Annotated in this window: 107 protein-coding genes, 2 tRNA genes and 1 riboswitch (2 of these 110 only partly in view); of the genes, 45 read left to right on the top strand and 64 right to left on the bottom strand. The window is 72.2% G+C overall.

The window, feature by feature from the left end; genetic code table 11:
* A protein-coding gene (locus JOD65_RS07640) for a GAF domain-containing sensor histidine kinase (RefSeq protein ID WP_191192996.1) crosses the window boundary here: on the top strand, positions 1-262 show its final stretch. The gene continues 1,325 nt to the left of window position 1, outside the view; the window shows 262 of its 1,587 coding nt (coding positions 1,326-1,587); its start codon lies off the left edge, out of view; the stop codon is at positions 260-262.
* A 114-nt stretch (positions 263-376) separates the two neighbouring features.
* Here JOD65_RS07640 and JOD65_RS07635 read toward each other — a convergent pair whose 3' ends face one another.
* From JOD65_RS07635 to JOD65_RS07625, 3 genes are all read right to left on the bottom strand, one after another.
* Positions 377-988, bottom strand: a complete 612-nt coding sequence (locus tag JOD65_RS07635) for a hypothetical protein (protein ID WP_191192997.1) — start codon at positions 986-988, stop codon at positions 377-379.
* 122 nt (positions 989-1,110) lie between these two features.
* Complete coding sequence (locus JOD65_RS07630) at positions 1,111-1,761, bottom strand: response regulator (RefSeq protein ID WP_191192998.1); 651 nt, start codon at positions 1,759-1,761, stop codon at positions 1,111-1,113.
* Positions 1,762-1,802: 41 nt separating this feature from the next.
* The gene (locus JOD65_RS07625) at positions 1,803-2,285 is read right to left on the bottom strand and encodes a GNAT family N-acetyltransferase (RefSeq protein WP_191192999.1); all 483 of its coding nucleotides are present in this window, start codon (positions 2,283-2,285) and stop codon (positions 1,803-1,805) included.
* Positions 2,286-2,381: 96 nt separating this feature from the next.
* Here JOD65_RS07625 and JOD65_RS07620 point away from each other — a divergent pair, with 96 nt between their 5' ends.
* On the top strand, positions 2,382-2,765 hold the full coding sequence (locus JOD65_RS07620; RefSeq protein ID WP_191193000.1) for a VOC family protein: 384 nt from the start codon (positions 2,382-2,384) through the stop codon (positions 2,763-2,765).
* A gap of 39 nt (positions 2,766-2,804) precedes the next feature.
* Here JOD65_RS07620 and JOD65_RS07615 read toward each other — a convergent pair whose 3' ends face one another.
* Complete coding sequence (locus JOD65_RS07615) at positions 2,805-3,341, bottom strand: DinB family protein (RefSeq protein ID WP_191193001.1); 537 nt, start codon at positions 3,339-3,341, stop codon at positions 2,805-2,807.
* Positions 3,342-3,374: 33 nt separating this feature from the next.
* Positions 3,375-3,917 carry an ATP-binding transcription factor AbmR gene (gene abmR, locus JOD65_RS07610; protein WP_191193002.1) on the bottom strand — a complete coding sequence of 181 codons (543 nt, stop codon included), beginning with the start codon at positions 3,915-3,917 and terminating at the stop codon, positions 3,375-3,377.
* A gap of 50 nt (positions 3,918-3,967) precedes the next feature.
* On the opposite strand from abmR, the gene JOD65_RS07605 reads away from it, so the two are divergent.
* Positions 3,968-4,330, top strand: a complete 363-nt coding sequence (locus tag JOD65_RS07605; protein ID WP_397188045.1) for a YchJ family protein — start codon at positions 3,968-3,970, stop codon at positions 4,328-4,330.
* A 2-nt stretch (positions 4,331-4,332) separates the two neighbouring features.
* On the opposite strand, the gene JOD65_RS07600 is transcribed toward JOD65_RS07605, so the two are convergent.
* The 5 genes from JOD65_RS07600 to JOD65_RS07580 are packed head-to-tail and all read right to left on the bottom strand — an operon-like array spanning position 4,333 to position 8,725.
* Complete coding sequence (locus JOD65_RS07600) at positions 4,333-4,962, bottom strand: YigZ family protein (RefSeq protein WP_191193003.1); 630 nt, start codon at positions 4,960-4,962, stop codon at positions 4,333-4,335.
* Positions 4,959-6,053 carry a YihY/virulence factor BrkB family protein gene (locus JOD65_RS07595; protein ID WP_191193004.1) on the bottom strand — a complete coding sequence of 365 codons (1,095 nt, stop codon included), beginning with the start codon at positions 6,051-6,053 and terminating at the stop codon, positions 4,959-4,961. The genes JOD65_RS07600 and JOD65_RS07595 overlap by 4 nt, the downstream gene beginning before the upstream one ends.
* Before the next feature lie 16 nt (positions 6,054-6,069).
* Complete coding sequence (locus tag JOD65_RS07590) at positions 6,070-6,849, bottom strand: TSUP family transporter (protein WP_191193005.1); 780 nt, start codon at positions 6,847-6,849, stop codon at positions 6,070-6,072.
* A 14-nt stretch (positions 6,850-6,863) separates the two neighbouring features.
* Positions 6,864-7,322, bottom strand: coding sequence for a hypothetical protein (locus JOD65_RS07585; RefSeq protein ID WP_191193006.1), 459 nt, complete (start codon positions 7,320-7,322; stop codon positions 6,864-6,866).
* Positions 7,319-8,725 carry a cystathionine beta-synthase gene (locus tag JOD65_RS07580; RefSeq protein ID WP_191193007.1) on the bottom strand — a complete coding sequence of 469 codons (1,407 nt, stop codon included), beginning with the start codon at positions 8,723-8,725 and terminating at the stop codon, positions 7,319-7,321. The genes JOD65_RS07585 and JOD65_RS07580 overlap by 4 nt, the downstream gene beginning before the upstream one ends.
* Positions 8,726-8,786: 61 nt before the next feature.
* Between JOD65_RS07580 and JOD65_RS07575 the strand changes: the two genes are divergently transcribed.
* Entirely contained in the window at positions 8,787-9,836 is a 1,050-nt protein-coding gene (locus JOD65_RS07575) for an SGNH/GDSL hydrolase family protein (protein WP_191193008.1), read from the top strand.
* 114 nt (positions 9,837-9,950) lie between these two features.
* Here the strand turns inward: JOD65_RS07575 and JOD65_RS07570 are convergent, their stop codons facing one another.
* From JOD65_RS07570 to eno, 10 genes are all read right to left on the bottom strand, one after another.
* Positions 9,951-10,820 carry a Bax inhibitor-1/YccA family protein gene (locus JOD65_RS07570; RefSeq protein WP_191193009.1) on the bottom strand — a complete coding sequence of 290 codons (870 nt, stop codon included), beginning with the start codon at positions 10,818-10,820 and terminating at the stop codon, positions 9,951-9,953.
* A gap of 145 nt (positions 10,821-10,965) precedes the next feature.
* Positions 10,966-12,243 (bottom strand): calcium-binding protein, encoded by a 1,278-nt coding sequence (locus JOD65_RS07565; protein ID WP_191193010.1) that lies wholly within the window; start codon positions 12,241-12,243, stop codon positions 10,966-10,968.
* 22 nt (positions 12,244-12,265) lie between these two features.
* Positions 12,266-12,339 (bottom strand) — tRNA-Leu (locus tag JOD65_RS07560).
* An 18-nt stretch (positions 12,340-12,357) separates the two neighbouring features.
* A complete protein-coding gene (gene def / locus JOD65_RS07555) occupies positions 12,358-12,915 on the bottom strand; it encodes a peptide deformylase (RefSeq protein ID WP_191193011.1) in 558 nt (185 codons plus the stop codon).
* Between the two features lie 10 nt (positions 12,916-12,925).
* Positions 12,926-13,444: a glycine cleavage system transcriptional repressor gene (locus JOD65_RS23945; protein ID WP_191193012.1), complete on the bottom strand. Its 519-nt coding sequence runs from the start codon at positions 13,442-13,444 to the stop codon at positions 12,926-12,928.
* A 4-nt stretch (positions 13,445-13,448) separates the two neighbouring features.
* Positions 13,449-14,273, bottom strand: a complete 825-nt coding sequence (locus tag JOD65_RS07545; protein WP_191193013.1) for a uracil-DNA glycosylase — start codon at positions 14,271-14,273, stop codon at positions 13,449-13,451.
* Entirely contained in the window at positions 14,270-15,202 is a 933-nt protein-coding gene (locus JOD65_RS07540) for a Ppx/GppA phosphatase family protein (protein WP_224747108.1), read from the bottom strand. Before JOD65_RS07540 ends, JOD65_RS07545 begins: the two co-directional genes overlap by 4 nt.
* Before the next feature lie 129 nt (positions 15,203-15,331).
* Positions 15,332-15,829, bottom strand: coding sequence for a DUF501 domain-containing protein (locus tag JOD65_RS07535; RefSeq protein WP_204811446.1), 498 nt, complete (start codon positions 15,827-15,829; stop codon positions 15,332-15,334).
* 32 nt (positions 15,830-15,861) lie between these two features.
* Complete coding sequence (locus tag JOD65_RS07530) at positions 15,862-16,485, bottom strand: FtsB family cell division protein (protein WP_191193015.1); 624 nt, start codon at positions 16,483-16,485, stop codon at positions 15,862-15,864.
* 18 nt (positions 16,486-16,503) lie between these two features.
* Complete coding sequence (gene eno, locus JOD65_RS07525) at positions 16,504-17,781, bottom strand: phosphopyruvate hydratase (RefSeq protein WP_191193016.1); 1,278 nt, start codon at positions 17,779-17,781, stop codon at positions 16,504-16,506.
* A 174-nt stretch (positions 17,782-17,955) separates the two neighbouring features.
* On the opposite strand from eno, the gene JOD65_RS07520 reads away from it, so the two are divergent.
* Together JOD65_RS07520 and JOD65_RS07515 are read left to right on the top strand one after the other, a co-directional pair.
* The gene (locus JOD65_RS07520) at positions 17,956-19,368 is read left to right on the top strand and encodes a hypothetical protein (protein ID WP_191193017.1); all 1,413 of its coding nucleotides are present in this window, start codon (positions 17,956-17,958) and stop codon (positions 19,366-19,368) included.
* Complete coding sequence (locus JOD65_RS07515; RefSeq protein WP_191193018.1) at positions 19,365-20,087, top strand: helix-turn-helix domain-containing protein; 723 nt, start codon at positions 19,365-19,367, stop codon at positions 20,085-20,087. Before JOD65_RS07520 ends, JOD65_RS07515 begins: the two co-directional genes overlap by 4 nt.
* Positions 20,088-20,112: 25 nt before the next feature.
* Here JOD65_RS07515 and JOD65_RS07510 read toward each other — a convergent pair whose 3' ends face one another.
* From JOD65_RS07510 to mfd, 3 genes are read right to left on the bottom strand one after another with little or no spacing between them, the layout of a single operon-like run.
* A complete protein-coding gene (locus JOD65_RS07510; protein WP_191193019.1) occupies positions 20,113-20,508 on the bottom strand; it encodes a MazG nucleotide pyrophosphohydrolase domain-containing protein in 396 nt (131 codons plus the stop codon).
* Positions 20,509-20,512: 4 nt separating this feature from the next.
* A complete protein-coding gene (locus JOD65_RS07505) occupies positions 20,513-21,181 on the bottom strand; it encodes a hypothetical protein (protein ID WP_191193020.1) in 669 nt (222 codons plus the stop codon).
* Complete coding sequence (gene mfd, locus JOD65_RS07500) at positions 21,178-24,801, bottom strand: transcription-repair coupling factor (protein WP_191193021.1); 3,624 nt, start codon at positions 24,799-24,801, stop codon at positions 21,178-21,180. The genes JOD65_RS07505 and mfd overlap by 4 nt, the downstream gene beginning before the upstream one ends.
* A gap of 157 nt (positions 24,802-24,958) precedes the next feature.
* Between mfd and JOD65_RS07495 the strand changes: the two genes are divergently transcribed.
* On the top strand, positions 24,959-25,642 hold the full coding sequence (locus tag JOD65_RS07495; protein ID WP_191193022.1) for a hypothetical protein: 684 nt from the start codon (positions 24,959-24,961) through the stop codon (positions 25,640-25,642).
* A gap of 126 nt (positions 25,643-25,768) precedes the next feature.
* Positions 25,769-27,277 (top strand): M20/M25/M40 family metallo-hydrolase, encoded by a 1,509-nt coding sequence (locus JOD65_RS07490; protein ID WP_191193023.1) that lies wholly within the window; start codon positions 25,769-25,771, stop codon positions 27,275-27,277.
* 31 nt (positions 27,278-27,308) lie between these two features.
* On the opposite strand, the gene JOD65_RS07485 is transcribed toward JOD65_RS07490, so the two are convergent.
* Positions 27,309-27,719 (bottom strand): VOC family protein, encoded by a 411-nt coding sequence (locus JOD65_RS07485; RefSeq protein WP_191193024.1) that lies wholly within the window; start codon positions 27,717-27,719, stop codon positions 27,309-27,311.
* Between the two features lie 49 nt (positions 27,720-27,768).
* Positions 27,769-27,834: riboswitch (guanidine-III (ykkC-III) riboswitch) on the top strand.
* A gap of 12 nt (positions 27,835-27,846) precedes the next feature.
* Here JOD65_RS07485 and JOD65_RS07480 point away from each other — a divergent pair.
* Positions 27,847-28,161, top strand: coding sequence for a DMT family transporter (locus JOD65_RS07480; protein ID WP_191193025.1), 315 nt, complete (start codon positions 27,847-27,849; stop codon positions 28,159-28,161).
* A 22-nt stretch (positions 28,162-28,183) separates the two neighbouring features.
* Here JOD65_RS07480 and JOD65_RS07475 read toward each other — a convergent pair whose 3' ends face one another.
* Positions 28,184-28,954, bottom strand: coding sequence for a 3'(2'),5'-bisphosphate nucleotidase CysQ (locus tag JOD65_RS07475; protein ID WP_191193026.1), 771 nt, complete (start codon positions 28,952-28,954; stop codon positions 28,184-28,186).
* Between the two features lie 65 nt (positions 28,955-29,019).
* Positions 29,020-29,796, bottom strand: a complete 777-nt coding sequence (locus JOD65_RS07470) for a LuxR family transcriptional regulator (protein ID WP_191193027.1) — start codon at positions 29,794-29,796, stop codon at positions 29,020-29,022.
* Positions 29,797-30,267: 471 nt separating this feature from the next.
* On the opposite strand from JOD65_RS07470, the gene JOD65_RS07465 reads away from it, so the two are divergent.
* From JOD65_RS07465 to JOD65_RS07435, 7 genes are all read left to right on the top strand, one after another.
* Positions 30,268-31,719, top strand: coding sequence for a sensor histidine kinase (locus JOD65_RS07465; RefSeq protein ID WP_191193028.1), 1,452 nt, complete (start codon positions 30,268-30,270; stop codon positions 31,717-31,719).
* The gene (locus JOD65_RS07460) at positions 31,697-32,380 is read left to right on the top strand and encodes a LuxR C-terminal-related transcriptional regulator (RefSeq protein ID WP_191193029.1); all 684 of its coding nucleotides are present in this window, start codon (positions 31,697-31,699) and stop codon (positions 32,378-32,380) included. Before JOD65_RS07465 ends, JOD65_RS07460 begins: the two co-directional genes overlap by 23 nt.
* 387 nt (positions 32,381-32,767) lie before the next feature.
* Positions 32,768-34,360, top strand: a complete 1,593-nt coding sequence (locus JOD65_RS07455; RefSeq protein WP_191193030.1) for a sugar transferase — start codon at positions 32,768-32,770, stop codon at positions 34,358-34,360.
* A gap of 46 nt (positions 34,361-34,406) precedes the next feature.
* On the top strand, positions 34,407-35,195 hold the full coding sequence (locus JOD65_RS07450; protein WP_191193031.1) for a hypothetical protein: 789 nt from the start codon (positions 34,407-34,409) through the stop codon (positions 35,193-35,195).
* A gap of 4 nt (positions 35,196-35,199) precedes the next feature.
* On the top strand, positions 35,200-36,459 hold the full coding sequence (locus tag JOD65_RS07445; RefSeq protein WP_191193032.1) for an MFS transporter: 1,260 nt from the start codon (positions 35,200-35,202) through the stop codon (positions 36,457-36,459).
* Positions 36,456-37,472, top strand: a complete 1,017-nt coding sequence (locus JOD65_RS07440) for a PD40 domain-containing protein (protein WP_191193033.1) — start codon at positions 36,456-36,458, stop codon at positions 37,470-37,472. Before JOD65_RS07445 ends, JOD65_RS07440 begins: the two co-directional genes overlap by 4 nt.
* 154 nt (positions 37,473-37,626) lie before the next feature.
* Positions 37,627-39,123, top strand: coding sequence for a DUF4082 domain-containing protein (locus JOD65_RS07435; RefSeq protein ID WP_191193034.1), 1,497 nt, complete (start codon positions 37,627-37,629; stop codon positions 39,121-39,123).
* Positions 39,124-39,141: 18 nt separating this feature from the next.
* On the opposite strand, the gene JOD65_RS07430 is transcribed toward JOD65_RS07435, so the two are convergent.
* Together JOD65_RS07430 and JOD65_RS07425 are read right to left on the bottom strand one after the other, a co-directional pair.
* Complete coding sequence (locus JOD65_RS07430) at positions 39,142-39,831, bottom strand: methyltransferase type 11 (protein WP_191193035.1); 690 nt, start codon at positions 39,829-39,831, stop codon at positions 39,142-39,144.
* A 29-nt stretch (positions 39,832-39,860) separates the two neighbouring features.
* Entirely contained in the window at positions 39,861-40,730 is an 870-nt protein-coding gene (locus JOD65_RS07425; RefSeq protein ID WP_204811012.1) for a hypothetical protein, read from the bottom strand.
* Between the two features lie 120 nt (positions 40,731-40,850).
* Between JOD65_RS07425 and JOD65_RS07420 the strand changes: the two genes are divergently transcribed.
* Positions 40,851-41,510 (top strand): polysaccharide deacetylase family protein, encoded by a 660-nt coding sequence (locus tag JOD65_RS07420; protein WP_191193036.1) that lies wholly within the window; start codon positions 40,851-40,853, stop codon positions 41,508-41,510.
* A gap of 107 nt (positions 41,511-41,617) precedes the next feature.
* Here JOD65_RS07420 and JOD65_RS07415 read toward each other — a convergent pair whose 3' ends face one another.
* Positions 41,618-42,628, bottom strand: coding sequence for a hypothetical protein (locus tag JOD65_RS07415; RefSeq protein ID WP_204811010.1), 1,011 nt, complete (start codon positions 42,626-42,628; stop codon positions 41,618-41,620).
* A 134-nt stretch (positions 42,629-42,762) separates the two neighbouring features.
* On the opposite strand from JOD65_RS07415, the gene JOD65_RS07410 reads away from it, so the two are divergent.
* Positions 42,763-43,884 carry a hypothetical protein gene (locus tag JOD65_RS07410; RefSeq protein ID WP_191193038.1) on the top strand — a complete coding sequence of 374 codons (1,122 nt, stop codon included), beginning with the start codon at positions 42,763-42,765 and terminating at the stop codon, positions 43,882-43,884.
* 20 nt (positions 43,885-43,904) lie between these two features.
* Here JOD65_RS07410 and acpS read toward each other — a convergent pair whose 3' ends face one another.
* Entirely contained in the window at positions 43,905-44,315 is a 411-nt protein-coding gene (acpS, locus tag JOD65_RS07405) for a holo-ACP synthase (RefSeq protein ID WP_191193039.1), read from the bottom strand.
* A 204-nt stretch (positions 44,316-44,519) separates the two neighbouring features.
* Here acpS and JOD65_RS07400 point away from each other — a divergent pair, with 204 nt between their 5' ends.
* From JOD65_RS07400 to JOD65_RS23940, 11 genes are all read left to right on the top strand, one after another.
* Entirely contained in the window at positions 44,520-44,789 is a 270-nt protein-coding gene (locus tag JOD65_RS07400) for an acyl carrier protein (protein WP_191193040.1), read from the top strand.
* Between the two features lie 24 nt (positions 44,790-44,813).
* Positions 44,814-45,725, top strand: coding sequence for a serine O-acetyltransferase (locus JOD65_RS23670; RefSeq protein WP_275579243.1), 912 nt, complete (start codon positions 44,814-44,816; stop codon positions 45,723-45,725).
* Positions 45,725-47,716 (top strand): asparagine synthase (glutamine-hydrolyzing), encoded by a 1,992-nt coding sequence (asnB, locus tag JOD65_RS07390; RefSeq protein ID WP_191193041.1) that lies wholly within the window; start codon positions 45,725-45,727, stop codon positions 47,714-47,716. Before JOD65_RS23670 ends, asnB begins: the two co-directional genes overlap by 1 nt.
* Positions 47,713-48,723: an NAD(+) synthase gene (nadE, locus tag JOD65_RS07385; protein WP_191193042.1), complete on the top strand. Its 1,011-nt coding sequence runs from the start codon at positions 47,713-47,715 to the stop codon at positions 48,721-48,723. The genes asnB and nadE overlap by 4 nt, the downstream gene beginning before the upstream one ends.
* A 37-nt stretch (positions 48,724-48,760) precedes the next feature.
* Positions 48,761-49,474, top strand: a complete 714-nt coding sequence (locus JOD65_RS07380; RefSeq protein ID WP_191193043.1) for a hypothetical protein — start codon at positions 48,761-48,763, stop codon at positions 49,472-49,474.
* Complete coding sequence (locus JOD65_RS07375) at positions 49,471-50,466, top strand: glycosyltransferase (protein WP_191193044.1); 996 nt, start codon at positions 49,471-49,473, stop codon at positions 50,464-50,466. Before JOD65_RS07380 ends, JOD65_RS07375 begins: the two co-directional genes overlap by 4 nt.
* A 92-nt stretch (positions 50,467-50,558) precedes the next feature.
* Positions 50,559-52,127, top strand: a complete 1,569-nt coding sequence (locus tag JOD65_RS07370) for an acyl-CoA ligase (AMP-forming), exosortase A system-associated (protein WP_191193045.1) — start codon at positions 50,559-50,561, stop codon at positions 52,125-52,127.
* Positions 52,124-53,350 carry a pyridoxal-dependent decarboxylase, exosortase A system-associated gene (locus JOD65_RS07365; RefSeq protein ID WP_191193046.1) on the top strand — a complete coding sequence of 409 codons (1,227 nt, stop codon included), beginning with the start codon at positions 52,124-52,126 and terminating at the stop codon, positions 53,348-53,350. Before JOD65_RS07370 ends, JOD65_RS07365 begins: the two co-directional genes overlap by 4 nt.
* Entirely contained in the window at positions 53,347-53,625 is a 279-nt protein-coding gene (locus tag JOD65_RS07360) for an acyl carrier protein (RefSeq protein ID WP_191193047.1), read from the top strand. Before JOD65_RS07365 ends, JOD65_RS07360 begins: the two co-directional genes overlap by 4 nt.
* 21 nt (positions 53,626-53,646) lie before the next feature.
* Positions 53,647-54,450, top strand: a complete 804-nt coding sequence (locus tag JOD65_RS07355; protein WP_191193048.1) for a Wzz/FepE/Etk N-terminal domain-containing protein — start codon at positions 53,647-53,649, stop codon at positions 54,448-54,450.
* Positions 54,447-55,760 carry an O-antigen ligase family protein gene (locus JOD65_RS23940; RefSeq protein ID WP_191193049.1) on the top strand — a complete coding sequence of 438 codons (1,314 nt, stop codon included), beginning with the start codon at positions 54,447-54,449 and terminating at the stop codon, positions 55,758-55,760. Before JOD65_RS07355 ends, JOD65_RS23940 begins: the two co-directional genes overlap by 4 nt.
* Here the strand turns inward: JOD65_RS23940 and JOD65_RS07345 are convergent.
* The 14 genes from JOD65_RS07345 to JOD65_RS07280 form a co-directional block, all read right to left on the bottom strand.
* Complete coding sequence (locus JOD65_RS07345; protein ID WP_191193050.1) at positions 55,732-56,856, bottom strand: glycosyltransferase family 4 protein; 1,125 nt, start codon at positions 56,854-56,856, stop codon at positions 55,732-55,734. The two genes, JOD65_RS23940 and JOD65_RS07345, sit on opposite strands and share 29 nt — an antisense overlap.
* A gap of 5 nt (positions 56,857-56,861) precedes the next feature.
* On the bottom strand, positions 56,862-59,639 hold the full coding sequence (locus JOD65_RS07340; protein ID WP_191193051.1) for an oligosaccharide flippase family protein: 2,778 nt from the start codon (positions 59,637-59,639) through the stop codon (positions 56,862-56,864).
* A 14-nt stretch (positions 59,640-59,653) separates the two neighbouring features.
* Positions 59,654-64,366, bottom strand: coding sequence for a DUF4082 domain-containing protein (locus tag JOD65_RS07335; RefSeq protein WP_307821002.1), 4,713 nt, complete (start codon positions 64,364-64,366; stop codon positions 59,654-59,656).
* A 162-nt stretch (positions 64,367-64,528) separates the two neighbouring features.
* Positions 64,529-65,530, bottom strand: a complete 1,002-nt coding sequence (locus JOD65_RS07330) for a glycosyltransferase (RefSeq protein WP_191193053.1) — start codon at positions 65,528-65,530, stop codon at positions 64,529-64,531.
* Positions 65,527-66,660, bottom strand: coding sequence for a DegT/DnrJ/EryC1/StrS family aminotransferase (locus JOD65_RS07325; protein ID WP_191193054.1), 1,134 nt, complete (start codon positions 66,658-66,660; stop codon positions 65,527-65,529). Before JOD65_RS07325 ends, JOD65_RS07330 begins: the two co-directional genes overlap by 4 nt.
* Before the next feature lie 67 nt (positions 66,661-66,727).
* Positions 66,728-67,381, bottom strand: coding sequence for a NeuD/PglB/VioB family sugar acetyltransferase (locus JOD65_RS07320; RefSeq protein WP_307821001.1), 654 nt, complete (start codon positions 67,379-67,381; stop codon positions 66,728-66,730).
* Positions 67,369-68,532 (bottom strand): DegT/DnrJ/EryC1/StrS family aminotransferase, encoded by a 1,164-nt coding sequence (locus tag JOD65_RS07315; protein WP_204811008.1) that lies wholly within the window; start codon positions 68,530-68,532, stop codon positions 67,369-67,371. Before JOD65_RS07315 ends, JOD65_RS07320 begins: the two co-directional genes overlap by 13 nt.
* On the bottom strand, positions 68,529-69,536 hold the full coding sequence (locus JOD65_RS07310) for an NAD-dependent epimerase/dehydratase family protein (RefSeq protein ID WP_191193055.1): 1,008 nt from the start codon (positions 69,534-69,536) through the stop codon (positions 68,529-68,531). Before JOD65_RS07310 ends, JOD65_RS07315 begins: the two co-directional genes overlap by 4 nt.
* Positions 69,533-70,651 carry a Gfo/Idh/MocA family protein gene (locus JOD65_RS07305; RefSeq protein WP_191193056.1) on the bottom strand — a complete coding sequence of 373 codons (1,119 nt, stop codon included), beginning with the start codon at positions 70,649-70,651 and terminating at the stop codon, positions 69,533-69,535. The genes JOD65_RS07310 and JOD65_RS07305 overlap by 4 nt, the downstream gene beginning before the upstream one ends.
* Entirely contained in the window at positions 70,648-71,277 is a 630-nt protein-coding gene (locus JOD65_RS07300) for an acyltransferase (RefSeq protein WP_191193057.1), read from the bottom strand. The genes JOD65_RS07305 and JOD65_RS07300 overlap by 4 nt, the downstream gene beginning before the upstream one ends.
* Complete coding sequence (locus tag JOD65_RS07295) at positions 71,274-72,113, bottom strand: glycosyltransferase family 2 protein (RefSeq protein ID WP_191193058.1); 840 nt, start codon at positions 72,111-72,113, stop codon at positions 71,274-71,276. Before JOD65_RS07295 ends, JOD65_RS07300 begins: the two co-directional genes overlap by 4 nt.
* A gap of 111 nt (positions 72,114-72,224) precedes the next feature.
* Positions 72,225-72,926 carry a hypothetical protein gene (locus JOD65_RS07290; RefSeq protein WP_191193059.1) on the bottom strand — a complete coding sequence of 234 codons (702 nt, stop codon included), beginning with the start codon at positions 72,924-72,926 and terminating at the stop codon, positions 72,225-72,227.
* 76 nt (positions 72,927-73,002) lie between these two features.
* The gene (gene pth / locus JOD65_RS07285) at positions 73,003-73,596 is read right to left on the bottom strand and encodes an aminoacyl-tRNA hydrolase (RefSeq protein WP_204811006.1); all 594 of its coding nucleotides are present in this window, start codon (positions 73,594-73,596) and stop codon (positions 73,003-73,005) included.
* Positions 73,597-73,726: 130 nt separating this feature from the next.
* On the bottom strand, positions 73,727-74,413 hold the full coding sequence (locus JOD65_RS07280; RefSeq protein ID WP_191193061.1) for a 50S ribosomal protein L25/general stress protein Ctc: 687 nt from the start codon (positions 74,411-74,413) through the stop codon (positions 73,727-73,729).
* A gap of 262 nt (positions 74,414-74,675) precedes the next feature.
* Here JOD65_RS07280 and pepN point away from each other — a divergent pair, with 262 nt between their 5' ends.
* Positions 74,676-77,084 carry an aminopeptidase N gene (gene pepN, locus JOD65_RS07275; RefSeq protein ID WP_224747223.1) on the top strand — a complete coding sequence of 803 codons (2,409 nt, stop codon included), beginning with the start codon at positions 74,676-74,678 and terminating at the stop codon, positions 77,082-77,084.
* A gap of 113 nt (positions 77,085-77,197) precedes the next feature.
* Here pepN and JOD65_RS07270 read toward each other — a convergent pair whose 3' ends face one another.
* Both JOD65_RS07270 and glmU read right to left on the bottom strand, forming a co-directional pair.
* Complete coding sequence (locus JOD65_RS07270) at positions 77,198-78,169, bottom strand: ribose-phosphate diphosphokinase (protein WP_191193063.1); 972 nt, start codon at positions 78,167-78,169, stop codon at positions 77,198-77,200.
* A gap of 111 nt (positions 78,170-78,280) precedes the next feature.
* A complete protein-coding gene (gene glmU, locus JOD65_RS07265; protein WP_191193064.1) occupies positions 78,281-79,717 on the bottom strand; it encodes a bifunctional UDP-N-acetylglucosamine diphosphorylase/glucosamine-1-phosphate N-acetyltransferase GlmU in 1,437 nt (478 codons plus the stop codon).
* A 103-nt stretch (positions 79,718-79,820) separates the two neighbouring features.
* Between glmU and JOD65_RS07260 the strand changes: the two genes are divergently transcribed.
* Both JOD65_RS07260 and JOD65_RS07255 read left to right on the top strand, forming a co-directional pair.
* Positions 79,821-80,417, top strand: coding sequence for a hypothetical protein (locus JOD65_RS07260; protein WP_191193065.1), 597 nt, complete (start codon positions 79,821-79,823; stop codon positions 80,415-80,417).
* The gene (locus JOD65_RS07255) at positions 80,414-82,078 is read left to right on the top strand and encodes a SulP family inorganic anion transporter (RefSeq protein ID WP_191193066.1); all 1,665 of its coding nucleotides are present in this window, start codon (positions 80,414-80,416) and stop codon (positions 82,076-82,078) included. Before JOD65_RS07260 ends, JOD65_RS07255 begins: the two co-directional genes overlap by 4 nt.
* Here the strand turns inward: JOD65_RS07255 and JOD65_RS07250 are convergent, their stop codons facing one another.
* Positions 82,079-83,431, bottom strand: coding sequence for a glycosyltransferase (locus JOD65_RS07250; RefSeq protein ID WP_191193067.1), 1,353 nt, complete (start codon positions 83,429-83,431; stop codon positions 82,079-82,081).
* Positions 83,428-83,712: a hypothetical protein gene (locus JOD65_RS07245; RefSeq protein ID WP_191193068.1), complete on the bottom strand. Its 285-nt coding sequence runs from the start codon at positions 83,710-83,712 to the stop codon at positions 83,428-83,430. The genes JOD65_RS07250 and JOD65_RS07245 overlap by 4 nt, the downstream gene beginning before the upstream one ends.
* Before the next feature lie 207 nt (positions 83,713-83,919).
* Here JOD65_RS07245 and JOD65_RS23665 point away from each other — a divergent pair, with 207 nt between their 5' ends.
* Together JOD65_RS23665 and JOD65_RS07235 are read left to right on the top strand one after the other, a co-directional pair.
* Entirely contained in the window at positions 83,920-85,380 is a 1,461-nt protein-coding gene (locus tag JOD65_RS23665) for a DUF4389 domain-containing protein (RefSeq protein ID WP_191193069.1), read from the top strand.
* On the top strand, positions 85,380-86,387 hold the full coding sequence (locus tag JOD65_RS07235) for a zinc-dependent alcohol dehydrogenase (RefSeq protein ID WP_191193070.1): 1,008 nt from the start codon (positions 85,380-85,382) through the stop codon (positions 86,385-86,387). Before JOD65_RS23665 ends, JOD65_RS07235 begins: the two co-directional genes overlap by 1 nt.
* Here JOD65_RS07235 and JOD65_RS07230 read toward each other — a convergent pair.
* Positions 86,388-86,466, bottom strand: a tRNA-Gln gene (locus tag JOD65_RS07230).
* A gap of 490 nt (positions 86,467-86,956) precedes the next feature.
* Between JOD65_RS07230 and JOD65_RS07225 the strand changes: the two genes are divergently transcribed.
* From JOD65_RS07225 to JOD65_RS07200, 6 genes are all read left to right on the top strand, one after another.
* A complete protein-coding gene (locus JOD65_RS07225; protein WP_307820999.1) occupies positions 86,957-87,916 on the top strand; it encodes an ABC transporter ATP-binding protein in 960 nt (319 codons plus the stop codon).
* The gene (locus tag JOD65_RS07220; RefSeq protein WP_191193071.1) at positions 87,909-88,805 is read left to right on the top strand and encodes an ABC transporter permease; all 897 of its coding nucleotides are present in this window, start codon (positions 87,909-87,911) and stop codon (positions 88,803-88,805) included. Before JOD65_RS07225 ends, JOD65_RS07220 begins: the two co-directional genes overlap by 8 nt.
* Complete coding sequence (locus JOD65_RS07215) at positions 88,802-89,713, top strand: ABC transporter ATP-binding protein (protein ID WP_191193072.1); 912 nt, start codon at positions 88,802-88,804, stop codon at positions 89,711-89,713. Before JOD65_RS07220 ends, JOD65_RS07215 begins: the two co-directional genes overlap by 4 nt.
* The gene (locus tag JOD65_RS07210) at positions 89,710-90,411 is read left to right on the top strand and encodes an ABC transporter permease (protein ID WP_191193073.1); all 702 of its coding nucleotides are present in this window, start codon (positions 89,710-89,712) and stop codon (positions 90,409-90,411) included. The genes JOD65_RS07215 and JOD65_RS07210 overlap by 4 nt, the downstream gene beginning before the upstream one ends.
* 77 nt (positions 90,412-90,488) lie before the next feature.
* Positions 90,489-91,610 carry an ATP-dependent DNA ligase gene (locus JOD65_RS07205; RefSeq protein WP_191193074.1) on the top strand — a complete coding sequence of 374 codons (1,122 nt, stop codon included), beginning with the start codon at positions 90,489-90,491 and terminating at the stop codon, positions 91,608-91,610.
* Positions 91,607-92,191 (top strand): hypothetical protein, encoded by a 585-nt coding sequence (locus JOD65_RS07200; protein ID WP_191193075.1) that lies wholly within the window; start codon positions 91,607-91,609, stop codon positions 92,189-92,191. Before JOD65_RS07205 ends, JOD65_RS07200 begins: the two co-directional genes overlap by 4 nt.
* Before the next feature lie 28 nt (positions 92,192-92,219).
* Here JOD65_RS07200 and JOD65_RS07195 read toward each other — a convergent pair whose 3' ends face one another.
* Positions 92,220-93,305: a sulfotransferase family protein gene (locus JOD65_RS07195; protein WP_191193076.1), complete on the bottom strand. Its 1,086-nt coding sequence runs from the start codon at positions 93,303-93,305 to the stop codon at positions 92,220-92,222.
* Between the two features lie 117 nt (positions 93,306-93,422).
* On the opposite strand from JOD65_RS07195, the gene JOD65_RS07190 reads away from it, so the two are divergent.
* On the top strand, positions 93,423-96,134 hold the full coding sequence (locus JOD65_RS07190) for a stealth family protein (protein WP_191193077.1): 2,712 nt from the start codon (positions 93,423-93,425) through the stop codon (positions 96,132-96,134).
* A 135-nt stretch (positions 96,135-96,269) separates the two neighbouring features.
* Here JOD65_RS07190 and JOD65_RS07185 read toward each other — a convergent pair whose 3' ends face one another.
* Positions 96,270-97,355 carry a DNA polymerase domain-containing protein gene (locus JOD65_RS07185; protein ID WP_191193078.1) on the bottom strand — a complete coding sequence of 362 codons (1,086 nt, stop codon included), beginning with the start codon at positions 97,353-97,355 and terminating at the stop codon, positions 96,270-96,272.
* A 51-nt stretch (positions 97,356-97,406) separates the two neighbouring features.
* Here JOD65_RS07185 and msrB point away from each other — a divergent pair, with 51 nt between their 5' ends.
* Positions 97,407-97,805, top strand: coding sequence for a peptide-methionine (R)-S-oxide reductase MsrB (gene msrB / locus JOD65_RS07180; protein WP_191193079.1), 399 nt, complete (start codon positions 97,407-97,409; stop codon positions 97,803-97,805).
* Here msrB and JOD65_RS07175 read toward each other — a convergent pair whose 3' ends face one another.
* The 5 genes from JOD65_RS07175 to JOD65_RS07155 all read right to left on the bottom strand — a co-directional run bounded on the left by JOD65_RS07175 (position 97,806) and on the right by JOD65_RS07155 (position 101,775).
* On the bottom strand, positions 97,806-98,651 hold the full coding sequence (locus JOD65_RS07175) for a hypothetical protein (RefSeq protein ID WP_191193080.1): 846 nt from the start codon (positions 98,649-98,651) through the stop codon (positions 97,806-97,808).
* Between the two features lie 38 nt (positions 98,652-98,689).
* Positions 98,690-99,106, bottom strand: a complete 417-nt coding sequence (locus JOD65_RS07170) for a rhodanese-like domain-containing protein (protein ID WP_204811004.1) — start codon at positions 99,104-99,106, stop codon at positions 98,690-98,692.
* On the bottom strand, positions 99,103-99,615 hold the full coding sequence (locus tag JOD65_RS07165) for a cysteine dioxygenase (protein WP_191193081.1): 513 nt from the start codon (positions 99,613-99,615) through the stop codon (positions 99,103-99,105). Before JOD65_RS07165 ends, JOD65_RS07170 begins: the two co-directional genes overlap by 4 nt.
* An 86-nt stretch (positions 99,616-99,701) precedes the next feature.
* Positions 99,702-100,421 carry a hydrogen peroxide-dependent heme synthase gene (gene hemQ, locus JOD65_RS07160; RefSeq protein ID WP_191193082.1) on the bottom strand — a complete coding sequence of 240 codons (720 nt, stop codon included), beginning with the start codon at positions 100,419-100,421 and terminating at the stop codon, positions 99,702-99,704.
* A 4-nt stretch (positions 100,422-100,425) separates the two neighbouring features.
* On the bottom strand, positions 100,426-101,775 hold the full coding sequence (locus tag JOD65_RS07155; protein ID WP_307820998.1) for a protoporphyrinogen/coproporphyrinogen oxidase: 1,350 nt from the start codon (positions 101,773-101,775) through the stop codon (positions 100,426-100,428).
* A gap of 55 nt (positions 101,776-101,830) precedes the next feature.
* On the opposite strand from JOD65_RS07155, the gene JOD65_RS07150 reads away from it, so the two are divergent.
* Complete coding sequence (locus JOD65_RS07150) at positions 101,831-102,703, top strand: NYN domain-containing protein (protein WP_191193083.1); 873 nt, start codon at positions 101,831-101,833, stop codon at positions 102,701-102,703.
* A 58-nt stretch (positions 102,704-102,761) separates the two neighbouring features.
* Positions 102,762-103,742, top strand: coding sequence for a DUF4349 domain-containing protein (locus JOD65_RS07145; protein ID WP_191193084.1), 981 nt, complete (start codon positions 102,762-102,764; stop codon positions 103,740-103,742).
* A 102-nt stretch (positions 103,743-103,844) separates the two neighbouring features.
* Here JOD65_RS07145 and JOD65_RS07140 read toward each other — a convergent pair whose 3' ends face one another.
* The 7 genes from JOD65_RS07140 to JOD65_RS07110 all read right to left on the bottom strand — a co-directional run bounded on the left by JOD65_RS07140 (position 103,845) and on the right by JOD65_RS07110 (position 111,534).
* The gene (locus JOD65_RS07140; RefSeq protein WP_204811002.1) at positions 103,845-105,269 is read right to left on the bottom strand and encodes an MFS transporter; all 1,425 of its coding nucleotides are present in this window, start codon (positions 105,267-105,269) and stop codon (positions 103,845-103,847) included.
* Positions 105,266-105,892 (bottom strand): flavin reductase family protein, encoded by a 627-nt coding sequence (locus tag JOD65_RS07135; protein ID WP_191193085.1) that lies wholly within the window; start codon positions 105,890-105,892, stop codon positions 105,266-105,268. Before JOD65_RS07135 ends, JOD65_RS07140 begins: the two co-directional genes overlap by 4 nt.
* A complete protein-coding gene (locus tag JOD65_RS07130) occupies positions 105,889-106,407 on the bottom strand; it encodes an NADPH-dependent FMN reductase (RefSeq protein ID WP_191193086.1) in 519 nt (172 codons plus the stop codon). The genes JOD65_RS07135 and JOD65_RS07130 overlap by 4 nt, the downstream gene beginning before the upstream one ends.
* Positions 106,404-107,546 (bottom strand): LLM class flavin-dependent oxidoreductase, encoded by a 1,143-nt coding sequence (locus tag JOD65_RS07125; protein ID WP_191193087.1) that lies wholly within the window; start codon positions 107,544-107,546, stop codon positions 106,404-106,406. Before JOD65_RS07125 ends, JOD65_RS07130 begins: the two co-directional genes overlap by 4 nt.
* Positions 107,547-107,565: 19 nt before the next feature.
* Complete coding sequence (locus tag JOD65_RS07120; protein WP_191193088.1) at positions 107,566-108,855, bottom strand: SfnB family sulfur acquisition oxidoreductase; 1,290 nt, start codon at positions 108,853-108,855, stop codon at positions 107,566-107,568.
* The gene (sfnG, locus tag JOD65_RS07115) at positions 108,852-109,967 is read right to left on the bottom strand and encodes a dimethylsulfone monooxygenase SfnG (RefSeq protein WP_191193089.1); all 1,116 of its coding nucleotides are present in this window, start codon (positions 109,965-109,967) and stop codon (positions 108,852-108,854) included. The genes JOD65_RS07120 and sfnG overlap by 4 nt, the downstream gene beginning before the upstream one ends.
* A gap of 187 nt (positions 109,968-110,154) precedes the next feature.
* On the bottom strand, positions 110,155-111,534 hold the full coding sequence (locus JOD65_RS07110; RefSeq protein WP_191193090.1) for an acyl-CoA dehydrogenase family protein: 1,380 nt from the start codon (positions 111,532-111,534) through the stop codon (positions 110,155-110,157).
* Positions 111,535-111,695: 161 nt separating this feature from the next.
* On the opposite strand from JOD65_RS07110, the gene JOD65_RS07105 reads away from it, so the two are divergent.
* Positions 111,696-112,697: a LysR family transcriptional regulator gene (locus JOD65_RS07105; protein ID WP_191193091.1), complete on the top strand. Its 1,002-nt coding sequence runs from the start codon at positions 111,696-111,698 to the stop codon at positions 112,695-112,697.
* A gap of 19 nt (positions 112,698-112,716) precedes the next feature.
* On the opposite strand, the gene hemE is transcribed toward JOD65_RS07105, so the two are convergent.
* A protein-coding gene (hemE, locus tag JOD65_RS07100; protein ID WP_307820997.1) for a uroporphyrinogen decarboxylase crosses the window boundary here: on the bottom strand, positions 112,717-112,923 show its 3' portion. The gene runs 846 nt beyond the window's last position; the window shows 207 of its 1,053 coding nt (coding positions 847-1,053); its start codon lies beyond the right edge, outside the window — the gene reads right to left on this strand; the stop codon is at positions 112,717-112,719.

Raw genomic sequence — 112,923 nt, 5'->3', positions numbered from 1 at the left:
CCAGCTGCTGGCCGTGCTGCGGGAGGCGGTGTCCAACGTCGCCCGCCACGCGCTCGCCGACGCCGCCGAGATCGACGTCGTCGTGGCTGGTGACCGGCTCGAGCTCCGGGTCGCCGACGACGGCGTCGGCCTGCCCGACGAGGTCTCCGAGAGCGGCCTGCGCAACGCCCGACGCCGCGCCGACGACCTCGGCGGGACCCTTGAGGTCTCCCGGGTCGGCGAGCGCGGCACGGTGCTCGTGTGGCGGGTCCCGCTGCGCTGACGTCGACGCGGGCGCGTCAGGCCGGGTCGCGCCGGCGCACGAGCCTGCCCACCAGCCCGCACACCAGAGGACCCGACGCCGGGGGAAGGCGCCGGGTCCGGTGAGGGACTGGTGTCATCGCAGGACGGGGTACTTCCGTACCAGGCCGGTGCGGTTCCACCAGCGACCCAGCCCCCACGTGGTGCCGGCCGCGCCGAAGGCGAGGACGGCCATCACGATCACGCCGATGAGGTGGTCGTCGACGACGGGGTTGTTCTCCAGGGGGAGGACGGCGGCGTACATGAAGGCGTACATGAGGGCGCCGGCGGCCGTGCCGATCCGCATCCCGACCCCCAGCAGGAGGGTCACGCCGACGCCGAGGAGGCCGGCCATGAAGAGCCAGTCGACCCACGTCTGCCCGGCGAGGGAGGTGAAGAACCCGTGGAAGGGGTTGTCCGGGGGTACGCCGAAGGTGAGGAACCCCTCGGTGGGGCTGCCGCCGTTGAGCCAGGCGGCGTCCTGGGCCATGAAGTCGATCCCCGCGCGGGAACCGTCCTCGGCGTACTGCGCGCCGGTGCCGAAGCCCAGGGCGAAGGTCTTGTCGAGGAAGGCCCACAGGAAGGTCACTCCGAAGGCGATACGCAGGGCGGCGAGGGCGCGGGACAGGCCCACCCGGGAAACCTCTTCGGTCTCGGAGGTGGTGACGCCCTCGGCGGTGATGTGGTGCTGGCGGTGGATGACGTTCATCGTCATCTCCTCCTCGGGTGGTGGGTTGCTGGGTCACCACCAGAGTCCCGCCGCCACGCTCGCGGCATCAGGGCCGCGGGTCACCGCCGCCCGGGACCAAGGTCCCGACCGCGACGGGGACCTCAGCGCGGCGCGTCGCCGAGGAGCTTGGAGGCCAGCACGGCCGCCTGCGTACGACGCTCGAGGCCCAGCTTGGCGAGGATGCTGGAGACGTAGTTCTTCACCGTCTTCTCGGCGAGGAACATCTGCTCGGCGATCTGCCGGTTGGTCAGCCCCTCGGCGATGTGGCCGAGCAGGATCCGCTCCTGGTCGGTGAGCGAGGCCAGCTCGTCGGGCGTCTCCGGGCCGTTGCGGATCCGCTCCAGCACGGTCGCCGTCATCGCCGGGTCGATGAGCGACTTGCCGGCCGCGACGTGGCGCACCGCGGTGACCAGGTCGGAGCTGCGGATCTCCTTGAGCACGTAGCCCGAGGCGCCGGCCATGATCGCCGCGAACAGCGCCTCGTCGTCGTCGTACGACGTCAGGATGAGCGCGTTGATCGTCGGGTCAATGGCCCGCACGGCACGGCACACCTCGATGCCCGAGCCGTCCGGCAGGCGCGCGTCGAGCACGGCGACGTCTGGCCGCAGGGCCGGGATGCGTGCGGTCGCCTCGGTCGCGGACGCGGACTGGCCCACGACGACGATGTCCCCCTGCTGCTCGAGCAGGAAGGTGAGTCCCTCGCGCACGACGTCGTGGTCGTCGAGGAGGTACACGCGGATCGGGTCGCCCATGGGGACATTCCACCAGACGCGAGGCCTTCCGCGTGCGTGGTTCAGCCCAGGTCGAGGTACATCACGTGCAGGCCGACCCGGCCGTGCCGGGTGCTCTCGAACGCGCCGGGCACCGTGCCGACGATCGTGAAGCCGAGGTCCTGCCACAGGCGGACCGCGCCCGTGTTGGTCTCGACCACGGCGTTGAACTGGATGCCGGCGAAGCCCTGCTCGCGGTGCCACGCCACCATGTCCTCGGCGAGGCGCCGGCCGACGCCGCGCCCGCGTGCGGTGGCGGCGACCATGAACGACGCCGTGCCGACGTGGGCGCCGCGGCCCGGGCGGTTGGGGCCCATCTTGGCGGAGCCGAGGACGCTGCCGTCCTCCTCGAGGACCGTCACCCGGCTGCCGTCGAACCACCAGCCCCGGGCCTGGTCGGACGTGGCGCCGAGCGGGTAGGCGTAGGTCTCGCCGGCCTCGACGATGTCGCGCCAGAACGGCCAGATCGCCGGCCAGTCCGCCTCCGTCGCCGCCCTGATGCCCATCGTGTGCTCCTCTTCGTCCGACCGGTCTGGAGCAGTCTCCCGACGGCGCCCGGGCGAGCGCACACTGGGGGTGACCAGCAGAGAAGGAGGCGCTCCATGGCGCTCACGCACCGCACGGTCGCGATGATGATGCCGGTCACCGACGTCGACCGCGCCCGCACGTTCTACTCCGAGTCCCTGGGACTCGACTACACCGGCACCAACGACGAGGGCAGCGCGACGTACGCCCTGGACGGCGGCTCCACGCTCGTCCTGCTCCCCCGCCCCGACAGCCGTCCGTCGGAGAGCACCGCGATGAGCTTCGAGGTCGACGACATCACCACCGAGATCGGCGACCTCGAGCAGCGCGGCGTCGTCTTCGAGGACTACGACCTGCCGGACCTCAAGACCGTCGACCACGTGTGCGTGATGGGCGCCGAGAAGGCAGCGTGGTTCAAGGACCCCGACGGCAACGTGCTCTGCCTGCACCAGGAGAACTGACCCGAGGACTGTCCCGGCTCGACGTGGGCGGACGCCGGCTCAGACGTCGGTCGCACCGTCGACGCACTGGCGGATGAGGTCGGCGTGACCGGCGTGTCGGGCGTACTCCTCGACCATGTGGACCAGCACCCAGCGAAGCGTCGCCGTCTCGCCCTTGGCCGGGTCACGCGGACGCGCGACGAGCCGGCCGAGGTCCGGGTCGGCGGCGAGGGCCGTGTCCAGGCAGGCGTCCGATCGGACGATGGCGGCGACGAGCAGCGCGTCGAGCTCGGCGTGCGACGCACCGGCCGCGCTGTGCCAGTCCCAGTCAGGGTCCTCGCCCCACGGAGCGGTGTCCCACGGCGGGGACGGCTCGCGGCCGGCCAGGTTGTAGGAGAACCAGTAGTCCTCCACGAAGGCGAGGTGCTTGAGCATCCCGCCCAGCGTCAGGTCGCTGGGCGGGAGGCTCTGGTCGAGCTGCTCGTCCGTCAGTCCGCTCGCCTGCAGCCGGATCGTGGCGCGGAAGTGGTCGAGGTAGGACCGCAGCATCCCGACCTCGTCGTTGCTGAAGGACGGCTCGGGCCGCTCGATCGTCATGGCGGGGAACCTAGTGCGTCCACCGAGGAGGCGTCAGAGCGACGGGCCCTCGCCGCGGAGCTTGTCGACCTCCCCCATCGCGTCACGCAGCTGGCCGAGCCACTCGTCGGCGTGCTGGCCGACCAGCCGCACCGACCACGCGAGGGCGTCGGAGCGCGACCGGGCGACCCCGGCGTCGACGAGCGTGTCGAGCACCCGGCGCTCGGGCTGGCGCAACCGGGTCATCACCGGCGCGGCGACGTGGGTGAACAGCGCCTCGGTGTCGCCGAGCCGCACCCCCCACGACACCTTGCGCTGGTAGCGGGCCTGGGCCTCGAGGGCGATCTCGATGCGCTCGGCCTTGGTCTCGGACCGGAAGCGGCCGATGCGGCCCTCCGCCTCGGCCCCGTTGACGTCGTCGGTGCCGGCGAGGGTGCCGACGACCAGGATCTCCTCGCGGTCGACGGTGACGTCGACCTCGCTGAACCATGCCTCGGGCAGCCGCCCGTGGAACCACTCGGACGCGTCGGAAGCGTCCGGCAGGTCGGCGACCTGCCACCCGCCGCGGCGACCGCGACGGCTCTCATCTGTCTTCATGCATTACATGATTACACCGCAACACAAACGGGGCCAGTATCGTCACCGTCGTGCTGACCATCCCCTGTCCGTGCGGGAGCGAGTCGTACGACGCCTGCTGCGGCCCGTTGCTCGCCAACGTGGCGCAGGCGTCGACGCCGGAGCAGCTGATGCGCTCGCGCTACACCGCCTTCGTCACCGGGGACGCCGACCACCTCTTCCGCACCTGGCACCCGCGCACCCGGCCCGACGACGTGCGTCCCGACCCGAGCACCCGGTGGACCGGGCTGCGGATCCTGGCCGCCGAGGCCGACACCGTCGAGTTCGTCGCCAGCTGGGAGGGCGGCGCGATGCACGAGGTGAGCCGGTTCGAGCAGCGGGCCGGCCGGTGGGTCTACGTCGACGGCGAGGTCGACGGCGACGTGAGTTCGTGACGTCAGTCGGTGACGTCGACCCAGCGCTCCCCCACCGGGGTGGTCCGGGACCGCCCGCCGGTGGCGGCGGCCACGAGCTCGTCGAGCCGCTCCACCCCGTCCGGCGCGGCGGCGAGCAGCAGCCGCACGCGGGCGTCGTACGCCACGTCGAGGACCAGGACGCCGCGCGATCGAAGCTCCCCCTCGACCCGGCCCGCGTCGGCGTGGTCGAGGTCCAGGGCCAGCTCGGTGAGCAGCGAGCGGCGCAACGCCCCGGCCTCCGCCACTGCCCCGCGCACGGCGTCGCCGTAGGCCCGCACCAGGCCACCGGCCCCGAGCAGCGTGCCGCCGAACCAGCGCGTGACCACGGCGGCGACGTCGCTCAACCCGGCACCGCGCAGCACGTCGAGCATCGGCGCCCCGGCGGTGCCCGCCGGCTCGCCGTCGTCGGACGAGCGCTCGATCGCACCGTCCGGGCCCAGCACGAAGGCCGAGCAGTGGTGTCGGGCGTCCCCGTGCTCGCGCCGCAGTCCGGCGAGGAGAGCGCGGGCGTCGTCCTCGGTCGCGACCCGGCGCAGGGTGCAGAGGAACCGCGACCCGCGGTCCTCGACCTCGGCGGTCGCGTCGCGGGCGATGGTGAGGTACGACGTCACGCCGGGCGCTGCGGCGACGGCTCGTCCGCAGACTCGCTCGCGGGCCCTGCACGTTCGGTCTCGCCCTCGTCCGGGGGCGCGCTCCCGCGCTCCTCCGGGGGTTCGTTCGCGCGCTCCGCCGGGCCGGGGTCCCAGCTCACCAGCACCTTCTCGAAGCCCTTGTGCCGCTGCATGCGGGCGTAGAGGGCGTAGGCCTTGCGGTCGGCCTCGGTGAGCTGCACGTTGTCGGTGAACGGGGTGAGCAGCGCGCGCGGCCACAACCGGCGCGACAGCACCACGTTGACCTCGGTGGCCAGCACGGCCATGACGGCGCCGATGTAGAGGAAGCCGACGAGGCCGAGGACGAGCCCGAAGGTCTTGGTCATCGAGGACGTGTTCACCAGCACCCGGTCGACGTAGGCCGCACCGCCGATCTGGAGCAGCTGCCACAGGACGGCCAGGGTGTAGCCGCCCGGCGCTGCCCGCAGGAAGGAGTGCTGGCCGGTGGCAGCGAAGCGGAAGAGGTAGGTCAGCCCGGTCCCGACCACCAGCACGGTCAGCACCGGGAGCAGCGTCTTGACACCGCCGCCGATCACCTCGGTGAAGGCGTCGGTGGTGCTGGCGACGGTGGAGACGACCGTGACGGCGAGCAGCGACACACCTGCGGTGACGAGCAGTCCCAGCGTCTTGACGCGGGCGTAGAACGGGTTCGGGCGGCTGTTGCGCGGCACCGACCACGCCACGTGCTGGGTGTTCTGCAGGGCCTGGCCGAGCCCCATCGCGCCGTAGAGGGCAGCGAGCGCACCGATCACGACACCGGTCACCGAGCCCTGCAGGCCCTCGGGGCGGCCGAGCTCGTCGCCGATGATCGGGAACTGCGACAGCGCGGAGTTGAGGATGGACTCCTGCCACTGCGGCTCGCCCCGAAGGATCAGGCCCAGGATCGAGGTGCCGAGCAGCATCAGCGGGAAGATCGCGATGAACGCGTAGTAGGTCAGCGCCGCCGCGAGGTAGGGGCCCTGGTCGTCGAAGTACTTGTAGACGACCGCGATGGGGAAGCCGAGCACCCGGTGGCGCCTCTGGAACCCGTCGACTGCCGAGACCGCTCCCACGAGGTGGAGGCTACCGTCACCACCAGCCGAGCAGACCGCCGCCGAGCCGGACGACGAAGCCGGAGACGACGACGAGGAAGAACACCCGGACGAAGCGGGCGCCGCGCGCCACGGCCAGCCGGGCGCCGAGGTAGCCGCCCGTCACGTTGGCCGCGGCCATCACCAGCCCGAGGTCCCAGATGACCGCGCCCTGGGGGATGAAGACGGCGAGCGCAGCCAGGTTGGTCGCCCAGTTGGCGAGCTTGGCCTTGGCAGATGCCTCGAGGAAGTTGTAGCCGAGCAGGCCGACCAGCGCGAACACCAGGAACGACCCGGTCCCCGGCCCGATCGCGCCGTCGTAGAAGCCGATCGTCAGGCCGGTCAGCACCACGACGGTGAGGTGCTTGCCACCCTGGAAGCGGAGGTTGGTGAGCTCACCCACGCTCGGCTTGAACCACACGTAGCTGCCGACGAGCACCAGCACGACCAGGATGATCGGGTCGAAGGCGCTGCGCGGCAGCATCGACGCGACGAGGGCTCCGCCCGCCGACCCGAGGCCGGCGGCGAGCATCAGCGGCAGGAACGTGCGCGGGTCGGGGCGAACGCGCCGGACGTACGTCGCCGCGCTGATCGAGGTGCCGCAGAACGACGCCAGCTTGTTGGTGGCCGCGATCTGCACCACCGATGCGCCCGGCAGCCCCAGCAGCAGCGCGGGCAGCTGGATCAGCCCGCCCCCGCCGACCACGGCGTCCACGAAGCCCGCGGCCACCGCCGCCAGCACGAGGAAGAGGATGACCTCGCCGGAGAGGTCACCCATGTCGGTGCCCCACGTCAGCTGGACGTGTCTCGGCGGAACTCCTGGACGACGACTGCGTCGTAGTCCTCAGGCATCGTCGTGCTGAGACCCGGGCAGATGAACTGCTGGGACTGGTCGGCGACCATGGTCGCGGCCGAGCAGCTGAGCGTCGCCACCGGCGAGCCGTCGGTGGAGAACACCATCTCGAAGAGCGCAGCCCGCTCCTCGTCGGAGGTGTTGGTGATCGTGCCCTTCACCTCGGGCGTCGTCACCTCCTCGAGGCCGGCCGAGCGCTCGATGCCGTTGAGCTCCCACCCGTCCTCGACGTCGAAGCCGTTCCAGGAGAAGGCCTTGCCGACCTCCACCTCGACCGGGTCGGTGCTGGTGCTGGCGTCGTTGCTGGTGCTGGCGTCGTCGCTGCTGCAGGCCCCGAGGGCGCCGAGGCAGGCGAGGGCCACCAGGCCCGTGGCCAGCCGCGTCGTGGGGCGCCTCACGAGGCGGCCACGAAGGTGAGCAGGTCCTGCCGGGTCAGCACGCCGATGGGCTTGCCGTCCTCCTGGACCAGCACCGCGTCGGCGTGCTCGAGCAGCGACACCGCGTCGGCAGCGGCCTCGGTCGAGCCGATGGTCGGCAGCGCCTCGGACATGTGGTCCTCAACCTGGTCGGTCAGCTTGGCGTGGCCGGCGAAGAGCGCGTCGAGGAGCGTGCGCTCGGACACCGAGCCCGCGACCTCGGCGGCCACGATCGGCGGCTCGGCACGGACGACCGGCATCTGGCTGACGCCGTACTCCTGGAGGATGTGGACGGCCTCGGCGATCGTCTCGCCGGGGTGGGTGTGCACGAGGTCGGGCAGCTGGCCGGACTTGCCGCGGAGCACCTCGCCGACGGTGCGGTGGTCGGCCTGCGCGCCGGTGGCGAAGCCGTACTGGCCGAGCCACTCGTCGTTGAAGACCTTGGTGAGGTAGCCGCGTCCGGAGTCGGGCAGCAGGACGACGACGACGGCGTCGGAGCGTCCCTCGGCCGCGAGCTCGTGGGCGACCTGGCGGGCGGCGTAGGCCGCCATGCCGGCGGAGCCGCCGACCAGCATGGCCTCCTCGCGCGCCAGGCGACGGGTGAAGGAGAAGGAGTCGGCGTCGGAGACCTCGATGACGCGGTCGGCCACCGACCGGTCGTAGGTCTCGGGCCAGAAGTCCTCACCGACGCCCTCGACGAGGTAGGGCCGACCGGACCCGCCGGAGTAGACCGAACCGGCAGGGTCGGCACCGATGACCTGGACGTCGGTCCCGGCAAGGGCGGCCTGCTCCTTGAGGTAGCGACCGACGCCGCTGATCGTGCCGCCGGTGCCCATGCCCGTGACGAAGTGGGTGATCTTCCCCTCGGTCTGCTCCCAGATCTCCGGACCGGTGGTCTCGTAGTGGGAACGGGGGTTGTGCGGGTTGGAGTACTGGTCGGGCTTCCACGCGCCGGGCTCCTTGGAGAGCCGGTCGCTGACGTTGTAGTAGGAGTCCGGGTGCTCCGGCGCGACGGCGGTCGGGCAGACCACGACCTCGGCGCCGTAGGCCTTCAGCACGTTGCGCTTGTCCTCGCTGACCTTGTCGGGGCAGACGAAGACGCACTTGTAGCCCTTCTGCTGGGCCACCATCGCCAGGCCGACACCGGTGTTGCCGGAGGTCGGCTCCACGATCGTGCCGCCGGGCTGGAGCTCGCCCGACGCCTCCGCGGCCTCGATCATCCGGCTGGCGATGCGGTCCTTCACCGACCCGCCGGGGTTCAGGTACTCCACCTTCGCCAGGACCAGCGGGGCGTCTGCGCCGCCGTCCGGGAGGTCGAGGGTCCGGCTGAGCCGGACGAGCGGGGTGTTGCCGATCAGGTCAAGGAGCGAGTTCACGTACTGCACCGGGCCAATCTAGCCTTCTACTCGTCCGTAGCCGTCACTGCCGGTTGCGTAGCATCGGGGCGTGGGGGCAACAGGAGCAGCACGCAAGCTGGCATCGGCCGCGGCCCTGGGCGGCGGTGGACTCTCCGTGCTCGGCGCCGGGCTCTACGGGGTCCTGGTCGCCGAGGCGAAGATCGCGCGGCGGCTGATCGGCAACGCCAACGACGTACCTCCGCAGGCGACGGGCTGGTACGGCCGCGGCCGACCGGGTCCCGCGATCCGCATCGCCCTGCTCGGGGACTCCAGCGCGGCCGGCTACGGCGTGGACCGCGTCGAGGAGACGACCGGCGCCCACCTCGCCACGGGGGTCGCCGCGCAGGCCGACCGCCGGGTGCACCTGCGGTCGTTCGCCGTGGTCGGGGCGCAGTCGAGCGCGCTGGCCGAGCAGGTCGACGCCGCCCTCGGCACCCACCCCGACCTCGCCGTCGTGCTGATCGGCGCCAACGACGTCACCCACAGCGTGCTGCCGTCCGCGTCGGTGCGCCACCTCGCCGAGGGTGTACGACGCCTGCGCGAGCAGGGCGTGGCCGTCGTGGTCGGCACCTGCCCCGACCTCGGCACCATCCGGCCGATCCCGCAGCCGCTCAAGCAGGTGGCGCGCGAGTGGTCGCGCCGGCTGGCGGCCGCGCAGACCATCACCGTCGTCGAGAACGGCGGCCGGTCGATCTCCCTCGGCGACATCCTCGGCCCGGAGTTCGACGCCGCACCGGCCCTGCTGTTCGGGCCGGACCGCTTCCACCCCTCCGCCGACGGCTACAAGCAGCTCGCGTCGGTGCTCATCCCCTCCTGCCTCGCGGCCCTCGACCTGCTTCCCGCGGACGAGGCGCTGCCCGAGCCGCGCCGCCGCGAGGGCATCCTCCCGGTCGCGGCCGCAGCGGTCCGCGCCGCTCGTACGCCCGGCACCGAGGTCGACGGCACCGAGGTCGGCGGCACCCAGCGCGGCCTCCGCGGCCGCTGGGTCGAGCTCCGCCACCGCCGTCGCCGGCCCTCCACCGACGCCGAGTCGCCGGGCGAGCACGAGGACGCCGCCGAGGAAACCTCGACCGACTCGGCTGCTGCTGGCGGTGCCTGAGCCACATTCCCGGCCCGCGGAACGTGGGTGGGGCACCGCTCACCCAAGAATGCCGACGGCCCGCCCGAGCTGAGCTCGAGCGGGCCGGCGGAGTGGATCAGTGGATCGGCTGGATCAGTCGCCACGCATGATCGCGAGGATCCGGAGCAGGTTGGTGTAGATCCAGACCAGGCTGACGGTCAGGCCGAAGGCCGCACGCCACGACTCGCGCTCGGGAAGGCCGGCGGCGACGCCGTTCTCCACGAAGTCGAAGTCGAGGATCAGCATGAAGACACCGAGCACGAGGCCGGCGATCGCCATCACGAGGCCGAGGGCGCCGAAGCCGAAGAGGCCGGTGCTGATGCCGAAGAAGCTCAGCACCAGCGACAGCAGGCCGAGGCCCACCATGCCGAACATGCCCGCGATCACGAAGGTGCGGAACTTGTTGCCGACCTTGATGTCGAAGAACTTGTAGGCGGCGAGCGTGCCGGCGAACGCGGCGAAGGTGCCGAGCACGGCCTGGGTCACGATGCCGTCACCGAACTGGGCGTCGAACACCTTGCTGACCGCGCCGAGCGCCACGCCCTCCACGGCCGCGAAGGCCAGGACCAGGGCGGGGCTGATGACGCGCTTGAACGAGTTCGCCAGCGACAGCAGGAACGCGGCACCGGCACCCAGCATCGACAGCGTCAGCGCACGGCTGTAGGCGTCCTGGCTGACACCGTTCACGTCGACGATGTCGCCGATGAACCACCAGGTGGCGAAGGCGGTGGCGAAGACGAGGGCGATCGAGATGGCTGTCTTCTGGACCACCGAGTCGACCGTCATCCGGCCCTGGTCCACCTGGCCGGGCGTGCCGGTGCCCCAGGTCGAGGGGTCGGTGCCGGCGTCGCCGTAGCCGGGGTAGGACGAGCCGCCGGCGGCGTAGGTCTGGTTGCCGTAGGAGTTGGAGGAGGCTCGGTTGAACTCCTCGGAACGGGCGAAGACAGGGTTGTTGCTTTTCATGGTCTCTCCTTGGAGGCCGCCTCCGGAGGTTCCGGAGGGTCGACGTCGTCGCGGTGACGACGCCTGTCGTGTCACCTCACTCTAGCCGGGGTGACATGTGTTCAAACGTGGACCGAGGGCGCGCTGTTCCCGTCTAAGGAACTTCTCAGGATGCGCCCCGCAGCTCGCAGCCGACCAGGTCCTCGCCGCGGCAGCGGTCCTCACCGCGACCGCCGACGACCCGGTCCCGCCCCTTGCCGCCCAGCAGCACGTCGTCGGCGTACGACCCGATGAGGACGTCGTCACCGCCCCTGCCCTTCCCGGTGTACGACCTCGCGCCGACGACGCGGTCGTCCCCCGGGGTGCCGAGGTATGTCCAGGTGCCGGGGTTGACGGGCATCACGACGCGCTCGACGTCGAGGATCGCGGCGCGCACGGGTCGTCGCTGCGAGAGGCGGACCACGAAGCGCTCGCGGGCGTGGTCCATCACCCCGCGCGCCCGGGCGCCGCTGCGGAGCACGTCCAGGGACACCTCGTCGCGGCCCGGGCCGCCGACGAGGCGGTGGCGGCCCGAGCTCAGGTAGACCTCGAGCTCGTCGCGACCCGCGCCACCGTCGAGCGTGCCGGAGCCGCCCTCCTTGCGGACGTGGTCCTTGCCGTCACCGCCGAGCAGCACGTCGGTGCCGCCGGTCGAGTCGAGGAAGTCGTCGCCGGCTCCCCCGTCGAAGTGGTCGTCGTAGGACTCGCCGCGCGTGCCGTCGTACTTGTAGGCGTCCCAGGCGTTCATCAGGAGGTCGTCGCCCCCGCGGCCCTCGATCCGGTCGCCGCCGCCGTTGCCGACGAGCTGGTCGGGGCCTTCGGTGCCGAGCAGGTGGTCGGGGTGGCCGGAGCCGAGGAGCTCGACGACCGCGCCGGACACGGGAGGGAGCTGAGCGACGACCACGGTGTCGTTGCCCTCGCCGGTCGCGACGCCGCTGACCAGGTCGACGGTCACGCCGCCCGCCGACGCGGAGTAGTCGATCGTGTCGGGGCTGTTGTAGCCGTCGTCGCGCAGCACGGTGTTGACGCCGACGTCGACAAGGTCGTTGCCGGGCCCCGGGACCAGCGTGTCCCGGCCCGGCTCGGGCTCACTCTCGAAGAGCGGGACGAGGCCGTTGTCACCGCCGTACAACCGGTCGTCTCCAGGACCGCCGGTGAGCAGGTCGGCGCCCGCGTCGCCGCACAGGACGTCGTTCCCGCCGCCACCGTCGATGGCGTCCTGGCCGCCGAGACCGGCGATCACGTCGTCCCCGGGCGTCCCGGTGAGCTCGTCGTCGCGGTCGGTCCCCACGATCGTGGCCGCGCGACCGTCACAGGTGGCGACGGCCGCGTGGCCGGTCGCCGGTCCGGGTGCGAGGACGGTCACCGCCAGGCAGGTGGCCGCGGCCAGTCGTCGTACGCGCATCGTCGTCCCCCTTGCTCGAGAGTGCCCCGGCTGGGGTTCGAACCCAGACTGTGCGGTTTTTAAGACCGCTTCCTCTACCGGTTGGGATACCGGGGCGGCGACCTGGGAGCCAGGTCAGAGGTACGTCTTGCGAGCGTAGACGGCGTGCGCGCCGGCCGCGCGGTCGAGGAAGAGCAGCCCGTCGCAGTGGTCGATCTCGTGCTGCAGCGCCCGCGCCTCGAAGGCCTCGGCCTCGAGCTCGACCTCCTCGCCGGTGCCGGGCAGCTGGCCGCGTACGACGACGCGGCTGGGGCGCTTCACGTCGCCGGTGAAGTCGGGGACCGACATGCAGCCCTCGCGCGCCTTCTCGTTGCGGCTGCCGGCGACGACCTCGGCGTTGCACAGCACGAAGGTGCCGTGGTGGTCGCGGGTCTTGGGGTGCTCGGACACGTCGACGCAGAACACCCTGGCGCCCACCCCGACCTGGGGCGCGGCGAGCCCGACGCAGCCCGGCGAGACGCGCATGGTGGCGACGAGGTCGGCGGCGAGTCGTACGACGTCGGGCGAGGTCGGATCGACCGTCTCGCCGAGGGTCGACAGGACGGCCGCAGGGGCGCGGACGACCTCGCGCAGCTCCCCGGCCACGCCGAGGTCGGTCTCGGTCCACTCCAGGACCCGGGGGTTCAGGCTCATGCGGGCGCGCTCAGAGCTCGTCGGTCTCGGCGGCGCGCAGCGTGACCCCGACACCGAGGTCGGCGGCGACGCGGGACAGCTCGCCCTCGACTGCGGCCACGTCGGCCCCGGCCGGCAGGTCGACCTCGGCGACGAGCAGGTAGAGGTCACCGGCCAGGCGGGTGGTGAGGTCGGTGATGTTGCCGCCGACGCCCGCGATCACCGCGACGACGGCGGACACGATGCCGGGGCGGTCGCCGCCGTGCACCGACAGCACCCACGCCGTCGCGTCGCTGGTCTCCGTGCGCCCGGCAGGCACCTCGCGGACGGTCACGGTGAGGCTGCCGTCGTCGGTGAGCGGCGCCAGGGCCTGCTCGATCTCAGCGTCGGCGGCCGAGCCCTCGCACACCAGCATCATCGCGAAGTGACCGCGCAGCAGGGTCATCGTCGAGTCCTCGAGGTTGAGGCCCAGCCCGGCGAGCTTGTCGGTGGTCTCGGCGATGATGCCGGGACGGTCGTGGCCGAGGACGGTGATGGCGTGGAGGGTCACCCAGTCATTCTGTCAGCGCCCTCGCGCGCACGAAGACGTCGTCCGTCATCTCCCGCGTCAGCCGTCGGGTGTAGGTGTTGTGCGGCGAGGGGTGGTAGCAGCCGACCAGCGTGACGTCGCCCAGGGCGACCTCCGCGCCGTGGCCGAACTTCGGCCGCGTCGACGGCGCGGGCGCCCCCGCAGCGACCAGCGAGCGCACGGCGCCGTCCCAGCCGAACGACCCGAGCGCGACGACGACCCGCACCGTCGGCAGCAGCGCCAGCTCCGCGGCGATCCACGGGGCACACGTGTCGCGCTCGACCGCGGTGGGCTTGTTCTCGGGCGGTGCGCATCGAACGGTCGCGACCATCCGCGCGTCGACGAGGCGCTGGCCGTCGCCGGCGTGCTGGCTGGTCTCCTGCACGGCCCAGCCGGTGCGGTGCAGGCTGGCGAAGAGCCAGTCCGCGCTCGGGTCGCCGGTGAAGATCCGCCCGGTGCGGTTGCCGCCGTTGGCGGCCGGCGCCAGACCGACGATCAGCAGCGAGGGCTCGGGATCACCCCAGCCGGAGATCGGGCGACCCCAGTAGGGCTGGTCGGCGAACGACGCCCGCTTCTCGACGGCGACGCCCTCGCGCCAGGCCACCAGCCGGGGGCACGCCGCGCACACGCTCACCCGGGCGTCGAGCTCGGCCAGCGGCACACCGTGCGCGAGTCGTCGTACGTCGTCGGCGTCGCGCGCGACCGGGGTGTCCGCGGCCGCCGGGTCGTCGGGCCAGCCGGCCCCGGGCGCGACCGGGCTGGTGAAGGCGCCTCCCACGACCGGGTGCGGGAGGAGGACCGGTTCGCTCATCGGGCGATCGCGGCGGCCATGCCGTGCAGGATATCGGCCTCGGAGACGACGTGCTCGATCACCGGCACGCGGTCGAGGACACGGCACCAGATGAGGGCGCCTGCGCCGATGACGTCGGCGCGCCCGGGGTGCATGTAGGGCAGCGCGCGCCGCTCCTCGACCGTCAGCGCGAGCAGGTCGTCGACGAAGGAGGCGGTGGCGGCGTTGGGCAGCACGGCCTGGTCGAAGGCCTCGCGATCGTAGGAGGCCAGGCCCAGCACGCCGCACGCGATCGTCTTGATCGTGCCGGAGGTGCCGATGACGGTGCGGGCGCGGTCGAGCGGGATCCCGGAGCCGTCGAGGTGCCGGTCGATGTCGGCCACGCACGCCGCGACCTCCTCGGCGGTCGGCGGGTCGGTGTGGAGATGGCGCTCGTGGAGGCGCACGGACCCGATGTCCATCGAGACTGCCTGCCGGGCCTCGCCCTGCCCGAGCACCAGCTCGGTCGACCCGCCGCCGATGTCGACGACGAGCACCGGCTCGGGCGGCATCGGGACCTGCGCGGCGATCGCGCCGGCGTAGACCAGCGCGGCCTCCTCGTCGCCGGACAGCACCTCCGGCTCGATGCCCAGGCGACGGCGTACGCCCTCGGCGAAGACGGCCGCGTTGCTCGCGTCGCGGGTCGCCGACGTCGCGCAGAAGCGGACCCGCCCGGGCGGGACGCCGTGGTCGTGGAGCATCCCGGCGAGCTCGTCGATCGCCGCGAACGTGCGCTCCAGCGCCTCGTCGGCCAGCACGCCCGTGCGGTCGACGCCCTGCCCGAGGCGTACGACGCGGGAGTCGCGCAGCGCCACGTCGAGCTGCCCGTCGTCGCGCACGGTGCCGATGAGGAGCTTGATCGAGTTGGTCCCGCAGTCGACGGCCGCGACGGTCTGGCTCATTCCAGGCATGCCCACATCATGCCGACCGGGCACTTCCTCGCGCTGAGAGGTGCCGACCGGGCACTTCCTCGCACGGCACCACCCGTCATGCGCGAGGAAGTGCCCGGTCACCGGCCTGTAGCGCGAGGAGGTGCCCGGTCAGCGCTCGACGCACGGTCCCGACGCCCACCAGTCGCCGAGCCGGTCGAGGACCTCGTCGCCGAGCGGGTTGACCCCGCGCCCCATGGCGAGCGACTGGCCGGCGAGGACGTGGAGGCACTTGACCCGGTCGGGCATGCCACCCGCGCTGATGCCGTCGATCTCGGGGACGTCGAGCCCCGCCCGCTCCCCCACCTCGGCGCGGAACTCCAGGTAGCGCTCGTGCGCCGCGCGGTAGGCCGCCGCGAGCTCCTCGTCGGTTCCGAGCCGCTCCTGCATCTCCTTCATCACGTGGGTGCCCTCGAGGGTGCCGATGCGAGAGGCCGCCCGGGGGCAGGTGAGGTAGAAGGTCGTCGGGAACGGCGTGCCGTTGGGGAGCCGCGGCTCGGTGGTCACGACGTCGGGGTTGCCGCAGGGGCACCGGTGGCCGATCGAGTCGATGCCGCGGGGCCGGCGCTTGAGCTGGGCGCGGATCACGGCCTCGTCGGCTGCGTCGATGCGTGGGTTGTCGCGGGGGGTCTCGTCGTCGCTCACTGCTTGGTCCCGTCGACGAGGTCGACCGGCTCCTCTTCGGGCGGCGGCGGGTTTCCGGCCAGCTCCATCGACTCCCACGCCGATGTCCACCAGGCCGTGGGCACGGTCTTGATCACGTCGTCGGGGTCGTTGAGCGAGGCCTGCGCCTCGAGCGGCGCACCGTCGGGTCCGATCACCTCTAAGCCGGCCTCGCCGGGCATCAGGTAGCCGAACCGTGCGCGGGCCTGCGCCTTGACGTAGGCAGGGTCGTCCCAGCGCTTCTTCTCCCGCTCGAGGTCGTTGATGCTGGCCTCGCGCTCGGCGATCTGCACCTTGAGGTCGCCGATGTGGGACCGCTGCTGCAGGTAGGCCCGCAGCGACGACGCGTAGGACACGGTCAGCACCGCGAGCACGAGCACCAGCACCGCGGCGCGGCCCGTGAAGCGCGGACGACGCGCGGCGCTGCGCGGAGCGGCCGGACGCGACGCCTCGGCGACCGGGTCAGCGGTCCGTGAGGACGTCGTGCGCGTCCCGGCTGCCCGCGGCCGTGAGCCGCGGGCGCCGGGGTGCGTGCTGGAGCCCTGCCGCGGGCCGCGCGATCCGCCGGGCCCGGCCCGAGGAGTGCGGCGCTGGGAAGGCATGCAGGCAAGTGTGCCTGCTCAGCCGCCGAATCGCGGGAAGGCACCCCGGCCGGCGTAGCGAGCCGCGTCACCCAGCTCGTCCTCGATGCGGAGGAGCTGGTTGTACTTCGCGACGCGGTCCGAACGAGCGGGTGCACCGGTCTTGATCTGGCCGCAGTTGGTCGCCACGGCGAGGTCGGCGATCGTGGTGTCCTCGGTCTCGCCGGAGCGGTGGCTCATCATGTTGCGGAAGCCGGCGCGGTGGGCGAGCTCGACGGCGTCGAGGGTCTCGGTGAGGGAGCCGATCTGGTTGACCTTGACCAGCATCGCGTTGGCCTGGCCGCCGTCGATGCCGCGCTGCAGGCGCTCGACATTGGTGACGAAGAGGTCGTCGCCCACCAGCTGGGCCCGCGAGCCGAGGGCGTCGGTGATCGCCTTCCAGCCGTCCCAGTCGTCCTCGTCGAGCGGGTCCTCGATGGAGACGATCGGGTAGTTGGCGACGAGGTCGGCGTAGTAGTCGACCATCGCGTCGGTCTTCACCTTCTTGCCCTCGAAGGTGTAGGAGCCCTTCTCGAAGAACTCGCTCGCGGCGACGTCCATGGCCAGCGCGATGTCCTTGCCGAGGGTGAAGCCGGCGGCCTTGACGGCCTCGGCGATCAGGTCGAGCGCGGCGCGGTTGCTCTCGAGGTCCGGGGCGAAGCCGCCCTCGTCGCCCAGGCCGGTCGACAGGCCCTTCTTCTTCAGCACCGACTTGAGCGCGTGGTAGACCTCGGCTCCGTGCTGGAGGGCCTCGCGGAAGGTCGCGGCGCCGATCGGCGCGATCATGAACTCCTGGACGTCGACGTTGGAGTCGGCGTGCGCGCCACCGTTGACGATGTTCATCATCGGCACGGGCAGCAGGTGGGCGTTGGGTCCGCCGACGTAGCGGAAGAGCGGCAGGCCGGCCGACTCGGCGGCAGCCTTGGCGGTGGCGAGGGAGACGCCGAGGATCGCGTTGGCGCCCAGCTTGGCCTTGTTGGCCGTGCCGTCGAGGTCGAGCATCGTCTGGTCGACGAGGCGCTGGTCGTCGGCGTCGAGGCCGACGACCGCGCCGGCGATCGAGTCGATGACGCCGTCGACGGCCTTCTGCACGCCCTTGCCGAGGTAGCGCTTGCCGCCGTCGCGCAGCTCCACCGCCTCGAAGGCGCCGGTCGAGGCGCCGCTGGGCACGGCCGCACGGCCGAACGCGCCGTCCTCGAGCAACACCTCCACCTCGACGGTGGGGTTGCCGCGCGAATCGAGGATTTCGCGGGCACCGACTGCAGCGATGATCGACATGTCTGAGCTCCTGAAGGGGGACGTCTCGGGGTCGGCAGCCAGCCTAGCCACGTCGCCCGCCGACGTCGCCGGGGTGTCCGCGCGGGTGTGGTCTCGTGCGGGGGTGGTGCCTGTCGGTGACCATCCCTACTCTCGGCCCGAGGACCCGCACCGGGTCCGAGGACGGGGGTCCCCATGCTCGCTCGACCAGTCGTCCGCCTGCTCGTGGCAGCGCTGCTCGTCCTCGTCACGACCACGGTCTCGCCCACGTCGGTCGCCCGGCCCGCGGATGGCTGGTCCCGACCGAAGGTGCTCGACCCGCGCGAGGACACCACCTCGACCGCTCCGACGTACGCCGTCAACGGGGCGGGCCGCACGGTCGTGGCGTGGCTGTCGCGGACCGTCGTGGCACCGCCGCCCGAGCCCTGGGAGGACCCGGTCGTGCGCACCGACGTCCGTGTCCGGCAGGTCCGTCGCGACGGGCGGCTGGGGCCGCCACGGACGGCCTACTCGTCGACCCACTCCGTCGACACTCTCCGGGTGGCGATGGACGACGCCGGCGACCTGGTGATCGGCTGGACGGAGTACCGCGAGGAGACCGCCGGCTACCGACCGTGGGTGCTCCGGGTCCCGCGCCGCGGGGCTCCGACGCCCGCGCAGCTCGTCTGGGGCGAGGGCTCCGAGACAGGCATCTCTGACGTGGCGATGACCCCCGACGGCACGGCCGTCGTCACGTGGCTGCAGCCGCGGCTCGACGCGTCCGGCGGGACAGCCCCGCCGCTGATGCTGCTGCGCCGGGTGCGACCGGACGGGTCCCTCTCCCCTGTCACCGACCTCGGCATGACCGGCGGCACCGCGACCGTGGCGACCGGTGACCGCGCCTTCTGGGTCGCAGGCGTGCCGATCGGTGGCATCGGCTCGTCCGTCGGGATCGAGGTGGTCCGGGTGACCACGAGCGGTCGCATCGCCGCACGACGCACGATCGACCGGGGACCGACGGCCGAGCGGCCCGGCCTCGAGAGTTCCGGCCCGGTCCTGACGCTCGACGCGCGCCAGGACGCCCGCGTCCTGTGGACCCGCTACGACAGCATCAACGGCGGCAACGAGCTCGTGGGCCGCGTGTGGCGGGCCGGTGGCTCGCTCAGCCGCGAGACGGTCGTCCGCTCCGGCCCCTACGGGCTCGCATCGATCGCCACCGACGCCCGCGGCGACTCCTACGTCACCTGGACCTCCATCGACACGAATCAGTTCGAGGGCTTTGGCAGGCCGTGGGACCGGCGCGGCCGACTCGGCCCGGTAAAGGGTTTCGGGCGCGTCGCGTGGGAGGACCTCTACGTCACCGTCGTGCACGGACCGACCGCCTTGGTGGACGACCGCGGTCGCGGTGTCGTCGTCTGGGGCGTGCGCGCCTCTGGCGATCCGTCCGCGGGCGACAGCGAGGCACCCATCGTGACGCGGGTGCGCAGGCTGCACCCCGACGGCCGGACCGCGCGTCTGCCGGGTCTCGACCTCGGCCGCCCGGCGGGCGCGTTCGTGACGCCGGGAGGCCTCGTCCTGCTTGGCTTCGACTTCCCCGAGCCGCGGGCCCGGCTCGTCACGCGACGGTGACCGACCCGCCCACCGCCGCCGACCACTTCAGGGCCTGGGTCGACGGCGCCGCTGACGCCGACGAGTCGGGCCGGGTCGCGGGCGAGTCGGCGCCCCGGTTCCGCGGCCGGGTGCTTCTCGAGCGGGCTGCGCACCTCATGATCGCGACCGACCGGACCCTTCAGGACATCGCCGCCGACTGCGGCTTCACCGGCTACGACGTCTTCGCCCGCGCCTTCCGCCGCGAGTTCGGCGTGCTGCCGTCGCAGTGGCGCGCCGACCCGACGTCGTACGTCATCGACTCCCCGAGCGACGTCCACTTCCACCCGCCCGACGGCCTGCGCCTCCCGGCACGGGGGTCCGACCCCGGCGACCTCGTGGTGGCGATGGCGGAGACACACGTGAGCCTCGTCGGCCACCTGGTCGACCGTGGTGCGGACGTCGGCGTCCTCGTCGGCCGCATGGAGGCCTTCGTCGCGCTCGCCACCGACGTCCCTCCCGACACCGAGCGCTCGCTGCGGAACAGGTTCGACGACGTGCGCACGGCCTACGTCGACGCGGTGGCGCTGGTCGCCGCGACCGGTCGCCTCGACGAGACCTACGTCGGCGCCTTCGTCCCGGAGCCCACTCGGCTGTCCCTGGGGGCGATGGTGGCGCGCGACGTGATGGACACCGACCGCCTCCGGGCCGGAGCCGAGGACGTCATGGCCGATGGTCGTCAGGACGACCCGTCCTCATGACGTTCGGGCTCCGATCGGGGCCAGGTCAGCCCTTCTCGGCCTTCTCGGCAGCCTTCGCGGCGTTCCACAGCCGCATCACCTCGGCGGTGTCGGTCGCCACGGCGTCACCGAAGACGTGGGGGTTGCGCCGCTCCATCTTGGCGATGACCCCGCGGGCCACGTCGTCGAGGGTGAAGTCGCCCGCCTCCTCCGCGATGACCGCGTGGATGACGACCTGCAGCAGCAGGTCGCCCAGCTCGTCGCACAGCGCGGCAGGGTCGCCCGACTCGATCGCCTCGACGACCTCCTCGGCCTCCTCGCGCACGTAGGGGATCAGCGAGGTGTGGGTCTGCTCCCGCTTCCACGCGCACTCGCGCTGGAGGACCCGCATCTGGTCGGCGAACTCCTCCATGGCCGAGGTCCTGGGCGCAGGGGCGGTCATGGGATCAGCCGCAGCGGTGGTTGACCGGCAGCGTCTCGGCGAAGGCCGGGTCGGGCTCGGTCGACATGCCCGCCTTGGCGGTGTCGCCGACCGCGACCGAGGTGCTGGTGTCGACCGGGGACAGCACGCCGTCGACGGTGCGCAGGCCGAAGCGCGGGTCGATCTCGAGGTCGTGCGTGTTGGGCCACTGGCTGAAGACGTCGACGCCGGCCTGGGTGGTCTGCTCCGCCGTCGGGTCCGTGACGCCCTGGTCCTCCAGGACGATCCGCCCGACCTGGTCGACGATGTCCTGGGCGTAGGCCGAGGTCGAGGCCAGCTCGACGTAGTCGTCCTGGACCTCCTCGGGCTGGGTGCTCGCGGTGGCCTCTCGCTGGGCGACGTCGGTGAAGTAGGCCGTGCCCGGCTCGACGCCGTAGTCGTCGGCGATCTGCGAGGCCTGCGAGCGCAGCGTCAGGAGCTGGACGACGTACTGGCGCACGAAGCCCATCGGCACCGCGGACTCGAGCTCACCGACCGCCGTGCAGTAGTTGGCCGTCACCGCGTCGACGTGGCGCGTCGAGATCTCCTCGTCGCCGACCTTGACCGCGACACCGGGGTTGGCGCTGCCGCATCCGGTCAACAGCAGTCCTGCGATGGCTGTCGTCGCAGCCGTCATCAGGCGGGTCTTGCTCACGGGGTCACTCCTTGGTCGACGCTGGCCGGGCTGGGCGCGGGCGCGGGCGGGTCGACCACATCGTCGATCACGGCGCGGGCCCATTCAAGCAGGGCCACGCCTGCCACCGGGCGCACGGGGAACCCGGTCCCCTGCGGCCGCGGCACGAGGATGGTGCTGACCGGCGCCTTGACGACGCTCTTCGGGTGCAGCCGCTGGAGGCGTACGACGCGCGACTCGGGCAGGTCGACCGGCGCGAACCGGACGTACTTGCCGGCCACCGTCACCTCGCGGACCCCTGCCTGGCGGCACCGGGCCCGGAAGCGCGCCACGACGAGCAGGGACTCCACGACCTCGGGCGGGTTGCCGTAACGGTCGAGCAACTCGGCGCGGACCTCGTCGACGTCGGCGTCGGTGCGCACCTCGGCCAGCCGCTTGTAGATCTCGAGGCGCAGCCGCTCGCTGGGGATGTAGTCGTGCGGGAGGTGGGCGTCGACCGGGAGCTCGATGCGGACCTCGGCGAGCTCCTCCTCGGCGCCGCCCTTGAAGTCGGCGACCGCCTCGCCGACCAGGCGGACGTAGAGGTCGAAGCCGACGTCGGCGATGTGGCCGGACTGCTCGCCGCCGAGCAGGTTGCCCGCGCCGCGGATCTCGAGGTCCTTCATCGCGATGGCCATGCCCCCGCCGAGGTCGGAGTGCTGGGCCAGCGTCGCGAGCCGCTCGTGGGCGGTCTCGGTCAGCGGCTTCTCCGCCGGGTAGAGGAAGTAGGCATAGGCCCGTTCCCGCGAGCGACCGACGCGACCGCGCAGCTGGTGCAGCTGCGAGAGGCCGAGGGTGTCGGAGCGCTCGATGATCATCGTGTTGGCGTTGGAGACGTCGAGGCCCGACTCCACCAGCGTCGTGCAGACGAGCACGTCGAAGCGCTTCTCCCAGAAGTCGAGCATCACCTGCTCGAGCTGGCGCTCGTTCATCTGGCCGTGGGCGGTCGCGACGCGGGCCTCCGGCACGAGCTCGCGGATCCGGGCGGCGGCCTTCTCGATCGACTGCACCCGGTTGTGGATGTAGAAGACCTGGCCCTCGCGCAGCAGCTCGCGGCGCACCGCCGCCACGACCTGCCGGTCCTCGTAGGCGCCGACGTAGGTGAGGACCGGGTGCCGCTCCTCGGGCGGGGTGGTGATCGTGGACATCTCACGGATGCCGGTGACCGCCATCTCGAGCGTGCGGGGGATCGGCGTCGCGCTCATCGACAGCACGTCGACCGACGTGCGCATCCGCTTCATCTGCTCCTTGTGCTCGACGCCGAAGCGCTGCTCCTCGTCGACGATGATCAGGCCGAGGTCCTTGACCCTGATGTCGGGGTTGAGCAGGCGGTGGGTGCCGACGACGATGTCGATCGACCCGTCGCCCAGGCCGGCGACGACCTCCTTGGCCTCCTTGTCGGTCTGGAAGCGCGAGAGGCCCTTGATGACCACCGGGAAGCCGCTCATCCGCTCGGAGAACGTCGACAGGTGCTGGGTGACGAGCAGCGTCGTGGGCACCAGCACCGCGACCTGCTTGCCGTCCTGCACCGCCTTGAACGCCGCCCGCACCGCGATCTCCGTCTTGCCGTAGCCGACGTCGCCGCAGACGAGCCGGTCCATCGGCACGACCCTGCGCATGTCGGCCTTGACCTCGTCGACCGTGGTCAGCTGGTCGACCGTCTCGGTGAACGGGAACGCATCCTCGAGCTCGCGCTGCCACGGGGTGTCAGGGCCGTAGGCGTGGCCCTTGGTCGCCTGCCGGGCGGCGTAGAGCTTGATCAGCTCAGCCGCGATCTCGCGGACCGCGCGGCGCGCCTTGTTCTTGCGCTTGGTCCAGTCGCCGCCACCGAGGCGGTCGAGGCTGGGGTTCTCGCCGCCGACGTAGCGGGTGACCTGGTCGAGCGTGTCGGCCGGGACGTAGAGCATGTCGTTGGGCCCGCCGCGCTTGCTGGGGCCGTACTCCAGGACGAGGTACTCGCGCACCGCGCCACCGATCTCGCGCTGCTTCATCTCCACGAAGCGGCCGACGCCGTGCTGCTCGTGCACGACGTAGTCGCCGGCCTTCAGCTCGAGCGGGTCGATCTGCTTCTTGCGCCGCGCGGGCATCTTGCGCATGTCGCGGGTGGACGTCTTCTGCCCCGACAGGTCGTCGCCGGTGACGACAGCGACCTGCGCCTCGTCGTCGACGATGCCGTGCACGAGGTGGCCGCACGTCACGGTCACGACGTTGGGCCCGGCGGTGTCGCCCTCCTCGACGAGGCGGGCGGCGATGTCGTTCTCCCCCAGCAGCTCGACGAACCGCTCGGCAGGTCCGTGCCCGGCGTGCACGACCACGACGTCGAGCCCGTCGGTGATCCAGCCGCGGATGTCGTCGACGGCCTGCTGCAGGTCGCCGCGGTAGGCCTCGGCGGGATGGGTGGGCAGGGTCCGGCTCGGCACGCCGGCTGACTCAAGACCGGCGTCGGGCACGTCGTCGGTGTCGATGCCGAAGGGGCTGACCGTCCACCACGCGTGACCGAGGCCGAGGGCGTGCAGCCGGACGTCTGCGATCTCGCGGTAGGACGCGGCGCCGAGGTCGATCGGGGCCGTGCCGCCACCGGCGGCCGCGGCCCACGAGGCGCCCAGGAACTCCTCGCTCGTCGCGACCAGGTCGTGCGCGCGGGTGCGGGCGCGCTCGGGGTCGAGGACCAGCACGGTGGTGTCGGCCGGCATCAGGTCGACGAGCAGCTCCATCGAGTCGACCAGCGCGACCGCGAGCGACTCCATGCCCTCCACGGCGATGCCAGCGGCCATCTTGTCGGTGAGCTCGAGCAGCTGCGGGTGCGCCTGGCCCAGCCCGGCGGCGCGGCGTCGTACGTCGTCGGTGAGCAGCAGCTCGCGGCACGGCGGCGCCCACAGCCGGGCGACCGTCTCGACGGTGCGCTGGTCGGCGACGGAGAACGAGCGGATGTCCTCGACGTCGTCGCCCCAGAACTCCACCCGCAGGGGGTGCTCCTCGGTGGGCGGGAAGACGTCGACGATCCCGCCGCGGACCGCGAACTCGCCGCGGCGCTCGACCATGTCGACCCGGCTGTACGCCGCGCCGGCCAGGCCGCGCACGACCTCGTCGAGCGGCCGGGTGTCACCTGAGGCCAGCTCGACCGGCTCGATGTCGGCGAGACCGGCCACCTGGGGCTGCAGCAGGCTGCGGATGGGAGCGACGACCACCTTGAGCGGACCGTTGGCGGCGTCGGTCCCGGGGTGGCGCAGGCGCCGCAGGACGGCCAGTCGGCGGCCGACCGTGTCGCTGCGGGGGCTGAGGCGCTCGTGGGGCAGCGTCTCCCAGCTTGGGTAGTAGGCGACGGAATCGGGGTCGACGAGGTCGGCGAGCTCCTCGACGAGGTCCTCCGCCTCGCGCGAGGTCGCCGTGACGGCCAGGACCGTGCGCCCGCGCTCGACCAGCCCGTGCACCACGAAGGGCCGCACGGCGCCGGGGCCGGTGAGGTCGAGGGAGGACTGCACCGCGGCGTCAGCGAGGGCACCACCCAGCGTAGGGGTGGCGACGACACGCTTGGCGACGGCGGCGAGGGGCGTGGACGGCACCGGGGATCCCTTCGAGAGCACGCGGAAGAGCCCCCACATGGGCAGGAGGTGGGGGAGGATGAAAGTCTACGGGGGCTGCCGGACACGGGCGCGCGGGGGACGAGGGGTTTGTCCCGTGCGGCTCAGGGGTAGCACCACCTCAACGCCCGGCGTTGCCGGGCGGCCAGATCTTTCTCCTGAGAGGAACAACGGGGACATGCGCACCACTCGTCTCATCGCCGGCACCGTCAGTGCTGGACTGCTCGGCCTGGCGCCGATCGCCATCGCCGCGCCCAGCCAGGCGGCCGACACCTGGACCACCACCACCACCGCGACGCCGAGCGCCGCCCAGGTCGAGTACGGCGACGACTTCTACGTCTCGGTCGACCTGTCCAGCTCCGACGGCTACTCCCCCGGCAGCGCCGACGGCACCGTCACGCTGATGGCGCAGGAGGCCGGCTCGGCCGCGTGGGTCCCGGTCGCCACCGCGGAGAACACCTACGCGTCGTTCTACGACGTCAAGCCGCAGATGAACACCAGCTACAAGGTCGTCTACAGCGGCTACACCGACCCCGTGCAGGACGCCTACGCCGACAACTACACGCCCAGCGAGTCCGCGCCCTTCACGATCGGCGTCGCGCGCAAGATCACCCGCCCCAGCTCGGGCTTCGTGATCAAGGGCAAGGTCACGCCGGACTACGCCAAGAAGAAGATCGTCATCCAGGTCTCCAAGAAGGAGAAGAAGGGCTACAAGAAGTTCAAGACGATCAAGACCGACAACAAGGGCAAGTACAAGGTCCGGCTGCCCCGCCGCGGCGGCACCTGGTACTGGTCGTTCACGGTCAAGGCTGACGCCAAGTACCTGGCCAACGGCTTCGGTTGGCGCACCTGGGTCTCCTGACCCACGCACCTCCACGCACCTCACGCACGGCCCGGCAGAGCACCCGCTCCGCCGGGCCGCCGTACGTGCAGGGTCCGACTTTCGACCCTTTACCGTCCGCGAGGCGGACACATAGGTTCGGATGTCATGGATCACATCTCGGGACCCGACCACGCCACCCTGCCCACCCACCAGACCCCCACCCATACCCCCACCCTCAGCCGCCGCAAGCTTCTCGCCGGCGCCGCAGGCGGTGTCGCGGTCGTCGCGGCCGGCCAGCCCGCCTGGGCTGCCGACGCGACCCGCCCGGGCGCCCTCCGCGGCCCCGCTCTCGCCGTCCGCGACCGCCAGGTCGTCTCGGGCATCCGCCCCTCACGCGCGCTGGCCGACCTGCGGGTCCTCTCCGAGCGCATCGGGCCGCGCATCGGCGGCACCGCCTCGGAGAGGGCGGCCGCGGAGTACGCCGTCACCTCGCTGCGCAGCGCCGGCTGCAGCGACGTCCGGCTCGAGCCCTTCGCCGTCGCGGACAAGTTCCTCGCCGACATCGGCGACCCCGACGGCCAGCTGCCCGACGACATCTGCTGGCAGGCCGGGGCATCGCCGGACGCCGGTCTCGACGCCGCCCCGGTCACCGGCCGCGTGGTCGACGTCAAGGCTGCGACCGCACCGGCGTGGCCCGCCGACCCGGCCGCGGTGACCGGAGCCGTCGTCCTCGCCGACGACGCGCAGGACGCCGACCCCGCGACCCGCGTCAACCTGCGGGCGGCGTTCGTCCTCGAGGCGCAGCGGCGCGGGGCCGCGGCCGTCGTCCTGCTGCCGGCCGACCTGGCCTACCCCCGCCGCGCGTCCGCAACGTCGCCCCGGCTGGTGCCGACCACGGGCACGACCCCGCCGCCCTGGACGCCCGTCGCGACCATCCCCGTCCTCGGCGTGGCGCAGGTGCAGAAGCGGCTGCTGCGCGAGGACCTCTCGGTGCGTCCGCTGCGCCTGACGATCGGCACGACCTCGCATCGCGGCCTCACCAGCAACAACGTCCTGGCCGAGATCCCCGGCCGAGCGGGCGCCACGGGCCCCCTGGTCTACATCTCCGGCCACTACGACTCGGTCATCGGCGCGCCCGGGGCCAACGACGACGGCTCCGGCACCGTGCTGACGCTCGAGCTCGCCCGGGTCCTCCGCCGGATGCCGAAGGCCGACGCCACCGTCCGGCTGGCGCTGTGGGGTTCGGAGGAGCAGGGCCTGATCGGGTCGCGCCACCACGTCGCCCAGCTCCCGCAGGCCGAGCGCGACCGGATCCGCGGCGTCTTCCAGAACGACATGGTGGGCACCAGCTGGAGCCCGGCGACCCGCTACTGGCAGCTGTCGTTCTCGGGCACCGGGAACCCCACGACCGACCAGGTCACGGCGGCCGCCCAGCGGCTCGGCTACGACCCGCAGCTCTCACCGGTGACCCAGCGCGGCGCCAGCGACCACCAGTCCTTCCAGGAGGTCGGCATCGCCTCGGCCAACTTCTCCTGGCGAGGCGAGGAGACGCCGGCGCTGCTCGAGCCGCCCTACCACTCGCCCGAGGACACCATCGAGAAGAACATCAGCATGGACCGGCTGACCGTCAGCATGGAGCTGATCGGCTGCGCGGCCTACGCGCTGGCGCAGTGACGCGCTGACCCGGCGTCGTACGCCGTCACGCTCACGCGGGCGGGGGTGGACCCGCGTCCACCTCCGCCTGCGAGCGCAGGATGCAGAACTGGTTGCCCTCCGGGTCGGCGAACACGACCCACCCGGTGCCGGGGCCGTACTGGCCGCGCTGGTCGGCGACCTCCCTCGCGCCGAGGCCGCGGACCCGCTCCACCTCGTCGTCGCGGCTGCCCTCCCGCGGGCGCAGGTCGAAGTGGATCCGCTTCGCCGGCAGGTCGGCGTCGGGCACCTCGATGAACAGGATGCTGTGCCCGGTGTCCGGGTCGAGGACCATGCACTCCTCGTGCCCCGGCTCGTTGGGGTCGCCCTCGACGTCGACGTAGCCGAGGAGGGCTTTCCACCACTCCGACAGCGTGTAGGCATCGCGGCAGTCGACGGTCGTGTGCGAGACGAAGGAGGTCATGGCCCCACGCTGGCAAGTCGCGGCCCCGTGCCGCAAGCCGATATCGTCGACACTGCCCCGCGACGTGGGCACCCGGACGAGGGAGCCGTACCCGGACAGCGACAAGACGGCCGTCGAGGAGATGGCCATGGCTTGGTTCGTGCTCGTCCTGTCCGGAGTGCTGGAGGCCGTCTGGGCCACCGCCCTCGGCCGTTCCGACGGCCTCACCCGTCCCGTGCCGACCGCCACCTTCCTGGTGGCGCTCGCCCTCAGCATGGGTGGGCTCGGCTATGCCATGCGCACGCTGCCCGTCGGCACGTCGTACGCCGTGTGGGTCGGCATCGGCGCCGTGCTGACAGTCGTCGTCGCGATGGTCACCGGCACCGAGGCGTTCTCGGTGGTCAAGGCCGTGCTGCTGACCGGGCTGGTCGGCTGCATCATCGGGCTCAAGCTCGTCCACTGAGCAGTTCCCGAGTGCCGGACGTTCAGGCGGTGCCGTGGCGGCGGACGAAGTCGACGATCTGCTCGGCGAGCTCGGGACGGCAGACGATGAGGTCCGGCAGCGAGGTGTCGTCCTCGTTGTAGACCAGCGGCGAGCCGTCGACGCGGCTGCAGTACAGGCCGGCGGCGCGGGCGACGACCACCGGGGCGGCGTTGTCCCACTGGTACTGCCCGCCGGCGTGGACGTAGGCGTCGGCGATGTCGCGCACCACGCTCATCACCTTCACGCCTGCGCTGCCCATCGGCACCAGCTCGGCGTCGAGGTCGGCGGCGAGGGCCTCGACGAAGGCCGGCGGACGGCTCCGCGAGACGGCGATGCGGGGGCGCTCCGAGGTGCGCGGCGGCACCACGCTGGGGCGGCCGGTGCTGAACGTCTCCCCCAGCGCGGGCTGGGCGACCGCGCCCGCCACGAGCTCGCCGTCCTCCCACAGGGCGACGTGCACGGCCCAGTCGTCGCGCGGCGGCTCGGAGAACTCGCGGGTGCCGTCGAGGGGGTCGATGATCCACACGCGTCGGGCGGTCAGCCGTGACTTGTCGTCGGACGCCTCCTCGGACAGCACGCTGTCGTCGGGACGGTGCTGGGTGAGGATCCGGTCGAGCTCAGCCTGCGCGGCGGCGTCGCCCGCGTCCTTGAGCGCCTTGCCCTCCAGACCGTCGGCCGCGGCCCCGGCGCGTACGTCGAGCAGCACCGAGCCGGCCCGTTCGGCCGCCCAGACGGCGAAGGCGTGGTCGTCGAGCGTCGTGGGATCGATCATCTCGGGGTCCCTGCGGCGAGGGGAGCGCAGCGAGGCTCGTCGTGGGGTGAGGTCATGGCGCCAGCCTATCGACGGGTGGCGCCCACCTTCTCCCCGCTCCGGTCCCGGCCGGCGTGATGACCCGGGTCGTCGCCCGGATCGTCACCCGCCCCTCGGGGCCTGGGCACGAGGTCGCCGCCTCCTGTGGCGTCGTAGGCCTGGTGGAACATCGCCACCGCCTTGAGCTGCGTGGATGCGCCGAGCTTGGCGCGGAGCGCCTTGACGTGGCTGCGGACGGTGCCCTCCGCGACACCCATCTCGACGCCGACCTCCGCGACCCGCCGCCCGGAGGCGAGGAGCTCGAGCACCCGCCGCTGCTGCGGCGACAGCGACTCGAGCTGGTCGCGCACGTGGAGGCGCCGGTCGCGGTCCATGGCCCACGAGGTGCGCAGGGCCGCTCGCTCCTCCGGGTCCATCGAGGAGGTGCCTGCGGTGAGGCGCTGGACGACGTCGGCGAGCTGCGACACCGAGGTCGTCACGGTCACCACGTCGACGGCGTCGTTGGACAGCAGTCCGCCCCACCGGGTCGAGGTGTCGGGGGAGCTCACGACCACCACGCGCGCGTCGCCCGGCTGGGCGAGCGCCTCGACATGACCGACGACGGCAGAGTTGTCAACCCCGTCGACGATGGCGACGACCACTGCTGGTCGTGACGCCACGGGCACGGGCGAGCCCTCGTCGTCGACCACCGACTCCCACCTCCGGGTCTCGGCCGGTACCCCGACCGAGCGCAGCGCGGCCGTGACCGCCTGCGCGACCAAGAGGTGCGGCGACAGCACCCAGACCGGACCTGGCACGCTCATGAGGCCTCCTCCCGCTTGCCGGCCGCTCCAGCCTGTCCGTCGCACGCCTCCACACGTCCAGCCCTTGGCGAACGTGCACATATTTGGGGACGCGACCTGTCCGCGTCTTCCGCACCCGCAGCGAGGCTCTCGCGGGCGGCTACCCCCTTGAGGGGAAATCGCCGCCTGCTCGGGCCCCGCTGGGGGCGACCTGAAGGGGTCCTTGACGAAGCCTGTACGAGTCCTGCGAACGGCGGACCAGACCGCCTTTGCCCTATTTGCGGTACGACCACAGAATCATTGGACCCCCCGCACCGTGAGTTGCACTCTCAGCCGAGAGCCTGACTCACACGTCAGACGCACGTCGCGCTCGGCAGCTTTGGGAAGCAGCCGACGCGTCTCGACAACAACTTGGGCTGTACCGCAGGGGGGTAGCACGAAATGCTGGGGTTCTGCAGGGGGGACACGCGCCACAGGTGCCGGACGGGGATCATGGGGCTCGCCTCGTTCCTCGTCCTGGTGTGGATCGGGTCGGGGACAGATCACGCATGGTGGTCGCCGCCGTCGGCGTCGACGGTGCCGTCGTTGGGCGAGGGGGTCGTCAGCGGCGTCTTCGTCGCCGCCGCCGGCTGCACCGCGCTCGTCACGTGGCGCAGACACGCCGGTGCGGTGGCAGGCTGGATCGTGGCGACGGGCGCGCTCGTGGCTGCGCAGGCCCTCGTCGTCACGCTCATCGCGCTGCACAGCACGCCACCTCGAGGGGCGACCGTTCAGCTGCTCATGCTGGCGGTCGGCACGGCCGGGATGCTCGGGGTGGTCGTCCCGCTCCTGGCCCCCGAGCGCGTCCGACGCGTCGCCGACGAGACCTTCGTCATCGGCCTCGGGCTGGGACTCGTGGCAGCGGGCCACCTGCTGCTCCAGTTCCCGCGGGTCCAGCCGCCGTCGACGCAGATGCAGCTGCTCATCGGGGTCCTGCTCTGCACCCAGCTGCTGTCCGCGGTCCTCGTGCTGCAGCAACGCGCGGCGTCACGAGCGATGAGCGCACTGCTCCTCGCCACGGTGGGCGTGGTCGTCCTCGGCCAGCTGGTCCCCCCGTCCGGGCTCGCCGGCGGCAGCGTCGACGCCGCCCTGTGGCTCGCCCGCACGGCGGCCGGTGCCGCCTGGCTCGGGATCGCGTGGGCCACGCTGCGCCGGAACCTCGAGGACGAACGGCGACGCATCAACTCCTTCGAGCACGTGCTCGTCGACGCCAGCCGCGAGCAGCGCGCGCAGCTGCACGAGCTGCGGAGCACGATCGCCGGGCTGGTCACCGGATCGGCCCTGCTCGACCGTGAGGACCTCACCAGCGAGACGCGCGAACGACTGTGGGCGTCGCTCCGGCGTGAGCTCGACCGGATGGAGCGGATGCTCGCCGGCACCGGCCCGCAGACCGCCGACCTGCGCCTCGACGACGCGCTGACCCAGATCCTCGACCTGCAGCGGCTCAAGGGCCGCCACGTCGAGCTGCACTCCACCGGCGACGTCGTCCGGGCTCCCTTCGACGCTCTCGCCGAGGTGCTCAACATCCTGGTGGACAACGCCGCCAAGCACGGTGGCACCGACGAGAGTGTCGTGGAGGTCATGCGGCGCGACGAGGAGACGGTCGACATCACGGTGACCGACTTCGGTCGCGGGATCCCTCGGGACCAGCGGCCGCAGATCTTCGACTGGGGCAAGCGTGGCACCACCTCCAAGGGCGAGGGCATCGGGCTCAACGTGGCCCAGCGCCTGATGACCGAGGCGGGTGGCTCGCTGCGCCTGGCCGACCGGGACGGCGCCGGATCGTCGTTCGTCATCTCGCTGCCCTCGGCCCGGCGCTCGCCGGAGAACGACCTGGGCACGACCCGTCTGACCGCACCGAAGCTGACGATGGAGGACGGCCGTGCCTGGCGCGTCTCGGGGTGAGCACCGGGTCCTGATCATCGACGACCACGTGCTCTTCGCGGAGTCGCTCGAGCTCGCCCTCTCCCTGGAGGGCTACGACGTACGACGCTTGGAGCCGCCGGACGAGGGCGGGTCGATGGCCACGCTGAGGTCGCTCGCGCTGCGGGCCAACCCCCGCACGGTCCTGCTCGACCTCGACCTCGGCCGGTTCGGCGACGGGATGAACCTCGTCGCGCCGCTCGCCCGGGCCAACGCCAACGTCGTGGTGCTGACGGCGTCGGACGACGTCGGGCGCTGGGGAGCGTGCATGCGGCTCGGGGCACGCAAGGTGCTGTCGAAGACCGGTGCCCTCCAGCAGGCGCTCGCCACCGTGCGGCGGCTGCACCAGGGGCTGCCGGTGGTCACGCGCGAGGAGCTCGAGTCGTTGCTCGAGGCCTGGGCCCGCGACCGCCAGGCCCACGACGACGTACGCCGCCGCCTCGACCTGCTCACGCCGCGCGAGCGGCAGGTGCTCGGCGCCCTCATCGAGGGTCGCACCGTGCGGGCGATCGCCCAGGACAGCGTGGTGTCGGAGGCGACGGTCCGCACCCAGGTGAAGTCGATCCTGGGCAAGCTCGAGGTCTCCTCGCAGCTCGCCGCCGTCGGGATGGCCAACCAGGTCGGCTGGAAGGTCGGCGCCTGAGCCCACCGGCTCGACGGACGGGTGCCGAGCCACGCGCCGGCTGGGGAGCCACGGCGTGCACGCGGAAGCGGCGGTCGAGGAGGGGGACCTCGACCGCCGCCACTGGTTCGCATCGGTTCCGGGTGACGAAGCGTGGGGTTCCGCGTCACGCCAGCGGCCACCAGGAGGCGGCCAGTGCGGGGCTGGCCCGAGAAGAGCGAACCAGTGCTTGGTGCACCTCTTCGAGAGTAGGTCCGGCCGGCCGGAACTGCCCATCCCTCTGAATGGGTATCTCCCGGGTGTGCACGGCTTTCGCTCATTTGCGGCATGCCCCACCCGGTGGGCGTTCCTAGGCTCGCTGCAAGGTCAGCAACGGGGCGCCTTGGGCGGTGTCCCGGAGGGGGGTTGATGGGAATGACGCAGGTCGTGACCGACATGGTGTCCGGGGTGGTGCCTGTCGTGGCACCGAACCCGGTGACCGACGTGGCGGACAGGGTGGCCGACATGGTGGCCGACGTCGTCACTGCGGACGGTGGCCTGCTGGACAGGCAGATCCCCCGCCCGCGAGGGGTCACCACCCTGCCGCTCGTCGACGCGGCCGTGCTCGTGCCGACGGCCGTCCCGGAGCCGGTCGTCGCGACCGTCGTCCCGGAGCTGCCGCAGCGGAGGGCCACCCGGCCGGCCCCGATGTGGCCGGCGCTCGTCCTCGACCTCGTGCTCGCGCTGGGACTCGCCGCCGTGTCGGTGTCCCAGGGCCGGCTCGAGCTTCCCGCCGCGATCGCGACGGCCCTGGCGTGGCCGCCGCTGCTCGCCGTGTCGGGTCGCTACCGGCGCCAGGCGCTCGGGCAGTCCCGTGGCGCCCGGCTGGGCGTGGTCCTCGCCGCCGGCGCCCGCACGGCCGTGCTCACCCTGGCGGTCTCGCCGCTGGTGTGGCACGCCGACCCGCTGGCCCTCGCCGCGCTGGTGGCCGGCTTCACCGTCGCCAGCGCCCTGCCGTTCGTCGCCGGCGTACGCCGTCCCCTCCCGCGCGTCGTGCTGGCCGGCCGCCCGCGCGACGTCCGGGAGGCTGTGGCACACCTCCGGGCGAGCGGCACCCACGAGGTGGTCGCGGCCTGCCTCACCCGTGCGTCCAAGACCCCGGTGGAGGGCGACGTGCCGGTCTACGTGGGCCTCCAGGCCTCCTCGACGGCGGCCCACGACCACGGCGCCGACGCCCTGGTGGTGCTGCCCGGCGCGAAGCTGTCGCCCGCCGAGGTGCGCCGGCTCCACTGGTCCCTGTCCGGCCTGGGCACCGAGCTCTTCCTCGGCACGGGCCTGCTCGACGTGGAGCCCCAGCGGACCCGGGTGATGTCGACCGCCGGCCTCGGCGTGCTGCACGTCGGCAAGCCGACCCTCAGGGGACCGCGCCGGCTGCTGAAGGACCTGGTCGAGCGGACCCTCGCGCTCGTCGCGCTGGTCCTCTCCCTCCCGGTGCTGGCCGCCCTCGCCGTGGCCATCCGGATGGAGACCCCCGGCCCCGCGTTCTTCCGCCAGGAGCGCATCGGGCGCGACGGCATCCCCTTCACCATGCTGAAGCTGCGCTCGATGGGCATCGACGCCGAGACGGCACGACTCGGGATGGGCGAGGACAACGAGAAGGACGGCGTCCTGTTCAAGATCGCGCAGGACCCGCGGATCACGCCGCTGGGCAGCAAGCTGCGCCGCTACTCGCTCGACGAGCTGCCGCAGCTGTGGAACGTCGTCCGCGGCGACATGTCCCTCGTGGGACCCCGCCCGGCCCTGCCGTGCGAGGTGGCCCGCTACGACGTCGACCCGCGGCGCCGGCTCGTGGTCAAGCCGGGCGTGACCGGCCTGTGGCAGGTGTCGGGCCGCTCCGACCTCACCTGGGCCGAGTCGGTGCGGCTCGACCTGAAGTACGTCGAGAACTGGTCGCTGCGCCACGACCTCTCGATCCTCGTCCGCACAGTGCGAGCGGTGCTCGGTCACCGCGGCGCATACTGACCGCGCGGGCACCGTCTCGTCAACGACCGTGGGGGTCGACCATCAGATGAACACCAGACCTGTACGGGTCGCCGTGATCGGCGTCGTGGCCTGCTTGCTCCTCGGCGGCTGCGGCGCCGACGGGGCGTCCCCGGACGCCGTGCCACCGACCGTGTCCTCGACCGCTTCCCCGGATGCCACCGGGTCCCCGTCGGCCGGAGCCGGCTCGAAGGAGCCGGGCCGGAAGAAGGACCGGGCCAAGGACCAGTCGACCGGCGAGGGGACGGACGGGGCGACGGACGGGGTCGACGGCAGCGGCCAGTCACCGGAGCCCAGCCCGAGCGCCTCGCCCGACACCAGCAGTGACGACTCCGACGGGGACGGCACGGACACCACCGCACCGGGCTCCGCGCCCGCGCTCGAGATGCCCGAAGCACCCGAGTCCCCCGTCTCCAGCCTCTCGGAGCTGCTGGCGCCGACGAACCCCGCGCCGCTCGTCACGACGCCTCTCCCCCGCAGCGCCAACGCGCAGGGCCGGCTGCTGCGGCAGTTCCCCGACGCCCTGCGCCCGCCCCGGGGCGCCCGCGTCGAGAGCAGCAGCCTCTCGCCGATGGGCGACCGCCTGCAGGTCGGGCTGGTGGCGACGACGTCCCTCTCACCGGCGCAGGTCCTGATCGCCTACCGCACCCGCCTCGCTCGTCGCGGCATGGACGAGACGGCGCCGCCGCCGAGCGTCGCCGGGTCCCAAGCGGCCTCGTTCCGGCGGGGTGACAGCGTCGTCACCGTCACGGTCAGCCCCCGAGGATCCGGGTCGAGCTACGCCGTACACGCCTCGCTTCGCGCCACGGGCGGGTGAGCCGATGTACATCTCCGTCCGCGACCGGCCCGCCGGCGGCACCACCCGCGGCTCGTCCTCGACCCGGCCCCCCGTGGGTCGGGTCGTCATCACGCTCGGGATCGTGTCGTTGCTGACCGACGTGTCGTCGGAGTCGGTCTCCGCGATCCTCCCGCTCTACCTCACCGCGGTCGTCGGCCTCACGCCAGTGGCGTACGGCCTCATCGACGGCCTCTACCAGGGTGTCAGCGCGCTGGTCCGCCTCGGCGGCGGCTGGCTCGCCGACGCCTCGGACCGCCCGAAGTGGGTCGCCTTCCTGGGCTACGGGCTCTCCGCCGTCGCCCGCGTGTTCCTGCTGTTCGCCTCGGGCGCGGCCGGGATCGCCGCCGTGGTCACCGCCGACCGGATCGGCAAGGGCATCAGGACGGCGCCCCGCGACGCCATGATCAGCACCGCCACGCCCACCGAGCACCTCGGCCGTGCCTTCGGCGTGCACCGGATGCTCGACACCATCGGCGCGGCGCTCGGACCGCTCATCGCCTTCGGCCTGCTGGTGGTCGTGCCCGACGGCTACTCGGTCGTGCTCGTGGTCTCGCTGGCCTTCGCCCTCGCCGGCGTGGCCCTCCTCGGCCTGCTCGGTCCCGACGTCCGCGCCCGGCGCGACCGGGACGCCAGCAGCGGGCCGACCCCGCCGCCGTTCCGGTGGCGCGACCTGACCGACCGACGGCTTCGACCGCTGCTCGCGGTGGCGGGCGTGCTGGGCCTGCTGACGATCAGTGACGGGTTCATCTACCTCGCGCTGCTCGACCACGGCGGCGTCAACGTGGCCTGGTTCCCCCTCTTCTACGTCGGCACCAACGTCGCCTACCTGCTGCTGGCCGTGCCGATCGGCCGCCTGGCCGACCGCGTGGGGCGCGCCCGCACCCTGGTCGTGGGCCACCTCGCCCTCGTCGGCGCCTACCTGTGCGCGGTCCTCCCGACCTCGACCGCCGCCGCGACCGTCGGCACGCTGCTCCTCCTGGGCACCTTCTACGCCGCGACCGACGGTGTCATCGCCGCCATCGCAGGCCGCCTGGTCCCCGTGCAAGCGCGGTCCAGCGGCATCGCCGCCGCCCAGACGGTGGTGGCGCTCGCCCGGATGCTCGCCTCGGCAGGCTTCGGCGTGCTGTGGCTGCTGCTCGGCCCGACCGCCGCCATGGCGACCGTCGCCGCGCTGCTCGCGCTCGCGGTCCTCGCCGCCGCCACCCGGATCCCGCGCCTCGACGGCGCCGCGGTCACCACGTGAGCACCCGGGCCCGGGTACTGGTCTTCATCGCGGTCGTGGTGGCGATCGCCGTCGCGGCGACCGTCTACGTCGTCGACCAGGGGCGCGAGGTGCGCGCCGAGCGGGCCGCGGAGCCCGAGGCCGAGCAGACGCCCATCGCGGAGGTCACCGACGGCCCGCGGATCGTCTTCCGCCACACCGGCCTCGACAGCCAGTACGGCGTCGTGGCCGTGGTGCCGCTCGACGACCCGGGCGGGCCGCGCGCGTTCACCGGTGTCTCCTGCAACCGGGTCGCGGCCCGTCCCGACGGCGCCTCGTGCCTGATCAGCAACGACGGCGTCGCGGCGTCGTACGAGGGGGTGGAGCTCGACGCCGACTGGCAACAGGTCGCCAGCAACGACCTGCCCGGCATCCCGAGCCGCACCCGGCTCAGCCCGGACGGCACGCTCGTGGCGACGACTGTCTTCGTGGCCGGCCACTCCTACATGTCGACCGGCTTCTCCACCGCCACCGAGGTGCACGAGTTCGGTGACGGCGAGCGGTGGGGCAACCTCGAGAAGTTCCAGCTGGTCGTCGACGGCCGCGAGGTCAACCCCGTCGACCGCAACGTCTGGGGCGTGACCTTCGTCGACGACAACACGTTCTACGCGACGGTCGCCACCGGTGGCCGCACGTGGCTGGTCGAGGGTGACCTCGCCGAGCGCACGCTGACCTCCGTGTCCCAGGACGCCGAGTGCCCGTCGCTGTCACCGGACGGCACCCGCGTCGCCTTCAAGGTCGACGTCGACCCGGGTCGTCGTGTCGAGTGGCAGATCGCCGTCCAGGACCTCGCCACGGGCGAGCGCACGCTCCTCGAGGCCGGACCACGTGGGCTCGACGACCAGGTCGAGTGGCTCGACGACGACACGCTGATCTACGGGATGCCGCGCGCCGACGAGCCCGGGGTCACCGACACCTGGGCGGTCGACACGACCCCCGACGCCGCACCGCAGCTGCTCATCGAGCAGGCGTGGTCGGCCACCGTGGTGCGCTAGCCCGCAGCGGCACATTTTGGGGAAGTTCCTCCGCTGGCTTGTCGGCCCGCGGGTCCCTGTGGAGGATGCCGGGGACCGCGCGACCCCCCTGTTCCGACCCCCACCCCCCTTCGCGCGGTCTCGTCCCCTGCCCCCGTGCCATCGAGGTTCTTTCATGTCGTCCCCCGTGCGCCCCACCGCACCGGCCGCTCCGTCCGGCCATGTCCTGTCCCGAGGCCGTCGTCGTCTCGTGCCCGTCTTCGTCCTGGCCGCCGTCCTCGGCGCCCTCGCGCTCGTCGAGCAGCCGACCCTGTCCGCCCACGGCGAGTCAACGCGTCAGGCGAAGGCCTCCGAGGTCGGGCTGCTGACCCGCAAGACCCCTGACGCAGAGGTCCGCACCGGCCCCGAGCGCGAGGTCGGGATGCGGTTCAAGGCCAAGGTCGCCGGTACGGCGGTGGGCGTGCGCTACTACAAGCCGCGCAAGTCGAAGGCCTCCACCCCCGCGTCCGCCACCCTCTGGTCGAAGAGCGGCAAGGTCCTGGCCCGGACGAAGCTGGGCCCGGTCAAGGGCAAGGGCTGGAAGAAGGTCGGCTTCGACTCCGGCGTGAAGCTCGCCGCCGGCAAGGGCTACGTCGTCTCGGTGCACACCGGGGCCAAGGGGATCCACGCCGCCACGCCGGGCGGGTGGAGCAAGGCCAAGAGCAACGCCCAGCTGCGCGCCCCGGGTGACAGCAACGGCGTGACGCGGCCCGGCAGCAAGGCGCGGTTCCCGAGCCACGAGGCCCGGGGCGACGCCAACTACTGGGTCGACGTGAGGTTCGTCCCGGCGGACGCCGGGACCACCCCGGCCCCGACCCCGACCGCGACGCCCACCACGCCGCCGCCCGGCGGGTGGCCCGGTCCCGACAACACCGGCGTACCGGCAGGCACGACGCTCGCTCCCTACACCGGTCCGTGCACGATCACCTCGGCCCGCACCATCTCGGGCGCGGACGTCCTCTCCAAGTGCAGCGACGCGCTGGTGATCCAGACCACGGGCGTCGTCATCGAGAAGTCCCTGGTCCCGGGCGTGTGGTCGATCTACGGCGACGGCGACAGCTCGGTGAGCATCACCGACTCGGACGTGCGTGCCGGCTCGGTCTCCACCGCAGGGATCTGGGGCTACAACATCACCGCGCGACGCGTCGACGTGACCGGCGGTCAGCACAGCTTCCAGTGCAACAACAACTGCGAGGTCACCGACTCATGGCTGCACGACCAGTACAACCCCGACGGTGGCAGCTTCCACAACAACGCGTTCATCTCCAACGGCGGTCACACGATGGTGATCCGCCACAACACGCTGCACTGCACGGCGATCCTCAACAGCAACGACGGAGGCTGCAGCGGCGACCTGTCGCTGTTCGGGGACTTCGACCCGATCGACGACGTCACCATCGACAACAACTACCTGAGGGCCAACAACTCCTCGATCTCGTACTGCCTCTACGGCGGCGCATCGAGCTCGAAGCCCTACGAGGCGTCGAACGTCAGGGTCACCAACAACGTGTTCGAGCGCGGCGCCAACCGCAAGTGTGGCGTCTACGGACCGGTGACGTCGTTCGACCGCAACGCCGCGGGCAACCAGTGGTCCGGCAACGTCTGGGACAGCGGTGAGGCCGTCAACCCGTAGGCAGGATCCGGATCGGGCCTAGCGGGCTCCTCCGCCCACCGCCACGAGCGACTTGGTCAGACCGGCCACGCGCTCGTGGTGGATGGCGGAGCCCGGGAAGTACGCCTTCAGCTCGGCGATCCCGACGAGCTCGGTCCACTGCACCTCGGACATGGCGGCCTCGGGCGTCTCCGGACGGCTGTGGGCCAACGGCCAGCGGGCAGCCAGTCGCGCGCGGGCGGCCATCGGCATGAACTGCAGCCCGGGGAACAGCCAGTGCGGCTCGAGCGGGAAGTAGCGGTAGGGCGTCTGCACCCAGTGGCGCGGCGCGAGCGCGTGGACCTCACGGGCGAGCGCCGCCCGCTGGGCGTGCCCGCCGACGTGCTCGAGCAACGAGTTGGAGACCACGAGGTCGTACGACGTCTGGGCGCCGGCCGCCGCCAACGCCTCGCGGGCGCGGCAGGCGTCGCCGGTCACCGGGAGCAGGGACGGGTCCGCGGAGTCGCCGGGCTCGAACAGGTTCAGGACGGTCACGTCCTTGGGGCTGACGGGTGCCCGCCGCCACCACTCCACCGTGCCGCCGAGGTCCAGGACGGACATCGTCGCCAGGTCGGGGAAGGCCTGCTCCAGCAGCTCCCAGCGGCGGGCCCGCATGCGCGCTCCCGCCGATCCGGGTGCGTCCACCAGGGTGTGCCGCAGCCGTCCTGCGACACCGCCGTTCGCCGCCATGAAAGGTCCCTTCGTCGTCGGCGTGCCGCTCACCACGGCACGCACGTCAGCTCGCTGTACAGGTAGTCGACCGAGCGCGGCTCGAGGGCGGCGCTGCGGAACATCCGCGGCCGCGGCGCGGCCTGGGTCCGGGACAGCCGCGGCGGCCGGCCCGCCACGCGTCGCTCGGCGAGGGTGACGAGCGCGTGGTGGCGCAGCAGCAGGTGGCGGTAGGGCGCGTGCCCGGCCCGGGCCAGGACGGCGGGGTCGGACACGTGGACCAGAGAGGCGAAGAGCGGCAGGCCCTTGCGCCGGTCGCGACGGGCGATGACGTAGCAGGAGTCCTGGCCGACCCGCACCACGAAGTGCAGGGCGGCCGCTGCACCACGGTGGTCGCGGTAGACCTGCAGGTCGGTCCCGGTCAGCGCCGCGTCGATCTCCTCGGGCGTGGTGAGCACCCGGACGCCCCGGCGCGACGGCAGCGGGAGGTTGGGGACCAGTGCCGTGGCGGTGTCGAGCCTCGTGAAGCCGAGGCGCTCGTTGATGCCGACCACGTTGCCGCTGGGCGAGAGGTCGACGAAGTCGTAGTCACGCTGGCGCAGCATCGCCCGTGCGAGGCGTACGCCGTGCGCGCGGTGCTCCTCGAGCACGCACCAGGCAGCGAGGTTGCACCGCCGGCGCAGCTCGCCGTCCACCAGGCGTTCGGAGTAGAAGGCGAGGTAGACCCCGACCACGTCGTCGCCCTGGCGCAGCAGGAAGCCATGGTTGGGAGCGTCCACGCTCCACGGCGGCACGGCGCACCGCGCCCACTCGGCGGCACTCAACCTCGCATTGAGGTGGCGGTGCAGGAACGCGGCGACCGCACCGATGTCGTCGTCGGTGATCGGTGCCAGGTCCACCCCCACGGACTCCCCTGACATACGCCCACCGTAGGAAGGCTGGTCGGCGCCGGACGGGCGCTCCGAGCCACATACCCATATTTTGTGAGCCTCTGCCGGACGGCCGAGGTCGCGGAACGGGCCGCCCCTACGGTTCGACCCATGCGCGTGGTGAATGTCTGCTTCCATGGCATCGGCGCGCCGCAGCGCCGACGCGAGCCCGGCGAGGACTCCTACTGGATCAGCCGGGACGTCTTCCTCGGCGTGCTCGACACGGTCGTCGGGCGGACCGACGTGCGCCTCAGCTTCGACGACGGCAACTCCTCGGACGTGGAGATCGCGCTGCCGGCACTCCGCGAGCGCGGCCTGCTCGCGAGCTTCTTCGTCGTCGCCGGGCGCCTGGACCGTCCGGGCAGCCTCAGCCGCGACGACGTACGCGAGCTGCACGACGCCGGCATGACGATCGGCAACCACGGCATGTCGCACCGGCCCTGGCGCGGGCTCGACCCGGCCCGCCGCCGGGAGGAGTTCGTCACCGCGCGCACCGTGCTGCAGGACGTTACCGGCAGCCGGGTCCAGGACGCCGCGCTGCCGCTCGGCCGTTACGACCGTGCCGTCCTGCACGAGCTGCGACCGCTCGGCTACCGCACCGTGCAGACCAGCGACCGCCGCTGGGCCCACACCGACCGCTGGCTCCAGCCCCGCTTCAGCATCCGCTGCGGCGACACCGTCGACTCCGTGGAGCGCGACGTCCTCCGCCGGCCCCCGGTCACCTCACGCGCCCGCGGCGCGCTCGTCGGCACGGTCAAGCGCCTGCGCTGACCCCTGCTCGCGCGCTGCGTGGTCGGCCCGACGTTCCGGGGAAACCGTCGGGTCGGCCCCGGGCCCCGCCGAGGACCCGACCGTTCCCCACGCCCGAAGCGCGTCCGTCACTCAGGCACGAGCTCGGTCCCGTCGTCCCAGGTGTTGTCCCGCCACTCGTTCCCCGAGGCCGCCGGGTCGAAGGACGTGATCGGCCCGTAGACGCCGCACATCCCGTTGGCACCGCGCTCGAAGACGTTGCCGGCGAAGACGACGTCGGTGGCGTCGGGGTAGGGCTTGCCCGGAGCGTGTCCACCGTAGGCGCAGTAGGAGACCGACGAGTCGTTGGCCTTGAGGAGGTTGCCCTCGACCAGCACGTCGCTGATCGGCTCGAAGTCGCCGAACAGCGAGAGGTCGGCGGTGCAGCCACCGCCCGTCGGGTTGAGCTCGGCGGTGCAGTGGAGCGTGTTGTGCCGCAGGACCATGTCGGTGCCGCCGTTGGAGATGAAGGCGTTGTTGTGCGCCGCTTCTCCCGGTGGGTTGAACTGGTCGTGCAGCCACGAGTCCTCGACCACGCACCTGGTGCCGCAGTGCACACTGTGCTGTCCACCGGTGACGTCGGTCCGGAGCACCGTGAGGTTGCTGCCCCAAACCGCGCCGCCGATCCACTTTCCTGCAACGACCTCGGAGTCGACCACCTCGACCGAGTACGTCGGGTCGTCCTGGGTGGCGGTGGACTCGACGCGCGGGACCCGTGAGGACTCGATCCGCACGCCCGCCGCCTGCACCACGATCGCCGGACAGACACCGGTCGCGTCCACCGCCGAGATCATGACCGTCTCGGTGATGGTGCAGGGCCCCGCGTAGGGAGCGAGCTCGGTGCCGGGCGGAACGCCGGCGCTGTCGGCGTCCGGGTAGGGGTCGGGCGTGGGCGAGCCGGACCCGGCGGACGGCGCATCGCTGGCGGCGGAGTCCTGGGGGCTGGCGGCAGTGGGCTCGTCGTCGAGCATCCGGACCGCCAGGAGCGCGATGCCGGCCACGAGCAGGATCACCGCAGCAGCCAGCGCCGCGCGCGACCAGGTGCGTGACATCCGCCCCTCCCCCGTGGTCTCCCCCGCGACGTCCATCGCGACCTCCATCATCGTTCCGACCGGGGAGGGCTCGCGTACCCCAACCGGGGGATGTCGCGGCGCACGCTCCGGAGGGCGCCGGCGGCCCGTGGTCGACTCGCGCCGTGGGGATGACGATCGCATGTGTGTACAACGACGCTGCCGTGAGACGGCACTGCCTCGACCGCTCGATCGAGGCGTACGACGGTCCGGTGGAGGTGGAGTACCTGCCGGTGGACAACACCGAGCACGCCCACACCTCGGCCGGCGCGGCGCTCAACCACGCCGTGCGGCAGGCCAGCCACGACGTCGTGGTGCTGGTGCACCAGGACGTCTACCTGCACGACCTGGACCGGCTGGCCGCCTGCGCGGCAGCGCTGGAGGACGAGCGCTGGGGCATCCTCGGCGCCAACGGGTTCACCGCCGACCGCGCGTCCGTGGGCCGGCTGCGGGACCGCGTCATCCTGATCGGGGACTCGGCGCCCGACCCGGTGCCCGTCGACACGCTCGACGAAGTGCTGCTCATCGCCCGCCGCGACGACCTGCTCCGCGAACCGCTCAGCGAGGAGCCGGAGCTGGCGTGGCACGCCTACGCCGTGGAGTACTCGCTGCGGGTGCGGGCCGCGGGCCGGCTCGCCGGAGCCGTGGACACGGCGATCACCCACAACAGCATGTCCACGAACCTGGCGCGCCTCGACGAGGCGCACCGCCACGTCGGTGACCTGTACCCGGCGCTCGTCCCGATCCACACGACGTGCGGCACGGTGGACCCCGGCGCCCGGGACTGGGGCCGGCTGCCGCTCATCCGCGACCACGGCTGGCGACGTCGCTGGCTGCAGCAGTCCCGGATCGCGGCCCGCGTGCGCTCGGAGATCGGCGTCCAGGTCGTGCTCGCCGACATCGCGCACGAGGTGGACCTCCTCGGCTACTCCCGTGAGCAACCACTCCACCTGCTCAACGCCGACCGCCGCGGGGGCTTCGCCGCCGAGGCCGGTGCGTCCGTCGTCCTCGAGCGCGACGGCCGTCCAGTCGTGATGTCCGCCGTCGCGCCGCGACACGTGCGCGAGGCGCTGAGGTCACTCGGCCGGGCCGAGCACGTCCTGGTCACAGGGCTGGCGGTGTCCGACCTCGCCGACCTCGGTCCAGAGGTCAGTGGCCGCGACTGGCTCGCAGGCGTGCAGTGGGACGAGGTCTGGCTGGTGCGCGGGCAGGTCGCGCGGCAACGGCCGGCCGAATGGTCCCGGCGGTCGGCCGTCCCGCTCGGAGCGAGCCTGCCCCGCAGCTGAGACGCCGCGCCGGCGGGCGGTCAGCCCGCGGCGGCGTCCGCGACCGCCACTGCGACGGCGTACTCGTCGCAGTGGGACAGCGACACGTGGATCGACCCGGCTCCCCGTCTCGCGGCGAGCACGCGGACGTCTCCGCCGAGGCGCACGCTGGGCGCGCCATCGGCGTCGCGGCCGATCTCGATCGAGCGCCAGGCCAGGGGGGCGTCGCCGGCGGGGCGCAACGCCTTCAGGACCGCTTCCTTGGCCGCCATCCGGGCCGCGAGGTGCAGCTCCGGACGTGCCCGCGAGGTGCAGTAGTCGATCTCGTCGTCGGTGAACCAGCGCCGCAGGAACCGGTCGCCGGCGCTCCGGTAGAGCGCGGCGATGCGGGCCACCGACACGATGTCGGTGCCCGTGCCGACCGTGCCCCCCACCTGGGTGCTGCCGCCCATGTCACGACTCCTCGGTCCGGCCGTCCCCCGCGGCGGCCACGGCTCCGACACTAGGCACGTCACCCGGGCGGGCGAGGCGTCGCCACCACCCTCACCACTATTGGGGAGTGTGCCCGCCACTCGCCTCCGCCCCTCCCCGCCCCTGCTCCACTGGGTGACGGGCCGACTGGGGTGGAGGCCCGGACACTGCCAGGGGAGGCGAACGTGCACGACCAGATCAGGAACGAGCTCCGAGAGTTCATCGGCGACAACTACCTCTTCGGCGACCACGACAGGTTGCCCGACGACGAGGCGTCCCTGCTCGAGGAGGGCATCGTGGACTCCACGGGCGTCCTCGAGCTGATCGAGTTCCTCGAGGACCACTTCGGGATCGTCGTCGGCGAGTCCGAGACGGTCTTCGAGAACCTCGGGAGCGTGGGCGGCCTCACGAGGTTCGTCGCGTCCAAGACCCTCGCCGAACAGACCGTGGGCTGAGGCCTACAGCTTCGGAGAGCACTCATGGGGGAAGTCCACGACCGGGTCGACGAGGACCCGGACGTCCGTCCGTTCCGCACGGACGTCGACAAGTACTACACGATCGTTTCGGAGGGCCGCCGCGGCCCGTCGCAGCGTCTGCGGCTGTGGATGTGGAACGCCGACTTCCGGGTGGTCGCGAGCTACCGCTTCGACCGTGCCACCCGGCAGTACCACGCCGAGCACCGGATCAAGGGTCTGCCGGCGCGGGTCTTCGCCGCTTTCTGGCACCGGCGGGTGATGAACATCCACCACGCCGACATCGACCCCCGTGCGCAGATCGGCCCCGGCCTGCTCCTGATGCACCACACCGGCGTGTTCATCGGGCCGGCGGTCATCGGTGACAACTGCGTGCTGCACCACAACGTGACGATCGGTCAGCGGGTCGCCTCGGGCAACCAGGGTGTCCCCCGTCTGGGCAACGACGTGTGGATCGGTCCCGGCGCGACGATCACCGGCGACGTGACGATCGGCGACGGGGCCACGATCTCCGCCGGCAGCGTCGTCTCGCGCGACGTACCCGCACGGGCGCTGGTCGCCGGCAACCCGGGTCGCGTCATCGCCTCCGACTACGACAACTCCGCGATGCTCAACTACCGCGTACGCCGGGCGCCGGCCCCGACGGCCGCAGCTCCCGAGCCGGAGCCCGCGCCCGCGCCCGCGGCGGAGCAGGCTCAGGCCCAGGGGCCAGATCCCGCTCACGTGGACCGTGCGCTGGCCGAGTACGCGCGCCTGCGCGACCCGTCCGGGGACCGGCACCTCGAGGCGGTGAAGGCGGCGATCTTCCTGGAGGACGTCTTCCACGTCGTGCTCCGCGAGGAGCAGATCGACCCCGACCTCCTCGGCACCGCCGAGGGCATGCGCGCGGTGCTCGCCCGGGCCGGCGGGTCGGCCTGATGTGCGGCATCTGCGGCGTCGTCGCCCTCGACGGCCCACCGCCGGACCGGGAGCTCGTGACCCGGATGATCGGGCGGCTGCGCCACCGAGGTCCGGACGGAAGCGGCCTCTACCGCGACGAGCACGCCGCGCTCGGGCACACGCGGCTGGCGATCATCGACACCGAGGGCGGTGCGCAGCCGCTGTGCAACGAGGACGAGACCCTGTGGATCTCGTTCAACGGCGAGATCTTCAACTACGTCGAGCTGGGTGAGGAGCTGCGCCGCTGCGGCCACCGCTTCCGCACCGCGAGCGACACCGAGGTCGTCGTGCACGCCTGGGAGGAGTGGGGCGAGCAGTGCTTCACCCGCTTCAACGGGCAGTGGGCCCTGGCCCTGTGGGACTCGCGCGAGCACCGGCTCGTGCTCTCGCGCGACCGCCTCGGCGTGCGCCCGCTCTTCTTCACCCGTGACCGGCAGAGGATCGCCTTCGCCTCCGAGGTCAAGGCGCTGATGGCCGATCCGGCCCTGCCGCGTGCCTTCGACCCCATCGGGCTCGACGAGGTGCTGACCTACTGGTCGACGGTGGCCCCCCGCACGGTGTTCGCCGGCATCGAGCAGCTCGAGCCCGGCCACGTCGCGGTGCTGGACCGCGACGGCTTCCGGCGCCACCCCTACTGGAGCATCGACTTCCCCGACCGGGACGCCGAGCCGGGGCAGGACATCGAGGCCAATGCCGCCGAGCTGCGCGAGCGCCTCGTCGAGGCGGCACGGCTCCGCTTCGTGCGCAGCGACGTACCCGTCGGCGCCTACCTCTCCGGAGGCATCGACTCCTCGATCACGGCCGCGGTGATCGCGAGGTACACCGAGGCGCCGCTGCACACCTTCTCGTTGAGGTTCACCGACGCGGAGTACGACGAAGGGGTCCACCAGCAGAAGATGGTGGCCGAGCTCGGCGCCCAGCACGAGGAGATCACCGTCTCCCCCGCCGACGTCGCCGACGTCTTCCCCGACGTGGTGCGGCACACCGAGACTCCCGTGCTTCGCACCGCGCCCGCGCCGCTGTTCCTGCTGTCGCGGCTGGTGCGGGACAACGGCTACAAGGTCGTGGTGACGGGTGAGGGCGCCGACGAGGTGCTCGGTGGCTACGACATCTTCCGGGAGGGCCGGGTGCGCGCCTTCTGGGCCCGCGACCCCGGCTCGGCCACCCGCGACCGCGCGGTCGAGCTGCTCTACCCGTGGATGGCGCGCAGTCCCGGCACCGCCCCGGCCTTCGCGCGCAGCTTCTTCGGCCAGGACCTCGACGCCGACGACCCCGCCATCTCCCATCGTCCGCGGTGGGCCTCCACCAGTGCGGTCAAGGCGCTGCTGACCCCCGACCTCCGGGCCGAGCTCGACCGCGGCCCCGACGTGGTGTCGCGGATGCCGGCCGGCAGCGACGGCTGGGACCCGCTCTCACGCGCCCAGTGGTTGGAGATGACCACGCTCCTGCCGGGCTACATCCTGTCCAGCCAGGGCGACCGGATGCTGATGGCCAACTCGGTGGAGGGACGCTTCCCGTTCCTCGACAAGGAGGTCGTCGAGCTCGCCAACCGGCTCCCGGCGCGCCACAAGCTGTGCGGGCTCGACGAGAAGCACCTGCTCAAGATCGCCTTCGAGGACCTCGTCCCCGAGCAGATCCGCCGCAGGCCCAAGCAGCCCTACCGCTCCCCCGACACCGCCAGCTTCTTCAGCGGCCCGCCGCCGGAGTGGCTGACCGAGGTCACCTCGCCCGCGGCCCTCGCCGCGGCGGGGGTCTTCGCCCCGCGGCCGGTTGCCGGCCTGATCGCCAAGGCCGCCCGCACCGGCGGCGTACGGGCGGGGAACACCGACAACATGCGCCTGCTCGCGGTCGTCTCGACCCAGCTGCTCCACCAGCAGCTCGTCGTCGACGCGGGGTCGGCGAGCGACGACGCACCACCCGAGCCGATGACCGTCATCGACCGGGTCCAGCACGTGAGGAGCAGCGCATGACCACCGTCCGGAGCGACAGCCAGATCGACAGCCAGGGCGACACCGACGTGCTCGCGATCGACGTCGAGGCGGAGGTCGCACGGATCAGCGCCTCGCTGCGCGGCTACCTCACCCGCGCCCGCCGCAAGGGGGCGATCGTCGCCCTGTCCGGTGGCATCGACTCCAGCGTGGTCGCCGCACTGTGCGTCGCCGCGATCGGCAAGGACCGGGTCTTCGGCCTGCACATGCCCGAGCGGGACTCCTCCGAGGACACGCTCGCATTCAGCACGCTCGTCTCCGACTCGCTCGGCATCGACTCGGTCGTGGAGGACATCACCCCCGTGCTCGAGGCGGTCCGCTGCTACGAACGCCGCGACGACGCGATCCGGATGGTGTGCCCCGACTACGGTCCTGACCACAAGTCCAAGATCGTGCTGCCGAGCGTCGTGGAGTCCGAGAGCCTGCGCCTCTACTCCGTGGTCGTGCAGGCGCCCGACGGCACCACGACCCGCCACCGGCTGACGACCGAGTCCTACCTCGGCATCGTGGCGGCGACGAACTTCAAGCAGCGGGCCCGCCGGATGACGGAGTACTACCACGCCGACCGGCTCAACTACGTCGTCACCGGCACGCCCAACCGCCTGGAGTACGACCAGGGCTTCTTCGTGAAGCTCGGCGACGGGGCGGCCGACGTGAAGCCGATCGCCCACCTCTACAAGACCCAGGTCTACGCGCTCGCGGACTTCCTCGGCGTCCCCGAGCAGGTCCGGACGCGGCCGTCGACCACCGACACCTACTCGCTGCCGCAGTCGCAGGAGGAGTTCTACTTCTCCCTGCCGTGGAACCTGATGGACCTCTGCCTGCACGGCAAGAACACGGGCCGCCCGATCGAGCAGGTCGCCGAGTCCACCGGCCTCACGACCGCCCAGGTCGAGCGCGTCTACGGCGACATCGACCAGAAGCGCAAGACGACCGCGTACCTGCACCTGCCGCCGCAGCTGGTCGAGCCCGTGCAGGAGATCGGATGATCCACCCGATGGACGACCGCACCACCAGCCGGGCGACATGACCGCACGCGACTTCCTCGCTGCCGCCCTGCGACGCTGGTACGTCGTGGTGCTCGGCGCCGTGCTCACGGTCGGGGCATTCGCGGTGGTGCAGCGCCAGGCGCCGGTGTTCTTCACGCAGTACAACATCGTGCTCGTCGGGCCTCAGGGGGTGCGGAACGGGAACCTGCTGGACAATCCGCTGTACGGACTGCAGCCAATGGCCGGTGTGGTGGCCAACGACATCAACGCCGGTCACGGCCCCCTCCTGACGGGTGACGTCGTCGCCACGATCGTCGGGATGGGGCAGCGTGACGGGGTCCAGGTGCGGGTGCCCAACCTCGGCACGCAGTGGCGGCCGGCCTTCCCCGCACACCACCTCGACGTGCAGGTGGCCGGTCCCGACGCGCAGACGGTGCAGGACGCTGCCCGCGAGACGGTGCAGCTGGTGGAGCAGGTGCTGGCCGAACGTCAGGACGAGAGAGCGGTGCACCCGCGGCTCCGGGTCCACGCGGTCCCCTCCTCGGCGGACCCGGTCGTCTACCCCATGGCGGGCAGCAGGTCCCGCGCGCTCGGCGCGACCGGCCTCACGGGCATCGCGCTCACCGCGGTCGTGGTGTTCTGGCTGGAGCGCTGGCGCCCGCGCCGCCGCCCCGCTGGCGCCACGGCGGCTGCGCCCGCGAGGCGGCCCCTGGTGCGTCGGCGTGCCCGGTCGGCGGAGGCGATGGCATGAGCACCCCCACGAGCACCCCGGAGAACCCGGTGACGATCGCGGTGGTGACCTTCAACAGCGCCGACGTGCTTCCCGGCCTGGTGGAGTCACTGCCCGAGGGCGCCGGTGACGTGCCCTGGCGCCTCGTCGTGGTGGACAACGACTCGACGGACGACACCGTCGCGGTGGTGCAGCGCCTGTGCCCCGAGGCCACGGTCGTGCAGACGGGACGCAACGCCGGCTACGCGGCAGGCGTCAACGCCGCTGTCGCCGTCGCCCCGGACTCACCGGCGGTGCTCGTCCTCAACCCCGACGTGCGCCTCCAGCCGGGTTGCCTGCCCACGCTGGTGGCGGCGCTCGACCTGCCCGGCATCGGGATCGTGGTGCCGCGGCTCACCGACGGCGACGGGGCGCTCATCCACTCGATGCGCCGGCGGCCGACGCTGCTGCGGGCCTTCGCCGACGCCTTCGTCGGCGCCACCCTCGCCGGCCGGTGGCCGCTCACGGGCGAGGTGGTGAGTGATCCGGAGCGCTACACGAGTGACGCGTCGCCCGACTGGGCCGAGGGGTCCACGCAGCTGGTCAGCCGCGCCTGCCTGGACGCATGCGGGCCCTGGGACGAGTCCTACTTCCTCTACTCCGAGGAGACCGAGTTCCACCTCCGGTCCGGGACACACGGCTTCGGCGTGCGCTACGTGGCCGGCGCTGGCGCCGTCCACCTCGAGGGCGACTCCGGCACGTCGCCACGGTTGTGGGCGCTCCTCACCGCCAACCGCCTGCGGCTCTTCTCGCGGCTGGCGTCCCGGCCGCGGACGGCGCTCTACTGGCTTGCGCTGGTCCTGCGCGAGTCGAGCCGCGCCGCCCGGGGCGACGCGATCGCCCGGGCCGCCGTACGGGTGCTCGTCCGACCCGGCCTGCTGCGCGCCCCTCGCGGTCCCGCGTGGCTCGACCTCGCTACCCCAAATCCGGTACTCCGCCCCGGAGCGGTCCGCGCCGAGGCCGCGCGTCCGTAGCGTGGTCCGTGGGACGACGAGTGGGTATTCGTCGCCCCGCAGCCGGTCGCCGGGGGGCGGCTCCGGCCACAGAACGAGGGGGCACTGACCTGATGCGGACGCAGCTTCACCACCTGCTCGAGGAGGGCGCCGTCCGGTTCGGCGACCGTCCGGCCCTGAGCCACCAGGAGGTCACGCTCGACTACACCTCCGCCTGGGACCTGGCGTCCCGCACGGGCGCCGTCCTGTCGGACCTCGGCGTCGCGCGTGGGGAACGCGTGGCGATCTACCTCGACAAGCGACCCGAGACCGTCGGGGGGATCTTCGGCGCCTCCGTCGCAGGTGGCGTGTTCGTGCCGGTCAACCCGGCACTCAAGGGCTCCCAGGTGGCCTACATCCTCGGCGACTGCGACGTGCGGGTGCTCATCACGACGCACCAGCGCTGGGAGTCGGTGCGCGAGGACGCCAAGGGCTGCCGCGAGCTCGCACACGTGCTGCTCGTCGACGCCGATCCGGGCGCCGTCCCCGACGAGGACGAGGTGCGCGTGCACGCCCTGTCCGCCCTCCTGGACGACGTGGTCGACCCGCCGTCCGCGAGCCGGGCGATCGACGCCGACACCGCCGCGATCCTCTACACGTCCGGCAGCACCGGCCGCCCCAAGGGCGTCGTGCTGTCGCACCGCAACCTGCTGGTGGGCGCCGAGAGCGTCTCGACCTACCTCGGCAACGACGGCGACGACGTCATCCTGGCCGCGCTCCCGTTGAGCTTCGACGCCGGGCTGAGCCAGGTCACGACTGCGTTCGCCGCGGGCGCCCACGTCGTGCTCGTCAACTACCTCCTGGCTCGCGACGTCGTACGCCTCTGCGCGCGCCACGGCGTCACCGGCCTCACCTGCGTCCCTCCGCTGTGGATCCAGCTCGCCTCCGCCGACTGGCCTGCGGAGGCCACCGCCTCGCTGCGCTACTTCGCCAACACGGGCGGCCGGATGCCCCGGTCGACCCTCACCCGGCTGCGCGAGATCTTCCCGCAGGCCAGCCCGTTCCTGATGTACGGCCTCACCGAGGCGTTCCGCTCGACCTACCTCGACCCGTCCGAGGTCGACCGCCGCCCCGACTCCATCGGCAAGGCCATCCCGGACGCCGAGATCCTCGTCCTGCAGCCCGACGGCACGCCGTGCGGGCCCGGCGAGGAGGGCGAGCTGGTCCACCGCGGAGCGCTCGTTGCCCAGGGCTACTGGGGCGACGCCGCCCGCACCGCCGAGCGGTTCCGCCCCATCCCGGGTGGCCCCGACTGGCGCGCGCCCGAGCTGGCCGTGTGGTCCGGCGATCGCGTCGTCACCGACGAGGACGGCTTCCTCTACTTCGTCGGCCGCACCGACGACATGATCAAGACCTCCGGCTACCGGGTGAGCCCGACCGAGATCGAGGAGGTCGCCTACGACAGCGGCCTGGTCCGCGACGCGGCCGCGCTCGGCCTCCCGGACGAGGCCCTCGGGCACCGGGTCGTGGTCGTCGTCAGCCCCGCGGTCGAGGGGTTCGAGCCTGACGCGCTGCTCGCGGTCTTCCGCCGGCAGCTGCCCCGCTACATGGTGCCGGCGGAGATCGTCGTACGCACCGAGCTCCCTCGCTCGCCCAACGGGAAGTTCGACCGGGTGCTGCTGCGCGAGGAGCTGACCGCATGAGGACTTCCGACCACGTGACGGCGCACGGCACCGTCGACGGCACGCTCCTGGTCGGCGGGATGCCGGTCGACCGCCTGGCCGAACGGGTCGGATCGACGCCGTTCTTCGCCTACGACCGCGCGATGATCACCGAGCGCGTCGCCGCCGTGAAGGCCGCGCTCCCCGAGCGGGTGTCGCTCGGCTACGCGGTCAAGGCGAACCCGATGCCGGCCGTCGTCCAGCACCTCGCGGGCCTGGTCGACCACCTCGACGTCGCCTCCGCCGGCGAGCTCGCCGTGGCGCTCGACACCGGACAGGCCCCGAGCGCGATCAGCTTCGCCGGGCCCGGCAAGACCGACGCCGAGCTGCGACGGGCCGTGGCCTCGGGCGTCACGATCGAGGTCGAGTCGCGCACCGAGCTGCAGCGCCTCGTGCGCACCGGCAAGGAGCTCGCCCTGCGCCCGCGCGCCGCCGTACGCGTCAACCCGCCGTTCGCCGTCAAGGGCTCGGGCATGCGGATGGGCGGTGGCCCCCAGCAGTTCGGGGTCGACGCCGAGGCCGTCCCCTCCCTGCTCGGCGAGGTGAGCGACCACGACGTCGACGTCGTCGGCTACCACGTCTTCGCGGGGTCGCAAAACCTCAGCGCTGCGATCCTCGGCGAGGCGCAGGAGCGCACCGTCGAGCTCGTCCTCGAGCTCGCGGAGCACGTGCCCGGCACCGTGGAGTACGTCAACCTTGGCGGCGGCTTCGGCATCCCCTACTTCGAGAAGGACGAGCGCCTCGACCTCGACGCCGTCGGTCGACGGCTGTCCGAGCTCGTCGACGGGCGGCTCGCGCCGGCGCTGCCGGACGCCACCGTCGTCATGGAGCTCGGCCGGTTCCTCGTGGGCGAGGCGGGCGTCTACGTGACCCGCGTCGTCGACGTGAAGGAGTCGCGCGGGCGCAGCTACGCCGTCGTCGACGGCGGAATGCACCACCAGCTGGCCGCCTCCGGCAACTTCGGCCAGGTCATCCGGCGCAACTACCCGCTGGCCCTCGCCACCCGAGCCCTCGACGAGCCCACCGGACCCGTCACGGTGGTCGGCTGCCTGTGCACGCCGCTCGACCTGCTCGGCGACGAGGTCGACCTGCCCGGCACGGAGGTCGGCGACCTCGTCGTCGTCTTCCAGGCCGGCGCCTACGGCCTCACGGCCAGCCCCACCGCGTTCCTCGGCCACCCCTCACCTTCGGAGGTCCTCGTATGACCCAGCCTGCACACACGCTCGCCGACACGCTCCCCGGAGTGGTCGAGGTGCTCACCCGCACCCTCGGCATCGAGGACCGCGCGGAGTCGATCAACCGTGGCACGCGGCTCTTCGGCGAGCTCCCGGAGCTCGACTCGCTCGGGGTGGTCGAGCTGGCGGCCGCCCTCGAGGACCGCTTCGACATCGTCATCGAGGACGAGGACTTCACCGGCGAGGTGTTCGAGAGCGTGGGCACCCTGACCGACTTCATCGACGACCGCCGCACCGGCGGCTGAGCCAGGGGCGGGAGAGCAGCCATGGAGATGCGGGTCGTGTGGCGATCGTTGCGCCGCCGCTGGTACCTCGTCCTCGCCCTGGCGGTGCTGACCCTCGGGGCGACGCTCCTCGTCGCGCAGCGCACAGGAGAGACCTACGAGGCGACGGCCACCGTCCTGGTCTTCCCGCCCGCCCAGGCCCAGGACCCGACGGGAGCGATGACGCAGGCGAACCCCTACCTCGTCCTGGGTGGGGTCAGCCAGGCCCGCGACGTGGTGGTGCGGGCGTTGACGTCCAAGAAGATCGCGGACACCTTCGGCGAGACCTACCCCACCGGTACGACGTTCGAGATCACGCCCGACTTCACCAACAGCGCGCCGATCATCGTGTTCACGGTGGAGGCACCCGCACCCGACGTGGCCATCGAAGCCCTGAAGACGCTCACCGACCGCGTCCCGGTGGAGCTGGAGAAGATGCAGAGCGAGCTGGACCTCCCGGCCGGCGAGCAGGTGACGTCGGTGGTGCTCACCCGTGACGAGGTGCCCGCGACCACGAAAAAGGCGATGATCCGGTCGGCGCTGATGACCATGGCGGGCCTTGGCGGGCTGGGCCTGCTCCTGATCGCCCTCGTCGACGGATGGCTCACCGGCCGACGCAGTCCCAGCCCGGAGGACACGGTCGCCGATGACGACGCCGGGGCGTCGGCCCCTGTCTCGCTGCACCCCGTCCACGTGGACGCGCCAGCCCCTGACGGACGCGACCCCGACCGCGCCGCCCAGGTCGAGGTGACAGCACGCCTGCTCAAGCGGCGCGGGAGGCGTGACCAGCGCGGCGAGGCATCGTGACGCTCGCGGCCCCGGAGCGCATCGGCGTCGCCCGCAGCGGCGGGATCGACGCCGCCGCGCTCGTGACCGTCTACGTCTGCCTGCTGTGGTTCATCCCCTCCCCGATGGTCGTCAGCGCCCTGGGGAGCGCCGGCAGCCCCGCCACCCTGTTCGGCATCGGCGTCTTCCTCTACTGGGCGTGGCACACGGTCCGTCGCTCGGAGCCATCCGACGGACGCGCCCGGACCGTCCGGGCGGCGATGCTCGGCATGGTCCTGGTGTTGCTGGTGGCCTACGCCCACGCCATGGCCGGACCGCTGCCCGGCGACGAGATCAGCACGGCCGACTCGGGCCTGCTGCGGCTGATCAGCCTGGCCGGGGTCGTGCTGCTCGCCTGTGACGGGATCAGCGACTTCGACCGACTCGTGGTCGTCCTCCGCAGGCTGGCGTTCGCCGCGGGACTGGTCGCCCTGCTCGGCCTGGCGCAGTACGTCACGGGTGAGCTCTTCGTCGACCGCATCCGGATCCCCGGTCTCACCGCAGGGACCGAGGGGTGGACGCTCGGCACGCGCTCCGGTCGCATCCGGCCGAGCGGGACGTCGATGAGCCCGATCGAGTACGGCGTCGTGCTCGGGATGGCCCTCCCCCTCGTCACGGTGTGCGCCTCCGTGCAGTCACGCTTCCGGTGGCTGTTCCGCGCGATGCTGGTCGCGATGATCGCCTCGATCTTCTTCTCCATGTCACGCTCGGCCTACATCTGCGCGCTGGCGGGTGCGATCGTGCTCGCCCTGTCCTGGAACCTGCAGCAGCGGCTCCGTGCGCTGGGTTTCCTGGCTGTCGTCAGCACGGTCCTGTACGTCACCGTCCCGGGATTGCTCGGTGCGATCCAGGGTTTGTTCTCCAACGCCGACCAGGACCCGAGCATTTCCTCGCGGACCGGCAGCTACGACATCGCCGGCGCGTTCATCGCCGAGTCCCCCCTCGTCGGGAAGGGATTCGGCACGTTCCTGCCGAAGTACTGGATCCTCGACAATGCCTACCTCGGCATGACGATCGAGGCCGGTCTCCTCGGCCTCGTGTCGCTCCTCGCGCTCATCGTGTGCGGCCTGGTCAGCGCCCGGACGGCCCGCAGGACCCTCCAGCTCGAGGGCGGCCGCGAGGAGCACGCGCAGTACGCCCAGGCCGTGCTCGCCTCCGTCGCGGCCGGCGGGTTCGGGTTGGCGTTCTTCGACGCGTTCGCCTTCCCCCAGACGGCGGGGTGCCTCTTCCTCTTCATCGGCCTCGCCGGCGCGATGCAACGCATCACTCAGGAGTCGGTCCGCTCGCGTTGACCGGCCGGGGTGGCGCGTCCTCGAGCATGACAGTGACTCCTGCCTCGAACTTCTCCCAGGAGAAGAGCGATCGCGCACGGGCCGCGGCCAGCTCCCCGAGCCGTACCCGTAGCGCCTCGTCGTCGACGAGTCGCCGCAGCTGCTGGGCGAACGAAGAGACATCGCCCGCCTCGACCACGAGTCCCGTGTCACCGAGCTGGTGCGCCACCCCTCCGACGTCGAACGCAACGACCGGCTTGCCGAGGAGCATCGCCTCCATCACCACCAGCGGGAACGGGTCGTCCCGCGAGGGCAACGTCATGATGTCGAAGTCGGCCATCGCGCTCGATGGATCGTCCATCGGCCCGGTGAACGTCACCCAGGGCCAGGTCGCTGCCTCTCGGGGAGGTTCTCCAGCGCCCACCCAGACGAAGCGCACTCGTCCCGGAGGTAGCGCCCGGACCAGCTCCTCTGCCGCAGCCAGCCAGAGATCAACCCCTTTTCGGCGTTCGACGGCACCACAGCAGCCGACGACGATGGCCTTCGATGCGTCCGACGTGCTGGCTCTCGCACCCGCCAACACGCGATCAGCGTCAGGAATGGACGGGATGAGCACGATGTCATCGGGTGGCGTCCCCCGCAGTGCGAGATCGTCCGCCACGCTCGGCGAGCACGCGACGAGTCGAACGCCCATCTGTGTCAGGTCCTCGATGCCGACTCGCGCGAGGAAGTGGCTCAGCACAGGCCCGGACTCGTGGACATGCAGCACCGAGCGGCGGCCGAGGAGCCGCGCGGCACGCACGAAAGCAGCTGCCGAGCTCGAGTTCACGTAGACCAGGTCGGGACGTCGCAGCGCGACGATGACCACAGCAGTCAGGAGCTCGAAAAGGGCGGCAGCGCGGGACCGGAGGACACCGGGGTGGGCCCACAACCACCGCAAGACGCGCCAGAACGGCATGACCCGGGTGGGTGCGACCTCGGCGAACGCGCCGCTCAGGGGACCAGGTCTTTGTAGAAGGATGTGAACCTGGCACCCTCGGCCGACGAGGACTCGACCGACGAGTGCCGCGATACGCGGGGCACCTGTGAGTGAGGCCTCGTGCGAGACCAGCAGCACCCTGGTCACGACCGCGCCCGCAGCCTCTGCGCGAGCCGCCGCTTGAGGCTGCCGAGGAGGCTCCGCCCGGCGAGATGTCCCATGTCACCGAGACGCTCGAACCACGAGTCGTCGTGGGCCAGGCTGTCGCGATAGATCGTCTCCAGGCGATCGGCCCCGGCCTCCAGCCCGTACCTCTCGGTCACGAAGTCGAGGCCCCAGTCTCCCAACCGGCACCGAGCGACCGGGTCGGCCAGGGCGTCGAGATGGCCGAGGAGCTCGGCCACCGGCCGACCCGGGGCCCGCGTGCCGTAGTAGCCGTCGCCGAGGAACTGGTCCACGGTAGCGGGCGAGCAGAGCTGGCTGAAGCCGGCGGCACCCAGCACCACCAGAGGCTTGGCGTGCGCCATCATGCGCAGAGCCGACCCGCCCATCCCCAGGCCGATGTCGGCGGCCGCGTAGGCCGGGTGGGGGTCGGCCAGCGCACCGGTGAGGACCACGGCCGACCGGCCCAGCGAGGCGTTGACCTGCTCAGCACGCTCGCGCACCTGCGCCATCCCGCTGCCGTCGCCGACCACGACGAGGCGCAGCGACGGGTCGTCGCGCTCGAGGAGCGCATCCATCGCGAGCAGGATCCCGGGCAGCTTCGCGACTCCGTGATCCTGTTGGGCGGCCGTCAGCACGTCGACTCGTCCGACGAGCACCAGGAGGATGTCGTCGGTAGCGAGGTCGTGGACACGGCGGAACACCCTCGCCGCCTCTTGGTCGGGCCGGTCACGGGCCAGGTCGACCGGCGGTTCGAGGAGGTACGAGCGAGGGCCGTGCCGGTCGAGCGCGTCCGCGTACAAGCTGCCGGTCCCCACCACCAGGGACGTACGACCCGTGGTGGTGAACTCGCTGTCCATCAACCAGTTGAGCACGACGACCGCGCGGCGGCGACTCGGGCCGCAGGCGAGGACCGCGCTGCGACCCAACCAGGCCGCGAACACGTGGAGGACGTCGAGGTCGTGACGGCGTGCCTCACGACGCAGGTGGCGCGCGCGCCGGAACAGGCCGCCGCCGACCGGAATGCGTACGACGTCGAACCCGGCCGCCTCGGCGTAGGGCAACACCGAGACCTGCACCACCTCATCCACCGCGATGACGACCACGTGGTGACCGCGCGCGCGGAGCGTGCGTGCAAGGTCGATGGCGTTGATCGGACACCCGCCCAGCGCGAGCCCTTCCAGGACGATCCCCACGCGGAGCGGGCGCTCCGACGCGTCAAGAGGCGCGAACCACCGTCGGCGAGGGAGCACCTTGCGCACCAACCTCCCCACCTCCGGTAGGTCCTGCTCGATCATCGACCAGGCCGCGACGAGGTAGACCACCACCGCCACGACGCCTCCAGCGAGGAAGCCGAGCACGACGCCGCCGATCCACCGGTCCACGATCCAGGCGGACCCGCCCGCCAGTGCGGCCGCGCCAGCTGGCCGCAACAGCGTCGTCCCGAGCGCGGCCGGCAGCGGACCCAGCTGGGAACGCAGGGCCCACAGGTAGCCGGGGAGCGAGACCACGAGCACGACGGCCACGTGTGCCCATGCAGCCCCGACCAGACCCCCGATCTGGATGCCCCAGACCATGGCTGGCACCAGGGCGCTCACCCAGGCGACCTGCACCACGAGGAGCTTGGTCGTCGCACCGATGGCGACCAGCAGGTTGACGTAGAGGAGGGTGAAGGCGAAGGCGACGCCGTAGACGGCCAGGACCGCCAGCACGGGCGCTGCTCCGGCCCACGTCTCGCCGAAGACCGTGCGGACCAGTCCTGGGGCGAGGGCCACGGTGGTCGCTAACATCGGGAGGGCGACGAGTCCCACCAGCCGCGTGGCGGACACGAGCGACTCCACCAATCGCTCCGTGTCGTGGCTGACCCGGCCGAAGGCGGGCAGCACGACCCCGTTGAGGACCGAGCCCAGCACGGCGGTGGACCAGTTGGCCACGGTGAAGGCGATCATGTAGACGCCGATCTGCTCGGCGCTCAGCATGCGGCCCATGACGAGGTAGTCGGCGTTCAGCAAGGTCCAGTTGATGAGGTTCGCCAGCGACAGCGGCAGGCCGAAGCGGAGAAGCGGACCGACCAGCTCGCGCCGCCACTGGGGCCGGTAGCGCCGGTTGACGCAGGCCACGAAGACGAGTCCGGTGACGACCTGGCCGACGACGCGCGACCACGAGAACGCCATCGCCTCCTGTCCGGCCAGGGCCATCACGATGAGCACCACGTTGGCCGGAACGAATCCGGCGACGGTGCCCAGGAGGATCCGGTCCTGCCGGAAGTTGCGCACGAGCTGGGCTCCCGGGACGGCGAAGATGCCGGTCAGCACCAGGCAGATCGACATCACGCGGATCGGACCGGCCGCCTCCGGCATGCCGAGCACCGTCGCGAGGGGGCCGGCCGAGAGGGCCATCAGGATCGCCAGACCCGTGCTGACGATCAGCGAGATGGACGTGACGGTGCCGGCGATGTCGTCGGGCTCCAGGACCGAGCGGGCCACCGCTGACGCCATCCCGAGCTCGGCCAGGCTGGTCACCACGACGAAGACGGCGAGGGCGATGGCGAAGACGCCGAACTCCTCGGGTGACAGGATCCTCGCCACCACGGCGGTGACGCTGATGCCGCCGATCCGCATCAGGATGTTGCCGGCCGCTGCCCAGACCACACCGCGGCCGATGTCGCGGCGCAGTGCCTGTGCGTCGGTCCGCTGCTCCGGCCCCCCGGCGTGCGGTTCTGCTCCGACAGCCGTCGGCGGCGCCCCCTGCACCGTCATGTGCTTCCGTCCTCCTAGGGCGATGCCGCGAACACGACGTCGACGAAGTAGTTGGTGGAGTTCCACGACCCGTTCGGCAACCCGCCGCCCGCCCCGTAGCGGTACCGGCCGTTGTCCCCGGCTGGTGCCGTCAGCGGGCCGACGGTCCGAGGAGTGGCGAAGTAGGCCGGTGTGGCGGAGTAGTGCCCATTCGGTGCGTAGTAGGACACTACGTACGGCGTCCCGGCCGTGACCGGCACGGGCGTCGCGAAGGCGGCGGTCTGCCATCCGCTCGCGCTCTCGCCGGTGAAGGTCACCTGACCCAGTCGCGTGCCATCGGTGCTCCACACCGAACCGGTGTGGGTGCCGGTGTTGCCGGCGCCCTTGTAGAACTTCACGGCCGTGACGGTGCCGTTCTGCGACGGCGTGAACACGGTGCCGAGCTCGACCGGGTCGGGGTCGTTCACTGACGGCACGGTCGGCACGACTCCTTCGAGGAGCGAGGTCGACACGACGGCGGCCGTGCGGAAGGTCCACGTCTGCGTCGGGAGCACCGCACCCTCAGTGGAGGTCGCGCCCGAGAGGGTGACCGTGTAGTCCGTGTCGGGCAGTAGTGAGCTGGTCGGGGTGAAGGTGAGCGTCGACCCGTCGCCGTCGAGGGCCGCGTCACCGGCCACGGCAGTCCCGGCGCGCTCAACGCCCATCGTCCAGCCGGATGCCAGGGGCGCCGAGAGCATGATCGAGGGTTTCGTCGTGACCGTCACTCCGGTCGCCCCCGGTTCGGGCGTGCGCGTCTGGACGGCGATGGTGGGCGGCGTGCGCTGGAAGACGACGTCGACGAAGTAGTTCGCGCTGCCCCACGAGTACGTCGGGAAGCCGCCTGCCGCGCCGTACAGGTAGCGCCCGTTTCCGGCAGCCGGGGCCGTGAGATCACCGGTGGTCCACGGTCCGGTGAAGAAGTCCGGCGTGTAGGAGTAGTGGCCGGCCGGCGCGAGATAGGAGGCGACGTACCGCTGTCCTGCCTGGACGGCGACAGGCGTCGACAGCACGGCCGTCTGCCAGCCGGAGGACGTCTCGTCCGTGAACGTCACCTCGGCCAGGCGGGTACCGGTGGCGCTCCACAGCGAGCCGGTGTGGGTGCCACCGTTGCCGGGCCCCTTGTAGAAGCGGATCGCGGTGACGAAGCCGTTGCGGCTGGGCTCCAGGACGACCCCGAGCTCCACCGGTGCACCGTCATCCGCCGACTCGATCCGGGGCACGGTGTCCCCGAAGAGGGTCTGCTGGTCCACGGTCTCCGGCCCCCTGGTCCGGAACGTCCATGTCTGGGTGGGGAGCGTGGCGCCATCCTGGGAGACCGCGCTGGACAAGGTCACGGTGACATCGGTGTCGGGCGGCAGCAGCGTTGACGGCGTCCACACCAGCGACGTGCCGTCACCGCTGAGCGAGGCCGTGCCCGTGACGGCGGAGCCGTTGGCGGTGATCCCGAGTGACCAGCCAGGTGCGACCGGGGCGGTGAGGCCGACGCGGACCGTGGTGCCGCGTGGCACGCCGATGGCTCCCGGCGCCGGCATGCGGCTCGCAACGGCGATCGTCGGGGGCACCTTCTCGAACACCACGTCCACGAGGTAGCTGGTCGACGTCGAGTTGATCGGGAAGCCGGTGCCGTAGGTGTACGCGCCTGCCGTCGAGGTCACCCGCAGCGGGGGCCGCGACACGTCGGCGGCCGCGAAGGCGCCCGGAGTGGCGGAGTAGCGACCCACGGTCGTGCGGTAGGACGCGACGTACGCGGTGTCCTTGCGCACAGTCACCGGCGTCGCGAAGGTCAGCGTCTGCCAGCCCGTCGTCGACTCGTCGGTGAAGGTACCGGTGGCCAGCACCGTGCCGTCCGCGGCCCACAGGGTGCCCGTGTGGCTTCCGGTGTTGTTGACGCCCTTGTAGAACCGGATGCCGGTCACCTGACCGTTGGTGTCCGGGGTGACGCGGACGCCCAGCGTCACCGCATCCCGGTCCGCCGCCTCGTAGACGGCGGGAACGAGCGAGTCGTCGAACAACGTGCACGGGCACACGCCCGGCGGGTTCGGCGGCTTCACCGTCGTGAACGACCACGTGTCACCGGAGGAGACCGGGTTGCCCGACGTGTCGGTGCCGGTGATCTTCGCGGTGTACTTCACGAAGCCCGCCAGCGGCGAGCTGGGCGTGAACGTCACTGTCCGCGTGGCGGCGTCGTAGGCCGTGCTCCCGGCCACCGTCGCGCCGTTGGAGTCCTTCAGCGTCAGGGCGGCGGTCCCGGCCGCGAGCGGCTTGGAGTAGCGCGCACTCACCGTCGAGCCCGTCGGCACGCTCGAGGCGCCCGGGAGAGGTGCCTGGTTGAGCCCGATCAGCGCAGAGGAATCGGTAGTGGTGAAGAGAACGTCGACGTAGTAGTTGGCGTTCTGGTGCGACTGGGAGGGGAACTGTCCCGGGTTGGCGAAGACACCACCGGCAGGGGCGCCGTAGCCACCCTGCACCATCAGCGCGCCCGTCTCTCGCGAACCAGCCGAGAAGCCCCACGACTCGAGGGCGTAGTTGCCCTGAGGTGCCGTGTAGGAGGCGACGTAGGGCTGACCGGCGGCGACGGCGACCGGGGTCGGGAACGTCACGGTCTGCCACCCTGTGGCCGACTCGTTGGTGAAGGTCGCCTGGCTCAGCCGCTCGCCCGCGCTCGACCAGAGCGAACCGACGTGCGTACCGCCGTTGCCGGCGCCCTTGTAGAAACGGACGCCGGTGACGAAGCCGTCGGCCAGGGGGACGAAACGCACCCCGAGCTCCACGGCGTACGGGTCGTCGGCCGCACCGATCTTCGGCACCTCAGCGCCGAAGATGCTGCAGGGGCATTGCGCGTTGAACGAACGGGTCGCGACGGCGCCGATGTTGGCCGAGTCGTCCATCGCACGCACGCGGATCGGTGTGCTGCCCAGCCCGCGCTGAAGGAAGGTGTAGGACCAGGACGTGGTGCCGGTGGCGGCGCTCCACGACTCGCCGCCGTCGGTGGAGACCTCCACGCCGGCGACCCGGCCACCACCGGCGTCAGCGGCGCTGCCCGAGACGGTGACCGACTGCCCGTTGGCCTGGTTGACGCCCGCGGCCGGACCGGTGATCGTGACCGTGGGACCGGCGGTGTCGGTCGACTTCGCGGACGTCACGAGACCGGCCATCAACGTGCTCGGCTGGACCCCCATGTCGGCGAACAGGTTGACCTGAGCCTGCTGCATGCGTGCGTCGGCCGGAGCAGGCGCGTAGGCGGAGTCGTGCACCGCATCGAGACCCCAGGTCCACTGGACCGAGCCGGCGCTGAACACCAGCGCCCCGCTCGGGGCCTTGTACATCGTCAGGTTGTGCCGGGTCGTGCCGGCGGTGACGGTGTTGCCGAAGTCGCGGAGATATTCGGGCACGGCGCCGGTGGTCGTCGACAGCCGGACCAGCCCGTCGGGCCTGTGCCCGTTGTCGACGTCCTCGTTGGACTCGTAGCCGACCGTGTGCGGCGCCAGCGTGGCGGTGCCGCTGGACATCGTGGCCAGTGGCGTGTTGCGCCAGAGCCGCAGCTTGCCCTCGGCAGCACTCACCTGGACGGCAAGGTCACTGAAGTTGACCTGGTACTGGGTGCCGATCAGCGCGTTCTCCGGTACGCCGGCGCCACGGCTGGGCGGGGCGAAGCGCGGGTCGCGGAACGTGCCCGTCCACTCGGCATCGGGGTCGATCTTGGCGTTGCTCCACGTCTCCTTGTAGGAGGTGAGCGTGCGGTAGGCGGTGTTCGAGCCGTCGATGGAGGGCTGGTAGCGGGTCTTCCAGTAGCCCTCGTTCCCGGCCAAGAACTGAAGGTGGACGCCGGCGTCGCGGGCGGCCTCCATGTTGGCCCGCTGGGCCTTGCTCCAGTACTCGTCGTGGCCGACGGACAGGAACACCTTGTGGTTCCGGATTAGGTTGCCGTGACGGTCCGAGTCGACGCCAGCGATGTAGGAGACGTCGTAGCCGTTGCGCTCCATGAAGCGGACCATGGCGTACTCGGCGGACATGAAGAAGTCTCGCCCGTTCTCGCGGCCGCGGGTGAGGACCGGACGGTTGTAGCTGATCTTGTAGGCACGGCCGTGGGCGCCGCCGCCGTAGAAGTAGGCACCGCCGTAGGTGTTGTAGGCCTGCCACGTCGGATCGGCGGTCTGGAAGACCACGTCGGAGGTGCTGGCGTCGTCGCGCACGATGAAGGTGATGTGGCTGCCGTCGCCGGTGGAGCGCTTGATGTGGGCGATGTAGACGCCCGAGACCGCGGTGGAGGGCACGTTCCATGACGCCGAGACGCCCCAGTTGCCGCAGTCGTAGAGGTCGGTCTGGAGGTCGGTGATGCACGTCGGCTGGTTCTGCGGAAGTCGTGCGCTCGGCGTCACCGAGGTGATCTTGCGGGCGCCGAGGCCCTGGTAGTAACCCATCCGGTAGATGTCGATGGTGTACGCCGACGCGTCGGTGTCGATCTTGAAGTCGATGCGCTGACCGACGTTGACCGAGATGTCGGTCGCGAAGCCTTGGATCTCGGGGTCGCCGGCGCCGCTGATCTCCCACACGTCGGAGTCGGTGCCCGGCTTGGAGTTCTCGCACGCGATCTTGTTGCCGCCGGGGGCGCAGAGATCAGCCGCGTTCGCCGGCGCAGGTCCCCCCAGCAGGAGCGGGCCTGCGAGTGCGCTGAGTGCAGCCACCAGCGCGAGCACCACGACCTTCACCGTCCACGAACGCTCGAGACCTCGCCTTCGGTTCCCAGCTGCGCTGGTCATCTCCACCCCACCCTTCACGGTGCGCCACGGGGCGCCACGGTCATGATCCTGTTGTCGCCGCGCCGATTGCGGGGGGCGAGGGGGCCGATATCCCCCATTTGGAATACGACGTCAGAGCTCGGCTGCCACGGCACCAGGTCCCACGGTCGTCCGGCGGCGCTGGCGCGGGATCCGCACCCCGCTGATGTGCAGCGGCGGGGGGTCGCTCACCTTGGTGACGGTCCGGCTCGCGGCAGCCACGAGGTCGCGTGCCTTGAGGCTGTCGGCGTCGCGCGAGACACACAGGTCCCGCAGGGCGAGCTCGAGGGCGATCGTGAGCTGGTGGTCGTCGACGTGCTCACCGTGCATCGCGCGCCGGGGCACCAGGATGGGGCACTTGCCGTTCTCCAGGGCCATCAGCGCGATGCCGGTCCCGGCGTGCGCCACCACGACGTCGGCAGCCCGGATCGCGGCCGCCATCTCCTCGGACGGCACGCGCTCGCGGCCGTCGATCCCGAGGCCGGTGACGTCGGTGCCGCCGGTCTGCCACAGCACCTCTGCGTCCTCCGGCACGAGGGGCACCAGTCGGTCGAGGAGCCGGCGGAAGCCGTAGCCGTCCTGCGTGCCGAGGCTCACCACCATCGACCGCACCGGGCGCTCGGCGGTCGGGGCCGTCTCGTACAGCTCCCACGGCGAGGCGAGGAACTGCCAGTGGCCCCGCGCCAGGGCGCTGGACTGGCTGAAGGTCGTGATGCCCGGCACCATCGCGAGGGCGCGGCCCGACAGCGACGGGGCGTCCAACCGGGTGGCGCTCTCGATGTAGACCGTCTCGATGCCGCGCAACCGCGCCTGCGGCAGCACCGCGAGGGCGAGGGCCGCGCCGGTGCTGACGACCAGTGACACGTCGTGGACGGCGAAGAGCTTGCGACACGCGAGGGCGTTGCGGGCCAGCGCCCGGGTGTCCCGGGGCGGGCACGGCAGCGCCCAGTGGACCCGCTGCCCCGCGAGCAGCGACTCGGTCTGCGGCGTGCGGGGCGTCACCCACACCACGTCGTCGCCCACGCCGAGCCGAGGCCGCAGGGTGTGCAGCTGCATCAGGTGGCCGCCGTCGTTGGCGACGAGCAGGGTGGTCACGAGCGGCCACCCGCGACCGCATCGGCGAGCACCTCGACCACCCGGTCCTGCTGGGCCTCGGTCAGGTGCGGGTGCATCGGCAGCGACAGGATCTCGCCGGCCGCGGTCTCCGCGACGGGCGCGGTCCCGCGCCCCAGACCCAGGTGGGCGTAGGCGCCGGTCAGGTGCACCGGGTAGGGGTAGTGGATGCCCGCACCCACCCCGGCCCGGCCCAGCTCCGCCAGGACCCGGTCCCGCTCGGCGACCCGGACCACGTAGAGGTGCCACACGTGCTGCCCGTCCGCGCCGAGCAGCGGGCGGCGTACGCCGGGCACGTCGGCCAGCAGTCGGTCGTAGCGGACGGCCGCGCGGACCCGCAGCTCGTTCCACTTCTCGAGCCGGTCGAGCTTGGCCCGCAGGTAGACCGCCTGCACGGTGTCGAGCCGGGAGTTCATGCCGATGACGTCGTGCACGTAGCGGGTCGACGACCCGTGGTTGCGCAGGCGGCGCACCTCGGCGGCGATGGTCGCGTCGTCGGTGGTGACGGCGCCGGCGTCGCCTGCGGCGCCGAGGTTCTTGCCGGGATAGAAGCTGGTCGCCGCGACGGTGCCGAGCGCGCCCGCGCCACGGCCGCCGAGCCGGGCGCCCTGGGACTGCGCGGCGTCCTCGACGAGGGGCACGCCCGCGTCACCGCAGACCTGCGCGAGCCGCTCCATGGGCGCCAGCTGGCCGAAGAGGTGGACGGCCACGACGGCCTGGGTGCGGTCGGTGATCGCGCCCTCCACCAGGTCGGGGTCGATGAGGAGGCGCTCGTCGTCGCAGTCCACGAGCACCGGCACGGCGCCGATCCGCGAGACCGCCTCGGCGGTGGCGATGAAGGTGTTGGCCGGGATGACGACCTCGCCCTCCGGCCCGACCCCCGCCGCCCGCAGCGCGAGCTCCAGCGCGTCGGTGCCGTTGGCGACCCCGACGCAGTGGTCGACGTCGACGAACGAGGCGTACTGGTGCTCGAAGTCCGCGACGGGCGGGCCGTCGACGAACGACGTGGCCGCGAAGACCGCGGCGATCCCCGCCTCCACCTCGGCCGCGATCTCGGCGTGCTGCGAGGCGAGGTCGACGAAGGGGACGGTGGTGCTCTTCGGGGTACTCATGCGGGGTCCCCGGCGAATCGCTGAGTGGAGGAGCGAAGCGGGGGAAGGAAGGGATTTGCTGGGGTGCTCATGCGTGGACTCCTGTCCGGATCGGTCGGGCGGGCACTCCCACCCAGGTCTCTCCTGCGGGGACGTCGTCGAGGACCACCGAGCCCATCCCGACGGTGGCGTCGGCACCGATGCGCACGCCCTCGCGCACGGAGGCGTTCATGCCGATGTAGGCGGCCTCGCCGATCTCGACGTCACCGCCGAGGGAGACCCCTGCGCAGAGGGTGGCGAAGTCGGCGACGGTGCACCCGTGCGTGAGGGTCACGTGGGGCATCAGGACCACGTGCTCACCGACCTCGACGTCGGCGGTCAGCACCACGCCGTCCAGGGCGATCGAGCCCCGACCGATGTGGCAGCTGCCCGGCAGCACCAGCCGCGGGTGCAGCAGGTTGGCGTAGCGCGAGGCGTCGAGGCCGACCATGGCGAGGCGCGTCGCGACCCGCCGGCGGAGCCGGCCCTTGCCGAGGGTGAGGACCACCTCGTGGTCGACCAGCCCGGTGACCAGGTCGACGCCGCCGAGCACCGGCGCGAGGCCGTGCAGGGTGCCCCACCGGGCGGGGTCGTCGTCGACGACCTGGACCGGGCCGTCGTGCTGGACCAGGACGGCGACCGCGGTCGCCTCCCGGGCCAGCCCGCTGGCGCCGACGAGGACCAGCCCGCTCACGGTCGCCACGCCGATCCGAGCGCGTCGCACACGCGCTGGTGCTCGGCGTCGGTCATCTGGTGGAACAGCGGCAGCACCAGCGTCGCGTCGGTCAGTCGCTCGGTGACCGGGAGGGGCCCGTGGGCGAGCCCGGCGTGCGCCGGCTGGCGGTGGGCGGACATGATCCCGCGGCGCGCCGAGATGCCGGCGGCGGCGAGGTGCTCCATCATCTGCTCGCGGCCCATCGGGTGCTCGGGCAGGACCTCGAGCCAGCAGGACTGGTAGTTGGTGGTGCCCCAGCTGGGGTCCCCCACGAGGCGCAGACCGGGAAGACCCGCCACCGCGTCGGCGTACCTCGCAGCGAGCTCGCGGCGACGCGCCACCATCTCGGGGAGCCGGCCGAGCTGGATCAGCCCGACCGCCGCCTGCAGGTCGGTCATCCGGAAGTTGAAGCCGACCTCGTCGAAGCTCTCCGGCGGCGCCAGGACGCTCGCGTGCCGATCGGCGGCGGAGACGCTCATCGCGTGCTCGCGCAGCCGACGGGCGCGAGCGGCCCAGTCGGCGCGCGACGTGGTGAGCATGCCGCCCTCGCCGGTGGTGAGCAGCTTGCGGGGGTGGAAGGACCAGGTGGCGATCTCCGCCTCCGACCCGACCGGGCGGCCGTGCGCGGTGGACCCGGCGGCACAGGCCGCGTCCTCCACCACCGTGATGCCGAGGGGGTCGCACCAGGCGCGGATCGCCCGCAGGTCGAGCGGGACGCCGCCCTGGTCCACGGCGATCACCGCGCGCGTCCGCGGGGTGACCACCGTGGCGATCGTGGCTGGCGTGAGGTTGCCGGTGACGGGGTCGACGTCGGCGAAGACCGGCGTGGCCCCGACGTAGGTCGGCGCGTTGGTGGTGGCGACGAAGGAGAACGACGGCACGACGACCTCGTCCCCGGGGCCGATGCCGGCGACGACCAGAGCGAGGTGCAGCGCGGTCGTGCAGCTGCTCAGCGCCACCGCGTGCGCGACCTGCTGGGACTCGGCGAAGGCGGCCTCGAACTGCGCCACCCGCGGCCCCTGGGCCACCCAGCCGGAGCGCAGCACCTCGGAGACGGCGGCCACCTCCTCCTCGCCGAGCCACGGCTGCATCACGTTGATGCGGGTGAGCTGCTGCTCAGCCAGGTGGTCGAGGCTCATCGCGACACCGCCACGGAGCGTCCCGCGGCGATCTGCTCGCGCTGGGGGCGCCACCACTCCACGAGCTGGCGCAGGCCGTCCTCGAGTCCCGTGGTCGCGACGAAGCCGAGGTCGCGCTCGGCCGCGCACGTGTCGGCGAGGCGTCGTACGACGCCGTTGACGCCGCGCTCGGGGCCGTGCTCGACGGGCAGGTCGGAGCCCATCACCCGCAGCAGGGCCTCGGCGAGACCCAGCAGGCTGGTCTCCTCGCCGCGGGCGACGTTGTAGACGCCCTCGACCACGCCGGAGGACGCCGCGAGCACGTTGGCGCGCGCGATGTCGGTGGTGAAGACGAAGTCCATGGTCTGGCGCCCGTCGCCGAAGATCAGCGGCGGCAGGCCGTCGTCGATGCGCTCCATCCACCGGACCAGGACCTCGGTGTAGAGGCCGTGCACGTCCATCCGCGGGCCGTAGACGTTGAAGTAGCGCAGGGCGACGTAGTCCAGGCCGTTCATCGCCCGGAAGCTGCGCAGCATCCCCTCGTTGAAGGTCTTGGCGGCGCCGTAGAACGTGTCGTTGTCGTAGGGGTGCTGGTGCTCCGGGGTCGGGAACTCCTCGGCGAGGCCGTAGACCGACGCCGACGACGCGGCGACCAGCTTGTCGACGCCCGGTGCCGACGCGGCTGCCTCGACGACGTTGAAGGTCCCGTCGACGAGCACCTCCAGGGCCAGCCGGGGCTCCTCGGCGCACTGGGTGATCCGGATCGCGGCCTGGTGGAAGACGACGTCGCAACCGCTGGTCAGGTCGTGCACCAGGTCGCGATCGCGGATGTCGCCGCGCACCAGGACGAGGTCGGCCCCGTCGCGCCCGAGGGCGTCGCCGAGGTTGGCCTCGCGTCCGCGGACGAAGTTGTCGAGGACCCGCACCTGGGCGGCCCCGGCGTCGAAGAGCTGGTCGACGAGCGTCGACCCGATCGTGCCGGCACCGCCGGTCACCAGCGCGGTCGCGCCGGCCAGGGCGGTCATCGGACGCCCTCCATCACGGGCTCGCTCGTGGCGGCGCCACCCTGGCGGGGCACTGGCGGCGGCCCCGCCGGCACCGCGGCGTCGTACGACGTCTCCGGACGCGCGACCAGCCGCTGCGAGGCGGCCTCGAGCACCTCGAGGACGCGCAGCCCGGACCGGCCGTCGGTCAGCGCCGGGCGGCCCTCGTGGATGGCTGCGGCGAACTCGCCGACCATCGACCCGAGGGCCTCGCGCTCGGGCAGCGCCGGGGACCAGGTGTCGCCCAGCCGGTAGGAGACAGAGGAGGCGGCGCGGTCGGCGCCGGCGACCGAGGTGCGGGCGAGGTCGACCCCGCGGTCGTAGATGCTGAGCCGCTGCTGCGGGTTGAGGTCGTCCCACACGAGCGTGCGGCGCGACCCGCCGATCACCATCTGGCGGATCTTGGTCGGGCTCAGCCAGTTGACGTGCACGTGCGCGAGGCCGTCGTCCGGCAGCGGCAGGGTCAGGTGGCCGACGCAGGCGCGGCCGGCGCCGATGGGGTCGGCGCCGGTCGCGCCGATGCCCGTGGTCGGAAGACCCCCCGGCAGCACGAAGTCGAGGATCGCGAGGTCGTGCGGCGCCAGGTCCCAGAGCACGTCGATGTCGGGCTGCACCAGCCCGAGGTTGATCCGGACCGAGTCCACGAAGTGCACCTGGCCCAGCTCGCCGCTGCCCACCAGCTCGCGCATCTTCTGCACGGCCGGCGTGTAGCAGTAGGTGTGGTCGGTCATCAGGACCAGGCCCTGCGCGTCCGCCAGGTCCACCATCGTGCGTCCGCGGGAGACGCTGTCCGCCAGCGGCTTCTCGACGAGCACGTGCTTGCCCGCGCTCAGCGCCTGCAGCGCCAGACCGTGGTGCGTACGGGCCGGGGTGGCGATGGCGACCGCGTCGATCCGCGGGTCGTCGAGCACCCGCTCCACGCTGTCGGTGACCTCGACGTGCGGACCGGCGACGCGGCGCGCCCGCTCGAGGTCGAGGTCGCAGACCAGCTCGAGGTTCCAGTCGGGGGACGCCCCGAAGTTGCGGACCAGGTTGGGGCCCCAGTAGCCGGCGCCGATGACGGCGATGCCCAGCGGGCCGGTGGTGCGGGTGCTCATCGTGCTTCCTCCAGTCGGCCAGCGGCCTCCACGTAGACCTCTCCGGTGACCGGGCAGATCCACCGGTCACGGTTGTCAGAGACGAGCGGGACGCCGCTGCGGCCCACCCAGCCGATCCGCCTCGCGGGCGAGCCGACGACGAGCGCGTGGTCCGGCACGTCGCGCGTCACGACCGAGCCCGCCCCCACACTGGCCCACCGGCCGATCCGCACCGGGGCGACGCACACCGCACGCGCCCCGACGGACGCTCCCTCCTCGATGGTCACCCCGACGGGCTCCCAGTCCTCGGCGCCCTTGCGCCGGCCGTCGGTCGTCACCGCCCGCGGGTAGGTGTCGTTGGTCAGCACGACCGCCGGGCCGATGAAGACGCCGTTGCCCAGGACGGCCGGCTCGTAGACCAGCGCCTGGTTCTGCACCTTGCACCGCTCCCCGATGCGTACTCCCGGGCCGACGTAGACCCCGCGCCCGAGGATCGTGCCGTCGCCGACCTGCGCCCCCGAGCGCACGACGGTCTGGTCCCACACCTGTGCGCCGGGACCGACGCGGGCGCCGTCCTCGACGGTCGCAGTGGGAGCGACGAGGGCGCGGTCCCGGGACCCGGGACGCGCGTTGGACAGTGAGGTCATGTGCGTGAGCTTTCGTCTCGTTGCCAGGTGGTGAAGTCCCCGGACCTCAGCGCCCCCCGGGCGCCGAGCCGGGCGGCGACGTGGACTGCCACGAACACCGGGAGTCGGAGGGCCAGGCCGGGCCGGGTGACGGCCAGGCCGGCCAGCGTGCGCGCGCTGGTGCGCGAGCCGGGGCGTCGTACGCCGAGCTGGCCGGCCTGGGCGTTGCCCGTCGCGATGCGGATGCGGCGGCGTACGAGGTCGCGGACGGTGCGCGGCGGGTGCACGACGGCGACAGCGCTGGGCACCACCCGGCGCTCCTCGCTGCTGAACGAGTCGGACATGCCGAGGTCGTCGCTCATCATCCGTGGGAGCGCGGTGACCCGCGCCTGCCCCTGCTCGGACAGGACGACGACCCCGCGGCCGAACAGGCCGGACTCCACCTGGGGCAGCGCCTCCCAGACGTCGTAGTACCACCGCACCCAGCGCGAGCACCCCGTGCGCGGGACGTCGCGTCGCGGGGCGGTGGCGAGGACCTCGTCGCGGGTGATCGGCTCGATGAGCCGGAGAGCGGCCGCGCCGTCGAGCTCGATGTCGGCGTCGAGGTGGATGCGCGGGAACACGTCGGTGGCGGCGTTGCCGACCCGTACGGCCTCGATCTTCGAGGGTTGCGGGATCTCGATGACGCGGGCGCTCGGGTCGGCGGCACGGGCAACGTCGGCGGTGCGGTCGGTGCAGCCGTTGCACACGACGACCACGTCGAGGTCGGCTCCGGTGCCTTCGCGCAACGCCCGCAGGTTTCGACCGATGGTGGCCGCCTCGTTGTGGGCGGGTATGACGACGCTGGCGACAGCCATCTCACTCCCCCGACTCGCGTGCCGGGCCCCACGCCCGTCACGCTCCGATCTTGTGGACTGCGACCGCTCGGTCGGACCGCCCACGGGGGCTTTCGCCCATTTTGGGGAGCCCTACCCGGCGGCGGCGAAGCTGATGTCGGCCGAGCGGAGGTCGCGCAGGTGGAGCACCAGGAGGTCGAGCTCCGCGACGGTCCAGGTGTCGTCGATCGCGACGCCGGAGGCGGTCGTGCGCAGGGCGCGGTAGAGGGCGAGGGGCTGCTTGCGCAGCTCGGCGTGGAGCGTGCCCTCGAGCACGAGGCGCAGGTAGTCGTGCTGGACGACGGGGGCCGAGCCGTAGCGGTAGGCGGCGTCCACGTCGTTCTCGGCGGCGAGCGTGGCGAAGGTCTGCCAGTCGATCGCCATCACGTGGTCGACCCGGCGGCCGACCGTCGACTCGACCGCTGCCACCGACGCGCTCGCCGGCCGGGGGCCCAGCCCGACGCGGTCGTCGTACGGCATCGGCACCGACTCCACCCGTGCGCTGCGTCCGTCGGGGTGGACCTCGACGAGCATGACCGCCTCGACGGACTGGTCACCGTGCAGCCAGGACACGTCCTCACCACCGCCGGGTCGCGTGCCGACCATCAGGATCGTCTCGCCGGGCGCCGGTGGTGGGCGGTCGCCCAGGCCGTCGAAGGCGCCGTCGATGCGGCCCATCCGGCCGGTCAGGCTGAGGTTGAGGACCAGTGCGGCGGCGAGCCCGAGCACGCCCAGCAGCGTGGCGACCGCCAGCAGGCGGCGCAGCCGCGGGCGCCGGCTCGTGGCCCGTGCCATCGAAGTCCCCCGTCCGTCCGTGCTGCCGACGCTAGGCGTTGGCGGGCCGGACCTCATGCCCCAAACGGGGGACGGTTCAGGAGTTGAAGCGCTGCTGGGTCTGCTCGAGGCCGTCGGTGATGAGCGACTCGACGGCGTCGGCGGCGTCGGAGACCTGGAACGGCAGCTCCTTGCGCTCGACGGTCGAGTAGCCGGACAGCACGAAGTCGGCGACGTCCTGACGGCCCGGCGGTCGGCCGATGCCGGCGCGGACGCGGTGGAAGTCGCCGGTGCCGAGCGAGGACCGCATGGACTTGAGCCCGTTGTGGCCGTTGTCGCCGCCGCCGAGCTTGACCCGCAGCGTGCCGAAGGGGATGTCGAGCTCGTCGTGGATGGCGATGATGTGCGCCGGGTCGATCTTGTAGAACGTGGCGAGCGCCTTGACCGGGCCGCCGGACTCGTTCATGTAGCCGCGGCCGCGGGCGAGCACCACGCGGGGCCCGCCCAGGGACAGCCGGCCCTCGACGACGTCGGCGCGACCCGACTTGTGGGAGCGGAAGGGCGATCCCATCCGGGAGGCCAGCTCGTCGGTGACGAGGTAGCCGACGTTGTGCCGGTGCCCGGCGTAGGTCGGACCGGGGTTGCCGAGACCGACGACCAGCCACACGTCGGAGGTCGGTGCGTCGCTCACGGTCGTCATCCAATCAGTCGGGTCGGCGCGTGCTGACGCCGAAATGGCGACGAGTCGGCGCATCCTGCACGCGAGGTGCGTCAGGATGCGCCGACTCGACGGTGTCACGGCGCGAGGACGCGCCGCGTCGTCACTCGGAGTCGGTGCCCTCGGCAGCGGCGTCCTCGGCGATGGCCTCTACCTGGGCATCGGCGATCTCGGCGTCGGAGACCTCGTGCTCGATGCCGGCCTCGGCCTCGGCCTCCTCCAGCTCGGCCTCAAGGGCCTCGGCGGAGATCTGCTCGGTCACGTTGACGATGAGGAGCTCCTCGTCGGCCAGCAGGGTCGTGCCGGACGGGAGGTTGAGGTCCTTGGCCAGGATCTGGGTGCCGGCAGCGGCGCCCTCGACGGAGACCTCGAAGAACTCGGGGATGTGGGTGGCCTCGGCCTCGACGGACACGACGGCGTTCTCGGTGACGACCAGCGTCTCCGAGGCGGCGTCGCCCACGACGTGCACGGGTACGTCGACGGTGACCTTCTCGCCGCGCTTCACCGCGACGAAGTCGATGTGCTCGATCAGGCGGCGGATCGGGTCGATCTGCACATCCTTGGTGAGGGCGAGCTGCTCGGAGCCCGCGACGTCGAGCGCGAGGAGCGCGTTGGCGCCGCCGTGCTTGAGGGCCATCATCGTCTGGTGGCCGGGCAGGATGACGTGGACCGGGTCGTTGCCGTGGCCGTAGATGACGGCGGGGATCTTGTCCTCGCGGCGGATCCGGCGGGCAGCGCCCTTGCCGAACTCGGTGCGGCTCTCGGCGGCGATCTTCTCGGGGGCAGACATCATGTTCTCCGTACGTCGGTTGGGGGTCGTGGGGGCCTCGGGCCGGAGACGACGAACGCCGCGCTCCGGATCGGGGGCGCGGCGCAGTGATGCGGTCCGGCCCAGTCGATCACGGAGTCCTGACGTGCGGGCTCCCTCGCCGAGGCAACCCGAGAACCCTAGTCCCGGGGTGGGTGCGAGGTCGAATCGCGGCGAGCGTCGCGGGAACCGAAGTCGGAGGCGCCGCCCATGGGCCGCTCACTAGGGTGTCCCGGTGCCCCTGATGCTCCCCGAGGCGCGCGAGCGCGCCGTCCTGCTGACCGACGTCCACACCCAGCTCCACCTCGACCTGACCTCGACCGAGGACTTCGGCGTCGAGGCGACGATCTCCTTCGGCTGCACGCAGCCGGGGGCCTCGACGTTCCTCGAGCTCAACGGCGGCACCGACGTCACCCTCGACGGCGGGCCGGCGTCGTACTCCGACGGGCGGATCGCGCTGACCGACCTGGCCGCCTCCAACACCGTGCGCGTCACCGCACGGATGCCCTACGTCACCGACGGCGACGGCATGACCGTGACGATCGACCCGGCCGACGGCGAGCGCTACGTCTGCGCCCACACGTCGATGGACATCGCGCAGAAGGTCGTCCCCTGCTTCGACCAGCCCGACATCAAGTCGACGTTCACCCTGACCGTCACCGCGCCGTCGCACTGGACGGTGCTCGGCAACGGCCCGCTCGAGGGGCGCACGGCCGGCGAGAGCAGCGACACCTGGACCTTCGGCACCACCCCGCCGTTCTCGTCGTACCTCTTCACCCTCGTCGGCGGCCCGTGGGTCTCGGTGACGTGGGACGAGCCGTACGCCCCCGCGCCCGGTGGGACGCTGCCGTTCGGCTGGCACGCGCGGGCGTCGCAGGGCCGCGAGCTGCAGCGCGACGCCGACGAGCTCAAGCGCATCACCAGCGCCTGCTTCCAGCACTACACGACGATCTTCGAGCCGGAGTACCCCTACGCCGACTACCAGCAGGTCTTCGCGCCCGGCCTCAACTGGGGCGCGATGGAGTTCCCCGGGTGCGTGGTCTTCCGCGACCAGGCGCTCACGCAGGGCACGCCCACCGAGCTCGAGCGCGAGTGGCTCGCCTCGACGATCGCCCACGAGATGGCCCACATGTGGTTCGGCGACCTGGTCACGATGAAGTGGTGGGAGGACTCGTGGCTCAACGAGTCCTTCGCCGACTTCATGGGCTACGACGTGGCGGGCGTCGCAGCCGGCTACACCGACGCCTGGACCTCGGCCGCCATCACCCGCAAGCCGGCGGGCTACCGCGCCGACCGGCGACGCTCGACGCACCCGATCGCCGAGGACACCGACAAGATCGTCGACGTCGACACGGCGTTCGCCAACTTCGACATGATCACCTATGCCAAGGGCAACGCCGCCCTGTCGCAGCTCGGTCACTGGCTCGGTGACGAGGACTTCCTCGCCGGGGTCAACAAGCACCTCACCGCGCATGCGTTCGGCAACGCCGACCTGGCCGCGTTCCTCGACTCGCTCGACTCCGCCACCGACAAGGACGTGCGCGGCTGGGCCGAGGCGTGGCTGCGCTCGACCGGCTTCGACACCCTGCAGGTCACCCGCGACGACGGCGTGCCCGTCCTCACCCGCGAGGGCTCGCGGTCGCACCGCATCACCGTGTCGGCGTACGACGACGCGATGCGGCTCGTGGACTCCCGCGACGTGCACCTCGGCGACGAGCCGGTGCGGCTGGAGGACTTCGCCGGCCGGGTCGTCGTGCCCAACTCCGGCGACGAGACCTTCGCGGTGATCCGCCCCGACGAGCAGTCGTGGGCCGCGATCACCGGCGGACTCTCCTCGATCGAGTCGCAGCTCACCCGCGCGATGCTGTGGTGGACCGCGGTCGACCTCTGCGAGTCGCAGGTCGTCCCGGTCGGCGACGTCGTCGCGCTGGCCGACACCCACCTGCGCCCGGAGACCCACCCGCTCGTCTTCGAGGGCGTGATGCGGGCGCTGCAGTCGATCACCCGGCGCTACGCCTCGCCCGAGGAGGCCGCCGGCCACCTCGCCGTCATCGCCGACATCGCCCGCGGCGCCGTCGAGGGCGGCGACCCGGCGCTCGCCGCCGGTGCGTCGCGCGTGCTCGCCCGGATCAGCGCGGACCGCGACTTCCTCGTCGACTGGCTCGGCCGCGACGACGTCGACCAGAACGTCCGCTGGGCAGCCGTGCAGCGGCTCGCCGAGCTGGGCGACGACTCGTGGATCGGCCCTGAGGAGCAGCGCGACAAGTCGGTCTCCGGCCACCACGCCGCGCTCGCCGCGCGCGCCGTCGTACCCACTCCGGACGCCAAGGCAGCCGCCTGGGCGCAGCTCATGGGCGGCGAGCTGGGCAGCCACGAGTTCGACGCCGTCGGCAGCGGCTTCTGGGGCTGGGACCAGGCCGACCTCGTCCGCCCCTACCTCGAGCGCTACGTCACCGACGGCCTCGCCCTCGCCCGGCGATCCGGCCAGGCGATGGGCGACGTGATCGGCGACGCGTTCCCCCTGCTGCCGCTCCCGGTCGACGTACGCCGTGAGCTGCGCACCGCGGTCGCGGCCGCCCTCGAGGGCGACGTGCCGACCGTCCTCGCCCGCTCGTGGAACGACTCCCTCGACGACCTCGACCGGACGCTGTAGCCGCTTCTGAAGTCCCCGGATATCCGGTGACTTTCACACTTGTCTGCCGAGATCCGAGCCGACAAGTGTGAAACCCGGGTGCGAAGTCGCGCCCGCTCGCTCTCCCAGGGTCCCTACGCGTGGCCGTCGAACATCGAGGTCACGGACCCGTCCTCGAAGACCTCGCGGATCGCCCGGGCGATGAGCGGGGCGATCGAGAGGGTGGTGAGTTTGTCGAACTGCTTCTCCGGCGGCACGGGGAGCGTGTTGGTGACCACGACCTCCATGGCGGAGGAGTTCTTGAGCTGGTCGACGGCGGGTTCGGACAGGATCGGGTGGGTCGCGGCGATGATCACGCCGGCGGCACCAGCCGCCACGCACGCCTCGGCGGCCTTCACGATCGTGCCGCCAGTGTCGATCATGTCGTCGGTCAGGATGCAGATCTTGCCCTCGACATCACCGACGACCCGGTTGGCGACGACCTCGTTGGCGACGTCGATCCTGCGGGTCTTGTGGATGAAGGCCAGGGGTACGCCGCCGAGGCGGGCCGACCACCGCTCAGCGACCTTGATCCGGCCGGCGTCCGGCGAGACGACGGCGAGCTGCTGGTCGCCGTACTTCTGCTTGACGTAGTCGGTGAGGATCGGCAGCGCCATCAGGTGGTCGACGGGACCGTCGAAGAAGCCCTGGATCTGGTCGGCGTGCAGGTCGACGGTGATCAGCCGGTCGGCGCCGGCGGTCTTGAACAGGTCAGCGACCAGGCGGGCCGAGATCGGCTCGCGGCCGCGGTGCTTCTTGTCCTGGCGGGCGTAGCCGTAGAACGGCATGACCACCGTGATCCGCTTGGCCGACGCCCGCTTGAGCGCGTCGACCATGATCAGGTGCTCCATGATCCACTCGTTGATCGGAGCGGTGTGGCTCTGGAGCACGAAGGCGTCGCAGCCGCGCACGGACTCCTCGTAGCGCACGTAGAGCTCGCCGTTGGCGAACGCCCGCGCGTCCTGGGGCACCAGCCCGCACTCGAGGAGGTCGACGACCTCCGTGGCGAGGTCGGGGTGCGCCCGGCCGCTGAAGACCATCAGGTTCTTCTCGGTGGTCCGCTTCATTCCGGTCACGCGACGCGACTCCTCGCTGTCCTGGTCAGCCTCGGGGGAAGGCTCGTTCGGAGGTGCTGGACAGAAGTCTGACCCACATCCCGGCCACCACCAACCCCGGGGTCACTGGTCGGGCGTCTCCTGCTGTTCACGCGCCGTTCGCGCGGCCTCGGCCTGCGCGGTCCCGGGCCGCTTCGACTCCGACCAGCCCTCGAGGTTGCGCTGCGGGGCGCTGCTGACCGCCAGCGCGCCGGCCGGGACGTTGCGGCGTACGACGGTGCCGCCGGCGGTGCCCGCGCCGTCGCCGATCTCGACCGGCGCGACGAAGGTGTTGTTGGAGCCGGTCCTGGCGTGGCGCCCGACGACCGTGCGGTGCTTGGCCACCCCGTCGTAGTTGGCGAAGATCGTGCCGGCCCCGATGTTGGTGCCCTCGCCGATCTCGGCGTCGCCGACGTAGGACAGGTGCGGCACCTTGGCGCCGTCGCCGATGGTGGAGTTCTTGGTCTCGACGAAGGTGCCGATCTTGCCCTTGACCCCGAGCTGCGTGCCGGGCCGGAGGTAGGCGAACGGGCCGACCGAGGCCTGGTCGCCGATGACGGCGAGCTCGCCGTGGGTGCGTACGACGCGCGCGCCGGCGCCGACCTCGCAGTCCTTCAGCGTCGTGTCGGGCCCGACCACGGCGTCCTCGCGCACGACGGTCGCACCGAGCAGCTGCGTGCCGGGGAGGATCGTGGCGTCGGGCTCCAGCACCACGTCGGCCTCGATCCACGTGGTCGCCGGGTCCATGACCGTCACGCCGTCCTTCATCCAGCGGGTGACGATGCGGCGGTTGAGCTCGCGGCCGAGCTCGGCCAGCTGGGCGCGGTCGTTGGCGCCCGCGGTCTGGGCGACGTCGTCGATGAGGTGGGCGCCGACGGTCAGCCCGTCCTCGCGCGCCAGGCCGACGGCGTCGGTGAGGTAGTACTCGCCCTTGGCGTTGTCGTTGGTGATGCGGGCCAGCGCCGAGACCAGGAACTCCGCGTCGAAGGCGAGGATGCCGGAGCTGATCTCGTCGATCTCGCGCTGCTCGGGCGTCGCGTCCTTCTCCTCGACGATCGCCTCGACGTCACCCTCGTGGTTGCGCACGATCCGGCCGTAGCCGAACGGGTCGGCCAGCCGGCCGCTCAGGATGCTCACCGCCCGCTGCGCGGCGTGGTGCTCCTCAGCGAACGCGCGGAGCGACTCCCCCTCGAGCAGCGGGGTGTCGCCGGCCGCCACGATCACGGTGCCGGTCGTCGTGCCGGACGCCTCCATCGCGACGCGTACGGCGTGCCCCGTGCCGTCCTGGGTCTCCTGGACCGCGAGCACCGCCGACGGCACCAGCTCCGTGATGTGCGGGCCCACCTGCTCGCGCTGGTGGCCGACCACCGCGACGACGCTGGTCGGCTCCACGGCCTGCACGGCGTGGAGCACGTGGCCGATCATGGAGCGCCCGCCGATCGGGTGCAGCACCTTCATGGTCTTCGACTTCATGCGGGTGCCGCCGCCGGCGGCAAGGACGATGACGGTGAGGTTGTCCATGGCCGCAGTGTGTCACCGGTCGCTCCGGCCACGGGAAGCGCGGGACGTTGGGCCCTACCGGGGCGTTGCCGGTGCGCGGTCGACTGGCGCCGAGGAGGAAGCCATGACCGGCAGCACGCCCCTGCGCGGCGGTGACGACGTGTCGTGGGTGGACCTGTACTGGCTCCCACTGGGCGCGGGCGGGAGGTGCGTGCGGCTGAACGGACGGGTCTTCGAGGCGCTGGTCGCTCGCCGCGAGCACCGGCGCGCCGCCGACCTCTACCACTCCGCGCTGGAGGTCCGCCTCGGCCCCGACCGGTGGGTCATCGAGATGGCGCCGGTCTGGAACACGCCGGAGCCGGAGCGGGGCGTGGTCGCCGAGGGGCCGGTCGGCCTGAGGTGGCTCGGCCGGTCCCGCTGGTTCCGCTACGAGGTGCGGTGCTGGCCGGGCGGCCGGATCCCCGATGTCGACGAGGCGGTGGACAGCCCCGTGCGGATGAGCCAGGACGCCGGGCACGCGGAACGGGTGCTGGCCCTGGCGCCGCACTTCCGCACCGCCACCTGGGCGCTGGACGAGCAGCACACCGGCGACATGTGGAACTCCAACTCGCTCACGTCGTGGCTCCTCGTCCGCAGTGGCCACGACCTGTCCCGGGTGGGCCCGCCCGCCGGCGGTCGGGCGCCGGGGTGGGACGCCGGCCTGGTGGCCGGGTCGCGATGAGCGCGACGACCTGGCGGGAGGGCCTGCGGCCACCCGGGCGGCGTGCGCTGCAGCGCGACGTCGTCGCGGGCATCACCGTGGCGGCCTACCTGGTGCCCCAGGTGCTGGCGTACGCCGGACTGGCGCGGGTGCCGCCGGCCGCGGGCCTGTGGGCCGCCTTCGTGGCGCTGGCGGTCTACTTCCTCCTCGGGTCGTCCCCCCAGCTGTCCGTGGGTCCGGAGTCGACGACCGCCCTGATGACCGGCGCCGCCCTGGCGGCCATCACCGTGCCGGGCGAGTCCGCGCAGGACACCGCCGCGCTGCTCGCGCTCGCGGTCGGCGCCGTGTGCCTGCTCGCCTGGGCCGGCGGGCTCGGCTTCCTCGCCGACCTGCTCTCCAAGCCGGTCCTGGTGGGCTACATGGCCGGGATCGCCGGTCTGATGATCCTGTCGCAGGTGGGTCGTGCGACGGGCGCCGACATCCCCGACGGCGACCCCCTGGCGGAGGCCTGGTGGCTCGTGCAGCACCCGTCGGCGATCCACGCACCGACCCTCGCGGTGTGCCTCGGCACGCTCGCCGTGCTGCTGCTGGGCGCCCGGCTGTGGCCGACCGGACCGGTGCCGCTGGTCGGGATGCTCCTCGCGACCCTCGTGGTCAGCCTCGCCGGGCTGCCCGACGACGGCGTCGGGGTCGTCGGGGGGCTGCCGTTCGCGCTGCCGACCCTCGGCCTGCCGTCCGTCACGTCGCTGGGGTCGTGGGCGCTGCTGACCACGGCCCTGGCCATCGCCGTGGTCGGCTTCACCGACAACGTGCTGACGGCTCGCGCGTTCGCCACCCGGCACGGCGACCGGGTCGACGCCCGGCGCGAGCTGCTCGCCCTGGGCACCGCCAACCTCGCGGCCGGCGTGGTGCACGGCTTCCCGGTCAGCAGCTCTGGCAGCCGTACGGCGATCGTCGACGCCGTCGGCGGCAGGTCCCGCTGGGCCGGGCTGTCCACGCTGGGAGCCGCGCTGGTGCTGGTCGTCGCGCTGCGCCCCGTGCTCGCGCGCTTCCCCGACGCGGCCCTGGCCGCGGTGGTCGTCTACGCCGGCCTGCGGCTCATCGACGTCGGGGAGTTCGCGCGGATCGCGCGCTACCGGCGGACCGAGCTGCTGATCGCGCTGGCCACGACCTTCGGCGTGCTCGTGCTCGGCGTGCTCGAGGGCGTGCTGGTCGCCGTCAGCCTGTCGCTCGTCGACGTGCTCCGCCGGGTGGCGCGCCCCCACGACGCGGTCGAGGGACTCGTCCCCGACGTCGCCGGCATGCACGACGTCGACGACTACGCCGACGCCGCACCCGTGCCCGGGCTGCTCGTCTACCGCTACGACGCGCCGCTGTTCTTCGCCAACGCCGAGAACTTCCTCTCCCGGGTGCGCGAGTCGGTGGCGGCGTACGACCCCCAGTGGGTGCTGCTCAACTTCGAGGCGATGGGCGAGGTCGACCTCACCGGCGCCGACGCCCTCGAGACGCTGCGCGCCGAGCTCGAGGCGGAGGGTGTCGTGCTGGCGCTGGCCCGGCTCAAGCAGGACCCGCGCACCGTCCTGCAGCCGAGCGGGGTGCTGGAGCGGATCGGGGACGAGCACATCTTCCCGACCCTGCCGACCGCGCTCGAGGCGTTCCGAGCGGCCACCGGCCGGGAGTGATCACGTCTCCCCCACCAGCTGCGCGAAGAGCTCGGCGTACTGGATGAGGTGTCGGTCGGCGAGGTAGTGGTCGCGGACGCGGAGGTGGGCGGCACGGCCCATCTCGCGGCGCCGGTCGGCATCGCCCAGCAGGCCCGACAGCGCAGCCACCAGCGCGGCGCCGTCGCGCGGGTCGTCGAGGAGGACGCCACTCACGCCGTCCTCCACCTGGTCGCGGATCCCGCCCACCGCCGAGGCCACCACGGGCCTGCCCTTCCACATCGGCTCGGTGACGGTGAGGCCGAACCCCTCGGCGAGGCTCTTCTGGACCACGACTGTCGACCAGCGCTGCAGCGCGTTGACGACCCGCGCGTTGTCGTCGAGGTCGTCCATCGGCACGCACACGAGGTGGCTCCGGTCGCGGACCTGCGCGGGGAGCGAGTGCCACTGCTCCCGGCACTCCGCCAGCACGGCGGCGGCCTCGGGGTCGTCGGCGACGCCGTCGGTCGCGGGGCCTGCCAGCACCAGGTGCACGTCGGGCGGCAGCTCATCGAGGTGCTCGGCGAAGGCGTCGAGGACCCCTGCCATGTCCTTGAGCCGGTCCCAGCGGCTGACCTGGAGCACGGCCCGGCGGTCCGTGGGCAGCGGTGCTCCCTCGACCACCAGTCCCTCCCGGTGCACGAGGGCCTCGACCTCTCCAGGGTCGAGGTCCGTGTTCTTGGGGCTGAACGGGTCGAGGGAGGGCGGGATCACCCGCAGCCACCGCCGGTCGACCCAGTCGGGCGCGAACGACTCCCGCGAGAAGATGCAGGCCTGCGCCGGCTCGACCAGCTCCCGCAGGAAGCCCCACGCCTCCCGCGTCCACTCGTTGTGCTCGTCCAGGCCGACGTGGCAGCGCCACACCACGAGTGCGCCGCGCTCACGCAGGGCACGGGCGAGCCCGGCCGTCTGCGGGTCGTGGAGGAGGACCACGTCACGGGGCTGGACCCGGGCGACCACCTCCTCGCGCTGCCGCGCCAGCGTGGCGTCGTACGTCGCCCGCGCGGTGGCGTCGAGCCTGCCGGCGTCGCCGGGGACGCCGTGCAACCTGTTGTGGATCCGCTTCGTGACGGCGAAGAACTCGGGCTCACCGCCCACCACCAGCCAGCGGATGTCGACCCCGGTGCCGGCCGCGTAGGCCACGAGCGTGTGCAGCATCTCCGCGACCCCGCCACCGCGCGCGGTCGAGTTGACGTTCCACACGACGCGTCCCTCGAGCAGCCGCCGAGCCGCGGCGACGTACGCCTCGAGCCGATCGATGCGGTCAGGCGTGAGGAGGGTGTCGAGCCGCTGCAGGGGCACCGGCTGGACGATGACCTCCGCGACCCCGCTCACCGGGAGTGGCGTGGCAGGGGCAGCTCGATCGGGACGCCCACGCGGACCGGGACGCCGGGCGCGGCGCGGCGCGCCACCTCCAGCGCCTCGTCCATGCACCGGATCACCCGCGCCCGGGCGGCGTGGTCGCGCAGGGGGACGGCCGCCTCGACGAGCTCGAGCGCACGGTCGGACTCCAACGCGCGGTGCGCGGCCTCCCGCACCAGGTCGTCGAGCTCGGGGACGTCCTCGACCACCACCCGGACGGAGTCGAGCGGGCGTGGGGCTGGCGCACTGGTCATCACTGGGGGGCCTCCTGGGTCCTGGGGGTTCGAGTCTCACTCCCCTGCCCGGCACCCAACAGGGTCGTAGGTCCCGGGCAGGTGCCGGGAACAGGTGCCGTTCGGCCCTCCCCGCATCCTCCCCACGGCGGGACGATCGAAGGGAGGAAAGCGGCTCCCCGGGCCTCGTCACGCACTGGCCCGGGCGCCGCGGAGGAAGGATTCGTCATGACCACCTCGATCGCTCCCCCGACGTACCCGGTGCACGTCGACGCCGACCTCGACCCCGGCCTGAGCCGGGGACTGTGGCTGGTGAAATGGCTGCTCGCCATCCCCCACTACGTGGTGCTCGCCTTCCTGTGGCTGGGCTTCGCGGTGCTGAGCGTGATGGCGTTCTTCGCGATCCTGTTCACGGGCCGCTATCCCCGCGCGATGTTCGACTTCAACGTAGGCGTGATGCGCTGGAGCTGGCGCGTCTCCTACTACTGCTACACGCTCGGCACCGACCGCTACCCGCCGTTCACGCTCGCGGAGGTGCCGGACTACCCCGCGCACCTGTCCGTCGACTACCCCGAGCGGCTCTCGCGCGGACTGGTGCTGGTGAAGTGGTGGCTGCTGGCCATCCCCCACTTCCTGATCATCGCGCTCTTCGTCGGCGGGGTGGCGTACGGCGTGGGCGGCGCCGGCGACAAGACCTGGATCAGCATCAGCCTGCTCGGCGTGCTCGTCCTGGTCGCGGGGGTCGTGCTGCTGTTCACCGGCCGCTACCCCCAGCAGGTCTTCGACCTGGTCCTGGGGATCAACCGCTGGGTGCTGCGCGTCGCCGGCTACGTCTCGCTGATGACCGACCAGTACCCGCCCTTCCGCCTCGACATGGGGGGCCACGAACCACACGCCGCTGTGCTCCCACCGGTCGACCCGGCGGCCGGGACGCCTCCCCCGACACCTCCCCCAACGGCGTCCCCGGCGATGTCCCAGTACGCGCGTCCCGGCGGCCCCGGCACCCCCGGCGGCCGCAGCGGCTGGACGGCCGGCCGGGTCGTCTCCGCGGTGGTCGGCTCCCTGCTCGTGCTGATGGGCCTCGCGTTCGCAGGGGCCGGCGGCACCCTGGCCCTGATCGGCGCGACCGAGCGTGACGACGGCTTCCTGATGACCCCCACGACGGCGCTCGACAGCGACACGTTCGCCATCACGTCCGAGGACGCGAAGGTCGACACGGAGGGAGCACCCTCCTGGGTGCCGTCGATGTGGCTGGGCGAGGTCCGGATCCGCGCCCGGGCCGACACCGGCGAACCGCTCTTCGTCGGCGTCGCCGCGACGTCCGACGTCGAGGGCTACCTCGGCGACGTCTCCCGCGACACCCTGAGCGAGTTCCGGGCCGGCCATGCCGTCCTGGACACCACCGACGGGGGCGCGCCCGCGACCGGTCCCACCGACCAGACCTTCTGGGTGGCGCAGGCGACCGGCACCGACGCCACGCTCACCTGGGACCTCCGGGACGGCGACTGGACCGTCGTGCTGATGCGCGAGGACGGCACCAGCGGCGTCTCGGCCGACGTCTCCACCGGGGCCGAGCTCCCGGTGGTCAACGCCGTGATCGCGGTCCTCTTCGTCCTCGCCGGCCTGACCCTGCTGGCCGGCGCCCTGCTCATCGCCGTACCCGTCCGCAACGCATCGAGGAGAGAATGATGAAGGCAGCCGTCGTCCCCACGCTCGGAGCTCCGCTGGAGATCCGTGACGTCCCGGTCCCGGAACCCGGTCCCGGCCAGGTGCTGGTGAAGATCCAGACCTGCGGGTTGTGCCACACCGACATCCACGCCGCGCGCGGGGAGTGGCCGGTCAAGCCCAAGGACCAGCTCATCCCGGGCCACGAAGGTGTCGGTGTCGTCGAGGCCGTGGGCGAGGGTGACCTCCCGGTCACGATCGGTCAGCGCGTCGCGCTCCCCTGGCTGGGGCACGCCTGCGGCCACTGCCGCTACTGCGTCGCAGGCTGGGAGACCTACTGCACCAGCCCCGCCTACATGGGCTACACGATGGACGGCGGCTACGCCGAGTACGCCGTCGCCTGGGCCAGCCACGTCGTGCCCGTGCCCGACGCGGTGACCTCGCGCGACGCCGCGCCGCTGACCTGCGCCGGCGTGACGACGTACAAGGGGCTGAAGGTCGCTGCGCCGCAGCCGGGCGAGACCGCGATGGTCGTCGGCATCGGCGGCCTCGGGCACCTGGGCCTGCAGTACGCCCGCGTCTTCGGCTCCCGGACGGTCGCGGTCGACGTGCACGACGAGAAGCTGCAGCTGGCCAAGGACCTCGGCGCCGACCACGTGGTCGACGCCCGCGGTGACCAGCAGGCCGAGCTCGAGGCGATCGGCGGCGTCGACGTCGCCCTCGTGACGGTGCCCTCGCCGGCCGCGATGCGCGCCGCCCACGCCGCCCTCAACCCCAACGGCCGCCTGGTGCTCGTCGGCCTCCCGGCCGACGACCGGCTCGAGCTACCGGTCTTCGAGACCGTGCTCAAGGGCATCTCGGTGATCGGCTCGCTCGTCGGCACCCGCAACGACCTCGCCGAGTGCTTCGACCTCCACGCCCGCGGCCTGACGCGGGTCGTGACCGAGAGCCGTCGCCTCGAGGACGTCAACGCCTGCTTCGAGGAGGTGCTCGCCGGCGAGGTGCCTGCCCGCCTGGTGTTCGAGATGTAGCTCCCCGGGTAGGAGTCGAACCTACGTCGCTAGTCCTGATTCAAAGTCAGGCGGGCCCTGCCGGCAGACCAACCGGGGATAGGTGCCCAAGCCTAGGGCCCGCCTCGGGCGGGGCTGCCAATGCCCGGCAGGCCAACCGGGGATAGGTGCCCAAGCCTAGGGCCCGCCTCGGGCGGGGCTGCCAATGCCCGGCAGGCCAACCGGGGATAGGTGCCCAAGCCTAGGGCCCGCCTCGGGCGGGGCTGCCAATGCCCGGCAGGCCAACCGGGGATAGGTGCCCAAGCCTAGGGCCCGCCTCGGGCGGGGCTGCCAATGCCCGGCAGGCCAACCGGGGATATGTGCCGCCAAGCCTAGAGCCGAGTCAGGACGTCATGCCCACCGGTCGCCCCGACGACCGCGCGCCATGACGTCCCGCCCCAGGTGTGAGGCTGAGCGTCATACGGACCCGCACCCATGCGTACGGCATCGCATGACGCAGGCGACCCGACCAGCCGATCTTCACGACACCTCCACACGGATCGGGGCCATCCCTGATGCCGGATGGCCCCGCCCCCGCTAGCGTGGCGGTCGTGACGGGGGAACTCATGGGGCACCCGCCGGTCATCTCGACCGCCGGCCTCACCAAGCACTACGGAACGGTCCACGCGCTGACCGACCTCACGGTCGACGTCGGCGAGGGTGTGACGGGACTCGTCGGCGCCAACGGCGCAGGCAAGTCGACGCTCATCAAGATCCTGCTCGGGCTGCTCGAGCCCACGGGCGGGCACGCACGCGTGCTCGGCCACGACATCGAGCAGGAGAGCCAGGAGATCCGGCGGCTCGTCGGCTACATGCCCGAGCACGACTGCCTGCCACCCGACGTCAGCGCCAGCGACTTCGTCGTCCACATGGCGCGGATGTCGGGCCTGGGGGCATCAGCGGCCCGCGAGCGCGCCGCCGACGTGCTGCGCCACGTCGGCCTCGACGAGGAGCGCTACCGGCCGATGGGCGGCTACTCCACCGGCATGAAGCAGCGCGCCAAGCTCGCCCAGGCGCTGGCCCACGACCCGCGGCTGGTCTTCCTCGACGAGCCGACCAACGGCCTCGACCCCGCCGCCCGCACCGACATGCTGCGGCTCGTGCAGCGCATTGGCAGCGACTTCGGCATCGCCGTCCTCGTCACCTCCCACCTGCTCGGCGAGCTCGAGCAGGTCAGCGACCACGTCATCGTCCTCGACGGCGGCCACCTGCTGCGGAGCAGCGCCACCGGCGACTTCCTGCAGCGGACCGGCAGCCTGCTGGTCGAGGTGGTCGGCACCGAGGCCGAGCGCGACCGGCTCGGCGAGGCGCTCGCCCAGCGCGGGCTCACGTGTCGTCCCCGCGGGGCGATGGTCGCGATCGACCCGCCTCCGCCGGAGCTCGCCGAGGGCGGGGCCGTCCACGACCTGATCCGCGACGTCGCCGCCGACCTCGGCCTGGGCCTGATGCGCCTGCAGCCCGACCGGCGCCACCTCGAGGACGTCTTCCTCGAAGGAGGCACCCGTGTCTGACCTCTCACCCGACGCCGGTCGTCCCGGCGTCATCCACGACCTCGGCTACCGCCACTTCGACGGCGTCCGTGAGGGCACCCCGGCGATCGCCCGCACCCTCTTCGTCACCGGCCTGCGCCACGCCTACGGCCTGGGCCGGTCGGGCAAGTCGAAGGTGATGCCGTTCCTCCTGCTCGCCATGTCGCTCCTGCCGGCCACGATCGTCGTCGGCGTCGTCGTGCTCACCGGCCTCGGCGAGCTCCCGGTGTCCTACGCCGACTACACGAACCAGACCCAGCTGCTCGTGAGCCTCTTCGCCGCCTCGCAGGCGCCGGTGCTGTTCTCCCGCGACCTGCGCCACCGCTCGATCGTGCTCTACCTCGCCCGCCCTCTGGCGGCACCGGTCTTCGCGCTCGTCCGGTGGATGTCCCTGACGCTCGCGATCTTCCTCTTCACCGCCATCCCGACCGTGGTGCTCTTCGCGGGCGCGATGTTGTCGGGGCTCGACAAGAGCGACCAGACGACCTCCGTGCTCAAGGCGATCGCGCTGCAGGTCCTGCTCGCCCTGATGGTCGCCGGCGTCAGCGGGCTCATCTCGTCGGTGTCCCTGCGGCGTGGCTTCGCCGTCGTCGGTTCGGTGATGGCGCTCATCGTCCTCACCGGCATCGTCACCGTGATGCAGAACATCGCCTACTACGAGGGCGACAGCGAGTCGGTGTCGGTCGGCGTCGGCCTGCTCTCACCGTGGTCCCTCTACAACGGCCTCGCCAACGCCTGGGACGCCGGTGTCGACACCCCGGTGCCGGTCGACGGCGCGTGGGTGCCGGCGTACGCCATCGTGGCGGTGCTGCTCGCTGCCGCCTGCCTGCTCGGCCTGGTCGCCCGCTTCCGGAAGGTGGGTTCGCGATGAGCACCCTCGTCCTCGACTCCGCGTCGCGCTGGTTCGGCAACGTCGTCGCGGTCAACGACGTCTCGCTGTCCATCGGCCCCGGCGTGACCGGCCTGCTGGGCCCCAACGGCGCGGGCAAGACCACGCTGATGGCGATGATGTCGGGCTTCCTCGCCCCGTCCGCCGGCCACGTGACGCTCGATGGCCAGCCGGTCTGGCGCAACACCGAGACCTACCGCCAGATCGGCCTCGTGCCCGAGCGCGAGCTGAGCTTCGGCTACCTCACCGGTCGCCAGTTCGTCCGCGCCAACGCCGACCTGCACCGACTGCGCGAAGCAGCCGCCGCCACTGAGCGGATCCTCGAGGTGGTCGACATGGTCGAGCCGGCAGGCCGACGCCTCGACACCTACTCCAAGGGCATGCGGCAGCGCATCAAGATCGCGGCGGCGCTGGTCCACGACCCGACCGTCCTGCTGCTCGACGAGCCGTTCAACGGCGTCGACCCGCGCCAGCGGATGCACCTGATGGACCTCCTGCGGCGGCTCGGTGACGAAGGGCGCACGGTGCTCTTCAGCTCCCACATCCTCGAGGAGGTCGAGCGGCTCGCCCGCCACATCGAGGTCGTCGTCTCCGGCCGGCACGCCGCCTCCGGCGACTTCGGCGCGATCCGCCGCCTGATGACCGACCGGCCGGTGCAGTACGCCGTCCAGTCGAGCGACAACCGCAGCCTCGCCTCCGTGCTGATGGCGCAGGAGTCGGTGCGCGCGGTCAGCCTGCGAGGCGACCAGCTCGACGTCCAGGTCGGTGACCTCGGCAGCTTCGCGGTGGACCTCCCCCGGCTGGCCCGGCAGCACGACGTGACCCTGTTCGAGCTCTCCCCCAGCGACGAGTCGCTGGAGAGCGTCTTCGCCTACCTGGTGGCCCGATGATCAACACGACCATTGCCAAGCTCGCTCTGCAGGCACTGCTGGGCCGACGCCGCTTCTTCCTGCTGCTCGCCTTCCCGGTGCTGCTCATCGGCCTGGTCGCGCTCGTCACGGCGCTCGTCGACGGCGACGCGGCCTACGAGGTGCTGCCCAACCTCGGCTACCCGCTCGTGCTCCCGCTCGTCGCGATCCTCGCGGCGTCCTCGGTCCTCGGCCCCGAGGTCGACGACGGCTCGATCGTCTACCTGCTCTCCAAGCCGGTGAATCGCTACGGCATCGCGATCAGCAAGTGGCTGGTGGCGCTCGGCGCCACCCTGGCCGCCGGGGCCCTGCCGATCCTCGTCGCCGCCCTCATCACCGGCGACAGCACCCGGGCGATGGCGTTGTTCGTCGGTGCCGTCGTCGCGGGGACGGCGTACTCCGCGCTCTTCCTCGCGATCTCCGCGGTCACCCGGCACGCCGTCATCGCGTCGCTGATGTTCGTGCTGATCTGGGAGAGCCTGCTCGGCAACCTGTTCAGCGGCATCGCCTGGCTGAGCATCGGCCAGTGGGGCCTGCGCATCGGCCACGAGATCTCCAGCGCCCTGCCGGACCCCGCCAACCTGGGCTACGCGATCATCGCCAGCCTCGTCGTGACGGTCGTCGGGGCGTGGTTCGCCGGCGACCGGCTGCGCTCGTTCTCCCTCACCGGCGACGAGTAGCGGCGCCCAGCGGGCCGCGCCACACCGCGCGTCGTGGGCCGCGGGAGAAGCGCGGCGCGCCCCACTAGGCTCGCGGTGTGGACCTTCCCGTGATGCCGCCGGTGCAGCCGATGCTCGCCAAGAGCGTGAGCGGCGTCCCCGACCCGGCGAAGCACGGCGGCCTGAGCTTCGAGCCCAAGTGGGACGGCTTCCGCTGCCTGGTCTTCAAGGACGGCGACGAGGTCGAGCTCGCCAGCCGCAACACCAAGCCGCTCACCCGCTACTTCCCCGAGGTCGTCGAGGCCGTACGCCGCCAGCTGCCCGAGCGCATCGTGCTCGACGGAGAGATCTTCGTCGGTCTGCAGGGCCCGGACGGGTGGCGGCTGGAGTTCGAGACCCTCCAGGAGCGGATCCACCCCGCCGCGAGCCGGGTCGACAAGCTCTCGGTCGAGACACCCGCAGGCTTCGTCGCCTTCGACCTGCTGGCGCTCGGCGACGAGTCCTTCATGGACCGCCGGCTCTCCGAGCGCCGCGCCGCGCTGGTCGAGGCGCTCGGCCACCTCGACGGCAGCGGACCGTGCTTCCTCACCCGCACCACCGAGGACCCCGCCGAGGCGGAGCGGTGGTTCGAGGAGTTCGAGGGCGCGGGGCTCGACGGCGTCGTCGCCAAGCCACTCGGGTCGGCGTACGAGCCCAACAAGCGCACCATGCTCAAGATCAAGCACGAGCGCACGGCCGACGTCGTCCTCGCCGGCTACCGCGAGCACAAGACCTCGACCCCCGAGGAGCCACTGATCGGCTCGCTCCTCCTCGGCCTGTACGACGACGACGGCGAGCTGCAGCACATCGGCGTCTCGGCCAGCTTCACCGCCACGCGGCGCGCCGAGCTCTGGCACGAGCTGCAGCCGCTGGTCTGCGACATCGCCGACCACCCGTGGGGCCGGTGGAACGAGTTCCTCACCGCCAACCCCGACCGCGTCCCCGGCACCCAGAGCCGGTGGAGCGCCGGCAAGGACCTCGGGTTCACCGCCCTGCGCCCCGAGCGGGTGCTGGAGGTGAAGTACGACCACATGGAGGGTCGGCGGTTCCGGCACACCGCCCACTTCAAGAGGTGGCGCCCCGACCGCGACCCGGAGGGCTGCGGCTACGGCCAGCTCGACGAGCCGGCGGGCTACGACCTCACTAGAATTCTCAGTACCGACCCCGGAGGCGAGTCATGACCGACCACACCGACATCCCCGACGACTCGATCCACGACGGGCAGGGCACCTACGACGTCGTGCTCCTCGTCGAGCAGGCCCTCACGCCCGCGGACGCGAAGCAGGTGCGCTCGCTGCACTCCGAGATCGAGGACCCCGTCGTCTACCACGTCCTGCTGCCGCTCGAGGACGCCGCGGCCCGCATCGAGGCCTCGCTCGGCACGCTCGGCGCGGGTGACCTGATGGCCGCGCCGGCCCTGGCGATGAACGACGTCGACATCGAGGCGCTGCGCCGCGAGTGCGAGGAGAACTCCTCCTCCGACCTGAAGAAGACGCTCCTCGCGATCCACGACGCGGGCGGGAAGGCGACCGGCAAGGTCACGTCCGAGCCGCCGGTCGACGCGCTCGCCGCGCTCGTCACCTCGGTCGACGCGCGCGAGGCGATCATCCTGACCCGCTCCCACGTGGTGGCGGAGTTCTTCCACGTCGACTGGACCTCCCGCGCCCGCCGCAAGCTCGGCGTACCGGTCCTCCACCTGATCGAGCACGAGAACTTCGACGAGCAGGCCTCCGGCTCAGGCGAGGGCGTCACCGGCGTCTGAGCGCCGGACCCTCCAGGGGGTTGTCAGGTCAGCGGCGCGTGACGCGGCGTACGACGGCGCGGCGGAGGATGGCAGCCGCCTCGCGGCCCCCGACGGTGGGCTCGGGAGCACGTCGGGCCTTCTCGAGGTCGCGGCGCAGCTGCTGGACTGTCGCCCGCTGCGCGTCGCGCGCCTGGCGCCCGGCGAGGGTGGACTCGGCCTTGGTGTGGTCGAAGGTGAGCGCGACGGCGTCCGCGTAGCGCGTGCGGTAGTCCTCGTGGATGTCGTCGAGCCGCGCGAGCGTGTCGACGTCGTGCGGCGTGGTGGTGAGCACGCCGAGCAGCTGCCAGACCTCCTCCGCCATGTCGCGCAGCCAGTCGGGGGTGCGGACGTCGTCCCAGGTGAGCTGCGACTTGCGCATCGACGGCTCGATGAAGTCGTCGACCGGGTGGTGGTCAGTCGCGGCGAGGTCGGCGTTGAACTCGAGAGCGAGCTGCTGCTGCACGGGCGTGAGCGCCGCGCGCCAGTCGGCCAGGAGGTCGGCGTACCTCACGAACGAGCGCTTGGAGCCGCGGCCGGCCTGCTCGGTGAGGAGTGCAGCGTGCACCCAGCCGGCGACGTTGGACGTCTCCTTGGTGAGCCGCAGCTCCTCGGACTGGCTGGACAGGTAGGCGATGTCGCGGGAGCCGACGACCTCGGCGGGGTGGCGCAGCGCGGTGAGCCAGCGCAGGTCGGCGCCCAGCTCGGCGCTGACGACCTCCCACACCTGGGCGAACCAGAACGCGTGCGGATCCTTGACCACGATCTGGTCGGCCACCTGGTCGTACTCGGCCAGCTGGCCGGACAGCCACTCGTGCAGCTCACCGGTCGGGACGCCGGTGCCGACGTGGCGCGCGACGATGTCGACGGCGGCCGGGCGGCTGTCGATGTTGAAGAGCGCGAGCTCCTTGAGGTGGCGCTTGTGGAAGTCGATGACCCACTGCGGCTCGTAGAAGCCGCGCGGGTTGGTCTCCGACGCCTTGACCTCGGGCTGCGGCACGTGGAGGCCGAGCCGCTTCAGGGTGCCGGCGAGGGAGCTCGTGCCGCTACGCCCGGAACCGGACACCAGGACGAGCGGGGTGGAGGACGTCGGCATGCGGGTCACCCTATCGGCCGGTGTTGCTCCCCCTAGGATCGTGGCAACCCGCTCCCGGACAGGACTGAGGACCACGTGGCACTGACCGACAGGCTCGGTGGGAAGGTGCGCTCCGCCATGCGCCGAGCGCGCCGCGACGGGCCGCTCGACGTCGTCTACGTCCTCTTCAACGCCGACGGGATGGGCGGCACCGCCCGCTCCGGGATCGAGCAGGCCAACGCCCTCCTCGGCCTCGGCGAGGGTCACCGCGTCCGCATCCTCAGCGTCACGCGCAGCGGCGACGCGACCCACTACCCGCTGGCCGACGGCCTCGAGGTCACCTACCTCGTCGACGTACGCCCCGAGCGTTCCGTCGCGGTCTCCGGCGACCACCCGGCCGAGCTCGCCGAGCGCGAGTCCACGATCGTGCCGCGCAGCTGGGACGCCCTCTACAACGCCCTCACCGACGCCGCCCTGCGCGAGGCGCTCGGCAGCATCGAGGCCGACGTCCTCGTCACCACCACACCGGAGCTGCTGGCGGTGGTCGCCCAGCTCGCCCCCGCCGACGTCGCGCTGGTGCACCAGGAGCACCGGGCCTCCTCGAGCCGGGTCAACGACCTCGGCGCGCTGCTGCAGTTCGCCCCGCGGGCCGACGTCGTCGTCTCGCTGACGGAGTCGATGTCGCGCTGGCTGGCCGGACGCCTCGGCGGCGCCGCCCCCGAGCTGCAGGTCATCCCCAACCCGCTGCCCTCGCACCCGCAGCCGCGCTCCCTGCTCGACCAGAAGACGTTCGTCACGGCCGGCCGGCTGGCGCCGGAGAAGCAGTTCGAGCACGTCGTCGGCGCCTTCTGGCGCATCCACGAGCAGCTGCCGGGCTGGACGCTCACGATCTGGGGCGACGGGCCCCGCGCCGACAACCTCGCCGCGCAGGTGCGCAAGCTCGGGCTCGAGGACCGCGTCCGCCTCCCCGGCTCGACCGATGACCTCGCCGTCGAGTGGGCGCGCACGAGCGTGGCCGTCCTCGCCTCCCGCGGCGAGGGCTACCCGCTCGTCCTGCAGGAGGCGATGTCGGCGGGCGTGCCCCCGGTGTCGTACGACTGCCCGTCCGGCCCACGCGAGATGATCACCCACGACGTCGACGGGCTCCTCGTGCCGCCGGCGTCCAAGGCGGCCCTCGCCGCCGCGATGCTCCGGATCGCCACCGACGACGACCTGCGCAGCAGCATCGGCGCCGCCGCGCTGGAGCGCTCGCACCGCTGGGACGGCGAGGTGCTGGCCCGGCAGTGGGTCGCGACCTTCCGCACCGCGGTCGCGCGCCGCGCCGACCCGCTCGCCCCGCGCCGGGTGCTGCACGGCCTCCGCCCCGGTCCGCTCGGCGACCTGCCCGAGACCACCGGGGCCGCGGGCGTCACCCCGGCCCAGGCGCGTACGACGTCCCTGCGGGCGCTCACGTCCGCGGCCGCCACGACCGGCGAGGGCTGGTTCGTGGTGCCGGCCCGCGGGCTCGACCCGCACCCCGTGGTGGTCGTCCCGTCGTCACGCCGCAGCGCATTCCTGTCCGCGCTGGCCACCGGGTCGGTGCCCGACTGGCTGTCGGTGCGCGACCCGGCCGAGCGCGGCTGGCCAGAGCGCCGCGGCACCGTCGCGGTGATGACCGAGGAGCTCGCCCGCACCCGCACGGCGACGCTCTTCCTCGAGCCGTGGCCGATGCGCGGCGGGCACGACGGCGTGCTCGGGGAGGGCGTCGAGGTCGGCGTGCAGTTCTGGGAGGAGTCGCCTGACGGCGACCTGCTCGCGCCCGGCCCGAACCGCTACGGCGACCGGGTGCCCGCCGGCACGCCCCGCACCACCATCACGGTCGAGGACGTCGAGGTGCCGACCCTCGAGGTGATGGCGCTGCCGACGATCGACGACTGCCGCTTCGACGTCGACGTCGTCTACACGTGGGTCGACGGCGACGACGAGGCCTGGCTCGCCGCCCGCGACGAACGGATCCGCGAGCTCGGCGGCACCCCGAGCGCCCGCGCCGGTGGCGCCTCGCGCTACCGCAGCCGCGACGAGCTGCGCTACTCGATGCGCAGCATCCACCTCTTCGCGCCGTGGGTGCGACGGATCCACCTGGTCACCGCCGGCCAGGTCCCGTCGTGGCTCGACACCACGCACGACCGGGTGCGGGTCGTCGACCACCGCGAGATCCTGCCGGAGTCGGCGCTGCCGACCTTCAGCTCGCACGCGATCGAGACCCGTCTGCACGCGGTGCCCGACCTCGCCGAGCACTTCGTCTACGTCAACGACGACGTCTTCCTCGGGCGCCCGCGACGTCCCGAGCACTTCTTCCGTCCCGGTGGCCAGTACGCCGCCTTCGTCGCCGACCACCGCGCGATCGGCCTCCCCGGCACCGACGACCGCCCCTACCTGACCGCGGCGCAGAACAACCGCCGCGTGCTCGCCGACGCGTTCGGGGTCGCGCTGACCCACACGATGATGCACAGCCCGCACCCGCAGCGGCGTACGACGCTGGAGGAGATCGCCGCCCGCTTCCCGGCCGAGGTCGAGCGCACCACGCACGCGCCGTTCCGCTCCGAGACCGACCTGTCGATGCTGTCGTCGTTCGCGCAGACCTACGGGCTGATCACCGGCCAGGCCTTCCGCGCCGGCGCCCACCACGGCTACGTCGACCTCGGCCACCAGCAGCTGCCCGTCCAGCTGCGGCAGATGCACCGCCGCGACCGCGACTTCTTCTGCATCGCCGACAACCTCCTCGCCGCCTTCGACGAGGAACGCGCCGACGGCCTGCTCCACGAGTTCCTCGAGCAGTACTTCCCGATCCCCGCCCCCTGGGAGCAGTGACCGCTGGGCGAGGAGGTCGCGCAGCGACCGTCACGGGACCCCACCTGTCGAGCGGTGCGTGAGCCACATTCCCTGGGCCCGGAATGTGGCTGGGGCACCGCTGGCCCGCGTGTCGGCGTACGTCGTGGCGAGCGCTCAGGTGCCTTCGACCCGGTTGCCGTCGGCGTCCCAGTGGGACTCGACCTTCTTCGACGGCTGCACACGGGGCGGCTCGCCGGGCATCTTGGGGTGGTCGGGCGGGAAGTTCAGCTCGACGGGGTGCTCGTCCCAGAGGTCGAGGAGCGGCTGGAGCGAGTGGTGCACGTCGTCGATCGCCGCCCAGGGGTCGCCGTCGGAGGCGAGCCGGTCGGGGACGGTGAACAGGTTGAAGTCGGCGGGCGAGGTGAGGCCGGCGAGCTCGTCCCACGTCACCGGCGTCGACACAGGAGCTCCGGCGATGGGACGCAGGGAGTACGCCGACGCGATCGTCCGGTCGCGGGTGTTCTGGTTGAAGTCGACGAAGATCCGCTCGCCGCGTTCCTCCTTCCACCACGCGGTCGTCACCCCGTCGTCACGCTTCTCCAGCTCGCGGCCGAAGGCGATGGCGGCGTGGCGGACTGCTGCGAAGTCCCACTTCGGCTCGATCCGGACGTAGACGTGGATGCCGCGGTTGCCCGAGGTCTTCGCAAAGCCCGTCATGCCGAGGTCGTCGAGCAGCTCGCGAGCGACCCCGGCGACGCGTACGGCGTCAGCGAACGTCGTGCCCGGCTGCGGGTCGAGGTCGATCCGCAGCTCGTCCGGGTGGTCCACGTCAGCACGGCGCACCGGCCACGGGTGGAAGGTCAGCGTGCCCATGTGGGCGCACCAGACCGGCACGGCGATCTCGGTCGGGCAGATCTCGTCGGCCGTGCGCCCGGAGGGGAAGGTGATGGTCGCGGTCTCGAGGTAGTCGGGCGCCCCCTTGGGCACCCGCTTCTGGTAGAACGCGTCGGCGTTGCGGTCCTGCGGGCCGGTCGCGAGCTTCATCCCGGGACGGACGCCGGACGTCCACCGCTCGAGCGCCGTGGGCCGGTCGCGCAACGCGCGCATCAGGCCGTCCTCGACGCTCGCGAAGTACTCCGCGACCATCAGCTTGGTGACCTCGGCGGTCGAGTCGGTCGCCTCGTAGACGACCCGGTCGGGCGAGGAGACGCGAACCTCCCGATCGCCGGCCTGGACCATCACCGGCTTCGCTGCTGCCATGACCTGACCCTAGCCGGGAGCCGCGCTGGAACGCCTCCGTAAACTGGCCCCATGGCCTACGACGTTCAGAAGACCGACGAGCAGTGGCGTGAGCAGCTCGACCCGGAGGAGTACGCCGTCCTCCGCCAGGCCGGCACGGAGCGCGCGTTCACCGGGGAGTACACCGACACCGAGACCGAGGGCACCTACTCGTGCAAGGCCTGCGGGTCGGAGCTGTTCACCAGCGACACCAAGTTCCACTCCGGCTGCGGCTGGCCGAGCTTCTACCAGCCGATGACCGACACGGTGGAGTACATCGAGGACAACGCCCACGGCATGAAGCGCGTGGAGGTCCGCTGCGCGACGTGCGGCTCGCACCTCGGCCACGTCTTCCCCGACGGCTTCGGCACGCCGACCGGCGACCGCTACTGCATCAACTCGATCAGCATCACGCTCAACGAGAAGAAGTAGTCACTCCACGGGGACCAGCGACGAGCTGATCCGCACCAGCCCGTCGCCGTACGTCGCGTCGGCCCACTCCTGGATCGACCCGTCGTCGAACACGACCTGCGCGTCGAGCGAGTCGGGCGACGTCGAGCCGCTGGTCAGCAGCTGGTCACCGAGCGCGGCCTGAAGCTCCTGGTTGACCTCGTTGAGGTCGGCATCGGTGCGCTCGACGGTGGTCACGCAGAGCATCCCGCCCCACGTCTTGCGCAGCTCGGCCTCGGCGCCCTCGGCATCCTCGGTGACGGCGACGTTGATCGTGTTGCCCGTGAGCCACGCGGAGGCGTACGTCGGCAGCGCGGAGGCCGCGGCGAGCGTGGCGTCCATGTCCTCCGGGGTCGCCTTCGCGGTGTCGGTCGTGGTCGGGTCGTCGCACGCGGCGGCGAGCGGCTCCTCCTCGGGCTGGGCCATGGTGTCGTAGAGGGCCGCGGGGATCGCGTCGGTGACGGTGAAAGTGGAGCCGTCGAAGGTGCCGGTCAGCGCGTAGGAGCCCCACCGCACTCCGGAGGCCTCCTCGGAGCCCACGTCGCCCCAGTCGAAGTCGGCGAGCGCGGGGCCGCCGCACTGGGGCGGGTAGGACTCCGCCACGGCACCCAGGCACAGCTCCGGGCCGTCGCCGTCGTCGATCACCATGACCAGGCCGCTCGTGCGCACCTCACCGTCGGGCACCGGCTGCGGCGCCTCGCCCGACGACGCAGCGGCGGCACCGGAATCGGAGCCGGAGGCGGGGTCGACGGCCCTCATCTCGGCCTCGGTGGAGCAGGCGGTGGCGCCCAGGACGGTCAGCACGGCAGCAGCGGCGAGGATCCTCATGATGCTCCGACGCTACTGCGGTCGGGGCCGTTCCGGGGTCAGCCGTCGCCGCGGCACGCGACCGGCAGGTGCGCCTCGCGCCACGCCTTGAAGCCGCCCACCACGTCGGTGGCGTCGAGGCCGAGGCTGCGCAGCGCGTCGGCGGCCAGGCTGGAGGTGTAGCCCTCCTGGCACAGCACCAGGATGCGGGTGTCGTACGACGCCTCTTCCAGGCGCGCGTCCGAGCGCGGGTCGAACCGCCACTCGAGCACGTTGCGCTCGACCACCAGCGGACCCACCGCGGGGTGCACCTCCCCCTCGGCCGCCCGCTGTGCCGCGGGGCGGATGTCGACGAGCACCGCGCCCCCGAGCGCCTCCCGGTAGGCGGTCTCGACGTCGACCCGCTCCAGCCGGCTGCGCGCGTCGGCGAGCAGGGCGTCGATGCCGTCGTACCGGACGCTCGAGACGGTGCTCACCAGGACTCGCTGCGCTGCTCGACGCTGGTGACCTGCAGCCGTCCGCGGACCAGCTCGTAGCGCGTCATCGCGGCCAGGCCCGGGGCGTAGGAGTGCAAGGAGACGGCGGTCTCGGTGCCGTGGTTGACGACGTCGTGGATGTGGCTGCCGTCGAACTCGCGCACCGACGACGCACCGAGGGTCCCGGCCGTGGCAACTCCGGTCCAGACGTACTCGGTCAGCGACCCCGTGAGGACGACGAAGGCACCGCTCGCCGAGCCGTGGTCGTGCCAGCCGGTGCTCGAGCCGGCGGGCCAGGTGATCAGCCAGATGTCGGCACCGACACCGGTCCCGACGCGGGCCCAGGTGCGCTCCGGGACGGTCAGGTCGACGTGCGCGAGGGGGTCATGGGTGGCGAGGTGCTCGGCCAGCGCGGTGCGGGCAGCCTGTCGTCGGTCGGTCGTGCGGCTCGACGCACGACCCGTCGAGCGGACGGCGGGGGCCTGGGAGGCGGGGAAGGTGGCGGTCATGGGTCCTCCTGAGAACAATGTTGAGTGACTTACTCTACATTGCGAGAGCGACGACTGCAGCCATGTCCAGCACCCGGCGCGCCGCGTCAGGGCAGGCGGTCGAGCAGCTCCTGCGGCGTGACCCGGGCGCCGGTGTAGAACGGCACCTCCTCGCGCACGTGGCGACGAGCGTCCGACGCGCGCAGGTCGCGCATCAGGTCGACGATCCGGTGCAGCTCGTCGGCCTCGAAGGCGAGCATCCACTCGTAGTCGCCGAGCGCGAAGGAGGCGACGGTGTTGGCGCGCACGTCGGCATAGCCGCGAGCCTGTTGGCCGTGCTGGGCGAGCATCCGGCGACGCTCGCCGTCGTCGAGGAGGTACCACTCGTAGGACCGCACGAACGGGTAGACGCACACGTGGGCGCGGGGCTCCTCGTCGGCCAGGAACGCCGGGATGTGCGACTTGTTGAACTCCGCCGGGCGGTGCAGCGCCATCTGCGACCACACCGGGTCGAGGCGGCGGCCGAAGGCCGTGCGCCGGAAGGCGTTGTAGGCGCCCTGCAGCTGCTGGGAGTCGGCGGCGTGCCACCACACCATGACGTCGGCATCGGCACGCAGGCCGCTGACGTCGTAGATGCCGCGCACGACGACGTCCTGCTCGGCCAGCACCTCGAGGAGCGCCTCGACGTCGGTCGCCTCGGCGGCGCGGTCGGCGGCGTCGCCCAGGACGTCGCGGAGCCGGAAGACCGACCACATCGTGTAGCGGATGGTGTCGTTGAGCTCCCGCGTGCGGGCTGCGTTGGACTGCGTCTCGGTGGACTCGCTCATGCCGTCATTCTGCCCGTGTGACCGAGGCCACGGCCTGCCGGGCCGAGCCGATCACCGCCGGGATGCCGACACCGTCGTACGCCGCCCCGCAGACCGCGAGCCCCGGCTGTCCGCTGACGGCGGCGCGGATCCGCGCGACCCGGTCGAGGTGGCCGACGGCGTACTGCGGCAGGGCGCCGCCCCACCGCTGGACGTGGGTGTCGACGGGCCGGGCGGTGATGCCCGCCATGGCAGCGAGGTCGGCGAGGGACACCCGCACCAGCCCCTCGTCACCGGCCTGGAGGGTGGCCTCCTCACGGTGACGTCCGAGCGAGGTGCGGAGCACCACGACGTCACGGTCGAGGTCGCGCACCCACGCCCACTTGGCGAAGGAGAAGGTCGAGGCCTTGATGGTGCGCCGCTCGACGGGCGGCACGAGGAACCCGGACCGGTCGAACAGCGCGTCGGGGACGTCCTGGGCCCGGAAGGCCAGCGTGACGACGGCGACGCTGGCGGCGTCGACCGCGGCGAGCTCCGCCGCGGCGTCCGGGAGCACCTCGCCGAGGAGGCGGGCGGTGGCTGCTGCGGGGGTTGCGAGCACGACCACGTCGGCCTCGATCGTCTCGGCGCTGGTGGTCGGGCCGACGGTCAGCGCCCAGCCCGACGGCGTACGACGCAGCGCGCGGACGGTCGCCGAGGTGCGCACCTCGAAGCCACCGCCGTCGGCGACCAGGCCGGGCATTCGGCCCATCCCGCCGGGCAGGGCGGCGAAGACCGGGGCGACCGAGGCCGGCACGCCTGAGGCCTGCTCGAGCAGGCTGCCGCGGCGGGCCATGGCGAGCAACTGCGGCACGGCCGCGGCCGCCGAGATGTGGTGGGCGTGGCCGGCGTACACGCCTCCGAGCAGCGGCTCGACGAGGCGGTCGACGAGCTCGTCGCCGAGCCGTGCCGCGACCAGGTCGCCGACGGAGACGTCGTCGTCGACGGTGGTGGCGGCCTCGGCGCTCGCGCGCGCCAGGCCCTCGGGGCTGAGCACACCGCTGGCGGCGAGCTGGTCGAGGTCGAAGGGGACGCCCATCAGCGAGCGCGGCATCGCGCGCAGGGACCCGCGCGACCACACCGCCGACGTCGCGGGCGTCGGGTGGACCACCTCGGCGCCGAGCTCGGCGGCGAGCGACAGGCCCTCGGGTCGACGGGCGAGCATCGCCTCGGCGCCGACGTCGACGGTCAGTCCGGCGACCTCCGCGCTGCGGAGCTTGCCGCCGACCTGGGGCGAACCCTCGAGCAGCAGGACGTCGCAGCCGGTGGCGGCGATGCCCCGGGCCGCGACCAGACCGGCGATCCCGCCACCCACGACCACCGCGTCACGCCTCACGCCACCACCCTGCCAGAGGAGGTGGCGACGCTCGGGCGCGCCCTAGGCTGCACGCATGGAGTCCCACGCAGCCGCCGACCGGATCGCGGTGATGATCGACGCCGACAACACGCGGCCGGCCTATGCAGACGAGGTGCTGGGCGAGGTCGCGAAGTACGGCGACCCGACGATCCGGCGCGTGTACGGCGACTGGACCAACCCGCACCTCACCCAGTGGGCGCGCAAGCTCAACCGCCTCGGCCTGCGCGCGATGCACCAGAACGCCTACACGTCCGGCAAGAACTCCACCGACCTCGCGCTCGTGATCGACGCGATGGACCTGCTGTACGACGGCAACGTCGAGGCGTTCGCGCTGGTCACCAGCGACAGCGACTTCACCAGCCTCGCCCACCGCCTGCGCGAGTCGGGCAAGAAGGTCTACGTGCTCGGGGAGAACAAGGCGCCGGAGTCGCTGCGCAACGCCTGCGACAAGTTCATCGACCTCGCGGTGGTCGCCGACCGGCCCGGCGACGGCGAGGACGCCGACGACGACGCCGACGACGCGGGCGAGGCGGACACCCCCTCGATCAACCTGCAGAGCGCGCTCACCCGCGCGGTCAACGCGGTCTCCGACGACGAGGGTTGGGCGCTCCTCCCCGCCCTGGGCAACCAGCTGGTCCGCACCCACCCGTCCTTCGACGCGCGAAACTTCGCCGGTCCGGGCGCGCGGCTGAGCACCCTCATCACCGCCCAGCCCTACCTGGAGACCTCCGGCAACGGCAACGCGCTGCGGGTGCGGCTCAAGGGCCACAAGCCGACCGGCCGGAAGGCGCCTGACAAGAACGTGCCCGACAAGGAGGCGCCCACCCAGGCACCGCCCAAGGCGGCGCCGCCGAAGGTCACCACCACCAAGCGCACCGCCAAGCGGGCGTCGAGCAAGAAGGCCTGACGCGTCACAGTTCAGTCACGGCCGGAACCGGCCCGCGCGGCGGCGGCGTCGGACGGCCATGACCCTCACCGCGACCCGCTCCCGCACCGCGGGACTCCTCACCGCCCTCACCATGACGGCCCTGCTGGCCGCCTGCTCCGCCGACGACAGCGGCAGCGACGCCGTCTCCGGGGACGTCTCGAGCGAGACGTCCAGCGACACGGCCGGGAGCTCGTCCGGGAGCTCATCGGAGAGTGGCGCCGGACGGTCCGCTACGCAGTCGGACGCCGGCGGCTCGTCGGACGACTCCACGGGTGGGTCGTCCGAAGCCTCGAGCGGGCAGGACGGCCCGACCACCCCCGAGCTGCAGCGCTCGGTCATCTCGAGCGGCACCGTCTCGCTCGCCGGCGAGGACGTCCGGGCGACTCGCCAGGACGTGCAGCGCGTCGTCGACGCGCAGGGCGGCGAGATCACCGACGAGACCACCGAGACCGACGCCGAGGGTGACACCTCCTACGTGCGGATGGTGGTGCGGGTGCCGAGCCGGAAGTTCGGCGAGACGATGTCCGCGCTGGAGCAGGTCGGAGTGCTGCGCTCGTCCGACCGCGGCTCCGACGACGTCACCACCCAGGTCATCGACAACGGCGCCCGCGTCCGCGCACAGGAGGCCAGCCTGCGACGCGTCGAGCTGTTGCTCGCCGACGCCCGCGACCTCAAGGACGTCATCTGGATCGAGTCGCAGCTCACCGGCCGGCAGGCCGAGCTGGACTCGCTGAAGTCCCAGCAGTCGTGGCTGGCCGACCAGACCTCGCTGTCGACCATCACGGTCGACATCACCACCCACCAGGTCGTCGAGGACGAGCCCGAGGAGGAGCGGCCGACGGGATTCCTCGCCGGGCTCGACGGCGGCTCGAAGGCCATGGGGACGCTGTTCACCATCGTGACCACGATGGTCGGCGCGCTGCTGCCCTTCGCCGCGGTGGCCGCAGTGTTCGGGCTGCCGGTCTGGCTCGTCGTACGCCGTCGCCGGACCGCCGCGTCGCGAACGCCCGCCGCGTAGACGCGCGGACACGACCCGTCCCACGCCTGCGGCGCCAGGCGTGGGACGGGAGTCCGGCCGAGGGTTCTGTCCGCGTGTCTACGCGTCAGTCAGTGTGCACCCTCAGGCCGGGACGCCCTCGGGGACGGGCTCCAGCGTCGGATCGGCGCTGTCGAGTCCACGGCCGCGGGTCTCGGGCAGGAACCGCGCGCAGGTCAGCGAGATCACGGCGACCGCCACGTTGTAGGTCGCGACCCACCACAGGGTCCCGTCACCGCGGGTGACCAACCACGCCGCGATGAGCGGCGTCAGCCCGGACGCGAGGATGCCGGAGACCTGGTAGAGCGTGCTGAGGGCGGTGTAGCGGTACCGGGTGTCGAACAGCTCGGACCAGAAGGCAGCGAGCGGCCCGTAGACCGTCCCGTAGATGACGCCGAGGCCGACGACGAAGACGAGCGAGATGGCCCAGCGGTTCTCGGTCTGCACGAGGAAGGCCGCCGGGAAGGCGAACAGCAGGCCGATCCAGGCCCCCACCCGGTAGACCGGCTTGCGCCCCACCCGGTCGCTCAGCGCTCCGGCGATCGGCACCAGCACGACCCCGAGCGCCGCCCCGACCAGGATCGCGTCCAGGGCCCAGCTGCGCGGCAGCTCGAGGTTGGTCGCCACGTAGGCGAGCAGGTAGACCGAGAAGAGGTTGAAGGTGAAGCCCTCGATGTAGCGCGTGCCCATGCCGAGCAGCAGCGGCCGGGGCTGCTCACGCAGCAGGTCGCGCAGCGGGAGTCGCGAGATCTCCTTGCGCTCCTGGACCTTGGCGAACTCCGGGGTCTCCATGACGGAAAGTCGGATGTAGGCGCCGATGCCGAGCAGCGCGATGCTCACCAGGAAGCAGGCGCGCCAGCCCCAGGCGAGGAAGGCCTCCTCGGGCAGCATCCCGGCCAGGGAGAAGGCGCCGGCGGCCAGGACGAGCCCGCCGGGCACGCCGATGTGGGCGAAGCTGCCGTAGAAGCCTCGGCGCTCGGCAGGGGCGTACTCCACGGCGAGCAGCACCGCGCCGCCGTACTCACCGCCCACGCCGATGCCCTGCAGCACCCGCAGCAGCACCAGGGCGATCGGCGCCCAGACGCCGATCTGGTCGTAGGTCGGCAGCATGCCGATCAGCGCGGTGCCGACGCCCATGATGACCAGGGTCAGCAGGAGCATCTGCTTGCGCCCGATGCGGTCGCCGTAGTGGCCGAAGATCAGGCCGCCGATCGGTCGGGCGAAGAACCCGACGGCGAAGGTCGCGAAGGCCGCGAACTGCGCGGCCGGTCCGTCCAGGCCGTTGAAGTAGAGCTTGTCGAAGACCACTGCGGCGGCGGTGCCGTAGAGGAAGAAGTCGTACCACTCGATCGTGGCGCCGACGGCCGAGGCCAGTGCGACGCGGCGCGGGGACGGGGGTACGTCGGCGGCCACGCCGGTGTGCTTGCCCTTGTTCTTGGGGTCCCCGCGGCGTTGTTCGGCGGAGGAGCGGAGCGGGGGAGGCGAAGAAGGTCGTGGGGTGTTCATCATGCGGCGTCCTCCGCGTCGTCGCGTGACGCGGTGGCGGAGTCGGACTCGCGGGTGCCCCGGTCGACCTCGGCGCCGTTGATCCGGCCGTCGAGGCGGGCGGGGTCGAGGTCGTCGCGGTGCAGCTTGGCGAAGGCCGAGCGGTGGAACACGAGAGGGTGCTCGCCGTCTCCCCCGCCGACGTCGTGCACCTCGAGCAGCACGATGACGTGGTCGCCGGCGACGACCTCCTCGTGCAGGGAGCAGTCGTAGGTCGCGACGGCCTCGTCGAGCAGCACCGCCCCGTTGCCGGTGACCTTGAACGGCAGGCCGTCGAAGCGCTCCTCGCGCGGGCCGGCCAGCTGCCGGCACACCGCGTCGTGGTGGTCGGCCAGCACGCTGATGCCGAGGTGCTCGGCCTCACGCAGCAGCGGCCAGGTGGAGCTCGAGGTGGCGATGGAGAACGACACGAGCGGCGGGTCGATGCTCACGGAGGTGAACGACGACGCGGCGATCCCGGTCAGCTGTCCCTTCACCGACGCCGCGACGGCGACGACCCCGGAGGGGAAGGCGCCGAAGGCGTCGCGCAGGGCGCGCTGGTCGATGGCCGGGACGGACGCGTGGTGCGGGTGGGCGTGTGCGGTCATGCGGACGACACCTCCAGGGAGGGGGCGGGAGCGGGCAGGGTCGGCAGGAGCTGCTGAGCGGTGGCGAACCACGCGTCGTACGTCTCGGGCCGGTCGTGCTCGGAGTCGAGGACGTAGAGCCCGCGGGTCGGCACGGACGCGCCCAGCTCGACGAGGAGCGGGCGGAGCCCGTGCTCGGTGGCGAGCGAGTGCACCGGCGACGCGCCGAGCATCAGCGGGATCGCGGTCACGCCGCCGAGCCCCTGGTGGGGGAAGCGGTCGAGGAACGCCTTGAGCAGCCCGGTGTAGGTCGCCTTGTAGGTCGGGCTGGCGACGACCACGACCAGGCTGGAGGCGACCTCCTCGACCAGCTCGGTGACGCGTGGCGCAGCCCAGTCGAAGAGCTCCGAGGCATGGTCGGCGAGGTCGACCACGAGGTCGGCACCACCGAGCCGGTCGGCGAGGATCAGTGCGGACTCGTACGTGCGGGAGCGTGGCTTGGGGTTGCCGACCACGACGGCGACTCTGTTGTTCACGAGGCGGCCCGCTGGCCGCCGAAGGGCACGGACGCGCTGGCGGCGACCGGGGCCGGGTTGGTCCACAGGCCGCGCTTCGCCAGGATCGGGAGCACGCCCTCGCCGAAGTGGTAGGCGCCCTCGAGGTGCGGGTAGGCCGAGAGCACGAACTCCTCGATGCCGAGCGCGGCGTACTCCTCGACCCGGTCAGCCACCTCCTCGTGGCTGCCGACGAGCGCGGTGCCGGCCCCGCCGCGGACCAGGCCGACGCCGGCCCAGACGTTGGGGTGGATCTCCAGGCCGTCGCGCGAGCCGTTGTTGAGGGCGAGCATGTTCTGCTGGCCGACGGACTCCGACCTCTTCAGGCCCTCCTGCACACGGCGGATCTCGGCGTCGTCGATGCCCTCGAGCAGGCGGTCGGCCTCGGCCCACGCCTCCTCGGAGGTGTCTCGGTTGATGGTGTGCATGCGGATGCCGAAGCGCACCTCGCGGCCCTGCTTCTCGGCGAGCTCGCGGATCCACGCGATCTTCTTCGCCACGGCGGCCGGCGGCTCGCCCCAGGTGAGGTAGACGTCGGCGTGCTTGGCGGACACGAGGCCGGCGGCGGGCGACGAGCCGCCGAAGTAGATCTCCGGGACAGGGTCGGGCAGCTGCTGCAGGCGCGCCTGCTCCACCCGCAGGTGGCGGCCGGCGAAGGTGACCTCGTCGCCGGTCCAGAGCCGCCGGACGATCTCGAGGAACTCGTCGCAGCGCTCGTAGCGCTCGTCCTTGTCGAGGAAGTCGCCGTAGGCGCGCTGCTCGTGGGACTCGCCCCCGGTCACCACGTTGAGCAGCAGCCGGCCGCCGGAGAGGTTCTGGAAGGTGGCGGCCATCTGGGCGGCGAGCGTCGGCGAAGTCATCCCCGGCCGGAAGGCGACGAGGAACTTCAGCCGCTCGGACAGCGGCGCCAGCATCGCGGTGGTCAGCCACGCGTCCTCGCACCAGGCGCCGGTCGGCGTCAGCGCGGCCTCGAAGCCGAGCTGCTCGGCGCTGCGGGCGATCTGCCCGAGGTAGGGGACGCTCGCGGGGCGTCCGCCGGCGCCGTGGGAGACGCCGTGGCCGCCGCTGACGACCTGCCGGCCGTCGCCGCCGTTGGTGGGCAGGAACCAGTGGAACTTCATCGATGATCCTTTCGCGGGGTCAGAGCTGGCCGTGGTTGGGCGGCGGCGTGCCGTCGGCGACGTACCTGCCGAGGTGCTGCACCTTCCAGGCGGCCGGGTCGTGCAGGGTGTGGGTGCGGGCGTTGCGCCAGTGGCGGTCGAGGTTGAGCGAGTCGAGGGCAGAGCGCGTGCCGGACACCTCGAAGAGCCGGCTCGACACCTCGACGGACACCCGCGCCGAGTGGGCTCGTACGGCGGCCACCGCCAGGCTCGCGGTCGCCGCGCTGTCGGCGGTGAGGTCGGCGTCGGCCGCGTCGACGGCCCGGGCGGCTTCGCGCAGCAGCGCCTCCGAGGCGCGAACGTCGAGCTCCATCTCGCCGAGCGCCTGCACGACGAGCGGGTCGTCGGCCGCCCGGTCCACGCCGGCGTCGGGGTAGGGACGCGACCTGGTGCGGACGAACTCGGCGGCCTCGGTGAGCGCGGCGCGGGCGATGCCGACGTCGAGGGCGGCGTGCAGCACCTGCGCGAAGGCGCCGTAGGTCTGCGGACCCTCGAAGGTCAGGTGGTAGGGCGTGATCCGGTCGGCGGTCACCTCGACCTGGTCCAGCTGCACGGTGCCGCTGGCCGTCGTGCGCTGGCCCATCCCGTTCCAGTCGTCGGTGACGCTGACGCCGGGGGCCTGGCGCTCGACCCAGGCCACGTGGAGCGGACCGGTGCCGGGGGCGGCCAGCGTGTCCTGTCGGGCGAGCACCGGGATCCAGTCGGCGAAGAGAGCGCCGGTGCTGTAGCCCTTGGTGCCGCTGAGCGTCCAGCGCCCGTTGCCGGCCGGCGTGAGCGCGGTGCGGATGTCGCGCACGTGCTTGGTGCCGACCTCGGACTGCGCGTTGCCGAAACGCTTGCCGGTCAGCACCTCACGGAAGAAGAACCACCGCTGCTCGGGCGTGCCCTGGTGGCGCAGTGCGTTGACGTACACGAAGTGGCTGTTCGGCACCTGGGCCACGCTCGGGTCGCCGCTCGCGAGGATGCGGAACACCTCGGCCAGCGTCTCGACCGGGAGCCCGGCGCCACCGTGCTCGGTCGGCACCGTGACCGCGAGCAGGCCGGAGGCCGAGAGGCGGTCCAGCTCGCGCCCGGGGAGCAGGCGGTCGCGGTCGCGCTCGAGCGACGTGGCTGCGAGCTCGGCGGCGATCTCCGTGGCGACCGCGATCGCCGCGTCGTGGGACAGCACCGGCACGGTCTCTTGCGCAGGGCCGTCGTAGGACGTCGGGGTTCCCGCGGCGTTGTTCGGAGGAACGGAGCGGGGAAGAAGGACGTCGTGGGGTGTCGTCATGCCACGCGCTCCTGCTCGGCAGCCTCGAGCTCACGCACGATCGGCAGCACGTGCTCGCCGAAGTGCTCGACCTCCTCCTGGAAGTGCAGGAACCCGAGGAGGAAGAGGTCGACGCCGCGGCGCTTGAACTCCATCATCCGGTGGGCGACCTGCTCGGGGGTGCCGACCAGGCCGGTGCGGAAGCCGTCGTTGTACTGCACGAGGTCGCGGAAGTCGGAGTCCTGCCACATCCCCTTCTTGTCGCCGGCCGACTGGCCGGCCTGCTTGACCGCGTTGCCGAAGCCCTCGACGGCCTCGGGGTTGGCCTTGGCGATGATCTCCTCGAGCGTCGCGTGGGCCTCCGCCTCGGTGTCGCGGGCCACCATGAAGCCGTTGACGCCGATCTTCACGGTGCGTCCCGCGGTGGCGGCCGAGGCCCCGACGCCGGCGATCTGCTCGGCGATCCCGTCGGGAGTGTTGCCGTTGGCGAAGTACCAGTCGGAGACACGGCCGGCGACGCCCTGGGCGACCGTGGAGTTGCCGCCCTGGAAGACCTCCGGGAGCGGGCGGCCGGGCAGGTCCAGCGGCTTCGGCTTCATGTCGAAGTCGCGCAGCTGGAAGAAGTCGCCGTGGAACTCGGCGTGGTCGTCGGTCCAGATCTCGCGTACGTAGGAGATGAACTCCTCGGCCATCCGGTAGCGCTCGCCGTGCTCGAGCCAGCGCACGCCCATGCTGGTGGCCTCGTCCTTGAACCACCCAGAGACCACGTTGATGGCCGCGCGACCGTTGCTGAGGTGGTCGGCGGTGGCGATGAACTTCGCCAGCACGCCGGGGTGCCACATGTAGGGGTGCACCGCCGAGATGACCTTGAGCCGTTCGGTGGCGAGGAGGAGCGCGAGGCTGAAGCTGGTCGCCTCGTGCTGGTGCGCGGCGCCGTACGACGCGGTGTAGCGCACCTGCGTCAGGGCGTATTCGAAGCCATTGTTCTCAGCGGTCTGCGCCAGGCGCTTGTTGTACTCGTAGTCCCAGCCGGTGCGCTGCTCGATGTCCGAGATCACCAGGCCCCCGGAGACGTTGGGGACCCAGTAGGCGAACTGGAGCGGCTCGGTGGTCGCGACGGGTGACGTGCTCATGGCTCTCCTCTGTGCGCACAAACTCTATCGATCTTGTAGACAAACGTAGCAGCGTCAGTCCCCCACCCGGGGACCGACGTCGCGCGGGGATGTCGAGGGGGTGGAAGGTGATGCCTTGCAGGCAATGCAAGGCACCGCCCTCCACCCCCTCCGGAGCCGGTGCGTGACCGGTCGGTCCCAGGTGGCCTCAGCCGGTGGCGTCGCCGGAGCGGGGCCGCGTGTCCTCCCAGTCCTGGCGACGGCGGGTCCCGCCGATCGACCAGGCGTACGGCGGCGGCGTGCCGTTGACGACGTGGGCGCCGACGACCCGGGCCTTGAGGATGCGCGGGTTGTGCGAGGCGACCGTGCGGGCGTTGCGCCAGTGGCGGTCGAGCGCGAGGGGCCGGGCGGTCGCAGAGGCCCCCAGGGCGTCGAAGAGGTCGGAGGTGGCCCGCAGGACCAGCTCGGAGACCGCGACCTGGGCGGTGGAGGACTCGATCTCGCTCGTCTCGACGAGGGCCGCGATCTCCTCGGCGCTCGCGAGGGGCGCGTCCGCGACGGCCTGGATGCTGCCCGCGACCCGCAGGGTGGCGGCCTCGGCGGCGTAGACCGCCGCGGCGATCCCGCCGACCAGCGCCAGCACCTGGGCGTCGTCGCGCACGCGCGGCGCGTTGGCGTGCGAGAAGTTGCGGGTGCGCTTCTGCACGGCCTCGACCACGTCGCGGAGCGCCGCCTTGGCGATGCCGGTGAGCGTGGCGAGGAGGTTCAGCTGGTAGAACGCGGTCTGGTAGGGGAACCGGTCCTCGAACGGCAGCACGTGGTCGGCCGGGACGCCGACGTTGTCGAACGTGGTCGTGCCGCTGCCGGTGCCCTTCTGACCGAAGCCGTTCCAGTCGTCGACGGTGCGCACGCCCGGGTCGCGGGTGTCGACCAGGGCGATCGCGGTGGGGTCCTCCACCTCGTCGGGGTGCCCGGGCCGCGCGACGCGCGCGTGCACGTCGGTCCACTCCGCGAAGATCGTGCCGGTCGTGTAGTACTTCGTGCCGTCGAGCCTGTAGGACCCGTCCGCCCGCGGGCGGAGGACCGTGCGCGGCAGGTCGATGTCGGAGCCGACCTCCGACCAGGCGTTGCCGGCCATCTCGCCGGCGACGAACCGGTCGAACCACACCCGCTGGTCGCTCGTGCGGGCGTGGTGCCACAGCCGGTCCTCGACCAGGGCGAAGTGCCCGCGGAAGGCCTGCGGCAGGTTGGCGTCGACGGCTGCGAGCTCGATCCACAACCGGGTGAGGTCGACGAGGTCGAGCCCGCCGCCGCCGGACGCGGCCGGGACGCGCAGCGCGCCGAATCCCTCGGACTTGAGCAGGCGCACGGCCTCGACGGGCAGCTCGCCGTCCACCTCGCGCTGGAGGGCGCCCTCGGCGACGGCGTCGAGGACGGGCGCCCACTCGGCGAGCAGGTCGTCGGAGGCACCGCCGGTCCGGCCCCCGGGGTGGCCGGATCGGTCGGACCGGGCGGTGTGGTCGGCGTTCGCGGTGCGGTCGGAGCGGTCGGTCCGGCGTTGGGTGGGCCGGACACGCAGGGTGGTCATGGGTGAGTTCCTCCCGTTTTGTATAGTTACTTAGTAGACTTTAGGGAATCGACGTCGCGGACACGAACTCCCGGTAGCAGGTTTTGCCGTCCACCCGCGACGCGACCGACCCGACAGCCCCACCCAGACAGCCAGACCAGACCCCCCGGCAGGAGCAGAGCGTGCGGATCGAACAGCTGGAGTACCTCGCGGCGGTGACCGAGCACGGCTCGCTGCGCCGCGCGAGCGAGGCGATGCACATCTCCCAGCCGGCGCTGAGCGAGGCGGTGACCAAGCTGGAGAAGGAGCTGGGCACGACGCTGCTCGACCGACGGCGCACCGGGTCGCGGATCAGCCGGCAGGGACTCGACCTGCTCCAGAACATGACCGAGGTCCTCGAGGCGGTCGACCGGCTGCGGCAGGCCGCGGGCCAGCAGTCCGCACGACGACGCGACCTGCGCATCGGCACGGTCGTCACCGCGTCCGCCAGCCTCCTCGCCCCCGCCCTGCGGGACCTGCACGCCCGCCACGGCTCCGGCGGGGTCGAGGTCGTCAACGGTCGGCAGGTCGACATCCAGCAGGGTCTCGCCGAGGGATCGCTCGACCTGGGCCTGGTCAACGTCCTGCCCGGCGACGAGGTGCCGCCGACGCTCGTCGCGGACCGGCTCATCGAGGGCACGCCGGTCGCCTGCCTCCCCGTCGGGCACCCGCTGACCGCCAAGGAGCGGGTCACCGTGGACGACCTCCGCGCCGAGCCGCACGTCCTCATGCGGCCCGGCTTCGTGATGCACCGCTACGCGCACCGTCTCTTCGCCGGCAGCCTGCCGGGCACGACGTACGCCACCGACGGCGCCGAGATGGGGAAGGCCATGGTGGCCGCCGGGCTCGGCATCTCGGTGCTGCCCGACTTCTCGATCGTCGCCGACCCGCTCGTCGAGGCGGGCGTGCTCACCACCCGTCCCATCCAGACCGACCAGACGACGGTGACGCTGCTGATGCTGCGCCGTCGGGCCGAGCGGGTGCCCGAGCCGCTGCGCGACCTGCAGCGGGCCCTGGTGCGCCAGGCCCGGATCTACCTGTCCTCGATCGAGCTGCCGGCGACTGCGTCAGACCCGGCCACCGACGCCCCGGCGGAGCGGGTCGCGGACCTGACGCCGGTGACGCCGATCAGCCGCGGCGCATAGCAGGCGAGAGATCGGCCGATCAGGGCTGGTAGCCGTGCACGAACTCGGTCAGCGCCGCGAGCTGACCCGGGTCGGTCGACGGGATGACGCCGTGCCCGAGGTTGAAGATGTGGCCCTTGGCGCGACGTCCGGCCTCGATGATCTCGGCCGCCCGCGCGGTCATCACCTCGGTGGGCGCGAAGACCAGGGTCGGGTCGAGGTTGCCCTGCACCGCCCGGTCGCCCAC

This window comes from Nocardioides cavernae, assembly GCF_016907475.1.
Classification (GTDB): domain Bacteria; phylum Actinomycetota; class Actinomycetes; order Propionibacteriales; family Nocardioidaceae; genus Nocardioides; species Nocardioides cavernae.
Note: the sequence above shows the minus strand (reverse complement) of the source record. Positions and strands in the feature narration are given on the sequence as shown.

Bases quoted from the DNA above. Each gene is read 5' to 3' on its own strand.
- JOD65_RS07415 (WP_204811010.1), bottom strand. From the start codon at position 42,628: ATGGAGGTCGCGATGGACGTCGCGGGGGAGACCACGGGGGAGGGGCGG.
- JOD65_RS07315 (WP_204811008.1), bottom strand. From the start codon at position 68,532: ATGAGCCTCGACCACCTGGCTGAGCAGCAGCTCACCCGCATCAACGTG.
- eno (WP_191193016.1), bottom strand. From the start codon at position 17,781: ATGTCGATCATCGCTGCAGTCGGTGCCCGCGAAATCCTCGATTCGCGC.
- JOD65_RS07200 (WP_191193075.1), top strand. From the start codon at position 91,607: ATGACCGACCACACCGACATCCCCGACGACTCGATCCACGACGGGCAG.
- JOD65_RS07290 (WP_191193059.1), bottom strand. From the start codon at position 72,926: ATGGCACGGGCCACGAGCCGGCGCCCGCGGCTGCGCCGCCTGCTGGCG.
- JOD65_RS07270 (WP_191193063.1), bottom strand. From the start codon at position 78,169: ATGAAGCGGACCACCGAGAAGAACCTGATGGTCTTCAGCGGCCGGGCG.
- JOD65_RS07445 (WP_191193032.1), top strand. From the start codon at position 35,200: ATGTACATCTCCGTCCGCGACCGGCCCGCCGGCGGCACCACCCGCGGC.
- JOD65_RS07620 (WP_191193000.1), top strand. From the start codon at position 2,382: ATGGCGCTCACGCACCGCACGGTCGCGATGATGATGCCGGTCACCGAC.
- JOD65_RS07495 (WP_191193022.1), top strand. From the start codon at position 24,959: ATGCGCACCACTCGTCTCATCGCCGGCACCGTCAGTGCTGGACTGCTC.
- JOD65_RS07615 (WP_191193001.1), bottom strand. From the start codon at position 3,341: ATGACGATCGAGCGGCCCGAGCCGTCCTTCAGCAACGACGAGGTCGGG.
- JOD65_RS07325 (WP_191193054.1), bottom strand. From the start codon at position 66,660: ATGAGTACCCCGAAGAGCACCACCGTCCCCTTCGTCGACCTCGCCTCG.
- JOD65_RS07530 (WP_191193015.1), bottom strand. From the start codon at position 16,485: ATGCCTTCCCAGCGCCGCACTCCTCGGGCCGGGCCCGGCGGATCGCGC.
- JOD65_RS07340 (WP_191193051.1), bottom strand. From the start codon at position 59,639: ATGACGGTGCAGGGGGCGCCGCCGACGGCTGTCGGAGCAGAACCGCAC.
- acpS (WP_191193039.1), bottom strand. From the start codon at position 44,315: ATGGGCGGCAGCACCCAGGTGGGGGGCACGGTCGGCACGGGCACCGAC.
- JOD65_RS07630 (WP_191192998.1), bottom strand. From the start codon at position 1,761: ATGGGCGACCCGATCCGCGTGTACCTCCTCGACGACCACGACGTCGTG.
- JOD65_RS07520 (WP_191193017.1), top strand. From the start codon at position 17,956: ATGCTCGCTCGACCAGTCGTCCGCCTGCTCGTGGCAGCGCTGCTCGTC.
- JOD65_RS07145 (WP_191193084.1), top strand. From the start codon at position 102,762: ATGACCCTCACCGCGACCCGCTCCCGCACCGCGGGACTCCTCACCGCC.
- JOD65_RS07110 (WP_191193090.1), bottom strand. From the start codon at position 111,534: ATGACCACCCTGCGTGTCCGGCCCACCCAACGCCGGACCGACCGCTCC.
- JOD65_RS23670 (WP_275579243.1), top strand. From the start codon at position 44,814: ATGGGGGAAGTCCACGACCGGGTCGACGAGGACCCGGACGTCCGTCCG.
- JOD65_RS07490 (WP_191193023.1), top strand. From the start codon at position 25,769: ATGGATCACATCTCGGGACCCGACCACGCCACCCTGCCCACCCACCAG.
- JOD65_RS07380 (WP_191193043.1), top strand. From the start codon at position 48,761: ATGACCGCACGCGACTTCCTCGCTGCCGCCCTGCGACGCTGGTACGTC.
- JOD65_RS07195 (WP_191193076.1), bottom strand. From the start codon at position 93,305: ATGCCGACGTCCTCCACCCCGCTCGTCCTGGTGTCCGGTTCCGGGCGT.
- JOD65_RS07435 (WP_191193034.1), top strand. From the start codon at position 37,627: ATGTCGTCCCCCGTGCGCCCCACCGCACCGGCCGCTCCGTCCGGCCAT.
- JOD65_RS07365 (WP_191193046.1), top strand. From the start codon at position 52,124: ATGAGGACTTCCGACCACGTGACGGCGCACGGCACCGTCGACGGCACG.
- JOD65_RS07255 (WP_191193066.1), top strand. From the start codon at position 80,414: ATGAGCGCGACGACCTGGCGGGAGGGCCTGCGGCCACCCGGGCGGCGT.
- JOD65_RS07185 (WP_191193078.1), bottom strand. From the start codon at position 97,355: ATGGCAGCAGCGAAGCCGGTGATGGTCCAGGCCGGCGATCGGGAGGTT.
- JOD65_RS07295 (WP_191193058.1), bottom strand. From the start codon at position 72,113: ATGGCTGTCGCCAGCGTCGTCATACCCGCCCACAACGAGGCGGCCACC.
- JOD65_RS07280 (WP_191193061.1), bottom strand. From the start codon at position 74,413: ATGTCTGCCCCCGAGAAGATCGCCGCCGAGAGCCGCACCGAGTTCGGC.
- JOD65_RS07430 (WP_191193035.1), bottom strand. From the start codon at position 39,831: ATGGCGGCGAACGGCGGTGTCGCAGGACGGCTGCGGCACACCCTGGTG.
- JOD65_RS07480 (WP_191193025.1), top strand. From the start codon at position 27,847: ATGGCTTGGTTCGTGCTCGTCCTGTCCGGAGTGCTGGAGGCCGTCTGG.
- JOD65_RS07360 (WP_191193047.1), top strand. From the start codon at position 53,347: ATGACCCAGCCTGCACACACGCTCGCCGACACGCTCCCCGGAGTGGTC.
- JOD65_RS07165 (WP_191193081.1), bottom strand. From the start codon at position 99,615: ATGACCGCCACCTTCCCCGCCTCCCAGGCCCCCGCCGTCCGCTCGACG.
- JOD65_RS07570 (WP_191193009.1), bottom strand. From the start codon at position 10,820: ATGAAAAGCAACAACCCTGTCTTCGCCCGTTCCGAGGAGTTCAACCGA.
- JOD65_RS07625 (WP_191192999.1), bottom strand. From the start codon at position 2,285: ATGGGCATCAGGGCGGCGACGGAGGCGGACTGGCCGGCGATCTGGCCG.
- JOD65_RS07510 (WP_191193019.1), bottom strand. From the start codon at position 20,508: ATGACCGCCCCTGCGCCCAGGACCTCGGCCATGGAGGAGTTCGCCGAC.
- JOD65_RS07425 (WP_204811012.1), bottom strand. From the start codon at position 40,730: ATGTCAGGGGAGTCCGTGGGGGTGGACCTGGCACCGATCACCGACGAC.
- hemQ (WP_191193082.1), bottom strand. From the start codon at position 100,421: ATGAGCGAGTCCACCGAGACGCAGTCCAACGCAGCCCGCACGCGGGAG.
- JOD65_RS07125 (WP_191193087.1), bottom strand. From the start codon at position 107,546: ATGAAGTTCCACTGGTTCCTGCCCACCAACGGCGGCGACGGCCGGCAG.
- JOD65_RS07420 (WP_191193036.1), top strand. From the start codon at position 40,851: ATGCGCGTGGTGAATGTCTGCTTCCATGGCATCGGCGCGCCGCAGCGC.
- JOD65_RS07635 (WP_191192997.1), bottom strand. From the start codon at position 988: ATGAACGTCATCCACCGCCAGCACCACATCACCGCCGAGGGCGTCACC.
- pepN (WP_224747223.1), top strand. From the start codon at position 74,676: ATGCTCCCCGAGGCGCGCGAGCGCGCCGTCCTGCTGACCGACGTCCAC.
- JOD65_RS23665 (WP_191193069.1), top strand. From the start codon at position 83,920: ATGACCACCTCGATCGCTCCCCCGACGTACCCGGTGCACGTCGACGCC.
- JOD65_RS07470 (WP_191193027.1), bottom strand. From the start codon at position 29,796: ATGAGCGTGCCAGGTCCGGTCTGGGTGCTGTCGCCGCACCTCTTGGTC.
- JOD65_RS07310 (WP_191193055.1), bottom strand. From the start codon at position 69,536: ATGACCGCCCTGGCCGGCGCGACCGCGCTGGTGACCGGCGGTGCCGGC.
- JOD65_RS07175 (WP_191193080.1), bottom strand. From the start codon at position 98,651: ATGAGGATCCTCGCCGCTGCTGCCGTGCTGACCGTCCTGGGCGCCACC.
- JOD65_RS07475 (WP_191193026.1), bottom strand. From the start codon at position 28,954: ATGATCGATCCCACGACGCTCGACGACCACGCCTTCGCCGTCTGGGCG.
- JOD65_RS07545 (WP_191193013.1), bottom strand. From the start codon at position 14,273: ATGAGCGAACCGGTCCTCCTCCCGCACCCGGTCGTGGGAGGCGCCTTC.
- JOD65_RS07485 (WP_191193024.1), bottom strand. From the start codon at position 27,719: ATGACCTCCTTCGTCTCGCACACGACCGTCGACTGCCGCGATGCCTAC.
- glmU (WP_191193064.1), bottom strand. From the start codon at position 79,717: ATGGACAACCTCACCGTCATCGTCCTTGCCGCCGGCGGCGGCACCCGC.
- def (WP_191193011.1), bottom strand. From the start codon at position 12,915: ATGAGCCTGAACCCCCGGGTCCTGGAGTGGACCGAGACCGACCTCGGC.
- JOD65_RS07300 (WP_191193057.1), bottom strand. From the start codon at position 71,277: ATGACCTCACTGTCCAACGCGCGTCCCGGGTCCCGGGACCGCGCCCTC.
- abmR (WP_191193002.1), bottom strand. From the start codon at position 3,917: ATGAAGACAGATGAGAGCCGTCGCGGTCGCCGCGGCGGGTGGCAGGTC.
- JOD65_RS07455 (WP_191193030.1), top strand. From the start codon at position 32,768: ATGGGAATGACGCAGGTCGTGACCGACATGGTGTCCGGGGTGGTGCCT.
- mfd (WP_191193021.1), bottom strand. From the start codon at position 24,801: ATGTGGGGGCTCTTCCGCGTGCTCTCGAAGGGATCCCCGGTGCCGTCC.
- JOD65_RS07565 (WP_191193010.1), bottom strand. From the start codon at position 12,243: ATGCGCGTACGACGACTGGCCGCGGCCACCTGCCTGGCGGTGACCGTC.
- JOD65_RS07590 (WP_191193005.1), bottom strand. From the start codon at position 6,849: ATGGGTGACCTCTCCGGCGAGGTCATCCTCTTCCTCGTGCTGGCGGCG.
- sfnG (WP_191193089.1), bottom strand. From the start codon at position 109,967: ATGAGCACGTCACCCGTCGCGACCACCGAGCCGCTCCAGTTCGCCTAC.
- JOD65_RS07355 (WP_191193048.1), top strand. From the start codon at position 53,647: ATGGAGATGCGGGTCGTGTGGCGATCGTTGCGCCGCCGCTGGTACCTC.
- JOD65_RS07135 (WP_191193085.1), bottom strand. From the start codon at position 105,892: ATGACCGCACACGCCCACCCGCACCACGCGTCCGTCCCGGCCATCGAC.
- JOD65_RS07540 (WP_224747108.1), bottom strand. From the start codon at position 15,202: ATGCCTGGAATGAGCCAGACCGTCGCGGCCGTCGACTGCGGGACCAAC.
- JOD65_RS07450 (WP_191193031.1), top strand. From the start codon at position 34,407: ATGAACACCAGACCTGTACGGGTCGCCGTGATCGGCGTCGTGGCCTGC.
- JOD65_RS07190 (WP_191193077.1), top strand. From the start codon at position 93,423: ATGCGCCGAGCGCGCCGCGACGGGCCGCTCGACGTCGTCTACGTCCTC.
- JOD65_RS07210 (WP_191193073.1), top strand. From the start codon at position 89,710: ATGATCAACACGACCATTGCCAAGCTCGCTCTGCAGGCACTGCTGGGC.
- JOD65_RS07120 (WP_191193088.1), bottom strand. From the start codon at position 108,855: ATGACGACACCCCACGACGTCCTTCTTCCCCGCTCCGTTCCTCCGAAC.
- msrB (WP_191193079.1), top strand. From the start codon at position 97,407: ATGGCCTACGACGTTCAGAAGACCGACGAGCAGTGGCGTGAGCAGCTC.
- JOD65_RS07305 (WP_191193056.1), bottom strand. From the start codon at position 70,651: ATGAGCACCCGCACCACCGGCCCGCTGGGCATCGCCGTCATCGGCGCC.
- JOD65_RS07150 (WP_191193083.1), top strand. From the start codon at position 101,831: ATGGAGTCCCACGCAGCCGCCGACCGGATCGCGGTGATGATCGACGCC.
- JOD65_RS07140 (WP_204811002.1), bottom strand. From the start codon at position 105,269: ATGATGAACACCCCACGACCTTCTTCGCCTCCCCCGCTCCGCTCCTCC.
- JOD65_RS07370 (WP_191193045.1), top strand. From the start codon at position 50,559: ATGCGGACGCAGCTTCACCACCTGCTCGAGGAGGGCGCCGTCCGGTTC.
- JOD65_RS07215 (WP_191193072.1), top strand. From the start codon at position 88,802: ATGAGCACCCTCGTCCTCGACTCCGCGTCGCGCTGGTTCGGCAACGTC.
- JOD65_RS07465 (WP_191193028.1), top strand. From the start codon at position 30,268: ATGGGGCTCGCCTCGTTCCTCGTCCTGGTGTGGATCGGGTCGGGGACA.
- JOD65_RS07235 (WP_191193070.1), top strand. From the start codon at position 85,380: ATGAAGGCAGCCGTCGTCCCCACGCTCGGAGCTCCGCTGGAGATCCGT.
- JOD65_RS07245 (WP_191193068.1), bottom strand. From the start codon at position 83,712: ATGACCAGTGCGCCAGCCCCACGCCCGCTCGACTCCGTCCGGGTGGTG.
- JOD65_RS07260 (WP_191193065.1), top strand. From the start codon at position 79,821: ATGACCGGCAGCACGCCCCTGCGCGGCGGTGACGACGTGTCGTGGGTG.
- asnB (WP_191193041.1), top strand. From the start codon at position 45,725: ATGTGCGGCATCTGCGGCGTCGTCGCCCTCGACGGCCCACCGCCGGAC.
- JOD65_RS07375 (WP_191193044.1), top strand. From the start codon at position 49,471: ATGAGCACCCCCACGAGCACCCCGGAGAACCCGGTGACGATCGCGGTG.
- nadE (WP_191193042.1), top strand. From the start codon at position 47,713: ATGACCACCGTCCGGAGCGACAGCCAGATCGACAGCCAGGGCGACACC.